The sequence below is a fragment of the Thermobifida cellulosilytica TB100 genome, from assembly GCF_001517975.1.
Lineage (GTDB): Bacteria > Actinomycetota > Actinomycetes > Streptosporangiales > Streptosporangiaceae > Thermobifida > Thermobifida cellulosilytica.
Genome location: NZ_KQ950180.1, coordinates 992,188 through 1,106,389, shown reverse-complemented (window position 1 = coordinate 1,106,389; position 114,202 = coordinate 992,188). Strand labels below are relative to the sequence as shown.

The following is a 114,202-nucleotide window of genomic DNA, read 5'->3' as shown; positions in this document are numbered from 1 at the left end:
AAGAGCCGCTGGTCCTACGCGGCGGCCAAGGGCCTGGACGAGCTGGTCGCCTACGTCTACGGCCGGGAGACCGGCATCCCGACGGTCATCACCCGGTTCTTCAACATCGTCGGCCCGCGCCAGACCGGCCGCTACGGCATGGTCGTGCCGCGCTTCGTGGGGCAGGCGCTGGCCGGCGAGCCGATCACCGTCTACGGCGACGGCACCCAGCGGCGCTGTTTCGGGTCGGTCTTCGACGTCGTTCCGGCCGTCGTGAAACTGATGGACACGCCCGCCGCCTACAACCGGGCGGTCAACCTCGGCGGCATGGAGGAGGTCTCCATCCGCGGCCTCGCCGAGCGGGTCATCGAGCTGACCGGGTCGAGCAGCACGATCGAGTACATCCCGTACGAGAAGGCGTACGGCGAGGGCTACGAGGACATGCGCCGCCGCATGCCCGACACCTCGCTGGCCAAAGAGCTCATCGGCTACGAGCCGACCCGCCGCCTCGACGACATCATCAACTCCATCGTCGAGTCCAAGCGGTCCTGACCGCGGACGGCTGCCGCGGCGCCGGGCGTCCCGGTGCCGCGGCAGCGCCGTCAGCGCAGGAGTGCGGACAGGGCGGTGGCCACGGCCAGCCCGGTCACGACCGCGCTCAGCAGCACGAGGGTCCACGGGCGGGCCAGCGGGGCGGGACGCGCGGTGCGGGCGGGGGAGGGGCGCCGCCAGCGCCACCGCAGGTGGACGACGAGCACGGCGCAGGCCCCGAGCAGGACGGAGACCACGAGCAGCCGGCCGGCCGCGCCGCCGGGCGTGTCCCCGACCGGGATGCGCAGGTACAGCAGGACGGCCGCGACCAGGCCGAACAGGGTGCGCTGCCAGGCCAGCAGGGTGCGTTCGGGTTGCAGGCCGTTGTCGGGTGCCCCGGGACCGCTCACGGCCAGTAGTACCCCGCGACGACGGCCAGGCCGATCAGCGCGACGCCGATCGCGGTGACCAGCGGCAGCGGGGTGGGCGGCAGCGGCCGACTCTCCCGCATGGCGCGCTGCACCCGCCACCAGCGGACCGGCGCGTAACCGGTGATGGCCACGGCCAGGACGGCGAGCCCCACCCCGACCGAGGCCTGGGTGCCGTCGTGCCACCGCAGCGGCACCAGGTGCAGCACCGCGACGGATCCGGCCACCAGCGCCAGCGCCGTGCGGATCCAGGCCAGGAAGGTGCGTTCGTTGGCGAGGGTGAACCGGTAGTCGGGCTCCTTGCCGCCCCCGCCGTCCGCCCCGGAGAGCACGCCCACAAGTCCCCCCTTCCCAGCAGGGCCGTTCCAGCCACGAATCTACGCGGCAACGGTTTTTCCTCCCAAATCGGTATCTTTCTTGGGTTTTGCCGGTTTTGTGACTGGTGGGGAAGGAGGCAATCGGTGTCGGGTATGCGGAACAAACGGGCGGGCAGAACCGCTCTACCTGTAGACCGTTACCGAAGCCACGACCAGGAGACCCTGTGGCCACCATCGAACTGACCAAGGACAACTTCAACCAGACGCTCCAGGAGAACGACTTCGTCCTGATCGACTTCTGGGCGTCCTGGTGCGGACCCTGCAAGATGTTCGCACCGATCTACGAGCGGGCTTCGGAGAAGCACCAGGACCTGCTGTTCGCCAAGGTCGACACCGAGGCCCAGCAGGAGCTGGCGGCCAGCTTCAACATCCAGTCGATCCCGACGCTGATGATCGTGCGCGACCGGACCGTGCTCTACGCCCAGCCCGGCGCCCTGCCCGAGGCCGCGCTGGAGGACCTCATCCAGCAGGCCCGCGCCCTCGACATGGACGAGGTGCGCAGGCAGATCGCCCAGCAGCAGGGCGACGGCGCGGCACAGGGGTAGCGAGGCGGCGCCGGAGGGCGGCGCGGGGGCCGGTCAGCGGTCGTCCCCGCCGCCCTCCGCCATCTCGGCCGCCGCCTCGCGCTGGAGCCGCGCGGCCTCGCGCAGGAAGCCGTCGACCGTCTCCAACTGCTCGTCGGTGTAGCGCTCGTAGAGCTTCTCCAGGCGGGCGAGCAGCCCGGTGAAGGCCGACCCGACGTCCCGGTGCAGCGCGTCCGTGTCGCTGATCCGCACGACCACGCGCCTGCCGTCCTGCGGGTCCCGGCCGCGCTGGACGTAGCCGCGGCGCTGGAGGCGGTCCACCACCCCGGTGATCGACGCCGGTGCGAGCCCGGAGCGGCGCACCAGTTCTCCCGCGGTCAGGGGGCCGTGCCGCTCCAGCAGGTCGAGAATCTTCCACTCGGTGGCCCCCAGGCCCAGCCGCTCGGCCAGCACGGTGTGGAACACGACCGCCGCGTTGCTCAGCTCCCGGCCCGCGGCGCTGACCCGGCCGACCAGGGCGGCCCGGCGGGGGGAGGGGTCCGTTGACATGGCTCTCCTCCGGACATATATTTCGTTCGTACGAAAGAAATAAATCAGCGACGTCGATTCTATCGGGAGCTCCGCCATGAGAGCACTGGTCATCGGCTCCGGCATCGGCGGATCGGTCGTCGCGACGGCCCTGCGCCGCGTCGGGGTGGAGGCGGTCGTCCACGAGGCGCACGACGGTCCCGCCCCCGCCCTGGGCAGCTTCCTCACCCTGGCCCCCAACGGCCTGGCCGCCCTGCGCACGCTCGACCTGCTCGACCCGGTCCGCTCCGCGGCCCTGTTCCCCACCACCCGCATCGAGTTCTGGAACGGCGCGGGACGGCGGCTCGGGCTGCTCGACGACGGCTCCGACGAGCTGGACGAGGGCCTCCAGACCGTCACCGTGATGCGCGGGACCCTCCAGCGCGTCCTCGCCGAGGGCGCCCGCGCCCAGGGGGTGCGCATCGAGTACGGACGGCGCCTGGTCGGCTTCACCGCCACCGACGACGGCGTCACCGCCGAGTTCGCGGACGGGAGCACCGCGCACGGCGACGTCCTCGTCGGAGCGGACGGCATCCACTCGCCGGTGCGCCGCATCATGGACCCGTCCGCTCCCCGCCCCGCCTACACCGGGCTGCTCAACCTCGGCGGCTGCGCGCCGCCCCTGCCGGTCCCCGCCACACCGGAGCGGACGATGCGCATGGTCTTCGCCCGCCGGGCCTTCTTCGGCTACCAGACCGCCGCCGACGGCCGGAACCACTGGTTCGTCAACGTCCCGCACCCCGAAGCCGACCGCACCGCGCTCGCCGGGCGGGACGCCGAGGAGTGGCGGCGCCACGTCCTGGCCCTGTTCGCCGACGACCACCCCGCCATCACGCAGATCCTGCGGGCCTCCCCGGTCGACGCCTTCCGCCCGGTCGGCATCCACGACATCGCCTCGCTGCCCCGCTGGACCTCGGGCCGGGTCGCGCTGCTGGGCGACGCCGCGCACGCGGTGTCCCCCTCCAGCGGCCAGGGCGCCTCCCTGGCCGTGGAGGACGCCGTGGTCCTCGCCGCGTGCCTGCGCGACGCGGCCGACCCCGCCACGGCCCTGCGCACCTACGAGCGGTTGCGCCGCGGCCGGGTCGAACGGATCGTCGCCGAGGGGCGGCGCAGAGGCGACCAGAAGCTCGTCACCAGCCGGATCGGGGTGCTCCTGCGCGACCTGACGCTCCCGATCGTCCTCCGGCTCATCGCGCTGCGCGGCGGGCACTCCTGGATCTTCGACCACCGGGTCGACCTCGCCGACCCGGTGCCGGTCACCGACTGAGCCCCGCGGCGCCGGGACGGACCAGGTACACCACGTCCGGGTCGCCCCGGCGCACCGGGACCCGGATCTCCTCGACCCCGCCGAACCGGCGCCCCAGCAGCGCCGCGAAGTCCGGCGCGGGCATCGCGCTCCAGAACGCCACGGCCCCGCCGGGGGCGGTGACCCGCGCCAGGCGGTCCAGTCCGGACGGGCCGTACAGCCTCCGGTTGCCCTCGGCCACGGTCCAGTCGGGCCCGTTGTCGATGTCCAGGCACACCGCGTCGAAGCGCTCGTCCGCGTCGGCCAGCCACTCGACCAGGTCGGCGCAGACCACCCGGCAGCGGGGATCGTCGAGCGGACGCCCCGCGACCTCCCCCAGCGGCCCGGCGTGCCAGGCGACGACCTGCGGCTCCACCTCGACGACCCGCACCAGCGCCACCCGCGGACAGGCCAGCGCCTCGGCCGCGGAGAACCCCACGCCGAGCCCGCCCACCAGCACCCGCAGGCCGGTGCGGTCGGCGGGCAGGACACGCAGGCAGGCGCGGACCAGCTCGCGCTCGGAACGGCCGTCCCGGGTGTCCATGAGGAACACCCCGTTGCTGATGATCTCGTAGTCGGCGCCGACCCGCCGCAGCACCAGTTCCCCACCGCTCGCCCCCGGAGCCCGGTCGACCACCACCGGTTCGGCTGGATCGGTGCGGAACGGCATTCCTACTGCGGACCTCCTCCGCTGCCGCCCCTCACAGACGGCAGGCGTAGATGTCGGTGACCAGGATGGCGCGCGCCCCGATCTCCCAGAGGTCGTCCATGATCCGCTGGGCGTCCCGGCGCGGCACCATGGCGCGCACCGCGACCCAGCCCTCCCGGTGCAGCGGGGAGACGGTCGGCCCCTCCATACCGGGAGTGAGCGCGGTGGCCTCCTCCAGGCGCTCGGCGTGCACGTCGTAGTCCATCATCACGTAGTCGCGGGCGACGAGCACGCCACGCAGGCGCCGCAGCAGTTGTTCGACCTTCGGGTCGTCCGGCGCGCCCTTGCGGCGGATGACCACGGCCTCCGACACCAGGATGGGCTCGCCGAACGGCTCCAGCCCGGCCTGGCGCAGGGTGGTGCCGGTGGACACCACGTCGGCCACCACGTCGGCCACGCCCAACTGGATCGAGCTCTCCACCGCGCCGTCCAGGTGGATGACCCGCGCATCGATGCCGCGCTCGGCCAGGTAGGAGGTGAGCAGCCCCTCGTAGGAGGTGGCGATGCGCTTCCCGGCGAGGTCCTCGACCGTCATCGAGGAGCCGTTGCGCGCGGCGAAGCGGAACGTGGAGCCGCCGAAGCCCAGCGGCAGCAGCTCCTCGACCGGGGCGCCGGAGTCGAGCAGCATGTCGCGCCCGGTGATCCCCACGTTGAGGATGCCCTCGCCGACGTAGACGGCGATGTCCCTGGGGCGCAGGAAGAAGAACTCGGCCCCGTTGTCGGGGTCGAGCAGGACCAGGTCGCGGGAGTCCTTGCGCTGGCGGTACCCGGCCTCGCGCAGCATGGCGACGGCGGGTTCGGAGAGCTGCCCCTTGTTGGGCACGGCGATACGCAGCAGATCGGTCATGGAATGCTTCCTCGGCTCACGGGTTCCGGTACTTGGGACGTCAGGGCCGGGCCGGTCTCGGACAGGGGGCGAGACCGACCTAGAGATGGCGGTAGACGTCCTCCAGGCGCAGCCCGCGCGCCAGCATCAGGACCTGGAGGTGGTAGAGCAGTTGGGAGATCTCCTCGGCGGTCTCCTCGTCGCTCTGGTACTCGGCGGCCATCCAGACCTCGGCCGCCTCCTCGACGACCTTCTTGCCGATCGCATGCACACCGGCGTCCAGTTGGGCGACCGTGCCCGACCCCGCGGGCCGGGTCCGCGCCTTCTCGGACAGCTCGGCGAACAGCTCTTCGAAGGTCTTCATGATCTCTTTCCTCGACTGCCTGCCCTCCTAGGGTAGGCGCAGCCGAAACCGGAGGGGAACCTGAGGAGGGTGAAGCGGAGGTGAACGCCCTCCGCGGGCCGCGGCACCGGGCGGTCACGGGTTGACACGCCGGGCCACCGTGTTGAACAGCCCCGGAGGCAGTACGTGGAGCAGGGCGCTGACCGCCTGGTACTGAGGGCTGGGCACCACCCGGCGGCGGCCCGCGGCCCAGGCGCGCAGTGAGTCGGCGACCACGCGCTCCTTGGGGACGAACGCGAAGTCGGGCAGGCCCCGCTCCTGCACGTAGCGGGTCATGTCGGTGCGCACGTAGCCGGGGAGCACCGCGGACACCCGCACGCCGCGCCCGGCCGTCTCGACCGCGAGCGTGTCGGTGAAGGACAGCACATACGCCTTGGTGGCGGCGTAGACCGCGCCGCCCGGGGAGGACGGGAGCAGCCCGGCCACCGAGGCGACGTTGATCACACCGATCGGCCGGGGCCGTCCGGCGGAGCGCAGCCGCTCCGCCCGCTCGATCTGCACCGGCAGCACGGCGCGCGCCAGCCGGGTGAGCGCGCGGACGTTCAGCGCGATCGTGCTGTCGATGCCCTCGACCGGCTGGGTGGCGAACTCGCCGCCGTGGCCCTGGCCCGCGTTGTTGACCAGCAGGTCGATCGGGGCGTCGGCGTCGCCGGTCGCGCGCAGCCGCTCCTCGACCTGAGCCAGGTCCGCGTCGGCGGTGAGGTCGGCGGGCAGGGCCTGCGTCCGTACCCCGTAGCGTTCGGTCAGTTCGGTGGCGAGGGAGGCGAGACGGTCGGCGCTGCGGGCCACCAGCACCACGGAGTAGCCGCGTTCGGCCAGTTGGCGGGCGTACTCCGCGCCGATGCCGGTGGAGGCTCCGGTGACCAGTGCGGTACGGGGGTGCGCGTGGCGGTCGCTCATGGTTACGGATGGTATCGCCGCTCTGGGGGCGGTGCGAGGCGATTGCCCGAAGGGTCCGGGGGCGGCCGGGCCGCCGCCGAGCGGCTCACCCGGCCGCGGTGGCGGCCAGGGAGCGGCCGGCCGAGGGCAGCAGGCACAGCCGCTTGGACAGCAGCACCGTGGTGCGCCCGTCGGGTTCGACGGCGAAGTCGACCTCGTCCATGAGGCAGTGCATCAGGAAGACGCCCCGGCCCGACTCGGACTCCACCGCGGGCCGGACGGGCACGGCCACGGGGGTGAAGCGGCGGCCGTTGTGCGTGATCCGCAGAGTGCAGAAGGTTCGTTCGATGCGGACCGAAACCTGGTAATCGGGCGCGGGCTCGCCGTGGTCGACCACATTCGCGCACGCCTCGGAGGCCGCCACCAGGATGTCGCGTCGGCAGTCGGGGCAGACACCGTGGACCTGTAGGGTGCTCTTCAGGAAATTCCGCAGTACGGGGACGGTGTATGCCGCCCTGGGCAGTGCGACGAGAAATCGCTCATCCATCCGAGTCAGCCCCCAACCCCGTTGGCACGGTTAGAGACTTTCCCGACGCTTTTCCTATGAAACCGCTTAATTTCGGTCAGATTTCGGTGTCTGTCCGACGGCGGGAGTCACTCCACGCGGAGCGCGAAATCCTCGATGACGGGGTTGGCGAGCAGGGTCTCGGCGAGTTTGCGGACCTCGGCGAGACGGGCCTCGTCGGCCTCCCCCTCGATCTCGATCTCGAAACGCTTGCCCTGACGGACCTGGGTCACCCCGGAGAAGCCGAGACGCCCGCAGGCCCCCAGGATGGCCTGTCCCTGCGGGTCCAGGATCTCGGGCTTGAGCATGACATCGACGATGACGCGGGCCACGGGTCCTCCAGGTTGTGCCGCACCGGTGGTGTGAGGCGCCGGCCGTGTTCCGGTCGGTACACGGGGCGCACGAAGAGGCCGTCAGGCGAGCGGGGAACCGGCGGGCGCCGGCCGCGGCTCGGCTGCGGCCCGGACAACCAGAGCGTACGGCACCGTCGGCACGGGGAGGAAACCGGCTGCTCGCCGGGGAAGAGCCGCGGGGGATGTGTGCGGAGCCGCATCGTGGGAAGCGGTCCGGTAGTGCCGGAGCGGCGCAGGAGACGTGGCGCGGAGGAGTGGAATTCCGCGGACGCTGCGCCCGGCACCTCCGGTGTGTGCTCCCACACGGAGGGATTTTAAGGATCTTTCCTACCGGATTCCCACTGCGAGTGGTACCCGGAAAGGGGCATTCGTGACTTTAATCACCTGAGATTCAGGCATCGTAGACCGGACGGGAGTGCGTCTCACCAAGTGGCAGCATCTCCGGTCGTCCCTAGGGGGAAATTTTGGCGACCATTGAACTCGAACGCCCTGCGGAAGCCGGCGTCCTCGTGGAGGCTCCCGACTTCACCGAGGCCGTCACGCCCTACGCGGACCAGCTCTACCCGGCAGCCCTGCGCATGACCAGGAACTCGGCCGACGCCGAGGACCTGGTGCAGGAGACCTTCGCCAAGGCGTTCGCCAACTTCCACCAGTTCCGGGCCGGCACCAACCTGCGCGCCTGGCTCTACCGCATCCTCACCAACACCTTCATCAACGGCTACCGCAAGAAGCAGCGCGAGCCCCGCCAGGAGATCACCGACGAGATCAAGGACTGGCAGCTCGCCGCGGCCGACGCGCACGCCGCCACCGGCTCGCGTTCGGCCGAGGCCGAGGTCCTCGACCGGCTGCCCGACTCCGCGGTGCGCACGGCGCTGGCCCGGCTGCCCGAGGAGTTCCGCCTGGTCGTCTACCTGATCGACGTCGAGGGCTTCTCCTACAAGGAGGTGGCCGAGCGGATGGACACCCCGCTGGGCACCGTCATGTCCCGCCTCCACCGCGCCCGCCGCCAGTTGCGCGTCCTGCTCGCGGACTACGCCAGGGAGCGCGGCCTGCACGCCGACTGACCCCGGTCCGCGCCGCCCGGCACGTGCGGTGCCCGGTCGGCGACACGTCGTGCCCGCTCCTCCCGTCCCGCGAGTTTTCCCGGCGCCGTTCGCACACGGTCCGTTCTCCCCTGGTCTTCTTTTACCGAAGAGCTAGGAGTACCGAATTTTTATTCGGAATTCCTTGTATTTGATAGGAAGGCCTGGTATTTGGGATTTTTCTTGTTCTGCGGGATCATGGTCAAACGACGTGTGGTGCCGCCGGGGTCTTGCGCGCTCCATAGTGACTTCTGTCACGATGGCGGTAGGCCGTCCGGTCACACCCGTCACCCCGGGTGGAACGGACGGGCGGCAAGAGGCCGACCAGCGGTACCCCGTCAGTCGGCCGCGAGACCGAGGAGCGCCAGGTGTCCGACAGCACCGCTCGTGAAGAGCCAGAGCTCGTTCAGCTCTTGACCCCCGACGGAGAGTACGTACCGCACCCCGACTATCCGTTCGACCCCACCCCCGACCACGTCCGCGGCCTCTACCGCGACCTCGTCCTGGTACGCCGCCTCGACGCCGAGGCCGTCGCCCTCCAGAGGCAGGGCGAGCTGGGCCTGTGGGCGTCCCTGCTCGGCCAGGAGGCCGCACAGATCGGCTCGGGCCGCGCCCTGCAACCGCAGGACATGGCCTTCCCCTCCTACCGTGAGCACGGAGTGGCCTGGTGCCGGGGGGTGACCCACCGGGACCTGCTGGCCATGTTCCGGGGCGTCACCAACGGCGGCTGGGACCCCTACGAGCACAACTTCCACCTCTACACCATCGTCATCGGCAGCCAGACGCTGCACGCCACCGGGTACGCCATGGGCGTCCAGCGCGACGGCGCGCTCGGCCCGGACGGCACCGCCGTCATCACCTACTTCGGCGACGGGGCCACCAGCCAGGGCGACACCAACGAGGCGTTCAACTACGCCGCGGTCAACAACGCGCCGGTCGTCTTCTTCTGCCAGAACAACCAGTGGGCCATCTCCGAGCCGTCGGAGCGCCAGACCCGTGCGCCCATCTACCGCCGGGCCGCCGGGTTCGGCTTCCCCGGGCTGCGCGTGGACGGCAACGACGTGTTCGCCTGCCTCGCGGTCACCCGCGACGCGCTGCAACGCGCCCGGGAGGGCCAGGGTCCCACGCTGATCGAGGCGTTCACCTACCGGATGGGCGCGCACACCACCTCCGACGACCCCACCCGTTACCGGGCCTCGGAAGAGGCCGAGGAGTGGCGGCGCAAGGACCCGATCGCCCGGGTGCGGTCCTACCTGGTCCGCGAGGGCATGGCCGACGACGACTTCTTCGCCGGGGTCGACGCCGAGGCCGAGAAGCTGGGGGAGCAGGTGCGCACCGACTGCCGTGCGCTGCCCGACCCCGCGCCGCTGGACATCTTCCGCGAGGTCTACGCCGAACCGCACAGCCACCTGGACCAGCAGCGCGCCGAGTTCGCGGACTACCTGGCCTCCTTCGAGGGCGCGGAAGGAGCGGCCCGATGAGCGGAACCGAACTCACCCTCGGCAAGGCGATCAACGCGGGGCTGCGCCGCGCCATGGAGGACGACCCCAAGGTCCTGGTGATGGGCGAGGACGTGGGGCGGCTCGGCGGGGTCTTCCGGATCACCGACGGCCTGTACAAGGACTTCGGCCCGGACCGGGTGATCGACACCCCGCTGGCCGAGTCCGGCATCATCGGCACCGCGATCGGCCTGGCGATGCGCGGCTACCGGCCGGTCTGCGAGATCCAGTTCGACGGCTTCTTCTTCCCGGCCGCCGACCAGACCTTCACCCAGCTCGCCAAACTCCGGGCCCGCTCCGAGGGGCGGCTGACCCTCCCCGTCGTCATCCGCATCCCCTACGGGGGCGGCATCGGCGCGGTCGAGCACCACAGCGAGTCCCCCGAGGCCTACTTCACGCACACCGCGGGGCTCCGGGTGGTCACCGTCGCCAACCCCGAGGACGCCTACTGGATGATCCAGCAGGCCATCGCCTGCGACGACCCGGTGGTCTTCCTGGAGCCGAAGCGCCGCTACTGGGACAAGGCCACGGTGCACACCGGGGGTTCCCCCGCCGCGGCCACCCCGATGGGGGCGGCCCGCGTCGCCCGTGCGGGCACCGACCTCACCCTGGTGGCCTACGGGCCGATGGTCAAGGTCGCCCTCCAGGCCGCCGAGGCCGACACCGAGCACTCCATCGAGGTCGTCGACCTGAGGTCGCTCTCGCCGGTGGACTACGACACCGTCTTCGAGTCGGTCCGCCGCACCGGCCGCCTCGTCGTCGCCCACGAGGCCCCGGTGACCAGCGGACTGGGCGCGGAGATCGCCGCCCGGGTCACCGAGTCCTGCTTCTACCACCTGGAGGCTCCGGTCATCAGGGTCGGCGGGTTCGACACCCCCTACCCGCCCTCGCGGCTGGAGGAGCACTACCTGCCGGACCTGGACCGGATCCTGGACGGCGTCGACCGCTCGTTCGCGTTCTGAGGGGCTGGGGCATGACTCAACAGGGAATCCGACAGTTCGCGCTGCCCGACGTGGGCGAGGGCCTGACCGAGGCCGAGATCCTGTCGTGGGCCGTGCAGCCGGGCGACGAGGTCAAGGTCAACCAGGTCATCTGCGAGATCGAGACGGCCAAGGCCGTGGTGGAGCTGCCCAGCCCGTTCCCGGGCCGGGTGAGCGAGCTGCTGGTGGAGGCCGGAACGACGGTGGCGGTGGGCACCCCGATCATCGCGGTGGACACCGGTGGTGCGGACGGGGCGCCGCCCGCTCCGGCCGCCGCCGCGTCGGCGGACTCCGCACGGCCCGCCGAGGAGAAGCCCGAACCGGTGCTCGTCGGCTACGGCGTGAAGAGCGGGGCCACCCGGCGCCGGTCGCGCCGCCGCACGGGGCCGCCCGCCCTGTCCCGTCCGGCCGCCCCGCAACGGGGGACCCGGACCGTGGTGCTGGCCAAGCCGCCCGTGCGCAAGCTGGCCAAGGACCTCGGCGTGGACCTGCACGCGGTCACCCCCAGCGGGCCGAACGGGATCGTCACCCGCGAGGACGTGCGCCGCCACGCCGCCCAGGCCGAGCCGCAGCCCGCCCCCCGCGCACCCGAACCGGCGGTCTCCGCACCGGCGCCGACCGCCGCCGACCGTACCGCGCGGGAGGAGCGCATCCCGGTCAGGGGCGTGCTCAAGCACATGGCGGCGGCGATGGTCGACAGCGCCTTCACCGCGCCGCACGTGACCGAGTTCCTCCAGGTGGACGTCACCAGGACGGTGAAGGCCGTGCGCAGGCTGCGGGAGCGTCCGGAGTTCGCGGACGTGAAGGTCTCCCCGCTGCTGCTGGTGGCCCGGGCGCTGCTCGTGGCGGTGCGCCGCCACCCGCGGATCAACGCCTCCTGGGACGAGGCGAACCAGGAGGTCGTCGTCCGGCACTACGTGAACCTGGGGATCGCGGCGGCCACGGAGCGCGGCCTGGTGGTGCCCAACATCAAGGACGCCGACCGGCTGCCGCTGCCGAACCTGGCGCGGGCGCTGGCCGAGCTCACCGAGAAGGCGCGGAGCGGGCGGACCTCGCCGGCCGACCTCACCGGCGGCACCATCACCATCACCAACATCGGCGTCTTCGGCGTCGACGGGGGGACCCCGATCCTCAACCCGGGCGAGGCCGCGATCCTGGCGGTCGGCCAGATCCGCGACATGCCGTGGGTGCACAAGGGCAAGCTCAAGATCCGCAAGGTGGCGACGCTGTCGCTCTCCTTCGACCACCGGCTCGTCGACGGCGAGCTGGGCTCGAAGGTGCTGCGCGACGTCGGCGCGGTGCTGGAGAACCCCAAGGAGCTGGTGCTGGCCTGGGGGTGACCGGGCCGGCCGCGACGAGTCCGCGGGGCCCGGGGCGGAGCGCGTCCGCCCCGGGCCCCGCCGTGTCCACAGGCTGTGGACGCGCGGATCAGGAGGAGCCGTCCTCGGCGGGCTCCTCGGAGCGCTGGGCCTCAAGAGCGACGCGGATGGCGTTCTCGGCCGCGTCGAGAGCGGCGCGGGCGGTGATCGCGTTGGTGTGGGCGCGGTCCAGGTCCTCCAGCGCGATGCAGTCGAACGACACCCGGGCGTCGTGGATGGCCTGCTCCAGTTGGCGTGAGGCTTCTTCGAGGCCGACGTGCATGTTCCCCCCTGACAACTCCTGCCGCTTACGCACCGTGAATATCCCCTGGGTGTCCCGCGGTATGCACCGCGGCGTCACGGTTCCGCGGAACCGGGGCCCCTGTCACCGCAGACCAGTAGAGTCGCGGCATGACGGACAACAGCGCGACCGCTCCCGGCTGGCACCTCGGTCCCCTGGCCGCCTTCGACCTGGAGACGACCGGGGTCGATCTCGAACGCGATCGCGTCGTGACCGCGGCGGTCATCGAGACGGCCGCCGACGGCTCCCCCAGCGCGCGGCGGACCTGGCTGGTCGACCCCGGAACCGAGATCCCCGCCGCTGCCGCCGCGATCCACGGCATCAGCACGGAGCGGGCCGCCGCAGAGGGGCAGCCCGCCGCCGCCGCGGTGGCCGAGATCACCGAGGCCCTGGAACGCCTCCTGGCCGCGGGGATCCCGCTGGTCATCATGAACGCCCCCTTCGACCTCACCATCCTGGACCGCGAGTGCCGCCGCCACGGCGTCGTCCCGCTGTCGGACCGGCTCGCCGCGGTCGCCCCGATCGTCGACCCCCTGGTCCTGGACCGGCACGTCGACCGCTACCGCCGGGGCAAACGCAACCTGGAGGCGCTGTGCGCCCACTACCGGGTGCGCCACGACGGGGCCCACGAGGCGGGTGCGGACGCGGCGGCGGCCGCGGCGGTGGCCCGCAGCATCGGCCGCTCCGCAGCACGCCTGGCCGGTCTGTCCCCCCTGGAGCTCCACGACCTCCAGGTGCGCGCGGCAGCCGAGCAGGCCGCGTCCTTCGAGGCGTTCCTGCGCCGCAAGGGGCAGACCGACGCGCGCATCAGCCGGTCCTGGCCGCTGATCCCGCTGGAGGAGGAGCAGCCGGGCCTGTGGTGAGCCGGGGGAATCCGACCGGCGAGGCATGAACGGCGGTGACCTGGGAAGTCGGTGGAAGGTTTCCGTTCCGTGCTCTCGCGGAAGGAGGCGGCGCGCAGGCGCGCCGGTTCACCGTGGTACGCAAGAATCTCGGGTCACCCGAACAGGCTGTCGAACCGGTCGAGAACCGGGAACTGCTGTGGGAACCGCCTCCCGTCCTCGAGGCCGAGCGGGCGCCGCGGACGGACTGGGCGGTCTTCGCCGCGGCGGCCACCCTCACCCTGGCCTTCGTGGTGTGGGGCGCGGTCTCCGACGAGTCGCTGGCCTCCGTCGCCGGGAGCCTGCTGTCCGGACTGATGCGCTACGGCGGCTGGGTGTTCGTCCTCACCGCGTCGGTGTTCGTGGTGTTCGCGCTGTGGCTCGCCCTCAGCCGGTACGGCCGGATCCCGCTGGGCCGGGAGGGCGAGGCCCCCCGCTACACCACGGTGTCGTGGATCGCGATGATGTTCGCCACCGGTATGGGCATCGGACTGATGTTCTACGGTGTCGCCGAACCGCTCGCCCACTACGTCACCCCGCCGCCGGGGACCGCGGGCGGCGACGACGCGCAGCGCGCGCTCACCGCGATGGCCACCACGCTGTTCCACTGGACGCTGTACCCGTGGGCGATCTACGCGGTGGTCGGCCTGGCCATCGCCTACACCACCTTCCGCCGCGGCCGCAGCCAACTGATCAGTGCGGCGTTCATCCCCCTCATCGGGGAGAAGGCCGCGAACGGGCCGATCGGCAAGACCATCGACGTGATCGCCGTCCTCGCCACCCTGTTCGGGTCGGCGTGCTCCCTGGGGCTGGGCGCCCTACAGATCGGCGGCGGCCTACAGAGCCTGGGCTGGGCGGAGGAGACGACGATCGGCCTGCTCCTCCTCGTCATCGCCGTCATCATGGCCTGCTACCTGGTCTCCGCGGTGTCGGGGATCGCCCGGGGCATCAAGTGGCTGTCCAACACCAACATGGTCATGGCCGTGGTGCTGCTGGTCTTCGTGCTGGTCACCGGGCCGACCGTGTACATCCTCAACCTGATCCCGAGCTCGGTCGCCGCCTACTTCCAGGACTTCTTCCAACTGGCCGGGCGTACCGAGGCCACCGGGGCGAGCGGGACCGGCGAGTGGCTGTCGACGTGGACGGTGTTCTACTGGGCGTGGTGGATCTCCTGGACCCCGTTCGTGGGGCTGTTCATCGCCAAGATCAGCCGGGGACGCACCATCCGGGAGTTCGTGACGGGCGTCATCCTGGTGCCCAGCGTCGTCAGCCTGGTCTGGTTCTCCGTCTTCGGCGGCACCGCGATCAGCCTCCAGGCGTCGGGGGTCGACCTGGCCGGGACGGGGGAGATCGAGGAGCAGTTCTACGGGATGTTGCAGTACTTCCCGTGGAGCACGGCGGTGAGCGTGCTGGTCGCGCTGCTGGTCGCGATCTTCTTCATCACCGGCGCGGACTCGGCGTCGATCGTCATGGGCACGCTCACCCAGCGCGGCGCGGACCAGCCGCGGGTGCCCATGACCGTGCTGTGGGGGCTGCTGATCGCCGCGGTCGCCGCGATCATGCTGCTCGTCGGCGAAGGGGGCAGCACCGCCATCGACGGGTTGCAGAACATCACCATCCTGGGGGCCGCGCCCTGGCTGGTCGTGATGGTCATGCTGTGCGTGGCCCTGCTGAAGGGGCTGCGGCGCGACCCCGCGGCGATGCGCGCCCGCAGGGCACGGGAGCTGGTGCACGAGGCGGTCGTCACCGGCGCCCGCACCTACGAGGAGGGGTTCCGGCTCTCCGTGGCCCCCGCGGGATCGGAGGTGCCGCCTCCGCGGGGGAGCAGTACCCGGTCCCGTGGGGAGGCCCCGCATGATGCGGGTGCCGGGGGTAGTGGACAGCGGGGCGACCCGCCCCGGACGTGACACCCCTGGAGGCCGTGATGCTGAAACTCGTCCTGGTCCTGCTGGCCGTCTGGCTGGTGCTGTCCATCCTCGGCCTGGTCATCGAGGGACTGTTCTGGTTGTTCGTCATCGGCGCGGTGCTCTTCGTGGCGACCGCGGTCTGGGGCTGGGTGCAGAACCGGACCCGGTGAGGGCCGGGGCGCGCGGCCGGTCCCGCCGCGCGCCCCGCGTCCTCAGGCGGCCCGGACCGGTCGGCGCAGCGCAAGGCGCTCCGCCAGCGTCCACGCCGTGGACACCGCCAGGTGGACCCCGGCGGCCGGCGGCGAACACCGCGATCAGCACCGTGGTGAACGGCAGGCAGGTGAGCAGGCCCGCGGAAGGCGCCTGCCGTCCGCGAACGGCGAGGAGCCTCCCGGTTCCGGGACCGGGACGGAGCGGGGTCGGTGCGGTCACGCGGCCGGAACGGCCGCGCCGGGAGTCCGGGGCCAGGGCTTTCCGGGCACGTCGGGAGCCGCGGAGACGACGACGCCGATGCGCTGGCGGAGCGCGCCCCTCCGGGCGTGGGGTTCGGTCTCGGCGGCCCGCGGGCAGCAGCGGGGGACGGCGATCCACGGCAGGGCCGCGCCGACGGCGAGCACCGCCAGCGCGCCGAGCGGCCCCAGGCCCGGGGCGGTGCCGTCCAGCCCGGACAGGAGGGCCTGGGCGAGGACGGACGCCACGGCACACCTCCCGTCGGTCTCCGGCGGTCCGCCGGGACAGACGTGCGGGGCCGGAAGAAAGTTCCCGCGGCCGGGGTACGGGGCCCGACCGCGGGGCGCTGACCCGACTGCGTCAGCGGGATTCCGGTGGGGCGGGAGGCAGGTGCGGGACCGGCCCGTCCCACCGCGGAACCGGGGCTTGGGTCAGTGGGAGATGAGGGCGCCCACGCCGCGGCTGAGCAGTGCGGCGGCGACACGGGTGCCCAGGCGGGTCGGCCGGTTGCCGGCGTCCTGCTCGCACACCTCGACCATGTGCCTCCCGTCACGGGTGAAGACCAGTCCGCGCAGGGAGAGCCTGCCGTCCGGCAGCGACCAGCAGTGTCCGGCGATGGGGCTGTCGTAGTGGGCCCGCAGGCCGTGTTGCAGGGTGCGTTCGGCGGTGATGTGGGCGCGGGTGAGCGGGTCGTCGATCGTGTAGAGCAGATCGGCGAGGGGGACGTCGTCGATCCGGCAGGCCACACCGATCGCTGCGGCCCCGATCGGCGGACACATCATCTCCAGGTCGAGGGGCTGCATCGCCCGGTCCTCCGGCGGGTGCGGGCGGGCGATCTCGGAGTGGGCCACGATCACCGCCTCGTACTCGTCCTGGGCGTCGAGGGCGTCGATCTGGCTGTCGGCGTCCCCGTGCGTGGTGTGGACGGTCAGGTCGGGGCGGTAGCGCAGGAGCTGCCCGCAGCGGTGGACGGAGGCGACCCCGACACCGGCTCCCGGGGGGAGTTCGGCGAGCGTCCGGTAGGGCGATCCGGCACGGAAGACGGCGACGTCGTGGATGTCCTCGCGGCGGATGTAGGCGCCGAAGGTGATGCCCTCCGGGACCGTGGAGTCGCTGGGTACCTCCTTCATCCAGTGCACCGCGAGGTCGATCTGACCGGAGAGCAGGCGCTTGTCGAGCTCCCGTTTGGCGGCGGTGCGTCCGTGGAGCGAGGCGAACCCGCCGACGCGACGCTCCGCGGCGGTCTCGATGGGGATGATCTCCATGGAGATCTCGGGAAGGGCTTTGGCCAGCAGGTCGCGCACGTGGAGTGCGTGGACCCGGGCGGTGGGGGAAACGCGAGTACCGATCCGTAACCGTTGCTGTTCTACAGGAAGCACAACCTCAAAGATAGGCATGTTACGCGCATATCAACAGGAATTTAACAAGCTCGAAACATGAAAATCCGGCAATGGTTCACCCGGTTCCCGGCCGTCGCAGCAGTTCGTGTCGCGGACGGCGGTGACACGCCGTTCCTGTCGCCTTTGTTTACACAGGGTGTCAGCTCCATGACCATTGGGCAAGGAATTGCGCTTCCGGAGGTGGAGAACCAGCCGTGCCCGTCCGTCCGCACCATCTCGCCGCCATGGCCGCCGCCATCGTCCAGACGGCGCCGCCGCCTGTTCCCCGGCGCACGGGCGGACCGGTGACCGTCCACTACGAGTCCGGCCACCGGCAGACGATCGGGATGGTGACCGCCCGCCGCCTCCGGTGCGACCAGGGCGGGGTCGTGGCCGTGGACACCGACGCGGGCACCGGGTACTCCCTGTACGCGGGGCCGTCCTGCCATCCGGCCCTGGTGCTGTGTTCGGAACGCGGCAGAATCGAATTCGATATTCCTGTTCGGGCCGGATCGATCCGGATCGAGGATTCTGCGAGCCATTCCGCTGCCCGGATTCGCCATGGATGCGTGTGATACGACCGTTTTTCTGCGGCGGCCTGTTCCACTGCCCGCGCGGTGATTCTCCGCCGGACCGGGGTCAACCGCCGACGATTTCGGCGAGCCGCTTCCACTGGGACGGGTCGGCCAGCGCCGATCCCACGGCCACCGCCCGGGCGCCGGCCGCCAGGTAGTCCGCGGCGTCGTGCGCCGAGACTCCCCCGGTCGCCACCAGGTTGGCCTCGGGGAACGGGCCGCGCATGGCGGCGAACCAGGCGGTCCCCAGCACGCTGGCCGGGAACGCCTTCAGCCACGTGACGCCGTGCCGCAGCGCCTGCTGGATCTCGCTGGGCGTCGCCACCCCGGGCAGGTGCGGCAGTCCCGCCGCGAGCGAGGCGGCCAGGACCTCCCCGTCGAAGCCGGGAGCCACGGTGAAGGCGGCCCCCGCCTCGGCGGCGGCGGCCACCCGGGCGGGCGTGGTCACCGTGCCCGCGCCCACCGGTCGGCCGCGGCTCCGGCCCGCCGCCACCGCCGCGCGCAGCGCGGGAAGCGCGTCGGGCGACTGGATGGGCACCTCGACCAGGTCGATGCCCAGGTCCCAGGCGCGGTTGGCCAGCTCGACGGTGGTCTGCTCGGACATGCCGCGCAGGATCGCCATGACCCGCTGACCGGCGAAGAGGTCGGTGAGGTCCACAGGCATCGGTCACGCTCCGGAGAAGTGGGGAGGGGACGGGAGGGGGAACAGCGCCGGGTCGGGCACGCGCAGGGCGGCCCAGTCGGCGTCGGACAGGGCGAGGAGGCGCTCGCGGGCCGGGCGCGGCGGCAGGGGCGCCAGGTCCGCGGTGCTCAGCAGGGTGGCGGCGGCCATGACGTGGCCCAGCCGCAGGCACTGTGCCGGGGCACGGCCGTCCAGCAGACCGGAGAGGAAGCCCGCGGCGAAGGCGTCGCCCGCGCCGACCGCCTCGACCACCTCGACCCGGGGAGCGGGTACGACCACCCGCTCCCCGCGCGCGTAGTGGACCGCGCCGACCCCCGCGTCCTTGACCACGAGGTGGGCCACGCCGTCCAGCAGTGCGCGGACGTCGTCGGCGGTGGCGGTGTGCCACAGCCGTTCGGCCTCGTCCCGGCCGACGAGGACCAGGTCGGCGGAGCGGGCCAGCTCCAGGAGCGGTTGCGCCGCCCTCGCGGCCGGCCACAGGGCGGCCCGGTGGTTGACGTCGAAGGAGACCAGCGGCGGCCCCGGGGCGCGTCCGGTGAGCAGCCTCCGGGTGAACGCGGCGCAGCCCGCCGACAGTGCCGGGGTGATCCCCGACAGGTGCAGCAGCCGCGCGGCCCGCAGTTCCGGCCGGTCGGCGAGTTCCGGGCCGATCGCGGAGGCGGCGGAGCCGTGCCGGTAGTAGTACACCGCGGTGCCGTCGGGAGCGGGGTCCTTGAGGTAGAGGCCGGTCGGGCGCCGCGGGTCGGTCTCCACCAGGGAGACGTCGACCCCGTAGCCGGTCAGCGTGCGGGTGACGATCCGCCCGAACGGATCGTCACCCACCCGGCCCACCCAGGCGACCCGGTGGCCCAGGGCGGCCAGTCCGCAGGCCACGTTGGACTCCGCGCCGCCGATCCGCGGCAGCAGCGGGGGCTGGTCGACCAGCGGGACCGCCGACGCCGGGGCGAGCTGGCCCATGGTCTCGCCGATGCAGATCGCGTCGTAGGAATCGGTTCCGGCCACCGTGCCGCCACCTCCGCACTGCTGCCCGCCACCCTAACGCCTCCGGCAGGCCCGGGGACGGCGGTGCGGAGCGCCCGCCGGGCCGCTCCGGGCGACTCGGCACGCGCTCGGGGCGGGGCGGCGGGCGCTGCGGATCAGGAGATCCGGCGCGCGGAGTGGAAGTGCTGGTCGTAGTAGCGGGACAGGTCGACGATCTGCACGTTCTTCCCCGGACGCGGGGCGTGGATCATCTTGTTGTCGCCGGCGTAGATGCCCACGTGGCTCGGGCCGGAGTAGAAGAAGACCAGGTCACCGGGGCGCAACTGGGAACGGGAGACCGGCGAGCCCTGGGTGACCTGGTCTGTCGTGGTGCGTTTCAGCGTTACTCCGGCCTGTCTGAAGGACCACTGCACAAGCCCGGAACAGTCGAAGGCGGACGGTCCGGCGGCCCCCCAGCGATAGGGGGCGCCGATCTTGCTCTCGGCGTGGCGCAGCGCCTTCACGCCGACGCCGCTGTCCTTGCCGCTCTTGCTCTTGCTGCCCTTGTCGTCCTTGCTCCCCTTGCTTTCCTTGCTGCTCTTGTCGGTGTCCTTGCTCCCCTTGCTGCCCTTGCCGTCCCGAGCCTGCTGCTCCTGAGCGGAGTCCGCTCCCGGGTCGACACGGTAGGGCGCACCCGTGACCGGAGTGGCGGTCGCGATGCTGACCGTGGCGGCCAGCGTCAACGCGGAGAAAGCCGTGGCGGCCCGCCCGATGATGCGGGGTGCCTTGCTGCGCTGTGACCGGCCGGGACCCTCGTTGCAGAACATGGTGTCTTCCCTCGATTTTCGGACAAAGGACCACAATCGTCGTGCGGAAGGGGATGACGCTGCCCACGGAAACACAAGGGCGCTCCGGCGGCGGATATAAAAACCGAATCGGCGTGTCTTGTCGAATCACTGACGGAAGGCGGCTCTGTGCGATCGGATCGGAAGTACCGGAGAGGGGAGGGGGGAGAGGGGCGCTGTGACGGGAAAGCACCTCTTCGACGGGTCGGGGAAGATTGGCCGGTTATCGGAGAAGCCCCTGCTGATATGTGCTTCAGACAACATCACGAGCAAGTCACAGCGTGGCTTAACGCGGAATTTATCCATCCGATCATCCCATGAATCGCCGCGGGCCGGGGGTGATCCGAATCTGTGATCAAACCCCCGGCCGAGGTGTCGATGGAGTAGTGGCGAAAAAAGTGCTCCCTGTGATTTATTGGTCGTTCCTTGACCCTGGGAAAACCGGTGGGTGCGAGAATTCCGGTAACCCGCGCAAAAGGATTTTCCGGAGCAGTGCGGGAGGAATCACCACACTGTCGCCGGGACCGGCGTCCGGGGCCCCGCCCCGTCCGCCGCGGCGGTCTCCCCGGAGCGGGGCGGGCGGCCCGCGACGCGGCGCCGACCCCGCTGGTATGGGGCTGATGTGGGGCATCGTCCGGCTTGCGACCGCTGTGGGCTACGATTCCGGAAGCCATGATTATCCGTGCGGCCGTCCGGTCTGACCTCGGTGCGATCCTGCGGCTCCTGCGCGACCTGGGGGAGGCGGCTCCCACGCAGAGCGGCACCGTTCGCATGTCCTCGGCCACCGTGCGGGCCTGGACCCGGATCGAGAACGACCCCGAGCGCACCGTCCTGGTGGCCGAACGGCGCGGACAGATCATCGGCACCCTCGACCTGATCGTGATCGCCAACCTCACCCACGACGCCCAGCCGTGGGCGGTGGTCGACAACATGGTGGTGGACGCGGCCTACCGGCGCACCGGGATCGGCCGGGCCCTGCTGGAGGAGGCGGTCAACCGCGCCGTGCAGGCCGGCTGCTACAAGATCGAGATGCTCGCCCACGAGAGCCAGAGCATCGCCCGGGAGTTCTGCCTGGCGATGGGCTTCAGCGCGTCCGCCGAGGGCTTCCGCCGCTACCTGTGAGGGGCGGCGTACGACGGTGAGGGGGCGGGACCGCTCCGGTCCCGCCCCCTCACCGCGTCACAGCGGTCCGTGTCACGAGGCGGTGGAGTCCTTGCTCCCCTGCTCGGTGGCCACGGGACGGCGGTAGATGCCGGTGAGACCGACGTTCGAGGGCGGAACCGGAACCGTGGCCTCGTCGTCGGTCGGCGCCGGACCCGAGTAGCGGAAGCCGTCCGGGCGTCCCGGAAGCGGACGCACCGGCTGCGACACCGGGTCGGCCTTCGGCTGCTCCTCGGGGTTCAGGTTGACCGTGGCCTCGTTGTCGGCCGGCGCCAGCCGGGTGGTGGCCTCGTCGTCCGGGGAGGAGGACGGCGCGGCCTTGGCCGCGGGGGCGGGGGCCTGCTTGGCCTCGGCGGGAGCAGCCTCGGCAGGAGCGGGCTTGGCGGGGGCGGGCTGGGCGGGTTTGGCCGGTTTCGCGGCCTCGGCCGACTTGGCGGCCTCGGACTTGCCCTCGAAGTCGGACCGCTTGAGACCGGCGTCCAGCACCCCGGCCTTGGCCTCGGCCTGGAGCAGCTCGGCGAGGGTGTCGCGCATGTCGTTGAGACGGCGCAGCGCCTCCCCGTGCGTCGCGGTCAGCCGCTTCAGCCGCCGGTCGGCGGTGTCGTGGATCTTGTTCGCGCGTGCCTCGGCCTCGCTCAGCTTGCGCTCCGCCTCCTTGGCGGCCTGGTCGCGCAACTGCTCGGCCTCCTTCTTGGCGGAGGTGAGCAGCTCCTTGGCCTCGTCGCGGGCGCCGTTGACGATCCGCTCCGCCTGCTCCTGGGCGCTCTTGACCTTGGCCTTGGCCTCCTCCTCGGCCGCGGCCCGGATCTCCTCCACCTCCTTGTCGACCTGGGCCCGCTTGTCCGCGGCCTCCTCCTCGGCGATGCGCAGGATGTTGGCCAGGCGCTCGCTGATCTGCTCGTGCTCCGGCTTGACCGCGGCCTTGGCCTTGGCCTCGGCGAGCTCGTGGCGCAACTGCTCCAGCTCGTCGTGCGCACGGGCCAGGCGCTCCTGGAGGTCACGGAGCTGGTTGTGGTTCCTGACGACGAAGTCGTCGACCTGACGCTTGTCGTATCCGCCCTTGCGGACCGTCGGGAAGGCGTCTTCGCGCAGCAGGTTCGGAAGTATCTCTGAGTGTTCGTTCATGTCCTTGGTCACCAGGTCGCAGTGATCGGGCGGGATGTGTTTTTACTCTCTGCCTATCATTCCCGTAACACCTCGGAGGCGAGGAGGGGGAATCCTCGTTCGCAGCGGGAGAACGCAGTAGCGCGAGCGGGGACGAACAGAGTGCGGTCTGTGGCGCCGGGCAAGTCGGTGTGCCCGGCGGTGGCGTGTCCGTACCGGCCCCGGCGTGCGGCGTCGGCACGGGCGCGGCCCCACCGCGTCGGTCAGAGGCCGCCACACTAAAGTATGGGCGATTGTGCCCCCGCGTGGACGGTATCGGTCATTTCCGCTCTCCGCACGCGATCCTCTGCCCGAGGAGGTCATATGCCCGACAGCGGTGTGGTACCGCATATCGGATCGGCCGATTTCGGCACGCCGGAGATCCATCCCGACGCCTGGATCGCGCCGGGCGCGGTGGTGGTGGGACGGGTCCGGATCGGCGCCCGCAGCAGCGTCTGGTACGGGTCGGTCCTGCGCGCCGACACCGAGGACATCGTCGTCGGGGAGCGCTGCAACATCCAGGACCTGTGCTGCCTGCACGCGGACCCCGGACAGCCCGCGGTCCTGGGGGACGGGGTGAGCCTCGGCCACAAGGCGATGGTGCACGGCGCGGTGGTCGAGGACGGCGCGCTGATCGGGATCAACGCCGTCGTCCTGGGCCGGGCGACGGTGGAGGCCGGAGCGCTCGTGGCCGCGGGCGCGCTGGTGCCGCCGGGTAAGCGGGTGCCCGCGGGGACGCTGTGGGCGGGAGTGCCCGGCAGGGTCGTCCGGGAGCTGACCGACGCCGAGCGGGAGAACCTGGTGGGGACCGCCGAGCGGTACATGGGGTACGCGGCGCAGCACCGCAGCGTCGAGTGGCGCTGACCCCGGCCGGGACGTCCCCGGCGGGACCGCGCACCGGCTCCGCCGCACGGGGAGGCAGGCGGCCGCCGCAACGAGGCCCCGGTCGGGCCGACAGCCGGGAACCGTCGGCCGCGCACGCACCGGCTGGGGCGACGAACCGGGCGATCATCCCGAACAACTCTTTCGGTCACATATGAGTTTCACAGAGTGACCGCATTGACGGGCGGAAAGGCCGCGGCCGGCGTTTCGACCGCGGCCCGGGAGCGGTGGGCTCGGGCCTTTCTGCCGTGCCTCTCCTTTTCCGGAGTTCCGGCCGCGGTTTCCGAGACGATCCGGGGCTTTCCCGGCGGTGCCCGCCGGGGACCCGTCCTTCCCGGCCCCGGTCGGGCGTCCGGTTGTCCCGCCGGAGGCCCAGCCGGAAGGCGGCCCGTGCTGCGCGGTCCGCGGGGCGCGCGAGCGCGGTGCCGACTCCGGTCGCGCGGAGGCCGCCCGATGACGCCGAACGCGGTCGGCGCGCCCGGCCGCGGATGCCCCGCCCCGGCCCGCCTGCGGCACCCCGGGAACGGGAATCCCGAACGTGCGCTTTGAGCTCGGGAGGGGCGGAGGATATGGCGTCCCCCATAATTCGCCCTCCTCTTCCTCCGCGTCGGCATTCGCGTTGTTCTGGGCGCTGGAAGGGTGCGGCCGACGGTATTGGCAATGGCCTTCCGGATTGATTCCGGACAAGTCCTGCCGCGCACCGGTGACGTCCAGAAGGGGTCCGGGAAATTCATTGCCCACTATTCTCAAGAATTTTACCTTCCGGATTCGGTGCGCCGGTAAAGAAAACCCGGCGGCCGTTTGCGGCAGAGCGGGGCGGGTGGGGCCGGGACCGTGTCCAAGGAGCCGCTGCGGCCTGCGGTTGCGCCACCCCGGAGACCTGGTTCTCCCCTGGTGACAGGGGTGGTCGAGGGCGGCTGCCGCGTGGCCGTCCGGCGCGGTGCGCATGCCGGGGGAGCGCGGGTCCCGCGCCGCGCCCGCCGCGGCGAAGCGTGGGCGCACGCGACCGCACCGGCGGGGAGAGGACCGGGACAGGCTCCTTCACGCACTGTTGTCGACGCAGGTCACAACTGTTCTTCCAGGTTTCCTCATTATCTTTCTCCGGGTGCTCCGATCGGAGACGAAAGCCGGAATGAGCCAGCTCGTACGGTCACCGGAAACGAGGAATCCGTGGCATTGGAGAACTAGCTCTACGGGCGGTCGGAAAATGGTCCCTATGGGTCATGCCGAGGATGACTACTGTCACGTAACCTTGGGCGGGACAGTGGTGGAGACCCGTCGCCGGGAGGACCGGGAGTCGGATGGGAGGTGGCACGGGTGGACGATCCCCACGTGTACCTCCACGACGCCGTGGCCCTGGCCGAGATCGACCTGTACACCGACGTCCTGGCGGCGGTGAGCGAGGCCGACGCGCCGCTCACCACCGAGGAGCTCGACCGGGTGCTGGGCCTGCTCCCGCCCGCGGCCGTCCCGTCCCGACCGGTGTCCTGTGCGCGGTCGGCCCGCCCCGGCGCTCCCGGGCTGCCGGTCTGAACCGCCCGGCGCCGCGGGCGAGGATGGGTGGCATGACTTTCTCAGCGGAGCTCGACCGGGTGCGCGAGCTGTTCGACGCCGAGGACTACCCGGCGGCGGTCGACGCTCTGGAGGCGCTGCTGCCGAAGCTGGCGAAGACCTTCGGCGAGGACCACGAGGACGTGCTGCACGCTCGGGTGGTGCTGGCACAGGCGTACAACAGCGTGGGCGAGCCGGAACGGGCGCTGGAACTGGCCCGGGGGGTGCTCTCCGACATCGAGCGGCACCTCGGCGCGGACCATCCGCTGTGCGCCCGGGCGCAGATGGTGATCGGCCGGGGGATGGACCTCCTCGACCGGCCCGAGCAGGCCGAGGAGTGGTACCGGCGCGCCGCCGGAGAGGACCCGGTCGCCATGGTCGACCTCGGGCTGCACCGCTACCGGGCGGGCGACCGGGAGGAGGCGGCGGCCTGGTGGCTGCGCGCCGCCCGGGCCGGGGACGACAGCGCGATGGGCTACCTCGGCCACCTCTACCGGCGCGAGGGGAACACGGGGCGGGCGGAGGCGTGGTACCGCAGGGGCGCCGTCCGGGGCAACGCCGACGCGATGAACGGCCTCGGCCTCCTCCTCTTCACCACGGGGGAGACCGAGGAGGCCGAGGCCTGGTTCTTCCGGGCGGCGGACCGGGGAAACGTCTCCGCCATGGTCAACCTGGGCCTGCTGCACCGGCACGTGGGCCAGTGGGACGAGGCGGAGCGGTGGTTCCGCAGGGCGGCCGGGAAGGGCGACGCCGACGCGCTGATCAACCTGGGCCTGCTGCGCCAGCAGGCGGGCGACCTGGACGAGGCGGAGCGGTGGTACCGGGAGGCGGCCGGGAAGGGCGACGCCGACGCCATGGTCAACCTGGCGCTGCTGCTGGCGGAGGGGAGACCCGCCGAGGCGGAGTCCTGGCTGCGCCGGGCCGCCGAGGCGGGCCACCCGGACGCCTGGGACCACCTGGAGCACCTCGCGGAACGTCCCGACCTGTAGCGGACGCCCGGAACACGGCGGGGGCCGCGGTGCCGGGGCGGGTCACCCCGGGCACCGCGGCCCCCGTCCGGTTGTGCCGGACGCCGGTGGGCGGCGAGAGGGTCAGACCGTCTCCTTGGCCTGCTCCCCTCCCTTCTTCGCCGACTGGAGCAGGAGCTGGGCGACGTCCATGACCTCGACGGACTCGGGGGCCTCCTGCTTCGACTTCTTCTCGTTGACCGCGTCGCTCACCATGACCTGGCAGAACGGGCAGCCGGTGGCGATGAGGTCCGGCTTGGTGGCCAGCGCCTCCTCGACGCGCTCGACGTTGATGCGCTTGCCGATGCGCTCCTCCATCCACATGCGCGCGCCGCCCGCGCCGCAGCAGAAGCTGCGCTCCCGGTTGCGCGGCATCTCGGCCTTGGTCACCCCGGGCACGCCGGTGATCAGCTCACGCGGCGGCTCGTAGACCTTGTTGTGGCGGCCCAGGAAGCACGGGTCGTGGTAGGTGACGTTCTTGTCCACCCGCTCGATCGGGGCGAGGCGGCCCTCCTTGACCAGTTGGGCGAGCAGCTTGGTGTGGTGCACCACCTCGTAGTTGCCGCCGAGGGCGGGGTACTCGTTGCCGAGCGTGTTGAAGCAGTGCGGGCAGGTGACGACGATCTTGGTCGCGCCGACCTCGTTGAGCGTCTCGATGTTCTGCTGGGCGAGCATCTGGAAGACGAACTCCATGCCCAGGCGGCGCGCCGAGTCGCCGGTGCACATCTCCATGCCGCCGAGCACCGCGTACTTGACGCCCGCGATGTGCAGCAGCTCCGCGACCGCCTTGGTGGTCTTCTTCGCCCGGTCCTCCAGCGCGCCCGCGCAGCCCACCCAGAACAGGTACTCGGTGCCCTCGGGCAGCTTGTCCTCGACGACGGGGACCTCGAAGTCGACCTCGGAGATCCAGTCCATGCGCTTGGACTCGCTCATCCCCCACGGGTTGCCCTTGTTCTCCAGGTTCTTGAGCAGGGTGTTGGCCTCGGAGGGGAAGCTGGACTCGATCATGACCTGGTAGCGGCGCATGTCGAGGATGTGGTCGATGTGCTCGATGTCCACCGGGCACTGCTCGACGCAGGCGCCGCAGTTGGTGCAGGACCACAGCACGTCGGGGTGGATGACGCCGTTCTCCTCCTCGGTGCCCACCAGCGGGCGGCTGAGCAGGGCCAGCACGTCCTCGTGGACGTCCGGGGTCTCCTCGGTGATCCCCTGCATCAGGTACGGGGCCTTGGCGTAGGCGTGCTCCCGCAGGTCCATGACCAGCTTCTTGGGGGACAGCGGCTTGCCGGTGTTCCAGGCCGGGCACTGCGACTGGCAGCGGCCGCACTCGGTGCAGGTGGTGAAGTCGAGCAGGCCCTTCCAGGTGAAGTCCTCGATCTTGCCGACGCCGAAGGGGTCCTCGTCGGGGTCGGCCTCTTCGAAGTCCAGCGGCTCGCCGTCCTTGTCGAGCATCTGCTTGGCCGGGCCGAGCGCGGCCGAGCCGTCGGCGTTGCGCTTGAAGTAGATGTTGACCGGCGCGGTGAAGCGGTGCCAGGCCACGCCCATGGTCAGGAACACGCCGATGGCGATGAAGAACAGCCAGGAGATGACCAGCTTGAAGGCCGCCACGGAGGCGAGCAAGGGCTCGCTGGCCGGCAGGACCGCGCCGAACGCGTGCGAGACCGGGGTGGCCCACACCGGGAACGGGAACTCGCCGAGGGCGACCTTGACGCCGCGGATCACGAAGATCGCGACCAGCAGGGCGATGATGTAGGCCTCGACGTAGTAGGCCGTCCAGTGCCGGGAGTTGGCGAACTTGGACCTGCGTCCCAGGACGCGCGGCCCGCGCAACTGGCGGTAGATCGTCAGGCCGACGATCCCGACCAGGCTCAGGGTGGCGATGACCTCGATGAACAGGCCGTAGACCGTCCAGTCGTGGATGAGCGGCAGGTGGAAGTGCGGGTCCCACACCTCGCCGTGCGCTTCGGCCACCGTGAACACCAGGGCCGGGAACGACACCATGATGAACCAGTGGGCGATGCCGATCCAGCGCCACTTGAGCATGCGCGTGTGACCGACGGTCTCGATCAGTGTGTTCGTGATGCGGCGCCCGAAGTCTGCCTTCCGAGCGGCTTCCACCGGACGGCCGACGCCCAGGACGCGGACCATGCGGCTGATGCCGTAGGCCCACACGGCGACTCCGACCACGGCGAAGGCGGTCGTGATGATCCCCAGTATCAGGTAGAGCATCGCCCGCGGCCTCCCAACGTGATGTCGTGTCCTGGTGTGCGGCACACCAGGGGTCCACCCAATGTTACTAGCGAGTAATACCCGACGGGTCAATGCTCCGCCGGCCCCGCCGCTGACCGACTGGGCGGGATGGCTGGTTGTCAAGGTTAGTGAAGAGGGTGTGCGCCCTTTTCAGGTGGGTAGCCGGTCTGTGGTGCGAAGCGGGCGGCTCCGGCGGCGACCTCGGGGTCTCCCCCGAGGGCCGGCTCCAGGCTTCCCCTGGGATGTCCCCGGAACCGGCGGGGCGCACGAAAGAAGTCCCGGTCGCGGGGAACAACACGGGGCGCCTCCTGCGTTGTCATGGGTGCGAAAGAAACTTGAGTCTGATCGACTCAACTGATTTGACAGTGAGTCTGGGGCGAAGCAATATTGCGTTAGACAGACTCAACTTTGACGGAGGAAGCACTCATGGGACGTGCGGTCGGTATCGACCTGGGAACAACGAACTCGGTCGTTGCAGTACTGGAGGGCGGCGAGCCCACGGTCATCGCCAACGCCGAAGGCGCCCGGACCACCCCGTCCGTCGTGGCCTTCGCGAAGAACGGCGAGGTGCTCGTCGGTGAGGTCGCCAAGCGTCAGGCGGTCACCAACGTCGAGCGGACCATCCGCTCGGTCAAGCGCCACATGGGCACCGACTGGAAGACCCACATCGACGGCAAGGACTTCAACCCGCAGCAGATCAGCGCCTTCGTGCTCCAGAAGCTGAAGCGCGACGCCGAGGCCTACCTCGGCGAGGAGGTCACCGACGCGGTCATCACCGTCCCGGCCTACTTCAGCGACGCCGAGCGGCAGGCCACCAAGGACGCGGGCAAGATCGCCGGCCTCAACGTCCTGCGCATCATCAACGAGCCCACCTCCGCCGCGCTCGCCTACCACCTGGAGAAGGAGGGCGAGGCCACCATCCTCGTCTTCGACCTGGGCGGCGGTACCTTCGACGTCTCGCTGCTGGACGTCGGTGACGGCGTGGTCGAGGTCAAGGCCACCCACGGCGACAACCACCTCGGCGGCGACGACTGGGACCAGGCCATCGTGGACTGGCTGGTCGAGCGGTTCAAGAACAGCAACGGCGTCGACCTGTCCAAGGACAAGATGGCGTTGCAGCGGCTGCGCGAGGCCGCGGAGAAGGCCAAGATCGAGCTGTCCAGCTCCACCGAGACCTCGATCAACCTGCCCTACATCACCGCCTCGTCCGAGGGCCCGCTGCACCTGGACGAGAAGCTCACCCGCGCCGAGTTCCAGCGGCTCACCGCCGACCTGCTGGAGCGCACCAAGGCCCCGTTCCACCAGGTCATCCGGGACGCCGGGATCGACGTCAGCAAGATCGACCACGTGGTGCTGGTGGGCGGCTCCACCCGCATGCCCGCCGTGGTCGACCTGGTCCGCGAGCTGACCGGCGGCAAGGAGCCCAACAAGGGCGTCAACCCCGACGAGGTCGTCGCGGTCGGCGCGGCCCTTCAGGCCGGTGTGCTCAAGGGCGACGTCAAGGACGTGCTGCTGCTCGACGTGACCCCGCTGTCGCTGGGCATCGAGACCAAGGGCGGCGTGTTCACCAAGCTCATCGAGCGCAACACGGCCATCCCGACCAAGCGCTCCGAGATCTTCACCACGGCCGAGGACAACCAGCCGTCGGTGCAGATCCAGGTCTACCAGGGCGAGCGCGAGATCGCCCAGTACAACAAGAAGCTGGGCGTCTTCGACCTGACCGGCCTGCCCCCGGCGCCGCGCGGCGTGCCGCAGATCGAGGTCACCTTCGACATCGACGCCAACGGCATCGTCAACGTCACCGCCAAGGACCTCGGCACCGGCAAGGAGCAGTCCGTCACCATCTCCGGCGGCTCCGCTCTGCCCAAGGAGGACATCGATCGGATGATCCGCGAGGCCGAGCAGTACGCCGAGCAGGACCGCAAGCGCCGCGAGGAAGCCGAGATCCGCAACAACGCCGAGTCGCTGGTCTACCAGACCGAGAAGGTCATCTCCGACAACGAGGACAAGATCCCCGCGGACGTCAAGAACGAGACCCAGGAGGCCCTGGCCGGCCTGAAGAAGGCGCTGGAGGGCAGCGACATCGAGGCCATCCGCAGCGCCAGCGAGAAGGTCGCCCTGGCCAGCCAGAAGATCGGTTCCGCGATCTACAGCCAGAGCCAGCAGGCCTCCGGTGCCGGCGCCTCCGGCAGCCAGGGCTCCGACGACGCCGACGTGGTGGACGCCGAGATCGTCGACGAGGAGACCAAGCGCGAAGGCAACGCCTGAGACCCAACTCTGGATGAGGAGGCGTAACTAAATGGCGGTGCCGGAGAACGAGCACAGCACAGAGCAGGAGGGGCCGGTGATCCGCGACAACCGGCGCATCGACCCCGAGACCGGCGAGCCGCGCGTCCCGGAGGAGACGACCGAGTCGCCCTCCTCGGACGCCGAAGCGCAGGCGACCGAGTCCGCCGCGGCGGAGACGCCCGCGGCGGACGAGGAGGAGTTGAACAGGCTGCGGCAGGAGGTCGCCGAACGCACCGACGACCTCAAGCGGTTGCAGGCCGAGTACGTCAACTACCGCAAGCGGGTCGAACGCGACCGGGCTGCGGTGCGCGAGCAGGCCCTCGCCCAGGTCCTCAGCGAACTGCTGCCGATCCTGGACGACATCGGCCGCGCCCGCGTCCACGACGAACTGGTCGGCGGCTTCAAGTCGGTGGGCGAGGCGCTGGAGTCCCTGGTCGCCCGGATGGGGCTGAAGAAGTACGGGGAGAAGGGCGACGAGTTCGACCCCTCCGTGCACGAGGCCCTGACCATGGTGCCCTCCGCCGACGTGACCGTCCCGACCGTCATCGAGGTGTTCCAGCCGGGGTACCTCATGGGCGAGCGGGTGGTCCGCCCGGCCCGCGTGGTCGTGGCCGGTCCCACCGAACAGGACGCGGGGGCCTCCGCGGAGGAGCCCGCGTCCGCCGAAGCGGACGGCACGGCCGAGGAGGCCGCGCCCGCGGAGGCGAGCGGGACCTCCGAGGAGGCCGCGGAGTCCTCGGAGTCCTCCGACCGTCCCGAAGGGGACAGCAACACCGCGAGCGAGTAGCGCGCGAAGCGGGAAGGCGTGTCCCGGGCCGCGGCCCGGGACACGCGGCCCATTCACCACCTGAGCACGGAGCGGGAGAAGCAGACGTCGATGAGCACCAAGGACTACCTGGAGAAGGACTACTACAAGGTCCTCGGAGTCTCAAAGACGGCCACCGCGGACGAGATCCGGAGCTCCTACCGCAAGCTCGCGCGCAAGTACCACCCCGACGCCAACAAGGGCGACCGTGAGGCCGAGAGCCGGTTCAAGGAGATCTCCGAGGCCTACAGCGTCCTGTCGGACGAGAAGCGCCGCAAGGAGTACGACGAGGCCCGGTCGCTGTTCGGCGGCGCCTACCGTCCCGGCGGGGGCGGCGTCGGCGACTTCAACCTGGGCGACCTGTTCGGCCAGACCGCGGCCAGCGGCGGCGAGCGGCTCACCGACCTGTTCGGCGGGCTGTTCGGCGGACGCGGCCGGTCCAGCCAGGCCCGACGCGGCGCCGACCTGGAGACCGAGACCACCCTCAGCTTCACCGAGGCGGCCAACGGCACCACCACGAGCTTCAAACTGACCACCACGACCTCCTGCCCCACCTGCCGGGGCACCGGAGCCAGGCCGGGCACCACCCCCCGGGTCTGCCCCAAGTGCGCGGGGACCGGCCACGAGAGCACCAACCTCGGCGGCTTCTCCCTGTCCGAACCGTGCAGCCTGTGCAAGGGACGGGGCTTCCTCGCCGACGACCCGTGCGCCACCTGCAGCGGCTCCGGGAACGTGAAGAGCACCCGCACCGTGCAGGCCCGCATCCCTCCGGGGGTGGCCGACGGCCAGAAGATCCGGCTGCGGGGCAAGGGCGAACCGGGCGAACGCGGCGGCCCCGCCGGCGACCTGCTGGTGACGGTCCGGGTCAAACCCCACCCCGTGTTCGGCCGGTCCGGCGACAACCTCACCGTCACCGTCCCGGTGACCTTCCCCGAGGCGGTGCTCGGTGCGGAGGTGCGCGTACCCACCCTGAGCGGGCTCCCGGTCACGGTGAAGATCCCGCCGGGTACCCGCAACGGCCGTGTGCTGCGCGTCCGGGGCAAAGGCGCCACCCGGCGCGACGGCACCACCGGAGACCTGCTGGTGACCGTCGAGGTGGCGGTGCCGCAGAATCTCAACAGCGAGGCGCGGGAGGCACTGGAGCGGTTCCGGGCCGCCACAGCCGACCACAACCCGCGCGCCGACCTGGAAGCCCGGGCTAAGGGGGCGTGAGAACCATGAACAACGCGCTCGGCGACGACACTCCCGTCTACGTGATCTCGGTCGCAGCGGAACTGTCGGGACTCCACCCGCAGACCCTGCGCCAGTACGACCGGCTCGGACTGGTGAGCCCGGGACGTACGGCGGGCCGCGGTCGGCGCTACTCGATGCGCGACATCCAGATGCTGCGCGAAGTGCAGCGCCTGTCCCAGGAAGAGGGCATCAACCTCGCCGGGATCAAGCGGATCCTGGAGTTGCAGCGCGAGGTGGCCGAACTGCGCGAGCACATCTTCCACCTGCACAACGAACTGAACGCGGCGCGGTCCGCCGCGGCCCGGCGCGCCGGCAGCACCCGGTCCTCCGGGGGCGGCGGCGAGCTCCTCCCGGTCCACCGCACCCGCGTCACCATCTTCAACCGCACCACGACCCAGCCTCCCGAGACGCAGTAGCAGCCCCGGGCCGCCCCGGCCCCGGGCTCCTTCGGGCCTCCGGCGGGTCAGCGCATACGTCTCACCTGTTCTGTGCCTTGAAGGGGGCGGCAAACCATGGATTACAAGCTCACCAAGAAGAGCCAGGAGGCACTGTCGGCGGCGATCCGGAGGGCCACGGCGGACGGGAGCCCGCAGGTCGAGCCGGTTCACCTGCTCTCCGCTCTGCTCGGCCAGGCCGAGGGGGTGGTGCGTCCTCTGCTCAGGGAGGTGGGAGCCGATCCCGGAAGACTCTCCGCCCGGGTGGAGGAGGCGATCGCCGCCCTCCCCCGGGCCGCGGGAGCCACGGTCAACGCGCCGGCGAGTTCCCGGCCGCTCATCGTCTCGCTCAACACCGCGGCGCAGCGCGCCCGCCAACTGGAGGACGAGTACGTCTCCACCGAGCACCTGCTGGTCGGGCTGGCCACCGACGGCGGCACGGCCGCGACCCTGCTGCGGGAGGCGGGAGCCACCCCCGACGCGCTGCTGGACGCCTTCGAGCGGGTGCGCGGCAGCGCCCGCGTCACCTCGGAGACCCCCGAGGACACCTACCAGGCGCTGGAGAAGTACGGGGTCGACCTCACCCGGCGCGCCCGCGACGGCGAACTGGACCCGGTGATCGGCCGCGACGCGGAGATCCGCCGGGTGGTGCAGGTGCTGTCGCGGCGCACCAAGAACAACCCGGTGCTCATCGGCGAGCCCGGGGTGGGCAAGACCGCGGTCGTGGAGGGCCTGGCCCAGCGCATCGTCGCCGGGGACGTCCCCGAGTCGCTGCGCGACAAGCGGCTCATCTCGCTGGACCTGCCCGCGATGGTGGCCGGGGCGAAGTACCGGGGCGAGTTCGAGGAGCGGCTCAAGGCCGTCCTCAACGAGATCAAGCAGAGCAACGGCCAGATCATCACGTTCATCGACGAGCTGCACACCGTGGTCGGCGCCGGCGCGGCCGAGGGCGCGATGGACGCGGGCAACATGCTCAAGCCGATGCTGGCCCGCGGCGAGTTGCGCATGGTCGGCGCGACCACCCTCGACGAGTACCGCGAGCGCATCGAGAAGGACCCGGCGCTGGAGCGGCGGTTCCAGCAGGTGCTGGTCGGCGAGCCGTCGGCGGCCGACACCATCGCCATCCTGCGCGGCCTGAAGGGCCGCTACGAGGCGCACCACAAGGTGCAGATCGCCGACTCGGCGCTGGTGGCGGCGGCGACCCTCTCCGACCGCTACATCACCGCCCGCTTCCTCCCGGACAAGGCCATCGACCTGATCGACGAGGCTGCGTCGCGGCTGCGCATGGAGATCGACTCCCGGCCGGTGGAGATCGACGAGCTGCAACGCGCCGTGGACCGCCTCAAGATGGAGGAGATGGCGCTGAGCAAGGAGTCCGACACCGCCTCCCGGCAGCGGCTGGAGCGGCTGCGCGCCGACCTCGCCGACAAGCAGGAGCAGCTCGACGCGCTGGTCGCCCGCTGGGAGCAGGAGAAGGCCGGGCTCAACCGGGTCGGCGAGCTCAAGGAGCGGCTGGACGAACTGCGCGGCCAGGCCGAACGCGCCCAGCGCGACGGCGACTTCGAGGAGGCGTCCCGGCTGATGTACGGGGAGATCCCGCAACTGGAGCGGCAGTTGGCGGAGGCCGCCTCCGAGGAGAACTCGGCCGAGCGGCAGGCCACCATGGTCAAGGAGGAGGTCGGCGCCGACGACGTGGCCGACGTGGTGTCGTCGTGGACCGGCATCCCCGTGGGGCGGCTGCTGGAGGGCGAGACCGCCAAGCTGCTGCGCATGGAGGAGGAGCTGGGCAAGCGCCTGGTCGGCCAGCGGCGCGCGGTGGCCGCGGTCTCCGACGCGGTGCGCCGGGCGCGCGCCGGGATCTCCGACCCCGACCGGCCCACCGGGTCCTTCCTGTTCCTCGGCCCCACGGGCGTGGGCAAGACGGAGCTGGCCAAGGCGCTGGCGGAGTTCCTGTTCGACGACGAGCGCGCGATCGTGCGCCTCGACATGAGCGAGTACTCCGAGAAGCACTCGGTGGCCCGCCTGGTCGGCGCGCCCCCCGGCTACGTCGGCTACGAGGAGGGCGGCCAGCTCACCGAGGCGGTGCGGCGCCGCCCCTACACGGTGGTGCTGCTGGACGAGGTGGAGAAGGCGCACATCGAGGTCTTCGACACCCTGCTCCAGGTCCTCGACGACGGCCGGCTCACCGACGGCCAGGGCCGCCACGTGGACTTCCGCAACACCATCCTCATCCTCACCTCCAACCTGGGCTCGCAGTTCCTGGTGGATCCGGCGCTGGACGACTCCCAGCGGCACGACCGGGTCATGCAGGTGGTGCGCAGCACCTTCAAGCCGGAGTTCCTCAACCGGCTGGACGACGTGATCGTGTTCGACGCGCTGTCCACCGACGAGCTGACCAAGATCGTCGACCTCCAGGTGGACCGCCTGGCCCGGCGGCTGGCGGACCGGCGGCTGAAGCTGGACGTCACCCCGGCGGCCCGCGAGTGGCTGGCGCTGACCGGCTACGACCCGGTCTACGGCGCCCGTCCGCTGCGGCGGCTGGTGCAGACCGCCATCGGCGACCCGCTGGCCCGCGAACTGCTGTCGGGAGAGCTCGTCGAGGGCGACACCGTCCGCGTGGACCTGGACGAGTCCAAGGACGCGCTGTCGGTGGGCCGGGCGGAAGGCGTCGTGCCCGCCGCGTGAGGTGCGGCTGTGCGGGGGCGGCGGCGTGCGGACGCCGCCGCCCCCTTCCGGATGCCGCGCGTCACGCCGGCGCCCGCTCCGCGCTCCGTCGGCGGTGCGCACCCTCCCGGGGCGGGGCCGAGCCGTCCGGGAGGTTTCCTGCCGCCCCGCGGGGGAGGAGGACAATGGCTTTCAGGCGCTTCGGCTGGGAGGAGCAGGCATGCGTGCGAGGGTGCCGCGCCGGGACGACGACACGCCTCGGCGTCACCACCACGAGTTCACCAACGTCGTGCTGCGCGCGATCACGTGCCAACTCGGCCCCCGGTTCTTCACCCTGGCCCGCGAGAAGCAGCTCGCCGAGGGGCTGCTCGGCGCGTGGGAGCGCACCGGAGCCGCGCTGCCCGAGGAGCAGCGGCTGCCGTCCGCCGGGCTGACCACCCTCTTCACCGTCCGCGGCTCGCTGGAGGCCGCCGTGGTGGTGCTGCCCCAGCCGATGCGGTCCAAAGAGGCGTACCTGGTGTGCGGGACCCGCAGCGACGACCCGTTCCTCGGCCCCGGCGACCCGGACTTCTACGTCCTGGAGGCCGACCGCACGTTCCGCGGCACCACCACCGAGCGCCGGACCCGGCTGGTCCGCTGGACCCGCGACGGGCGCAGCCTCGACCTGGGGGAGGGGCCGCTGCCCGAGGTCGGCGCGATGGTGGACGCGATCATCCGGGTGATGGCCATCGGGTCATGAGGGTGTCACTCCGGCGCACTGGCACCGGACTTCTACTGGGTAGTAACATTATTTTGTTACCAGTCAGTAGATCGCTGTGTGGGAACAGCGGCAGTGACACAGCGGAGCGCGGGCATGACGCACTACAAGAGCAACCTCCGGGACCTCGAGTTCAATCTGTTCGAGGTGTTCAACCGCCAGGAGGTCATGGGCTCGGGTCCCTTCGAGGACCTCGACGAGGACACCGCCCGTGACATCCTGGCCGAGGTCAACCGGCTGGCCAGCGGAGTGCTGGCGGAGTCCTTCGCGGACGCCGACCGCAACCCCCCGGTCTTCGACCCCGAGACCAACTCGGTGAAGATCCCCGAGAGCTTCAAGAAGTCCTACCGGGCTTACATGGACGCCGAGTGGTACCGCCTCGACCTGCCCCCGGAACTGGGCGGCACCGGTGCTCCCCGCTCCCTGGTGTGGGCCGTGGCCGAGATGATCCTCGGCGCCAACCCCGCCGTGCACATGTACTCCGCGGGCCCCGGCTTCGCCAACGTCCTCTGGCAGGAGGGCAACGAGGAGCAGAAGAAGTTCGCCAAGCTGGCCATCGAGCGCGGCTGGGGCGCCACCATGGTCCTCACCGAGCCCGACGCGGGCTCCGACGTGGGCGCCGGCCGCACCAAGGCGATCAAGCAGGACGACGGCACCTGGCACATCGAGGGCGTCAAGCGCTTCATCACCTCGGCCGAGCACGACATGGCCGAGAACATCTTCCACCTCGTGCTCGCCCGCCCCGAGGGCCACGGCCCCGGCACCAAGGGCCTCTCGCTGTTCCTGGTGCCCAAGTACCTGGTCAACGAGGACGGCTCGCTCGGGGAGCGCAACGGCGTCTACGTCACCAACGTCGAGCACAAGATGGGCCTGAAGGTCTCCACCACCTGCGAGCTGACCTTCGGCGCCAAGCACCCGGCCGTCGGCTACCTCGTCGGCGACAAGCACGACGGCATCCGGCAGATGTTCCTCATCATCGAGTACGCCCGGATGATGGTCGGCACCAAGGCCATCGCCACCCTGTCCACCGGCTACCTCAACGCGCTCGCCTACGCCAAGGAGCGCGTCCAGGGCCCCGACCTCACCCGGCAGACCGACAAGACCGCCCCCCGGGTCACCATCACCCACCACCCGGACGTGCGCCGCAGCCTGATGATGCAGAAGGCCTACGCCGAGGCGCTGCGCGCGCTGGTCATCTACACCGCCACCCAGCAGGACGCGGTGCAGATCGCCACCGCCAACGGACAGGACGCCTCCGAGTACGAGGCCATGAACGACCTGCTGCTGCCGCTGGTCAAGGGCGTGGGCTCGGAGCGCTCCTACGCGCTGCTGGCCGAGTCCCTGCAGGTCCTCGGCGGCTCCGGCTACCTCCAGGACTACCCGATCGAGCAGTACATCCGGGACTCCAAGATCGACACCCTCTACGAGGGCACCACCGCCATCCAGGGCATGGACCTGTTCTTCCGCAAGATCGTGAAGAACAACGGCCAGGCGCTGGGCAAGCTCATGGGCGAGATCCAGGCGTTCGCCAAGAGCGACGCGGGCAACGGCCGGCTCAAGAACGAGCGGGCGCTGCTCGCCGAGGCCGCCGTCGACGTCCAGGCGATCGTGGAGGCCATGGTCGGCGACGCCATGCGGTCCATGGAGGAGCCCCGCGAGATCTACAAGGTGGGCCTCAACACCACCCGCCTGCTGCTCGCCCTGGGCGACCTGGTGCTGGGCTGGCTGCTGCTGCGCCAGGCCGAGGTCGCGCTGTCCCGTCTCGACAGCGCGAGCGAGGCCGACCGGGACTTCTACACCGGCAAGATCGCCGCCGCGAAGTTCTTCGCCGACCAGGTCCTGCCGCGGCTGTCCGTGGAGCGCAAGATCGCCGAGCGCACCACGCTGGACCTGATGGACCTGCCCGAGTCCGCGTTCTGACCCGCCCTCTCCCGGCGGCACGGCCGACCGGGAGGGCGCCGCACGAACGACGAGGCGGGGGCCGCACGGCCCCCGCCTCCGCTATTCCTCCGGCGGCGTCGGCGTGCTGCGCAACTGGCTCGACGGGAGGCGCAGCGGCCCGCTCCGGCGCGGCCTGAGCACCATGGGGCGGCGCCGGATCACCGGCTCGGGGCCCGGCGGCACGGTGTCCTCCTCGTCGTCCCCGTCGTCGGCTCCGGCCCCGTCGGAGGCGGAGCCGGACGCGGCCTGCGGGGCGGCCGGTTCGGGCACGGCCGGGTGCGCCTCGTCCCCGGCCGGGTCGTCGGCGAGCACGGGGTCGCCCACCCACCCCTCCTCCGGGTCGTCGACGCTCTCCCAGTCCTCGTCGTCGACTCCGGTGCGCTCCGACTCCGCGGGGGCGGTCTCCACGGGCCGACCGTCCCCGTCGGACCGCGACCGGTCGCGGACACCGGCGGCCTGCCGGATCGCACTGCCCTCCCGGGAGGGGACGCGCTTGGGCAGCGCGCCGCCCTCGGCCGTGGAGGAGGCCGCCTCGGACGCGGGCGCGGCCTCCGTCTCCTCCGTCTCCTCCGGGACGCGGGACCGCCCTGCCGGTTCGGCCCGGAAGAAGCTGTCGAACAGGTCCGGCACGGCCGGCTCCGCAGCGGCCGCCGCAGGGTCGACCGCGGGCTCCGGCGCGGGGAACGGCGTGGTGTCCGCCACCGGATCGGGCAGCGGAGAGCGCGCCGGAACCGGTTCCGGCGCCACGGAGGCGCGCCTGGGAAGCGGGTCCACGGGAGCGGCGGCGGCCGGAACACGCACCGCTTCGGTGTCCTCCCCGTCCTCGTCCGGCTCCGGCGCGTCCGGCCCGGGCTCGTCGGCCTCCCCGGCGGGCTGCTGCGGCTCGGCGGGACGCTCCCCCCGGACCTGCGCCACGATCCACAGGGTCAGCCGGAACGAGATGAGCAGCGCGACCCACGGCGCGATCGCGACCACGAGCGTCGCCACCCACTCCAGCAGCTCGTAGCGGAACGAGCGCAGGGCGCTGGCCGCGGCCGCCGCCAGGATCATCGCCAGCACCAGCAGGTCCACCCAGAGCCGGCGCCGCCGCGGGGCCTCGCGCAGCAGGTAGGTGGTCCAGAAGGCCATCAGCAGCAGCAGGGTGAACAGCCCGGGGTACAGGTGCGCGGTCCACCCGGCCGCGCCGCCGCGCACGGCGATCTGGTAGATGCCGTTGTAGGACAGCAGGACGGCGCAGGACGCGATCACGGCCACGCCGAGCACGGCCATCACGATGACAGCCGCGCGTGAGGACCCGCCCGCCGCGCTCCGCGGGGGAGGCGTACGGCGAGGGGGCCGGGAGGAACGGGAGGATTGTGCTGCCATCGTGCGCAGGCTAACCCAAAACGCCTGCTCGTACGAGGCTTCCGGCCGAAAACGGCAGGGCGGGACGGTTCCGGCCGCCGCAGCCCCGCGCAGGTCCTCCCAGCTAGGAGGAGGTGCGCCGGTCGAAGGCCTACGCGGCGCCCACCGGGGGCGTGCACCGCGTCACGACTTCGGCCCCGGCGGCCCGGCCCATTAGGGACGACCGCTTCACCGGTGTTCCGGTCGCGCCCGTCCACAGCCGTGGGCTGCGGAAATCGCCGAAGGGGCCGAGGAACGGCTACTCTGGGCACCGTGAGTCTGCGCTTCTATGACACCCGAGCCCGACAGGTCCGCGAATTCGTCCCGCTGCGCGAGGGATGTGTCTCGCTGTACCTGTGTGGTGCCACGGTGCAGGCTCCCCCGCACATCGGGCACATCCGCTCGGGCGTGAGCTTCGACATCCTCCGCCGCTGGCTGATCTACCGCGGCTACCGGGTCGTCTTCTGCCGCAACGTCACCGACATCGACGACAAGATCCTCCGCGTCGCCGCCTCCGAGGGCGTCGAGTGGTGGGAGGTCAGCGAACGCAACCACCGCGCCTTCACCTGGGCCTACGACACCCTGGGCTGCCTGCCGCCCACCGTCGAGCCGCGCGCCACCGGCCACGTCCCGGAGATGATCGAGCTGATGCGGCGGCTCATCGAGCGCGGCCACGCCTACGCCGCCGAGGACGGCTCCGGCGACGTCTACTTCGACGTCACCTCGTACCCCAAGTACGGTTCGCTGTCCAACCAGCGCGTCGACGAGATGCGCGCCGCCGAGGACGGCGACGCGCGCGCCAAGCGCGACCCCCGCGACTTCGCGCTGTGGAAGGGCGCCCGCCCCGGCGAGCCCTCCTGGCCCACCCCGTGGGGTCCGGGACGCCCCGGCTGGCACCTGGAGTGCTCGGCGATGGCCACCAAGTACCTCGGCCCCACGTTCGACATCCACGGCGGCGGCGTCGACCTGGTCTTCCCGCACCACGAGAACGAGAGCGCGCAGTCCAACGCGGCCGGGGACGGCTTCGCCCGCTACTGGCTGCACAACGGCATGCTCACCACCGGCGGCGAGAAGATGAGCAAGTCGCTGGGCAACTCGCTGCTGATCCCGGAGGTCGTCCAGCGGGTCCGCCCCGTCGAGCTCCGCTACTACCTGGGCCAGGCCCACTACCGCTCCAACCTCGACTACACCGAGGAGTCGCTGCGCGAGGCCGCCGCCGCCTACCAGCGCTTCGAGAACTTCCTCGTCCGGGTCAACGAGATCGCCGGGCCGATCCCGGAGGGCGTCCCCGTGCCCGACGAGTTCGCCGCCGCCCTCGACGACGACCTGGGCGTCCCCCAGGCGCTGGCAGTGGCCCACACCCACGTGCGCGAGGGCAACTCCGCGCTCGCGGAGGGGGCCAAGGAGCGCGCCGCCGAGATCGCCGGACGGCTGCGGGCGATGCTCGCGGTCCTCGGCCTGGACCCGCTGTCGCCGCAGTGGGCGCAGTCCGACGACTCGGGGCTGCGCGACGTGGTCGACTCGCTGGTGTCGGTGGTGCTGGAGCAGCGCCAGGCGGCGCGCAGGCGCAAGGACTACGCCACCGCGGACCAGATCCGCGACCAGCTCGCCGAGGCGGGGATCGCCGTCGAGGACACCCCCCAGGGACCGCGCTGGGAACTGAGACGCGACTAGGACATCCGGTTCCGGCAGCGGCGCGGCGCCCGAACGGGCCGCACCGCTGCCGGAGTTTTTGCTGAAGGACAGGACATGCCGTCGAAGAGGACGAAGAAGGGTCCCACCAAGGGCAGCGGCGGCAAGGGCCGCCGCGCGCTTGAGGGCAAGAAGGGCACGCTTCCCGCCGAGAAGCGGCACTGGTACGCCGAGAAGCAGCGGGCCAAGGCCGCCGAACGCGCCCAGCACCGGGCGCTGAAGCCGGTGGTGCGCCCCGCAGGAGACCTTCCCGGGGCGACGGTGCGCGGGCGGGACGGCTCGGAGCTGCTCATCGGCCGCAACCCGGTGGTCGAGGCGCTGCGCGCCAAGGTGCCCGCGACCCGGCTGCTGCTGTCCAACAGCCTCGACCCCGACGAGCGGGTCGCCGAGGCCGCCAAACTCGCGGGGCGGCAGGGCATCGAGATCGCCGAGGTCTCCCGACCCGAGCTGGACCGGCGCTGCGAGCGCTACGGGCTGCCCAAGGCCGCCCACCAGGGCCTGGTCCTCCAGGTGCGCCCCTACGAGTACGCCACGGCCGAGGACCTGCTCGACGAGGCGCAGCAGAAGAGCGAGACCACCCCGCTGGTGGTCGCCCTGGACGGGGTCACCGACCCGCACAACCTGGGCGCGATCGCCCGCTCGGCGGCGGCGTTCGGCGCGAACGGGCTGATCGTGCCCGAGCGGCGCGCCGCGGGCGTGACCACGGCCGCGTGGAAGGCGTCGGCGGGAACCCTGGCCCGCCTGCCGGTGGCGCAGGTCGTCAACCTGACCCGCACGCTCAAGCAGTACCAGCAGGCCGGATTCTTCGTCGCCGGTCTGGACGCGGACGGCGACACCCCCCTCGACCAGTTGGAACTGGCCACCGAGCCGCTGGTGGTCGTGGTGGGCTCGGAGGGCCGGGGCCTGTCCCGCCTGGTCCGCGAGACCTGCGACGTCGTGGTCTCCATCCCCATCCACGGGGTGGAGTCCCTCAACGCGTCGGTCGCCGCCGGAGTCGCCCTGTACGAGGTGGCGCGCCGTCGCACGGCAGCGGAGTGAGTCCGGAACCGGTACCATTCCCCTGGGTGTCCCGACACTTTCCCCTAAGTGTCCTGACACTGGCCGGCATAGCTCAATTGGCAGAGCAGCCGCCTTGTAAGCGGCAGGTTAGGGGTTCAAGTCCCCTTGCCGGCTCTAACAACTTGCCGCGGGAGAACCGAGCGGTGCCGGAGACGACGTCCACGGCCGCGCATCCCTCTCCAGAAGCGAGCAACCGTCCCGCGGTTCGCCGCCTCCGCACCCCCGACCGGAAGAAGCCGCTCACCAGGGCAAGCAGGCCCGGGTGTTCTTTCCAGGACGGACCGTCCACGACACACCGACCTGCGCGTGCTCCCCGCGCATGCGGGGGTGGTTCTGTGTCGCGGTAGCGGTTTCTGTCTGCTTCGGCCGCGAGGCGCGGCAGCCTTGACCACCGCTCGGGCGCGGGAGGGATGGTCGGGTGGCGGGTTCCCAGACGGCGAAGCCCCGGGGACGGTGTCGTCGGACAGGCATCCAGAGGTGCAGCGCCGGGCAAGCGGGCGGGCGGGTTCCCGGGGTCAGCGCCGGGGAAAGAGGGGCGGGTTTCCAGGTGGCGCAGCGCTGCGGGAAGGTGACAGTCCCTCAGGTACCGGCGCGGCGGTCAAGGCTGCCGCGCCTCGCGGCCGAAGCAGAGCGGAGGATCTACCGCTCACATCGCCCCCGGCCGGGGCGTCCTGCCAACGCCTCCAGGACCCGACCGACCAATCGGAACGGCAGTGTGTTTCCGGGAAAGTTGGTCTAGGGTGGCTGCACGGGTGGAGGCCGCCCGCAAGGGTGGTCACGGCAAGATAACGCCCCGAGAAACCGCAGGTCAGTTTCTCTGCTCCCCACGCACGTGGGGATGGTCCGGCGCCGTCCCTGACGTACCGACTGGAGAGCGCCTGCTCCCCACGCACGTGGGGATGGTCCAACCCCCGGCCGAGGTGACCGGGGGTTTCAGGCCTGCTCCCCACGCACGTGGGGATGGTCCGCACGCTCGGTTGGGGAGTGCTGTTGTGGGCAACTGCTCCCCACGCACGTGGGGATGGTCCGCGCCACGGTCACCCTCCGATCTGCTGGAGTTCCTGCTCCCCACGCACGTGGGGATGGTCCGTCCGGCGCATCGAACCCGCGCCAGACGGCAGCCTGCTCCCCACGCACGTGGGGATGGTCCGTGGGGCACGGGCTGGTCAGCCAGAACGGACTGCTGCTCCCCACGCACGTGGGGATGGTCCGTCCCACTCACTGGGCTCTCCGTCCCGAGGGGTCTGCTCCCCACGCACGTGGGGATGGTCCGGCTTCAGCGAGGGCCTGGTACTCGGAGTACAGCTGCTCCCCACGCACGTGGGGATGGTCCGCCACGCGGCCAGGTCTGCGGCGACCGCGTCCGCTGCTCCCCACGCACGTGGGGATGGTCCGCTGAGCGGCGCCGGACTGGCCTACCTGTCCGGCTGCTCCCCACGCACGTGGGGATGGTCCAACCGAGTACCTCGACCGCCTCGACCAGCTGCCCTGCTCCCCACGCACGTGGGGATGGTCCGGGCCGCGCAGGGTTCGCTGAGGCGCTGCAGATCTGCTCCCCACGCACGTGGGGATGGTCCGGATCACCCCGCCCGGGGGCACGATTTGCACGACTGCTCCCCACGCACGTGGGGATGGTCCGATGTGGGCCGATCCGGATACGACCCCCGCGTCCTGCTCCCCACGCACGTGGGGATGGTCCTTGCAATCTAGTTCGCAGTTACAAGGGGCGGCCCTGCTCCCCACGCACGTGGGGATGGTCCGGTGACCACCCCCAACTGCCGGGCCCTCAGCAGCTGCTCCCCACGCACGTGGGGATGGTCCGACGAGGTAGCGGTCCACTAGGCGGGGCTGCTTCTGCTCCCCACGCACGTGGGGATGGTCCGACCCGAACAATCGGTACGAGGCGCGCCCCTACCTGCTCCCCACGCACGTGGGGATGGTCCGTGGTTTGAGTCTTCGCGCAAGTAGCGAGGAATCTGCTCCCCACGCACGTGGGGATGGTCCGACCGCCTCGGGTTGAACCTGCGCCGCAAAGCCCTGCTCCCCACGCACGTGGGGATGGTCCGTCCAGGATGACAAACGGTCCCATCGCCCCCGCCTGCTCCCCACGCACGTGGGGATGGTCCGCCCACGCCGGTAGTTCTTGAACTACTTCCTGCCTGCTCCCCACGCACGTGGGGATGGTTCTGTGTCGCAGTAACGGTTTCTGTCTGCTTCGGCCGCGAGGCGCGGCAGCCTCGAGCTCCCCTCGGGTTCGGGGGGGATTGTCGGGTGGCGGGTTTCCAGGTGGCGAAGCGCCTGGGCAGGAGGGGGTTTTCGGGTGGTGCAGCGCTGCGGGAAGCCGACAGTCCCTCAGGTGTCGGCGCGGCGGTCAAGGCTGCCGCGCCTCGCGGCCGAAGCAGAGGGGCAGTTCACCGCTCTCCATGGTCCCGGCCGGGGCAGGGGCTGCCGGTGTCCCGGGGGCCGGGCGGGCAGGGCCACGCGCGTGTCGGCCGCGCGCGGCCGGAAAGCCGACCAGGGGCACCAGGAGGAACAACAAACCCCGGAACAAGGCCGGGACAAGGGCTATAGGGTTCACGATGCGCTCAGCTCCTTGGTAGCTGGGTGCCACGCCCCCGGACGGTGGCTGCCGTCGCGGGGGTCTTCCACGTTCAGACCATAACCCAGGAAAGCTATGGCGTGCTATAGCTTGCTACAACATTGGACCGCTCGCTTGAGTATGCAATGGGTCTCTAGCGTGTGGTACATGGTGGAGCTAGCCGACAATCGCCCCAGGTGGCGACAGGTGCACGAGATCATCCGGGAGCGCATCCGTTCCGGCCACTACCAGCCAGGAACGCGCATCCCCTCGGTGATCCAGCTCCAAGAGGAATTCGGAATCGCCACGGCCACAGGCCAGAAGGTGATGCGAGCACTCCGCGCAGACGGCCTGATCTACACAGAGCCCGGCATGGGATCGTTCGTGGTGGAACAGCTCCCCGAGGAGCCGGGAGACTGAGACTGCCCCGGCGCCGCCGCATCGCCTGGTCGGCGGGCCTACCTCGTCCCGCAATGGTCTTCGTCTGCTTCGGCCGCAAGGCCCGGCAGCCTTGACCGCCGCGCCGGTACCTGAGGGACTGTCACCTTGCCGCAGCGCTGCACCACCTGGGAACCCGCCCCTGTTTCCCCGGCGCTTGGCCGTCTGGAAACCCGGCGGCCGACAATCCCTCCCGCACCCCAGGGGCGGTCAAGGCTGCCGGGCCTCCCGGCCGAGGCGGACCGGAGGGTTCACCGCCTCCGTCAGCCCCGACTTGGCCACCCTCACCATCTCCCATGGTTCTGGGGACAGAACGGGCATCTGTTCTGTCCCTAAGACCATGATCGTCAAGGCCATGTCGGTGGTCGGCCGTGAAGTTCGGCGGGAGGGGAACTTCCGGTTGGTTCCGCGTCCAGTGGACACCTTGGACAGCAGGCAGGGCACGAGCGACCGGGCCGAGGCTGTGGGGCGTTCCCGGCGGCCGGGGTGCTTCCACGGGGTTTCCAGGCCTGGATCGCTGCTGAAGCCTCAGGTCGTCAAGGCTGCTCCCGGCGTGCGCGGGGATGGGGCGTGCCTGCCCCCGGCCGAAGCAGGCCGGGGACTTGAGCTCTCACAGCGGCCACGGCCGGGCGGGCTTTCGCTGTTCCGACGGCCGGTCGCCGTCGTACTCCGGCTTCGGGCCTGTGCCCTGCGGGGGACAGGACCGTTCGTGTCACGATCATCAGAACTCTCCGTAGTCGAAGTTTTACTCCTCCTCCAGGAGAATCCCGCCGCCCGGGGTATCCGGCAGGTAGCCCTGCGGGGACGAGGGGGAGGGGGTGGACGGATGCGTGACGGAGAGTGGGTCGCCGACACCGGCGCGGAGCTGCGTGGAGTCCTGAAGATCATGGTCGACGCCGGGTGGCTGCCCGGCGGGGTGGCGGTGGTCGGTGCGGGGGAGCTGTGGGAGTTCGTCGCGGTCGGCCGCGTCGGCGTCGAGTGCGGGGAGGCGGTCACCGCGCCCGACACCCGCTACGACGTGGCCGGTCTCACCAAGGTCATGGCGACCTGGCCGCTGGTCGGCCAGGCGGTCGCCCGCGGGCTGCTGGACCTCGACGAGCCCGTGGGCAGGTACTTCCCCGGACGCTACCCGGGGGGCGGGGTGACCGTCCGGCAGATCCTCACCCACACCTCCCGCCTGAACCCGGTGACCTGGCTGGAACGCTACGTCGGCACCGAGCAGCCGCTGGCCGAGGCGATCCTCTCCGAACCGCTGGAGGAGCCCGGCTACCGCGCCACCGACCGGGGGTTCGTCCTGCTCGGCCTGCTACTGGAACGCCTGCACCGGCAGCCCCTGGACCGGCTCGCCGCCGACCTGTGGCGGCACGTCGGCCTGTCGGCGACCTGCTACGGCCCGCTGCCGCGCACCCCGTCGGTCGCGCCCACCGAACGCCGCATCCCCGGGACGACGGCCGTCTGGGGCGTGGTGCACAACGAGAGCGCCGCCCTGATGGGCGGGGTCGCGGGACACGCGGGAGTCTTCAGCACCGCCGCCGACCTGGGGGTCTTCGCCCGCGACCTGCTGGCGTGGCACGCCGGGGAGCACGGGGTGACCCCGTTCACCGCCTACGTGCGGCAGAGCTGGCTGCCGCACCAGCCGGTGGACAGCCGCTTCTCCCGCGGCCTGGCCTGGAAGGTCACCGACGACGGCCTCGTCTACCACCACGGGTACACCGGGACCAGCCTGTTCCTGCACCCGGCCACCCGGCGCTACGTCGGCCTGCTCACCAACGCCGTCCACTACGGGCGCCGCCGCCGCGGTCTGGGCGACCTCAGGGCGACCGTCCGCGCGGCGTTCAGCGGCTGACGCCGCGCCGCCCGCGTCCCCGGCGGCGGCGTCCCCGCACCGGACGGCGTTCGGGGGCCGCCTGTTCCGGCTCCTTCGTGCGCAGGTCGTAGGGGTCGGCCGAGCGCCGCCCCAGCACCACCAGGCCGATGACGGCCAGCAGCACCAGGAGCACCGCGCCGCCCGTCCACAGCACCCAGCCGGGCACGAGAGGCTCGTCGGCGAGCTGTTCGGCCAGGTCCGGGTCGAAGGGGGGCACGGTCTCGGCGGTCGTGCCCGCCGCCTTGAACGCTCCCGGCGCGCTCAGCGTCCCCGCCCCGTGGCCGGGCTGTCCCGCCTGGCCGGAGGAGGCGCCTTCGAGAAGCGCCTCGACCACCTGTTCCGGCTGGAGCTGCGGGTACTCGGCGCGGATCAGCGCGGCCACCCCCGCGGTGAACGCGGCGGCCGCGTCGCTGCCGCTCACCGTCGCATACCCGCCGCCCGCCTGCGGCGCGATGATCTCCTCGCCCGGCGCGGTCAGCGCGATGTGCTCGCCGCGGCTGGAGGAGGCCGAGAGCGTCCCGTCGGGGCCCACCGACCCCACCGCCAGCACGCCCGGGTAGGCGGCCGGGTACACGGCCGCGCCGTCCGCGCCGCCGGAGGCGACCACGACCACGCCGTTGTCCAGGGCGTAGTCCACCGCGTCCTGCGCGGCCTGGTCGGCCTGGGCGGAGAACGCGGAGGCGGGCAGCGGGATGCAGACGACCTGCGCCCCCTCGTCCACGGCGTGGCGGATGCCCTCGGCGAGCGCCGCCTGGTCGACCTCCCCGCCTCCGGGGCCGTCCGGTTCGGCGGCGACCCGGATCGAGAGGATCTCCGCCTCCGGGGCGGCTCCCATGACGCCGCCGGTGTGCTCGACGCCGTGCCCGCCGGCCGCGATGATCCCGGCCATCATCGTGCCGTGCACGCCGTAGCCGTCGCTGTCGGGCGACAGGTCCTCGCCGGTGAGGTCGGGGCCGACCGTGACTGAGTGCAGGTCGGGGTGGTCGGTGACCGCGCCGGTGTCGAGCAGGGCGACGGTGACTCCCGAGCCCTGGGTCTCCTCCCACACCTCGGCGGCGCCGACCGTGTCGAGCCCCCACTGTTCGAGGCGGAGGTCCGCACTGTCCACCGCCGCCTCCGCCGGAACGGTCAACGGTCCGACGGCCAGCACCGCGCAGACGCCCAGAGCCGTGAGCGTCCCGGTCCGTGTCGTGCGCATGGCGGCTTCAACCTCCCCGGCGGCCGGTGGCCTCAGACGAGGCGTCCCGGCCGAGACTGCTGTGGGCGCCTGTCATTCTCCCATGTGCTTTGCGCTGGTCAGTGCCAGTTCCACGGGCGCTCCGACCCGCAGGCCGAGCAGGTCGGCCGCGCTGCCGCCGTTCACGGCCAGCGCCAGCAGCCCGGCCGAGTCGGTGAACAGCAGCGGCTCCCCGGCGGGCACCGCGCCGAAGGTCGGGGCGACGGCGACGCTGCGCGCTCCGCCGGGCAGGCGCACCGTCACTCGGGCGGGCGGCTCCGGCGAGCCCAGGGCGGCGTGCAGGTCCTCGGGGAGCAGCGACAACTGGCAGTTGCCGAACCGGTCGACGGCGTGCACCTCGCCGCGGGCGAGGCCCGCGGAGACCTCCCGGACCGGTTCGGGCAGGCGCACCAGGCCCGCCGGGTCCACGGCCCTGCCGGCCTCGGACAGCGGCAGTCCGGCGGCGATCCGCGCCCCCACAGGGGCGTAGACGTCCCGGCCGTGGAAGGTGCGCGACACCGGGTGCCGCCACAGCGACGCGTTGGTCAGCTCGACGACGGCGTCGATCCCGCCGAGCGCCCGGGCCGCCCAGACCATCAGCCCGTTGTCGGGGCCGACCAGCACGTGCCCTCCCGCGGCGATCGCCACGGCGCGCCGTTCGGTGCCCACGCCCGGGTCCACCACGCACACGTGCACCGCGTCCGGCAGTTCGGGGGCGGTGTCGGCCAGCACGGTCGCGCCGCGCCGCACGTCCCCCGGTGGAATCTCGTGGGTGATGTCGATCACCGGCACACCCGGGGCGTGCCGCAGCATCTGCCCCTTGCAGGCGGCCACGAAGCCGTCCCGGGTCCCGTAGTCGGTGAGGAAGGACAGACAACTGTGGCCCCGACGGTCAGTCATTCCACTGTTCCCCCCGATCTTTCACCTGGAGTCGCTACGATAAGTCGCCCGATCCGGACGAGGAGGCGTCCAATGTCAGATGCCGGACCCAGATCCCAGGACCCTGACGATCGCGTCCCCCGGCGATCGACGACACAACAGCCCCAACTCGACGAACGCGACCAGCGCATCCTCTCCTTCGAGCGGCAGTGGTGGAAACTCGAGGGCTCCAAGGAGCAGGCCATCCGCGACGAGTTCGGTTTCTCGCCCACTCGCTACTACCAGATCCTCAACAGCCTCATCGACCGTCCCGAAGCACTGGTCTTCGACCCGATGACCGTCAAACGGCTCCGCCGCAGACGCGCGGACCGGCGACGACAGCGCACCGCCCGGAAACTCGGCATCCGACTCTAGGACGGCGGCGCGGAAGTGCCGGGCACTGCCCCGGGGCCGGGGTCCGGGAAGGACGCGAACCCCCGTCCCGGGGCCGCAGCCTGCGGTTTCGCCGCGGGAGCGAGCGGGGCCGGGGTTCCGGGGCCGTACGGCGGGTGCGTTCTGGAGCACAGCCGGGCGGGGTTCCGCCGCGACCGGTTCGGGGCATACCGGCACCGACCAGTCCACCGAGTGGAAAGCCGTCCATGACTCTTCTCAATCCGACGACCGAAACCGGCAGGACCGCGCTCGACCGTATCCGCGAGGCGCCCGACCGCGCCCTTCTCGCGTTCGACTTCGACGGGACGCTCGCGCCGATCGTGCCCGACCCGCGGGACTCCCGCGCCCACCCCGGCGCGGTCCCGGCGCTGCGCGCCCTGGCCGACCGGGTGCGCGCGGTCGCCGTCGTCACCGGACGCCCCGCCGCGGTGGCCGTCGAGTACGGCGGCCTCGACGCGGTGCCGGGCATCACCGTGCTCGGCCAGTACGGCCGGGAGCGCTGGGCGGACGGCGTGCTCACCGTCCCCGAGCCGCCGCCCGGCGTGGCCGCGGTGCGCGAGGCCCTGCCCGGGCTGCTGGAACGGGTGGGCGCGCCCGACGGCACCTGGATCGAGGACAAGCACCACGCGCTGGCCGTGCACACGCGGCGCACCGCCGACCCCGAGGCCGCGCTGGACCTGCTCCGGGCGCCGCTGGCCGAGCTCGCCGAGCAGACCGGGCTCGCGGTGGAGCCGGGGCGCATGGTCATCGAGCTGCGCCCGCCCGGTGTGGACAAGGGAGCGGCGCTCACCGGCCTGGTCGCCGAGACGGGCGCGCAGGCGGTGCTGTACGCCGGGGACGACCTGGGCGACCTCGCGGCCTACGACGCGGTGGAGCAGTTGCACGAGCAGGGCGTGGCCGGGTTCAAGCTGTGCAGCGGTTCTGCGGAGGTCACCGAACTCGCCAAGCGGGCCGACCTGGTGGTGGACGGCCCGTCCGGAGTGGTGGCGTTCCTGGAGGAGCTCGGGGCGGCCCTGGGCGGCTGAACCGTCCGGGGCCGCCCGTCGGCCGGCGGCGTCGGTCCCGGCGCCGCCGGTCATCGGACAGGTCCTCCGGCGCCGGGGCCGTGCCGCGCCCGGTGCCGGAGGAATCGGGTCAGTCCAGCGCCCGCAACTGGTCGGCGAACCAGCGGTGCGGGGGCAGCGCGGCCGCGGCCTCGGCCAGGCGCTCGGTGCGCTGCCTGCGCTCCTCGTCGCCCATGCTCAGCGCCCGGTGCAGCGCGGCGGCGGTCTCGGACACGTCGTAGGGGTTGACCAGCAGCGCGTCGGCGCCCAGGTCGTCGGCGGCGCCCGCCTCGGTGGAGAGCACCAGGGCCACCCCGTCCAGCGACAGGACCGGCCCCTCCTTGGCGACCAGGTTCATGCCGTCGCGGATCGGGTTGACCAGCAGCACGTCGGCGATCTGGTAGGACGCCAGGGAGCGCGGGTAGTCGTCGTTGACCTCCAGCACCACCGGCGTCCAGCCGTCGGTGCCGAACTCGGCGTTGATCGCTTCGGCGGTGGCGTGCACCGACGCGGTGTAGGCGCGGTACTCGGCCACGCCGCCCCGGCTGGGGTAGGCGAACGCCAGGTGGGTGACGCGGCCGCGCCACTCGGGGTGCTCGCGCAGCAGCTCGCCGAAGGCTTCCAGGCCCCGCACGATGTTCTTGGACAGCTCGGTGCGGTCCACCCGCACGACCAGCTTGCGGTCGCCGACCCGTTCGCGCAGCCGCTCCCGCCACTGCGCCACGTCCTCGGCGGCGGCCCGCTCCCGCAGTCCTTCGGCGTCCGCGCCCAGGCCGTGCACGCCGACGCGCACGATCCGGCCGCCGTACTCGACGGCGCGGGTGCTCCAGTTCACCGGGGCGCGCAGGAACACCTCGCAGCAGCGCAGGAACGCGTCGGCCCAGCGCACGCTGAGGAAGCCCAGGTAGTCGGCGCCGAGCATGCCCGCCAGGAGCTCCCGGCCGATCTCGGCGGGCAGCATCCGGAAGTACTCCGGCGGCGCCCAGGGGGTGTGGGAGAAGTGCGTGATGCGCAGGTCCGGGCGGCGTACCCGCAGCATCCGGGGCACCAGCGCCAGGTGGTAGTCCTGCACCGCCACCTTCGCCCCCTCGTCGGCGCCGGTGAGCAGCGCCTCGGCGAAGGCGGAGTTGTAGGCCCGGTAGTCCGCCCACTCGCTGCGGAACCGCGCACCGAACGCCGGTTTGTTGGGGGTGTCGTAGAGCATGTGGTGAACGAACCACAGTGTGGAGTTCGCCACAGAGTTGTAGGCGTTGTCGAAAGTCTCGGCGGGAATGTCCAGCATGCGTACACTGGCTCCGCCCACGTCGTACCCGGCCTTGTCCAGCCGACCCTCCGGGGCGGCCCCGGCGGCCTTGCGGTCGGCGTCGGACAGCGCCGCGCACACCCAGAGAGTGTCGATCTCGGCGGCCACCGAACTCAGTCCCGAGACCAGGCCGCCGCCACCGCGCCGGGACCGGACGGTGCCGTCGTCCCCGATCGAGAAGGACACTGGTCCCCTGTTGGAAGCGACGAGGATCTGTGCCTTGTCCACCTGTTGGTCCACCTCTCAGCGGTCGGAGTCCGATGCCCCATTTGACTACACGGCCCTTGAGCCGACGGGAGGCGGGTCGCGTCCCACGGTCTGGTTAGTGTCGCCCGTCGCGCAGTCGCGCAAACCGTCCCGGGGGTTGCGTTGCGTCACATTGGGCTGGGCGGGGGAACGGCGGACGAACTACCCGGCATGGAAAAAACGACACACAGTCGGTTAGAGTGACCGTCGGGTCTCGTTCGGAGAACGAGCGCACAACTTCACATTGCTCATCCAGAGGGGTGGAGGGACACGGCCCTGTGAAGCCCCGGCAACCATCCCGGTGGACGTTGCTCGTCAGGTGCGAGGCGGCCGGGACAGGTGCCAACTCCGTCCCGGCGCCAGGGTGGCGCGCGGGGAAGATGAGGGGAGGACGCCTCATGGCGCTGACTGCCACGGAATCAGCCACGTCCACCGCCAGCTCCTTCGGCTCCGCTGTCGCGCTCTCCTGTCGCGAGTGCGGATCGCGCTACGACCTCGGACCCGTCTTCGCCTGTATCGAGTGTTTCGGCCCCCTGGAAGTCGCCTACGAGTTCGGCGCCGTCACCCGCGAGTCCATCGAGCGGGGACCGAAGAGCATCTGGCGCTACAAGGCCCTCCTGCCGGTCCCCGAGCAGGTCGAGAGCCTGCCGAACATGAACCCCGGCCTGACCCCGCTGGTCCGGGCCGACCGGCTCGCCGCCGAGCTGGGCCTGCGCTCCCTCTACGTCAAGGACGACTCCGGCAACCCGACGCACTCCTTCAAGGACCGCGTCGTGGCGATGGCCGTCGAAGCCGCCCGCACCTTCGGCTTCACCACCCTGTCCTGCTCCTCCACCGGCAACCTCGCCGGGGCGGTCGCCGCCGCGGCGGCCCGCGCCGGGTTCCGCTCCTGCGTGTTCATCCCGGCCGGCCTCGAGGAGGCCAAGGTCGTCATGGCGGCCGTCTACGGCGGCCAACTGGTCGCGATCGAGGGCACCTACGACGACGTCAACCGGTTCTGCTCCGAGCTCATCGGCGACCCGGCCGGGGAGGAGTGGGGGTTCGTCAACGTCAACCTGCGCCCCTACTACGCCGAGGGCTCCAAGACGCTCGCCTACGAGATCGCCGAGCAGCTCGGGTGGCGCCTCCCCGAGCAGATCGTCATCCCCATCGCCTCCGGCTCCCAGCTCACCAAGATCGACAAGGGCTTCCAGGAGCTCGTCAAGCTCGGGCTGGTCGAGGACCGGCCGTACCGGATCTTCGGGGCGCAGGCCACCGGCTGCTCCCCCGTGGCGCGCGCCTGGGAGAACGGCTACGACGTGATCCAGCCGGTCAAGCCGGACACCATCGCCAAGTCGCTGGCCATCGGCAACCCGGCGGACGGCCCGTACGTGCTCGACGTCTGCCGCCGCACCGGGGGAGCGGTCGAGCACGTCAGCGACGAGGAGATCGTCGACTCGATCAAGCTGCTGGCGCGCACCGAGGGCGTCTTCGCCGAGACCGCGGGCGGGGTCACCACCGGTGTGCTGCGCAAGCTGCTGGCCAAGGGCGTGCTCGACCCGGAGGCCGAGACCGTGGTGCTCAACACCGGGGACGGACTGAAGACGCTCAACGCCGTGGCCGGCACCGGCGTCACCGCGACGATCAAGCCGTCGCTGCGCGCCTTCAAGGACGCCGGGCTGCTCTGAGGCACCGGTCCCCCTTCCATCCGCAGAGTCGAAACGAACCGAGGAGTCCACAGCGATGAGCGTCAGCGTCCGTATCCCGACCATCCTGCGCACCTACACCAGGGGACAGGCCGAGGTGACGGCCGAGGGGAGCACCCTCAAGGAGGTGTTGGCCGACCTGGAGGCCAACTACCCCGGCATCCAGGCCCGCATCCTCGACGACAAGGGCGCGGTGCGCCGTTTCGTCAACGTCTACGTGGGCGACGAGGACGTCCGGTTCGCCGACGGGCTGGACACCCAGACCCCGCAGGGCACCCAGGTCTCGATCATCCCGGCGGTCGCGGGCGGCTGTTGACCGGAAGCGACGTGAACGGGGACGGCCGGAGCGCCAGGCGCTCCGGCCGTCCCCGTTCGGCGGCGCGGAAAAGTTTTCGCGACCCAGTTTGAGCTGCGCTGACCTGCGGGTAGCGAGGCCGGGAAGGACGCGGCGGACGTTTGCACTCGACACCTGGGAGTGCTAAAAAGAGACCGTTAGCACTCTCATGTCGTGAGTGCTAAATCTCGGATCGAGACGATGAGGTCGCGTCCTCCGGCAGACGGGTGCCGGAGCGCCGTGGCCATCCGTCGCGGGCGTCGGCTCGTTCCCTCGCGTATCAGCCCGGTCTCGGGAGGACTAGAACTCTATGGCAGCCAAACTGATCGCGTTTGACGAGGAAGCCCGGCGCGGCCTCGAGCGCGGTATGAACCAGCTCGCGGACGCCGTCAAGGTGACGCTCGGCCCCAAGGGCCGCAACGTCGTCCTTGAGAAGAAGTGGGGCGCGCCGACCATCACCAACGACGGTGTCTCCATCGCCAAGGAGATCGAGCTCGAGGACCCCTACGAGAAGATCGGCGCCGAGCTGGTCAAGGAGGTCGCGAAGAAGACCGACGACGTCGCCGGTGACGGCACCACCACCGCCACCGTGCTGGCGCAGGCCCTGGTGCGCGAGGGTCTGCGCAACGTGGCCGCCGGTGCCAACCCGATCGGTCTGAAGCGCGGCATCGACGCCGCCGTGGCCCGGATCAGCGAGGAGCTGGCCAACCTCTCCAAGGAGATCGAGACCAAGGAGCAGATCGCCTCCACCGCCTCCATCTCCGCCGGCGACACCCAGATCGGCGAGTACATCGCCGAGGCGATGGACAAGGTCGGCAAGGAAGGCGTCATCACGGTCGAGGAGGGCCAGACCTTCGGGCTGGAGCTCGAGCTCGCCGAGGGTATGCGCTTCGACAAGGGCTACATCTCGCCCTACTTCGCCACCGACCTGGAGCGCATGGAGACGGTCCTCGAGGACCCGTACATCCTCATCGCCAACCAGAAGATCTCCAACAACAACGAGTTCCTTCCGGTCATCGAGAAGGTCCTGCAGTCCGGCCGCCCGCTGGTCGTCATCGCCGAGGACGTCGAGGGCACCGCGTTGCAGACCCTGGTGGTCAACAAGATCCGCGGCACCTTCAAGTCCGTCGCGATCAAGGCCCCCGGCTTCGGCGACCGCCGCAAGGCCCAGCTCGGCGACATCGCCGTGCTGACCGGCGGCCAGGTCATCACCGAGGAGGTCGGCCTCAAGCTCGAGAACACCGAGCTGGACATGCTCGGCCGGGCCCGCAAGGTCGTCGTCACCAAGGACGAGACCACCATCGTCGACGGCGCCGGTGACGCCGCCGCGATCGCCGGCCGGGTCAACGAGATCCGCGCCGAGATCGAGCGCACCGACTCCGACTACGACCGCGAGAAGCTCCAGGAGCGCCTGGCCCGCCTGGCCGGTGGCGTGGCCGTCATCAAGGCCGGCGCCGCCACCGAGGTGGAGCTCAAGGAGCGCAAGCACCGCATCGAGGACGCCGTCCGCAACGCCAAGGCCGCGGTCGAGGAGGGCATCCTGCCCGGTGGTGGTGTCGCGCTGCTTCAGGCCAGCGTCACCGCCTTCGAGAAGCTGGACCTGGAGGGCGACGAGGCCATCGGCGCCAACATCGTCCGCCGCGCCGTCGAGGAGCCGCTGAAGCAGATCGCGATCAACGCCGGTCTCGAGGGCGGCGTCGTCGTGGAGAAGGTGAAGAGCCTGGAGCCCGGCGTCGGCCTGAACGCCGCCACCGGCGAGTACACCGACCTGTTCAAGGCCGGTGTCATCGACCCGACCAAGGTCACCCGCTCGGCGCTCCAGAACGCCGCCTCCATCGCCGGTCTGTTCCTGACCACCGAGGCCGTCATCGCCGAGAAGCCGGAGAAGCCCGCTCCGGCCGCTGGCGGCGGTGACATGGGCGGCATGGACTTCTAGTCCGCGCCCGACGTCGCAGACGTCCACGGGGACGGTCCCTGCGGGCCGTCCCCTTTCTGCTGTCCGCGCCCGGACAGCCGGAGTCAGCCCGCCACCAGACCGCGCCGGGCCAGCTCCTCCAGCACCCGCACCCCCGCGGGAGCGCACCGGTCGGCGTCGGCCCCGGTGAACCAGGCCAGCTCGGCGATCTCCGAACTGGGGGCGAGGGTCCCGGTGAACTCGGCGGTGTAGCAGGCCAGGCGGACCCGGGTGCCCTCCGGGTAGCCGTGCGCCCGCTCGTCGACCACGGTGAACAGCCGCAGCGTCGCCGGGTCGAGCCGTACCGACACCTCCTCGGCGACCTCGCGCACCAGCGCCGCGGCGTCGCTCTCCCCCGGCTCGCGTTTGCCGCCGGGGAGGTAGAAGACGTCCTTGCCCCTGGACCGGACCTTGAGCACCCTGCCGTCGCGGACGCACACCCAGGCCAGCGCGTCCACGACGCCGGGCGCGGCGGAGTCGGAGAAGCCCATGGCCCCACCCTAGGACCCCGAGCGCATCCGGCTTGCCGGGAGCTTACGCGCGAGTCCGACTTTCCGGGGTACCGTCGAGGGTGTCGTCCTCATCGGCCCGGTGCGGAACCGCGGTGGCCACGGCACTGGCGTCCGCGGGCGGCGCGATGGCGGCCACGTACGCACTGTCGGCTTTCACGGAAACGGGAGACAAGGTGTTCTGCGGTGACCCGCTGGAGCAGGGCTACCAGAAATGCGTCGACCAGATGGAGCTGTTCGCGGGGGCCTCGCTCATCCCCGCGGTGCTCGCCCTGGTGCTCATGATCGTCGCCTTCACCTCTCCCGCCCTGCGCGTCCAGCCCGCGCTGCGCGCCCAGACCCTCGGATACTCGCTGGTGGCCTGGATGATCGCCGGGGGCACCGTGCTCATGGGCTGGCTGCCCGCGATCTAGGCGCGTCCGCGGCCGCCTGCGCGGTCGGACCCCGCCCGGCCGGAGAGCGGTCAGAGCGTGCTCAGCGTGAGGAACAGCACGAGCAGCAGCACCAGGAAGCCGACGTGGATGAAGTTGCTCAGCCACGCCCAGCGGACGTAGCGGTCGAACTCCTCGGGGTCCTGGTCCTTGCTCAGCGCGACGGCGGCCAGCACGATCCCGATGACGTCGGTGACGCCCACGCAGGTCATCGTGAGGATGATCGCGATGATCAGCGCGAGGACCGCGTTGCCCCTGGCCAGCGGAGGACCGGAGACCGGAGGCAGGCCGGACGGGACGGGCGGTGGGGCGGGGTGCCAGGGCGTGCCGGAAGCGTCGTGGGCGCCACCGCCCGTCGGGGGCCAAGGGCCGGTGCGGTCGCCCCAGGGGTCGGCCGAGCCGGGCCACTGGCTGTTCATGAGTTCTGCCCTCTCTTCAGGTCCGCGTTCTCCACATGGCGGAGCGCCGACCGCGAACTCGGTCAGTAGTTCAGTCCCGGCGAGACCGCGTCGTCCACCCAGGACCCCGCCTGGGTGAGGAGCACGCCGAAGGAGACCAACATGACCAGGAGCATCACCGCGCCGGCGCCAAGGCAGTACCAGGAGTACCTGGTAAGAGTTTCGGCCTGAGTGTAGAGCCCCTGATCACGCTTGTGCGCGGCGCGTACCGCGAAGACGATGCCGAGCACCCCGAACAGCCAGTTGGCGCAGCACAGGAAGGTCAGCGCGTGCAGGATGAGCGCCATCGTGGAACTGCTCGACCCGGTGGGGTGCGGTCCCGGTGCGTGGTCGGAGCGGTCCTCGTCCCGCTCGCGTGCGGCCCGGTTGACCCGAGGCGGCGGCTCGTCGCGGGGGTCGGCGGCTCCGGGAGGCAGCGACGGGTTGCTCATGGGGGAGAAACCTCGATTCCGTACGGCTGCAATGGCTTCCCCCATCTCACCAGAATCCGTGCCCCGGTGCCGAGAGGGACGTGCGCGCACCGCGCTGGGAGCGCTTGTCCGCCGGGGGATCGGCGCTTCCGGCTCCCGCCCTCCGGGGCCGCGTCCCGGGGGTGCCAAGCCGCCCTGGAGCGGCCTCCGCGGCCGGTTCCGGGGCGGGCCGGTCGGTCCGCCCAAACTCGGGGCAAACGATCCGGAATATCCCCGTACAGCCGCGGTTCGGGGCAGGAGTCCGGGGCCGGGGGAATGCAGGATGGTCATGCGTCCCAGCCCTGGCGTGCGGCTGTCCTGGCGAGTTCGTCCCAAGCGTGCCGAGGTCGTGGACGACGGCGCGACAGCCACCGGTGCAGCCCGTCACCGTGGTGGCCGTCGGCCGGGGTGGCATCCGGGACCACCGGGTCCCGTCCCACAACTCCGCAACGGTGGTACGCGGGTGCCACGAGTGAGAGGCCCGGAACGATGGCGTCCGGGCCTCTCGTCCGTTGTGCGGGGGATGGCGGCAAGGTAAGCCCGCATATCAGTCGCGGTCGGAATTAACTTGCTTTTTGGCCGTTTCGAGCGAGAGGTCCGGTAGCTGTTGCGGGCGGTCGAGGTTAGCCTGAAAGACCCGTCCAATGTTGGAGGGGCGAGGGGAACCGTGCCGTCCGGTCCCGGCGCGACCGGAGCGGACACGGTCCTTCGGTGTTCCGACTGCGAAAGCGAAGAGGTCACACGTGCCCACTGGCAAGGTCAAGTGGTACGACGCGGGTAAGGGTTTCGGTTTCCTCACCAAAGACGACGGCGGCGAGGTCTTCCTGCATGCTTCGGCGCTTCCTCCCGGCACGACCACGCTCCGCCCCGGGCAGCGGGTCGAGTTCGGAATCGCGGAGGGGCGCAAGGGCGCTCAGGCCCTCCAGGTCAGACTTCTGGAAGAGCCGCGTTCGGTGGCCAAGGCGCTGCGCAAGAAGCCGGACGAGATGGTGGTCATCATCGAGGACCTGATCAAACTGCTCGACAGTGTGTCCAACACCTACCGCCGGAACAAGCACCCCGACCACCGCGAGGCGGCCAAGATCGCCCAGGTGCTGCGCGTGGTCGCCGACGACCTGGAACTGTAACCCCCGCTGACGCGCCCAGTGTGGCACACGCCACAGGGCGCGTCGGTGCTTTTCCGGACTGATAAGCGAGTAACGGTCGGCTATCGATCGCCGTCGTGGTCAAGCCGGTACCGGTAATCAGCGAAAATGGAAGTGTGAGACGCACCCGTCGATCCCCCGTACCAGACAAGGCGTGTATCGAGGCGCAGGATCTCGCCCGCGCGGCGGCTGCCGAGATCGGACGCCCCGAGTGGGTGGGAGAGCACCTCGGTACCCAGGTCGAGGGTGACCGCCTGGTCACCCACCTCTTCGCGTGCCTCGACCCCGCCTACCCGGGCTGGCACTACTCGGTCACCGTGGTGCGCGCCGCCCGGGCCAAGTACGTCACCGTCAACGAGTCGGTGCTGCTTCCGGGGCCCGACGCGCTCGTCGCACCCGAGTGGCTGCCCTGGAAGGAGCGCCTGCGTCCGGGTGACCTCGGCGTGGGCGACCTGCTGCCCAGCTCCGCCGACGACGAGCGGCTGATGCCGGGCTACGCCCAGATCGCCACCGACGAGACCGTCGAGGACGGCGAGGACAAGCAGATGCTGTGGGAGCTGGGGCTGGGCCGACCCCGCGTGCTCTCCGAGGTGGGGCGCGAGGCGGCGGCCGCACGCTGGTACGCCGGTCCGGGCGGGCCGAACAGCCCCATCGCCAACGCCGCCCCGGCCAAGTGCGCCACCTGCGGGTTCATGGTCCCGCTGGCGGGCGAGCTGCGGCAGATGTTCGGGGTGTGCGCCAACGAGTACGCCCCCGACGACGGCCGGGTGGTCTCCCTGGACCACGGCTGCGGGGCGCACTCGGAGGCCACGCTGCCCGAACCGGAGTCCCAGCCGCTCACCCCGGTGGTGGACGAGATGGGCTACGACACCATCGTGTTCGACGACACCGGCGAGCTGGAACTCGTCTCCTCGGACCAGCAGTCCCAGCAGTGACCGGCGGGCCTGACCGGAAACGGTCAGGCCCTTCCGCTTGCTGAAACGGTTCAGTTACGCTTCGCGGCCATGGCCGCCAGCGAGATCCGCGAGCTCTCCGACCCCAGCCGCCCCCACCACACGGAGGCCGGACCGCGCCCGGTCCGCCTCCACCTGCACCGGCCGCAGCGGCCGGGACACGCCCCCCTGGGGCTGCTGTCGCACGGCACCGGCGGCTCCGCCGAGCAGATGGCCTGGCTGGCCGAGCCCTTGGCGGAGGCGGGCTTCCTCGTCGCGGCGGTCGACCACCACGGCAACAACTACCGCGACGGCGCCACCCTGCGCGGGTTCGCCTTCTGGGCGGACCGGCCCCGGGACCTCTCCTTCGTGCTGGACCACCTCCTCGAGCGCGAGCAGGTCGGCCCGGTGGGCGCCGCCGGCTTCTCCCTCGGCGGCTACACCGCCGCCGCCCTCGCGGGCGTGCGCCTGGCGCGCCGACCGATCGAGGCGGCCCTGCGCGGGGAGTACCCGCTGCCCTCCCCGCCCGAGTACCCCACCCCGGCCGAGGAGCTCCTCGCCCTGCCCGCCGAGGCCACCGACACCTGGCCGCAGCAGCTCGCCGCCGGCCACGCCGACCCGCGGGTGCGCTGCGCCTTCCTGGTCGCCCCGGCCCTCGGCGAGATCGTGGACACCGGCGCCCCCGCGCGGCCGGGGCGGCCCGTCGCGGTGCGCTGGAGCGACGCCGACACCGTCGTGCCGCCCGGGACCGTCCGCCGCTCCCTCGACGCCCTGCCCGGGGCGGAGGGGCGCTCGGTCGGCGCGGACGTCGACCACTACGCGTTCCTGTGCCGGGCCGACCCGGACAGCCCGTTCCACGACGCGGTCCGGGCGGGAGCGCCGGTGCGCGCCCGTGTCGCCGCCGAGGTCGTGGAGTTCTTCCGGCGTCACCTGCGATGATGGCGGTCGCAGCGTCGCACGGCCCGGCCGGTGCCGCAGACCCGACCGGCCGCGCCCCACACGCCGAGGAGTGAGCACGTGCGCAGTGAACTGTTCAGCGAGGCCCGGGAGAACGACCTGCCGGGCATGACCCTCCAGAACCCGCGGATGCTGCGGGTCGCCTGCGACGGCGAGTTCTACGCGCGGCAGGGCTCGATGGTGGCCTACCAGGGCGACATCGACTTCGCCTACCGGGGGGCGGGAGTCGGCCGGTTCGCCAAGAAGATGCTCACCGGCGAAGGGCTGCCGCTCATGCGGGTCTCCGGCAAGGGCGACGTCTTCCTCGCCCGGGACGCCTGGGAGATCCACATCCTCGACCTGGAGGACGACTCGATCACCGTCAACGGGCAGAACGTGCTCGCCTTCGACGCCGGACTGGACTGGGACATCCACCGGGTGCGGGGCATGGGCATCTTCGCCGGCGGCCTGTTCAACACGGTCTTCACCGGCCGGGGGCGGATCGCCATCGCCTGCCACGGCACCCCGGTCCTGCTCGACGTCGACCAGCCGACCTACGTCGACACCAAGGCCGCGGTCGCCTGGTCCACCTCCCTGAAGACCAGCCTGCGCAGCACCGTCAAGGCGGGCGCGCTCATCGGCCGCGGCAGCGGCGAGGCGTTCCAGCTCGCCCTGGAGGGGCAGGGGTTCGTGCTGGTCCAGGCCTCCGAGGGGGAGGTGCGGGCGGCGCCGTCGGCGTGAGCGGGCCGCCCCTCACTCCAGGTCGGCCTCGGCCCGCAGCATCGGCAGGGTCTGCGGGTCGCGCAGCAGCGCCGCGACGAGGTGGCGGCGCTCCCAGCGGCCGGTGATCCAGCACAGGCCGCGGGCCAGGCCGTCGGTGGTCGAGGCGTGCACGTGGCCGTCCACGCAGCGCCACTCCACCGCGACGCCGTCCACCCGCAGCTCCGCGTGGTGCAGGTAGGTCAGCGGCGGGTCGTCGAGGAACACCCGCACCTCGTCGGGCACCGGACGGACCTCCCCGGAGGAGGTCACCCGGCCCGCCACCACCTCGGAGGCCAGGCTCAGGTCGAGCGCGTCGGCCAGGTCGGCGGCGCGCTCCACCGGACCCAGCACCACCGGCCGGTCGGCGAGCAGCGGCAGCAGGTCCGGCGCGTCCACCACCACGGCGTCCTCCGCGTCGGCCACCACCACCGCGCCGCCCTGCACCGCGCGCACCCGGTCCGGCGGGGACACCCGCTCGGCGGGCACCTCGGCCAGCGCCGCCCAGATCCGGCGCAGCGACGCGCGCGACACCGAGCGCTCCGGGTCGCCCAGCCGCTCCAACAGGTCGTCGGGACCGTCCGGACCGGCGAGCAGCTCGCCCAGGTCGGAGCGGACCCCCAGGGCGCGGGCGAACTCCGGGTCCAGCGCCGTGGGGATCTCGTCGTAGAGGCCGGTGAGCGCGGGGTCGGCGTCGGCGGCCCGCGTCTCCGCCGGGGTGAGGTCGTCCAGCAGCGCGCCCGTGCGCAGCCACCAGGCCGTGTAGGAGGGGACGTCCACCACGCGGCCGTCCCCCGTGAACACCCGGGCCGGTTCGGTCACCGCCGCGCGGGGACCGGGGGCCGCCAGCAGCTCCAGCGCCTGCGGCCAGCGGTCCTCCCGGACGTACTCCAGGTCGCGCACCCCCACCAGCTCGGGGAGGATCGGCGGCAGTTCGGGGTGGCCGAGCAGCTCCGAGACCTCGGCGGCCCACTCCGCCACGCCGTCCAGCGGGATCTCGTCGAGGCTCTCGGCCAGTGCCGCGCCCAGCGTCACGTCGTGGGCGCGGTACACGGTGAACAACTGCACCACGCCCACCGCCTGCAACGTCTCGGTGTCGTAGGACTCCGCCAGGTCGTCGGCGAGCACCCCGAAGGGCGCGTCCTCGACGAGCAGGTCCCGCAGCGGGCTGTCGGGGTGCAGCAGCTCGGCGGCGGGCGAGTAGTCGCCCTCGGCGTCGCGCAGCGCCAGTTCGGCCAGCCACGGCTCGTCGGCGACCGTGGTGGCCGACGCCGCCACCAGTTCCAGCACGGCCCGGGCGATCGTGTCGGGGTCGTCGGCGTCCAGCGAGTTCTCCACGGCCGTCCGGGTCATCGGGTCGGTGAGGATCGCGCGTTCGTTCGCCTCGACCGCGCCGAGCCGGACCAGCAGCGGGTCGACCGCCTCGGGGTGCACGATCCGCAGGCCCAGCGGCGCCAGCGCCGCGACGTCCAGCGTCCCCGCCGTGAACGAGGGGCCGGTGGGCAGCAGCAGGCCGCGGGGGCCGCGCACCAGCCGCCCGTCCCACAGCGGCACCGGCAGCGCGCCCAGCTCGCCGAGGTCCGCGCCGCGCTGACCGGCCGCGCGCAGCGCCGCGTACAGTCGCGCCCACCAGGCGGGCTCCCGCTCCAGGCCGGCGAGCAGGTCGGCGAGGTCGGCGAGGGAGACGCGGCGCAGCCGCAGCGCGCGCAGTCCCGGGTGCTGTAGGTCGGCGTCGCCGGGCAGCGCGTTGGGCAGCAGGTCGCCGAGCACGTCCAGCAGCACGCCGCCGCCCTCGACGACCACGGCGTCACGGGGGGTGAGGGGAGCGCCGGCGGCGGAGCGCAGGAACGGGGTGTCCGGCAGCAGGCGGGCCACCCGGGCACGGAAGCGGGCGTCGAACTCGGCGCCGCCGAGCCGCTCCAGCGGGACCAGGTCCCAGACGGCGGGGGCGTCCAGGCGGCACAGCAGTTCGGCGTAGGCGGAGGCCGCGGCGTCCAGCAGGACGTCGGCGGCGGTCCCGGGCGCGATGCGGCGGCGGTCCGGCGACAGCGGGAAGGTGCCGATGAGCAGCGCGGGGACGTGCAGCTCCTCGTCGCTGGGGGTGGGGGCGTGGACCACGCGGGGCACGTCGGCGGGCAGGGCGGCCGCGTCGCCCGCCGGGTCGAGCGCCACCGCCCAGGTCAGCGACCAGTCGCGGCGGTCGCGTTCCTCGACGGGGCGGTCGGCGAGGTCCTCCGGTGCGAACCGGCCCGACCGGGTCAGGGTGCGCCAGCGGGTGACGTGCTCGCCTCCGGCGTCCACGCTGCGGATGGCGACCGTGCCGTCGTCGCCGGGGACGGAGTACAGGGAGCGGACCTGGCCGTCGGCGTCGATCTCGACCTCGGCCAGCCACGGCAGGGCCAGCAGCAGCGCCTGCCCGGCCTCGGCCAGTTGCAGGGCCAGCCGCGCGCCCGCGTCGGCGTCGCGCAGTTGCAGGACGACCGCGCTGTCGTAGCCCTCGGGGGGCCGGGTGTCGTCGGCGAACGGCAGCCGCAGCAGCGGCACCCGGCCGTCGCGCCGCGCGATCTCCTCGGCGAGTTCGGGACGGGACCGCCCGGTGGCCACCAGCGTGTCGTGGACCAGAGCGGCGGCGCGCTCCCGGTTCCACCGCACCGCGCCGTCCCGGGAGGCGAACACCACGTCGTCGCTGATCGACGCCACCGAGGTGAAGCCGACGCCGAAGCGGCCCACGGCGGCGGCGTCGCGTTTGGCGGAGGCGCGCAGGGTGGACAGCGACTCCACGCCCTCGGCGGTGAGCGGGGCGCCCGTGTTTGCGGCGGTGAACTCCCGGCCGCGCAGCGCCAGCCGCAGCCGTCCCCGCACCCCGGCCCGTTGGGCGGCGTCGGCGGCGTTCTGCGCCAGTTCCACGACCACGCGGTCTCGGTAGCCGCCGAGGGCGTAGTCCTCCTCGGCGTTGGCGTCCTCACGGAAGCGCGCGGGCGAGGCGGCCCAACTGTCCAGGACCCTTCTGCGCAGTTCAGTCACGCCGAACGGGTCGACCGTCGTGTGCGTCAAGGAGACCTCCCCAGGACCGGTGCGGCACCACCGTAGACGACGGTTCCGGCGGGGGGACGCGGGCGGTGTCCTTCCCCGGTGAAATCTCGGGAAACCCTGGGCAGCCCGGTCCCGACGCCCGGGCGGCCCCGCCTCCGGGCCGGGGGAGGGGTCAGCGGGCGACCCGGAAGAACCCCTCCGCGATCAGGCCGCGCAGCGCCGCCGGGGTCCGCTCCCGCAGCGTGGCCGGGTCCTGGCCGATCAGCTCCGCGATCGCGTCCAGCAGCGGCCCCACCGGGATCGTGCCGTCGCACACGCCGGCCAGCGCCGCCTCGACCGTGCCCACCTGGGCCACGCGGCGCAGGCCCGCGGTCTGGCGGAGCAGGATGCGCTCCGGGTCGAGGGCGCCCGGCACGCTGATCCGCTCCTCGCGGACCCCCGGGGCCGTGGCCACCCGGGCCGCGAGCAGGGCCGCGTCGGTGAGGCGGTGCGCGGTCATCGCCCCGTCCACCACGTCCGGCAGGTACGGCCCCACCGGCTGGTCGATCTCGTGGCGCAGCTCCTCCACCCGCACCGTGGCGTCCTGGGCGGCGTCGTTGCGCAGGCAGATCCACCCGAAGCCGATGCCCTTGATGCCCTCGCGCTCGAAGTAGTCGAGCCAGGCGTCGTAGCGGGCCGTGTACTCGGGGCTGCCCTGCTCGCAGGAGTCGCGCAGCCACAGCTCCACGTACTCGGCCGGGTCCTGCACGTCGCGTTGGACCACCCAGCCGGAGCACCCGGTGCCCGCGACCCAGTCGCCGACGCGGTCCCGCCAGTCCTCGCCGTCCACGTGCAGCCAGTTGGCGAGGAGCTGGCACCAGCCGCCGTCGGTCAGGTGGGCGGGGGCGGACGCGACGATCTCGGCGCACACCGAGTCGCCGGGCAGGTCGGACTCGCGGTAGGTGTAGCGGGCCGGGCCGGGGGTGACCACGAACGGCGGGTTGGAGACGATCAGGTCGAACCGCTCCCCCTCGACCGGCCGGTACAGCGACCCCTCGCGGGTCTCGACGCCGTCCACGCCGGACAGCGCGCAGCTCAGCCGGGTCATCCACAGGGCGCGCGGGTTGACGTCGGTGGCGCAGACCCGCTGGGCTCGCTCCGCCAGGTGCAGCGACTGCACGCCGCAGCCCGAGCCCAGGTCGAGCGCGCGCTCCACCGGGCCGTCCACGATGAGCCGGGCCAGGGTCTGCGACGCGCCGCCCGCTCCCACCACGTGGTCGGGCCGGGGCTGCCCCTGCCCGGGGCGGACGGTCGGGTCGGAGACGACGTAGCCGGGGCGGCCGTCGGCGAGCTCCCACGGCTTCACCTGCACCAGGGCGCGTACCAGGCCGTCGCGGACGGTCAGCAGGCCCGCCGCGGCGAGGTCGGCGAGCGGCAGGGCGCGCAGCGCGGCCTCCGGCACCGCCTCGCCCAGCCACCACAGGCGCAGCAGCAGGCCCAGGCGCTCCTCGCCACCGGTCGCCCGCAGGGCGGGGATCAGTTGTTCCCGGGCGAGCGCCCGCGCCGCGGTGTCGCCGAGCCGGTCGCGGACTCCGGAGACGGTGTAGTCGGCGTCGAGCAGGATGCCGCGCAGGCGGTCGGCGAGGTGCGGCGGCAGCGGGCGGAGCGTTTCGGACACCCGTTCATTATCGAGGACATTCCTCGACCGCGGGGGCGGGTCAGGTCCGAGGCTGTCCGGGGACACCGCCGGAGTCGTGGCCGGGGACCGGTTCCGCGGGGGCGTCCGGTCCGGCGGAGCCCCGTCGGCGGCGCTCCTCCTCGGCGCGCCTGCGGATCAGGCGGGGGACGTACCAGAAGCCGAACACGCCCAGGGCGATCCCGACCACGCAGACCCAGATCCACCACCGGTCGTCTTCGGGTAGCCGATCGCCCTGGACGAGGAGGACGATCAGGGCGACGGTCCACGCCGCCGTGCCCAGCGCTGCGGGGACGCGGTAGTCGGACTCGTGGACCTCGGGGTCGGGCTGCCGGGGTTTACGCACGTTTTCAGGCTAAACGATCGGTGAAGGCGGCTCACCGACCGCGTGTTTCCTCCGCGTTACCGCGCTGACGTGTGAAAACTCGGAATTGATCCGATGTTTCCCTGTGACCGTGGCCTGTCAGATTAGAGCGAGTGAGCGAATCCTCTGCCCCAGTGACCGACCAGGTGCCCGCACCCAAGCGCACCGGTCTCCTCGCACCCCTCGACCGCTATTTCAAAGTGAGCGAGCGAGGGTCGAACTTCGCCCGCGAGATCCGTGGCGGCCTGGCCACGTTCTTCGCGATGGCCTACATCGTCGTCCTCAACCCGCTGATCATCGGTACGGCGCCTGACATCAACGGCGACACCCTGGGCATCCCCCAGGTTGCCGCGGTGACCGCACTCGTCGCCGCGGTCTCGTCGATGCTGATGGGCGTCATCAGCCGCTACCCCTTCGCGATCGCCTCGGGCATGGGCCTCAACGCGATCCTCGCCTACGTCCTCGCGCCCATGATGACCTGGTCCGACGTGATGGGCCTGGTGGTCATCGAGGGCGTCATCATGCTGGTGCTCGTGCTGACGGGCTTCCGCAACGCGGTCTTCAACGCCGTTCCCCCCTCGCTCAAGAGCGCGATCGGGGTCGGCGTGGGCCTGTTCCTCGCCCTGATCGGCTTCGTCAACGCCGGCTTCGTGCAGCCCGGCAGCGGCACCCCCGTCCAACTGGGCGTGGGAGGCTCCCTGGACGGCTGGCCGATCCTGGTGTTCGTCCTCGGCCTGGTGGCCACCATCATCCTCATGGTGCGCAAGGTCAAGGGCGCGGTGCTGATCGGCATCGTCTTCGCCACGGTCCTGGGCATCGTGGTCGAGGCGCTGGCCAAGGTCGGCCCGAAGACCGGCGCGGACGGCACGGTCAACGAGGTGGGCTGGTCGCTGACCGTCCCCGAGGTGCCCACCTCGGTCGGCGACCTGGTGTCGCTGCCGGACCTCAGCCTGGTCGGCCAGTTCAACCTGCTCGCCGACTGGAAGGGCGTGGGCATCGCCACGATGCTCATGCTGCTGCTCACCCTGCTGCTGGCGGACTTCTTCGACACCATGGGCACCATGGTCGGCGTGGCCAGCCAGGCGGGGCTCACCGACGAGGAGGGCAACGTGCCCAACGCGCAGGGCGTGCTCGTGGCCGACGCCATCGGCACCGTCGCGGGCGGCCTCGCCTCGGCCTCGGTGGCCACGACCTATGCCGAGTCCGCGGCGGGCGTCGGCGAGGGCGCGCGCACCGGCATCGCGTCGATCGTCACCGGCCTGCTGTTCCTGGGGGCGCTCTTCATCACCCCGCTGGCCGCCCTGGTGCCGTTCGAGGCGGCCACCCCGGTGCTGATCGTCGTCGGCTTCATGATGATGACCCAGATCACCCGGGTGGACTTCAGCGACCTGGGCATCGGCATCCCGGCCTTCCTGGCCATCGTGGTCATGCCCTACACCTACTCGATCGCCAACGGCATCGGCGTCGCGTTCATCGCCTACACGGTCGTCCGCCTGGCGCAGGGCCGCTGGCGCGACGTGCACCCGCTGATGCTGGTGGTCTCGCTGGTCTTCCTGATCCACTTCTCCGAGGCGGCCCTCCAGGGCCTCATCGGCTGACACCGCCGGGCACGTCCGGCACCGTTCGGCGTCCCGCCCCGCTGGGGCGGGGCGCCGAACCCGTTTGCGCCCCGGGCGCGGCGGTTACCCGCACAGTCCTGCGGGAATACCCGCCTGCGAGACATCGTTAGCAAAAGTAATGAGTCATGCTAATGAACCGATCCACCCCCACCCCGCCGACCGGAACTGACGCCGGCCTGGCCGCGGCACTGCGCATGGCCGTGGGGCGACTGGCCCGACGGCTGCGCGCGCAGCGGCCGGACTCCTCCCTGTCCCTGGGACAGGGATCGGTGCTGTTCGCCCTGGCCCGACACGGGAAGATGACCCCGGGAGCGCTCGCCGACCACGAGAAGGTGCAGCCTCCGTCGATGACCCGGATCATCGCCGCCCTGGAGGCCAGGGGCCTGGTCCGCCGGATGCGCCACCCGGACGACGGCCGCCAGCAGTTGGTGGAGATCACCGAGGAGGGCAGCCGGCTGGTGGCCGCCGACCAGCAGCGCCGGGAGGCCTGGCTGACCCGGCGGCTCGCGGAACTCAGCCAGGAGGACAAGGAGGTCCTGCGCCGGGCGACCGAGATCCTGGACCGGCTGAGCCAGTCGTGACCGGGGGCGGCGGGAAGGGGGCCGACGCAGAGGAGTACGCCGCCATCAGCAGCACAACCGCCTCGCACGTCCGTACGGCGACCGTCCCGGAGACTCCCCCCGCAGACCCGCCCGAGCCGGAGGAGCCCGGGCGCCGCTCCGGCATGTTCCGGTCGCTGGCCAACCGCAACTACCGCCTCTTCGCCCTCGGCCAGGTCGTCTCCAACACCGGCACCTGGATGCAGCGCATCGCCCAGGAGTGGCTCGTCCTGCAACTGAGCGGGGGCAGCGGCGTGGCGCTGGGCATCGCCACCGCCCTGCAGTTCCTGCCCATGCTCGTCCTCGGCCTGTGGGGCGGCGCGCTCGCCGACCGCTTCTCCAAGCGCCGCCTGCTCATCCTGACCCAGGCCCTCATGGGCCTGCTCGCCCTGGGACTGGGCCTGCTCGTCACGTTCGGCACCCCCCGGGTGGAGCACGTCTACGCGTTCGCCCTCGCGCTCGGCCTGGTCACCGTGGTGGACACCCCGGTCCGGCAGAGCTTCGTGGTCGAAATGGTGGGACGTCAGGACCTTCCCAACGCCGTCGCGCTGAACAGCGCCAGCTTCCAACTGGGCCGGGTCACCGGCCCCGCCGCGGCGGGCCTGCTCATCGGGCTCGTCGGCACCGGCCCGGTGTTCCTCATCAACGCGGCCTCCTTCGTCGCGGTCCTCACCGGCCTGCTCCTGATGCGCCCCGCCGAACTGCACGTCAGCAAGCCCGTGCCGCGCTCCAAGGGCCAGGTCCGGGAGGGGCTGCGCTACGTCACCGGCCGCCGGGACCTGCTCCTGCTGCTCGGCGTGATCGCCTTCGTGCAGCTCTTCGGCTCCAACGTGCAGAACCAGCTCGCCCTCATGGTCAACAACGTCTTCCGGGCGGGCTCCGAGGCGTTCGGCCTGGCCGCGACGTTCCTCGCGGTGGGCGCCCTCACCGGCGCGCTGATCGCGGCCAAGCGCGAGGCGCCCCGGCTGCGCACCGTGGTCCTCGGCGCGTTCCTCTTCGGCGTGCTCCAGATCGTCGCCGGGCTCATGCCCGGCTACGTGGCGCTGCTCGCGGCGCTGGTGCCCATGGGCGTCTCCTTCATGACCTTCACCACCTCCATGAACGCCTACTTCCAACTGAACGTGGAACCGCAGATGCGCGGCCGGGTCATGGCCATGTACACGCTGGTGTTCCTCGGGGTCGCCCCCATCGGCGCGCCCGTCGTGGGCGTGCTCGCCGACCTGTTCGGCCCCTCCGTCAGCATGGTCACCGGCGGAGCGGTCAGCGTCGCCGTCGCCGTCATGGCCGCCGCCGTGCTGGGCCGTAGGCTCGGGGTGAGGATGCGCCTCACCGCGCGCCGCCCCTTCGTCGAGGTGGTCCGGCGCACGGACCCGGCACCACCGGCCTGACCCGGAGGCATGATGCGCCTGTTCACCGCCGTCGTCCCGCCCGCCGCCGTGCTCGACGCCCTGGGCGCTGCGGTGGAGTCCGCCCGCCCCACGGCCCGCAGCCTGCGCTGGGCGCCCCGCGAGCAGTGGCACGTGACACTGCTGTTCCTCGGCGAGGTGCCCGACGAGCGGGTCGACGCGGTGGCCGGGGAGCTGGGCCGGGTCACCGCCCGGCACCCCGCGATGTCCCTCCGCCTGCGCGGCGGCGGCACGTTCCCGCCCAAGCCGGTCCGCTCCCGCGTGCTGTGGGCGGGCCTGGACGGGGACGTCGCGGCCCTGGCCGAGCTGGCGGACGCCCAGCGCGAGGCCGCCGCCGGACTCGGCGTCCCGGTGGAGAACCGCCGCTACGTCCCGCACCTGACGGTGGCCCGCGCCCGCATCACCACCAACCTCACCGCCCCCTGCGCCCGCCTCGACGCCCTGGACACCGAGCCGTGGGAGGCGGCCGAGGTGCAGTTGGTGCGCAGCCGCCTCAGCGGCGCCCCCCGGTACGAGACCATCGCCGCCTGGCAACTAGCCTGAGGGGACCGGCCCCGATCCGAACGGCGTCAGGCGGCGACCAGGAGAAGACGGAGAACACCCCATGAGCATGCTCACCAACAACCGGAAGCAGCGCTGGCTCCTGCCCACGGTGCTCGCGGTGATCGTGCTGATCGTGGTCCTGGGCGCCCTGGTGCGGTAGCCGCGGCGCTCCCGCGCCCGCCGCGGACGCGCCCCGCGGGCGGGGCGCGCCGGATGGCAAGATGGCTCCATGACCCGAGGCGTCCGTGTGTGGCTGGCAGCCGTGCTCCTGGGGGCTCCCGCCGCGACGGGAGCCGCCGCCCCCCAGGAGACGGTCGAACCGGCGACGCCGGACCCCTCGGTGAGCGAGGCGGTGCCCGCGGGCACCGAGATCGCGTTCCGGCTCACCGACCCGCGGATCGCCGAGTCCAGCGGACTGGCCGCCTCCCGGCGCCACGAGGACGTGTACTGGACCCACAACGACAGCGGTCCCGACTACGGCCCCACCCTGTACGCGGTCAACGGGCAGGGCGACACGGTCGCCACCGTCTGGCTGGCCGGGGAGGGCGTCGAGGCCCGCGACTGGGAGGCGATCGCACTCGGCGCCGACGAGGCCGGGGAGCCCGCGATCTACGTCGCCGACATCGGCGACAACTACCAGGGCGGCTGGCCGAACGTGCGCGTCTACCGGATCCCCGAGCCGCGCGACCTGGTCGACCAGACCGTCACCGCCACCACGTTCACCTTCACCTACGCCGACGGCGGCCGGGACGCCGAGGGCCTGCTCGTCGACCCGCGCGACAACCGCCTCTACGTCGTCAGCAAGGAGATCGCGGGCGGCCTGTACGCCGCCCCCGAACAGCTCGACCCCGACGGCGTCAACACCCTCACCCGCGTCGGCGGCGCCCCGCTGTTCGCCACCGACGCCGCGTTCTCCCCCGACGGCAGGTACTACGCCGTCCGCACCTACTGGAACGCGACCCTCTACGACGCCTCCGAAGGGGTGCCGGGACGGCGGGCCGCCACCGTGGCCCTGCCCGAGAGCGACCAGGGCGAGTCGGTCTCCTTCACCGGCGACGGGAGTGCGCTGCTGGTCGGCAGCGAGGGCGTGCAGAGCCCGGTGTGGCGGGTGCCGCTGGACGACGTGCTGTCCCGTCCTCCCGCTCCCGAACCCGAGCCGTCGCCCAGCACCACCGAGGAGGCGGACCTGTCCGGCGGGGACGGCGCGGGCGGCCTCATCCTCGCCGGGGTCGGCGTGGCGGGCGTGGCCGTCCTCGCGATCGTCTGGCTGGCGCGCCGGGGGTAGCGCTCAGCGCCACCGGTCGGGGCCGGGGAAGTCGGCCGTCTCCACCGCCAGGTCGAACGGTGCGGGAAGGCCGGTCTCCGCGCCGAAGGGAACGGTGGTGCGCCTGCGGTACCGCCCCTGCTCCGGTTCCTCGTCCAGGGTGACCGACGGCCCCTCGTCGGCCCACCGGTCGATCAGCAGGTACAGCGGGACCGGGCCGTGGGCGTAGCCCCACAGCTTCCTCTTGCGGTCCCGTTCACCGCTGCTCTTGGAGACGATCTCGGCCACGAGCGGCGCGTCCTCCGCGGAGCACGAGAGGCCGTCGCCGCCGTCCAGCACCGCGGCGCGGGGCACGACGGCGAGATCCGGCACGTAGAGGTCTCCGAGAACCGGAACGCGCGCAGTCCCAGGGTCTGGTACACGTCCCACGCGTCGGGCAGGGAGCGCAGCAGTGTCCGGGGCACTCGGGCCGCGATGAAGTTGTGCGGCCGTGAGGGCGGCGTCACCAGCCTGATCTCCTCACCGAGGATCTCGGCCCGCTGGCCTTCGGGCACGTCCAACTCCTGCCAGGCGCGCAGCAGGCGGTCGGATCCAGGCGTGCTGCCATCGGAAACGGCTTCCACCATGACGACACCCACTTCGCTACGTCACCTCCCGGACCGGAAGCGCAGCCGTACCGCTTCGTGTCCACCCGTCGTTTCCGAGAAGAGAGAAGCGTCGACCGCGCGGCCGGGTCGACGCTTCGCAGACGGCGGGATTCCCGGGGTCAGCCCTGTTCCAGGAAGACCTCCCGGGCCAGGAAGGCGTGGCGGGAGTGGTCAGTGAACACCCCGTCGACACCCGCCGCGAAGAAGGCGTCGTACTCGGCGGCGAACGACCCGTAGGCGGTCGGGTCGTCGCCGTTGCGCAGCTTCGGCGGCAGGAAGTGGTTCTCGCTGCGGAACGTGTACGGGTGCACCAGCAGGCCCGCCTCGTGGGCGTCGGCCACCAGGGACGTGGGCTCGCCCAGGCCGCCCTCCTCGGTGACCGGGACGACCAGGGACTTGGCCGGGCCGATCGCGTCGGCGAAGGACGCCACCTCCGCCAGCCCTTCCGGGGTGGTGTAGCGCAGCCACGGCTCCTCGGCGCCCAGGAGGAACACCAGCGGCACCTCCAGCTCCCGCAGCTTGCGCAGGCTGTCCGCCTCGAAGGACTGCAAGAACACCGGCACCCGGGGCTCCGGGCCGCTCAGGCCGCGCTCCCGGAGCAGCGCGATCAGCGGCGGCTCCAGCTCCAGGCCCACCGACTCGTGGTAGGCGGGGTGCTTGGTCTCCGGGTAGATCCCGATCGGCCGCCCCAACTGCTCGGTCAGCTCCACGGCCAGGTCGATGATCTCCTCCAGGGTGGGGATCTCGTACTGGCCGTCGTGCTCGGCGTTGTACGGGCGCACCTCGGGCAGCCGCTCCACCGCGCGCAGCGTCTTGATCTCCTCCAGCGTGAAGTCCTGCGCGAAGAACCCGGTGACCTCGCGGCCGTCGATGGTCAGCGTGCGGCGGCGGTCGGCGAACTCGGGGCGGGACGCCACGTCCGTGGTGTGCCCGATCTCCGGTTCGTGCCGGGCGATCAGGTGCCCGTCCTTGGTGGCGACCAGGTCCACCTCGATGAAGTCGCCGCCGTAGCGGGCCCCCAGCGCGTAGGAGGCCAGGGTGTGCTCGGGGCGGTGCCCGGACGCGCCCCGGTGGGAGATGATCTTGATGTGCGGAAGCTGCCTGTTCCTGCGCATGGCCGAGACTGTTCCTGATCGGTACTGCGGAAACGCCGACCGGCCCGGGCGCGTGCCCCGGACCGGCCGACGGGGGACTTCGGCGGGCGGTCGGCTCAGCCGAGCTTGCCCACCACGTAGTCGATGCACTCGGTCAGCGCGCGCACGTCGTCCGGCTCGACCGCCGGGAACATGCCGATACGCAGTTGGTTGCGGCCGAGCTTGCGGTACGGCTCGGTGTCGACGACGCCGTTGGCGCGCAGCACCGCGGCGACCTTGGCGGCGTCCACCGCGTCGCTGAAGTCGATCGTGCCCACGACCTGGGAGCGGTGCGCCGGGTCGGCGACGAACGGGGTCGCGTACTCGGACTTCTCCGCCCACGTGTACAGGATCGACGAGGACTCCGCGGTGCGGCGCACCGCCCAGTCCAGGCCGCCCTGGCCGTTGAGCCACTCGATCTGCTCGGCGAGCAGCAGCAGCGTGGCCACGGCCGGGGTGTTGTAGGTCTGGTCCTTGCGGGAGTTGTCGACCGCGGTGGTCAGGGAGAAGAACGCCGGGATGTAGCGGTCCGTGGCCGCGATCTCGGCCATCCGCTCCAGCGCCCGCGGCGACATGATCGCGATCCACAGCCCGCCGTCGGCCGCGAAGCACTTCTGCGGGGCGAAGTAGTAGACGTCCGTCTGGCTGATGTCCACGGGCAGGCCGCCCGCGCCGCTGGTGGCGTCCACCAGCACCAGCGCGTCCTCGTCGGCGCCCGCCACCCGCTGGATCGGCGTGGCGACGCCGGTGGAGGTCTCATTGTGGGTGAGCGCGTACACGTCCACTCCGGCCTCGGCCTGCGGCGGGAGGTAGGTGCCCGGCTCGGCGCTGATGACGGTGGGCTCGGCGAGCCAGGGAGCGCCCTTGGTGACCTTGGCGAACTTGGAGGAGAACTCACCGAACGACAGGTGCTGGGACTTGGTGCGCACCAGGGCGTGCGCGGCGATGTCCCAGAACGCGGTGGTGCCGCCGTTGCCGAGGACCACCTCGTAGCCCTCGGGCAGGGAGAACAGGTCGGCCAGTCCGGAGCGCACCCGCCCGACGAGGGACTTCACCGGCTTCTGGCGGTGCGAGGTGCCGAGGTAGGTGGCTCCCGAGGAGGCCAGGGCGCTCAACTGTTCGGGACGGACCTTGGACGGACCGCAGCCGAAGCGGCCGTCACGGGGCAGCAGGTTCTCTGGAATGTGGATCTCGGTCACTCCGCCAGCCTACTCGGCCACCCACCGTCCCGTGCCGCAGGGGGGCCGCGGCGGAGGGCTCCGGAAGAGGAGAAACGCCGGGATATTTCCAGAATGGGAGAAGTTGCAATCCTGTCACGGCTCTGGTTCGCGGAGTAGTCGGTAAGAGAAATTGGTTTTCCGGCAGAGGCGGTGCAGGAGAGGGCACGTTTTCGTGATACCGAATCAGTCCCCCTCGTACAGTTCGGTGGAAAGCGTCGATTACGCCCCTGAGTTTCTCAGGGCCTACGACCGACTGCGTGCCCCGTTCGACGAGCGTCGGCAATTCGACAACCGGCGTCGCGCCGCCCGTCTGGTCCGGCGCCGCCGCCCCTGGCGGGACCTGCTGGACGACGACGATCCGGTCCGGGAGCAGCGTCCGGCGCCGCTGCTGCAACTGCGGGCCGCCTCGGAGGAGGACGCCGCGACCGTCACCGGAATGCTGGAGGAGCGCAGCGGCGACGACCCCGTCGCGGTCCTCTCCAGGTGCGAGTCCCGGGGAGAGGCCGCCCCGCCGTACGCCGGAGCCACCGCGTACCAGACGGTGCGGCGGACCGAGGAGGACGTGAGCGCCCTCGTCGACGAACTGCGCAGGGGGCGCGGCAGGCGGATCGACGGACCCCGTCTGCGTGCGGTCCGGCCGCTGGAATTCCCCCGCACCCAGTCCCTGCTCGACCTGTTCGCCGTGTACGGGGAGACCTACCGGGAACGGCACCGTGCGGAGGACGAGGAGTACCCCGGCGGCCGGCGCGACCACCGCAATCCCCTCGTGGTCGCCGAGGCCCTGTGGCGGAAGGCCAGAAAGCGGCGGGAAGCCCGAAAAGCGGTTCCCGAACGGGAGGAGCAGGCGGGGGAGGACCGGGGGGACGGGCAGCCGCGGCGGGGCGTCCTGCGCCGGATCGGCGCCGCCGCGCGCAGGACCCTGGACGACGGGGTCGGCCTGGTCGGAAAGGGGTACACGGGGCTGTACCTCGGTACCAGCAGGCTGCTCCAGTTCCTGGGCGCGGGCAGGGCGGACGCCGGGTTCACCTTCGACCGGTTCGACCAGTGGGTGATGACCCCGCTGGGCATGCTCATCAACTTCCTGCTCGGCCTGTCCCTGCTGCTGGGGATACGGAACATCCCCGACCTGGAGGCCCTGGAACGGGTCCTCACGGTACTGCTGCTGGTCCTGCTCGTGCTGCTGCGCGCCCTGCTCTACCTGGGGCTGAGCCAGCCGTGGCGGCCCTACCGGTGGCTGCCCCGGCAGCCCTACCTGCCCAGGGGCGCCTCCGCCGCGCCCCACCACCGCGCCGTCACCCAGCACGTCGGGGAGACGTACCGGAGGCTACAGGCCGCGCACGCCGAAGGCGACCGCCGCGACTTGCGCGACCAGGCGCGGATGCTGCGGCTGCTGCTGGTCAACGCGCTGCTGGAGGACCTGGCCGCGGCCTACCCCGAGCGCCACCGCTACCGCACCGGTTTCCACCGCCCGGCCCTGGTCGCGGACCGGTACGCGACCCGTTGGCGGGGCGGCGGGGAGGACTCCCCGGAGCGGGACGCCGACCTGGTCCGGCTGATCGAGCAGGTCCGCGCCGAGCAGTACGCGCCGGACCCCCTGGTCGTCGTGGAGGTCGTGGCCGACCCCGCTCCGCCGGCCGCGCGGGAGACCGGCTCGGCCGTGCGGGAACTGACCGCCTGGGCCGACCGGCGCAGGCGCGTCGCCCACCTGGGGCCGAGCCGTACGGTCTCCGTCGACATCGGCCCCGGGGCCGGGGAGCGGGAGCAGCACCGCGGCCGGGTCCGGGGAGCCGAGCGGACGGAGCCCACCACCGCCCAGCGGTGGCGGAACGCCGCGACGGCCGCGGGAGTGGGGGCGGTGGTCCTCCTGCTGCTGGTCGGCACGGTGGCGGTGCTGGACCTGTTCCACCGGAGGAACGGGAACGAGTGCTGGCGGCCGCTGCTCACCGAGCCGGGGGTGGCGCAGGCGCAGAGAGGCGGGAGCACGGAGGTCTGGGACTGCGTGGGGTACACCGACGGGTCGTTCGTCTTCCACCCGAGCCTGGAAGCGGTCCAGGAACGCATCGAGGCGCAGAACGACCTCGCCGTCTCCGGCAAGGAGCCCTACGTGACCGTGGTCTACTTCGGACAGATGTCCTTCCGGAAGGACGACAGCCGCACGGCCGGGGTGAAGGGTGAGCTCATGGGGCTGGCGGTGCGCCAGTACCACCACAACCGGTACGCCCCCGAGGGGGTTCCCCGCATCCGGCTGCTGATCGCCAACGCCGGCTACCGCTGGGAGCACGGCGCAGCGGTCGCCGAGTGGATCGGGCAGCGGATCAGCGAGGACGACATCGTGGCGGCGGTCGGCTTCGGGCAGAGCATGGAGACGACCCGGGAGACGATCAGGAAGCTCTCCGGGTACGCGCTGCCGATGGTCTCCTCGACCGCGACCTACGACTACATCGGCACCCTGGAGGAAGCGGGCGAAGAAGGGGGAGGAGAGGGCAAGGAGGACTTCTACAGCGACTTCTTCTTCCCGACCGCGCCCTCCAACAGCCGGGTGGCCGACCAGACCGCCGAACTGGTGGCGGCGGGCCGGGTCGGCGGGGAGGTCAGGAACGTGCTCGCGCTCGCCTACACCGCCGAGGCCGAGCTCTACGGCCCCCACCTGGCCAAGGAGTTCATCAGAGCGCTGGAGAGCAGGGACGGCTCGGTGCGGGGGAGGGTCGACGGCTACTCCGACGTGGCGGAACTGGGATCGGTGGTCGACGACATCTGCCGGGACGGGTACCAGCCCGACCTCGTCTACTACGCCGGCCGGTCCCCCGACTTCGGCTACTTCCTCGACGAGCTGAACGCCTCCAGCGGCTGCATCGAGAAGGTCACCGTGCTGGCCAGCGACGACATCGCCCAGTACGTCGCCGACAAGGCGGACAAGCTGAAGGACCGCGCGATCTCCGTCTACTACACGCCGCTGGCCATGAGGGAGACGGTCAAACCGGAGTTCCGCGAGGACCTGGACACCCTGGCCGAGGAGCTGGGCGAGGACAACGCGTCCGTCGCGCACGCCGCCATGGCCCACGACGCCCTCACCGTGGTCTCCACCGCCCTCATGGACGCCGCGGCCCTGCTGCCCGGCCCCCGCGGACGGTCCGCGGCGTTCCCCGCGCTGCTGCTGCCGGAGATCCAGGAGATCGAGGACCTGGCGGGCGCCAGCGGGGACCTGGACCTCACCTCGGACGGCGGCCACTGGTACGACCGCAAGCTCGTCCTGCTGGCCACGGTCGACGGAGAGGGGGACCAGGAGTTGGTGGCCGAGTGCGGCCGGGCCGCCCACCGGAGCCAGCCGCCGCTCGGATCGGCCGAGGAGGGGGGAGCAGCGGAGGGGCAGGCCCTGCTCGGGGCCGTGGACGAGGACGGCTGCCGGTGGTACCGGTGACACGAGGTGAGCCCCGGCCCCCAGGGGCCAGGGCTCACCGAGCCGGCAGCGGTCAGACTCCCTCGGCGAGGGCCTCCTCGGCGCCCTCGACGGACCTGATGTCGCGCTCGGCCGGGCCGATGTACCGGGCGCTGGGGCGCACCAGGCGTCCGGTGCGCTTCTGCTCCAGGATGTGCGCCGACCACCCGGCGGTGCGGGCGGCGGTGAACATGGAGGTGAACATGGACGCGGGGATCTCGGCGAAGTCCAGCACGACCGCGGCCCAGTACTCCACGTTGGTGGCGAGCACCCGGTCGGGCTTGCGGGCGTGCAGCTCGTCCAGGGCGGCCTTCTCCAGGGCGCTGGCGACCTCGAAGCGCGGCGCGTTCAGCTCCTTGGCCGTGCGGCGCAGCACGCGGGCCCGGGGGTCCTCGGCGCGGTAGACGCGGTGGCCGAAGCCCATCAGGCGCTCGCCCTTGTCGAGGGTCTGGGTGACGTACTTGCGCGCGTCGCCGAGGCGCTCGGTCTCGTCCAGCATGTGCAGGACGCGGGCGGGGGCGCCGCCGTGCAGCGGACCGGACATGGCGCCGACCGCTCCGGAGAGGGCCGCGGCCACGTCGGCGCCGGTGGAGGCGATGACGCGGGCGGTGAACGTGGACGCGTTCATGCCGTGTTCGGCGGCGGATGTCCAGTAGGCGTCCACGGCCTTGACGTGGCGGGGGTCAGGCTCGCCACGGAGCTGGATCATGAAGCGCTCGACGACGGTCTTCCCCTCGTCGACGCGGCTCTGGGGAACCTTCGGCTGGTCCCCGCGGGCGGACTGGGCGATCACCGACAGGGCTGCGGAGGCGGCGCGGGCGACGTTGTCGCGCGCCTCCGTGTCGTCGATGTCCAGCAGCGGCTTGAAGCCCCACAGCGGCGCCAGGGTCGCCAGCGTGCTCTGGACGTCGACACGCACGTCACCGGTCGAGACCGGAAGGTTGATCTGGTCCGCGAAGGGAAGTCCGGGGTTGAAGCTGTTGTCGACCAACAGCCCCCACACGCGCCCGAAGGTGACGTGGCCCACGAGGTTCTCGATGTCGACGCCGCGGTAGCGGAGGGCGCCGCCCTCCTTGTCCGGTTCGGCGATCTCGGTCTCGAACGCCACGACTCCTTCGAGCCCGGGTTTGAAGTCCGACATACCGGCTTCCTCCGTCTCCTCGGTCCTCGGATTGGTAATCCATTGAACCGGTCCGGGATTTTTTACTGACATGCGAGGTGCCGTTAACGGCCCGCCCACTGTTGGCGGCTACCCCACAGATCGTGTGAGGATGCACCACTGTGGACTATTCTGACCCTGCTGAGCTGCGCGAATCATACGGAGATGCCCCTCTGGAGCTCCGTGACCTGGCACCACACCCGATGGACCAGTTTCACACCTGGTTCGTCCACGCCTGCGGGTCGGGCCTGCCCGAACCCAACGCGATGGTGCTGTCGACGGTCGAGCCCACCGGCGCACCGCGCGCCCGCACCGTCCTGCTGAAGGGGTACGACCGCACCGGCCTGCGGTTCTTCACCAACTACCGGTCACGCAAGGGGGTCGCGCTCGCCGCGGAGCCGCGCGCCTGCGTCGTCTTCCCCTGGCATCCGATCAGGCGCCAGGTCATCGTGAGCGGGCACGTGCAGCGGCTCACCGACGAGGAGAACGACGCGTACTTCGCCCGGCGTCCCCGCGGGTCGCAGTTGGGGGCGTGGGCCAGCGAGCGGCAGTCGTCGCCGGTCGCCGACCGGGCGGAGCTGGACCGGCTGTACGCGCGCTTCGCCGAGGTCTGGCCGGAGGGCACGGAGGTGCCCCGGCCCGCCTACTGGGGCGGATTCCGGCTGGTCCCGCAGGAGGTGGAGTTCTGGCAGGGGCGCAACGACCGGATGCACGACCGCTTCCGTTACCTGCTGGTGGGGGAGAGCCCGGAGGAGGGGAAGTGGCAGGTCGACCGGCTCTCGCCCTGACCTTCCGGTGCCGCAGGGCGAATTCACCGATTTGTTAAGTGGTCTAGGTCACGTTTTCTGAAAAGGTGGAGAGTGCCGCCACGCTATGATTGACACGGACGGTGGCCGTTTCCACGGTCAGATGCGCGTTTTCAGGCCCACGGCCGACAGGCAACCCTCACCCGAGCGGGCGATCGCGGAACAGGCGCGCACTGCCCCGTGTTGAGACAACTGCCGTTGGCCGCTCTCAACCGGGCTCAGAAGGGGAGAGGGAGCCTTGACCGCACACGGACTTATCGACACCACGGAGATGTACCTCCGCACGATCTTCGAGCTCGAGGAGGAGGGGATCGTGCCGCTGCGCGCCCGCATCGCGGAGCGCCTGCGGCAGAGCGGCCCCACCGTCAGCCAGACGGTCGCGCGCATGGAGCGCGACGGCCTGCTCCGGGTGGAGAACGACCGCCACCTGGTCATGACGGAGAAGGGACGCCGGCTGGCCACCCACGTCATGCGCAAGCACCGACTGGCGGAGCGGCTGCTGGTGGACATCATCGGGCTGCCCTGGGAGGACGTCCACGTCGAGGCGTGCCGCTGGGAGCACGTGATCTCCGAGGCCGTGGAGGAGCGGCTGGTCGGCCTGCTCAAGGCGCCGTGGACCTGCGCGCACGGCAACCCCATCCCCGGCCTGGACGAGCTGGGCGTGGAGGACTACTCGCCGGAGCCGTTCGCCGACAGTTCCATCGTGCCCATCCCGAAGGCGGTGGGACAGACCCCCACCAAGGTGACGATTCGCCGGATCAGCGAACAAGTTCAAAGTGATACCGATGTCATGCTCGCCCTCAAGCGCGCCGGGGTACAACCCGAGAAGGAAGTGACGCTCGTCGCGAGCGACGACGGTGTGCGAGTGATTGGTGGTAGCCACGAGGATGGCGAGTCGATCGAACTGTCCCGGCAGGTCGCCAGTCATATTTTCGTCACCCGGGTCTGATCGGAACACGGATCCCGCGTGCGGTCCACGAGATCACCGGTTGCTCTGCGCACCCATCCCCACAGTTGCTACCCTCGCCACATGGCGTGGACCGGAACGAACGAAGCCGCGTGTGCGTGTCCAGCGGAGGGCGATGCGGGTTTCCTCGGTCATCCTCAGTACGGTCCGTGACGGCGAGGTGGCTGTGTGATGAAGCGGTGGGGGGAAGCCTTCTACAACGGCGCACTGTCGGGGGCCGACGTTCTGGACCAAGTACAGATCGCCGTGGTGGTGACAGACCGCTTCAGCAACCTCCGCTATTGGAACGCCTACGCCAGTAAGCTTCTCGGACTCGACGACGGACGCGACTACCTCGGCCTCCCCCTCGTGGACGTCGGCATCCACGAGGCCGACCACGAGCAGTTGGCCCAGCTCGCCCGCCGGGTGCTCAAGGGCGACGTCTGGGAGGGCGCGTTCGCGGTGCTGCGGGGCGACTCCACCTGGGTGCACCTGCGGGCCAGCGCGGTCCCCCTCAAGCACGCCTCCGGCACGGTCGAGGGCGTGGCCATCCTCGCCAACGAGGCGCTGCGCAGCGGACGGGTCGAGGAGCAGTACGGCCTGCTGGACCGCATCGGGCGGCGGCTGTCCAGCTCCCTGGAGTTCGAGGCCACGGTGAAGGCCGTCGCCGAGATCCTGGTCCCCCAGTTCGCCGACCACTGCTTCATCGACCTGTACGACCACGACCGGAACCGGCTGCTGCGCCGGGTCTCGGTGCACGCCGAGGGGTGGACCCCGCCGCCGGGCAGTTGGCCCGACGTCGGCGAGGAGGTCCACTACCCCGAGCAGCACTTCGTCCGCAAGGCGCTGCGCCGCCTGGAGACGGTGGTGGTCAGCGACTACTCGCACCCCGGCGGGATCTTCCCCAACAGCCGCTCGGCGCGGGTCTCCGAACAGGTGGGGGTGACCTCGGTGATCGCGGCGCCGCTGCGCGCCCGCGGCGTGAACCTGGGGGTGCTCACCCTCGCCCTGTCCGGGCTCACCGCCCGGGACAAGACCGACTACGACAGCTTCGACCGCGACCTGGTGGGCGCGATCGCCTCCCGGGTCGCGGTGGCCATCGACAACGCCCGCCTGTTCGAGGATGAGCGCGACACCGCGCTGGCCTTCCAGAGCAGCCTGCTGCCCAGGGACTTCCCCGAGTTCGACGGCCTGTCCATCGCGCACGCCTACATTCCCGCCAAACCGCTGGACCCGCACGGCCAGGGCATCCAGAACCAGGTCGGCGGCGACTTCTACGACGTGATCCCGCTGTCGGCGGGCCGGGTCGGCATCGTCATCGGCGACGTCGAGGGGAGCGGCCCGCACGCGGCGGCGGTCATGAGCCAGCTTCGGGCGGCGCTGCGGGCGTTCGCGCAGGCCGACCGGGAGCCCGCCGAGATCCTGCGGGAGCTCGACGAGTGGGTGCGTCGGCTGGGCCGCCCCGACGGGGAGGGCGGCACCTGGGTGCCCAGCGTCAGTTGCCTCTACATGGCCTACGACGCCTGGTCGCGGGAGCTGTCCTACGCCAACGCGGGCCACCAGCCTCCGCTGCTCATCAGCGACGGCGAGGTCTCCGACCTACAGATGGCGATCCGCGACAAACTGCTGGGGGTCAAGCCCAAGGGCGTGCCGGGCGACTCGGTGTACCGGCAGGACGTCCTCACCCTCCCCCCGGGCGCGACCCTGCTGCTGTACACCGACGGCCTGGTGGCGCGTCGGCAGTTCGGCAGCAGCGTGGACGTGGCCGAAGGGCTGCGGCAGTTGCAGGCGAAGATCCGCGAGGTCGCCGACAAGGACGTCCAGCAGATCGTCGAGGTGGCCAAGCGGGCCGTGCCCGGCGAGACCACCGACGACACCGCGCTGCTGGTGGTGCGGTCCAACCCCGAGGAGCTGGCGCTGCGCCAGGAGTGGTTCCCCGCGGAGGCGCCCACCGTGGCGGAGGCCCGGCACCTGGCCGCCGACACCTTCAAGGAGTGGGGGATGGACCGGGACCAGGCCGAACTGGCCTGCCTGCTGGTCTCGGAGATCGTCACCAACGTGGTCATCCACGCCACCCCCCACCCGGTGACCCGCGAGTTCACCGACGAGGGCGTCAAGGACTCCGACAAGCAACTGCCGCTGGACGGCTTCGACGACTTCGACGAGGACTGGTCGGACCTGCTGGAGGAGGCCGAGCAGAACGAGGAGTCCCCGTCGGTGAGCCGCGAGTTCCTGCTGCGGCTGCGCCGCGGCGCGTCCTCGGTGTGGGTGGAGGTCTTCGACCACGACCTGCGCCTGCCGCGCATCCGCACCGCGGGAGCCGACGACGAGGGCGGGCGCGGCCTCTACCTGGTCGACCAGTTGGCCGAGCGCTGGGGCTCCCGGCCCACCCCGGACGGCAAGGCGGTGTGGTTCCAGATCCCCATGCACCCCTCCGACAACGGCTGATCCCCCCGCCGGCCGCGCCGTCCCGCCCCGTCGGCGGCGGTCACGACCCCTCCTGGAACGGCCGGGGCTTGGGCACGTCCCGCGGCTCCACGTAGGGCTCCACCGTGATCGGCTGTCCCGCCTTCAGCATCCGGCTCCGTTCGATCTCCGCGTTGTACTCGGCCCCCAGCAGGATCGCGATGTTGGAGATCCACAGCCAGACCAGGAAGACGATGACGGCGGCCAGGCTGCCGTAGGTGCGGTTGTAGTTGCTGAAGTTCGCCACGTAGAAGGCGAAGGCCGCCGACGCCGCCAGCCAGATGAGGACGGCCAGCAGCCCGCCGGGGCTCACCCAGCGGAAGGGCCGTCTGGCGTTGGGGGCGGCCCAGTACAGCACCGAGATCATGAAGCTGACCACGAGCACCAGCACCGGCCACTTGGCGACGTTCCAGACGGCGACGGCCGTCGGCCCCAGCCCGACCATTTCGCCGACCCACCGCGCGACCCCGCCGCTGAGGATCACGGCGAGCGTGCTGACGCTCACCAGCACCAGCATCAGCAGGGTGACGCTGACCCGGATGGGCAGGGTCTTCCAGAAGGGCCGCCCCTCGCGCACGTCGTAGACCACGTTGGAGGCCCGCATGAAGGCGGCGATGTAGGCGGAGGCCGACCACACCGCCAGCGCCAGGCTGACCAGGCCGAACAGTCCGGCCGCGGCCTGGTTGGCCTGGAGGTCGGACAGGATGCCGACGACCAGGTCCACGGTCTGGGCGGGGACCACCGCGCCCAGCGCGCCGCTGATGGCGTCGGTGGCCGACTGCCCGGCCAGGCCCAGCAGGGACACCAGCACCAGCAGCGCCGGGAAGACCGACAGCACCGCGTAGTAGGTCAGGCCCGCGGCCAGGTCGGTCAGGTTGTCCTCCCGGAACTCCACCAGCGTGCGCTTCAGCGACGCCCACCACGACGTCGCGGGAAGGCCGGCCGGAGATTCGGGCGTCGCGACACCGGAGCCCGTGGCCGGGGACTCTCTCGATGCGGAGGTGCGCTCGCTCATCCCACTTCCCCTGTCTTGACGTCTTGGGGGACGACTGCCCGGACAGGCGGGGACGAACCACAGGAGCGGAAGGTGGGGCGCGTCCCGGTCAGGTGGTGGTCTGGTAGGCCCACAGCAGCAGGACCAGCACGATGAAGAACACCGCGATCCCGCTGGTGGTCCAGGGGATGTGCACCCGCTTGCGGAGCCAGCGGACTCCGAGGACGACGAAGATGACCAGCAGTCCGAGGAGGATCGCGCCGTCGTACGCGCCGCTCATGAGGTGACCCTTCCGCCGAGTTCCGTGAGGGGGTGCGGCCGGGCCGCTCCGGGCGGGGACCTCGGTCCGCCTCCCGGTCCGTCGGGACTCGGGGCGGTGCGACCGGAGGTTCCGCCGGGGCGTCGTCGGCCACGGGGGTAGTCCATCACGGATTCCTACCCGCCGCGGCCCCGCGGGCAACTGGGGCGGGCGGGGCTTGCCTCTGCTCCGAAACCGAATATCGTTCGGTTTAGGAGGGCTCATCGCGGACGAAGGAGGAACCGTGGCCGAGGCATACATCGTCGGGGCCGTGCGCACCCCGGTGGGGACGCGGAAAGGCGCGCTGGCGGCGGTCCACCCCGCCGACCTGGGCGCCCACGTGCTCAAGGAGCTCGTCGCGCGCACCGGAGTCGACCCGGCCGCGGTGGAGGACGTGATCATGGGCTGCGTCACCCAGGTCGGCCCGCAGGCGATCGACCTGGCCCGCACCGCGTGGCTGTCGGCGGGCCTGCCGGAGAGCACCCCCGGCGTCACCATCGACCGGCAGTGCGGCTCCTCCCAGCAGGCCGTGCACTTCGCCGCCCAGGGCGTGCTGTCCGGGACCCAGGACCTCGTCGTCGCCGCGGGCGTGGAGAACATGGGCATGGTCCCCATGGGCGCCAACGTGCAGTTCGCCGTCGACAACGGGCTGCCCGTCTACGGCGAGGGCTGGGTCCAGCGGTACGGCACCCAGGAGATCTCCCAGTTCCGGGGCGCACAACTGATGTGCGAGAAGTGGGGCTACACCCGCGAGCAACTGGAGCGCTACGCGCTGGAGAGCCACCGCCGGGCCGCCGCGGCCATCGCGGAGGGCCGGTTCGACGCCGAGATCACGCCGCTCGCCGGGGTCAGCCAGGACGAGGGCGTGCGCCCCGACACCTCCCTGGAGCAGATGGCCGCGCTCAAACCGCTGCGGGAGGGCTGGGCGCTGACCGCCGCCGTGGCCAGCCAGATCTCGGTCGGCGCGAGCGCGCTGCTCATCGCCTCGGAGCGGGCGGTCGAGGAGCACGGCCTCACCCCGCTGGCGCGGATCGTGCAGCTCGCCCTGGCCGGGGACGACCCGGTGTACATGCTCACCGCGCCCATCCCCGCCACCCGCATCGCGCTGAAGAAGGCCGGGCTGAGCATCGACGACATCGACGTCACCGAGATCAACGAGGCGTTCGCCCCGGTCCCGATGGCCTGGATCGACGAGATCGGCGCCGATCCCGCGAAGGTGAACCCCAACGGCGGCGCCATCGCCCTGGGCCACCCGCTGGGCGCCACCGGCGCCGTGCTCATGACCAAGCTCGTCCACGAGCTGCACCGCACCGGCGGCCGCTACGGCCTGCAAACCATGTGCGAGGGCGGCGGACAGGCCAACGTCACCATCGTCGAGCGGGTCTGACCCGCGTGGTGGGGCGGCCCGCGCGGGCCGCCCCACCGCTCAGTCCGCGGCGTACACCACGCGCTCCAGGCCCAGCCACTCCGCCAACTGGGCGAACTCGACGGCCAGTTCGGAGGCGGTGTCGGGGGGAGCGTCCTCCTCCATCGTGGTGCGCCGCACCAGCAGCCGGCCCGTGGCGCGGTCGGCCTTCAGGTCCACCCGCGCCACCAGGCGGTCGCCCAGCAGGAACGGCAGCACGTAGTAGCCGTGCACCCGCTTGGCGGCGGGCACGTAGATCTCCAGGCGGTAGCGGAAGCCGAACAGCGCCTCGGTGCGCGCCCGCTCCCAGACCAGCGAGTCGAACGGGCTGAGCAGCGCCCGCCTGGCCACCCGGCGCGGGATGCGCGCGTCGCGGTGCAGGTAGGCGGGCCTGCGCCAGCCCTCGACCTGCACGGGCACCAGCTCGCCGGAGTCCACCAGGTCGCGGATCGCGGCACGGCACTGCTGCGCGCCGAGCCGGAAGTAGTCGCGCAGGCAGCGCTCGGTGGCCACGCCGTGCGCGCGGGCCGCGATGGCCACCAGCTCGCGCCGGGCGTCGTCCGGATCGGGGTCGGGCGCGTGGTACACCTCGGGGGGCAGCACCCGGCCGGTCAGGTCGTAGCGGCGCTCGAACTGCTGGTTGCGCCCGTCCGCGGTGATCTCGCCGCACCAGAACAGGTAGGCCAGCGCGGTCTTCACCGAGGACCAGTTCCACCCCCACCGCTTGACGGCGCGCGGCTCGTCGTGGCGCAGCGCGGCCTCCACCTGCCGTGCGGTGGCCGGTCCGGTCCGGGCGACCTCGTCGCGCACCGCCCGGACCAGTTCGGGCTGCTCCTCGCCGACCCGCCGCACCATGCCCCACGCCCCGCTCACGTCGGCCATCCGCCAGCGCAGCAGCCGGTGCGTGGCCGGGGGGACGAAGCTGGCCTCGTGCGCCCAGTACTCCACCAGCATGCGGTGGGGCGCGGTGGCGGCCTGGTCCAGCAGGGCGCGGTCGTAGGGGCCCAGGCGCGAGTACACCGGCAGGTAGTGGCTGCGGCACAGGACGTTCACGCTGTCGATCTGGAGGACGCCGACCCGGTCGACCACCCGGCGCAGGTACCGTGCGGTGACCGCGCCGGAGGGGCGGCGGTCGGCGAACCCCTGCGCGGCCAGCGCCACCCGCCGGGCCTGGGCGAGGGAGAGCGCGGAGTCGCGCCGGGGAGGGGGAAGCGTCGTTGGTTCGTACACATGTACAACTTAGCGGCCTGCGGGGCCGACCGGGGGTCAGGAACCGGCCCTCCCCCCGCACTCGGACCACAGGGTGAGGAAGGAGTCGTCGCACCGCGCGGAGGCGGGCGGGTGCACCTCGGTCTGCTGGGGGGACCAGCGGTCGGCGTCGAACTGTCCGGCGGCGTCGGTCCGCTCGGCGCTCCCGGCGTTGGCCACGGGGGTGGACACGGCGGGCGGCCGGGCCGGCCTCGGCAGCGCCGCGGCCTGCATGCTCACCGAGCGGGTGAGGGGCTGCGGGGGAGGAGGGGGCGCGGCGAGGGCCGGCACCGCGTTCCGCTTCGGGGTGAAGTAGGGGGTCACCGAGGACGGCGGCGCGGCGGCGGCCGTGTGCTGTGCGGCCTTGGGCTCCGGCTGCGGCGACAGCAGGGCTGCCATGCCGCCGAGGGAGCACACGACCAGGCAGGCGGCCAGCCAGCGCGGCGACAGCAGGAAGAACAGGAGCGGAAGGCAGCGCACGATCCACGACGGACGCGCGTGTCGCGGCCGACAGCTCCGCCGACGGGAACGGGCTTGACGCATGAGGGGATGTCTCCTCCCAGGAGAGACGGTGGCGAACCACCGGACGACAACAGTTGGAAACACTCCGCGATTGCAGCAGGACTGTCCGTAGTCGCCCGTGGGCGTTGCAAGCCGCCGTCCGGGAGAGGCGGGATCAGTCCTTCGCGGACCAGCCCGAGATCAGCAGTCGACCCGAGCCGCTGCACAGCGAGCAGCTCCGGGGGACCAGGATGTCGGCATTACCCTTAGTAACCGAAGAGAAGCCGTAGATCCGGACCCGGTAACCACTGCCGCGGCAATCTTGGCACACGATCATGATGTCCATAAGCCAAATCCAAAGGTTGATAGCGGGTTTCGACGGTTCGGTAGTGCGGATTACGCTTTTGTCCGGGGGCGGTCAGTGTGGGGTGTGGGCCGCTTTGGGAATACGTACGGTGATTGTCGTCCCCTCGTCGAGGCGGGTGTCGAGGGTCACCGTGCCGCCGTGGGCGTCGGCGATGGCCTGGACGATGGGCAGCCCCAGGCCGCTGCCGCCGCCCGGAGCCCGGGTCCCCCGGTAGAAGCGGTCGAAGACGCGGGCCGCGTCCTCGGCGGACATGCCGGGTCCCGCGTCGATCACCGACAGGACGACCTCCTCGCCGTCGGAGTGCAGCCGAACCGTCACCGGGGCGCTCGGCGGGGTGTGCTCGCGCACGTTGGCCAGCAGGTTGGCGAGGATCTGGCGGAACCGGGTCTCGTCGATCTTCCAGAACAGCCGGTCCGGCACCTCCAGGGTGAACTCCCGCTCCGGCTCCAGGGACGCGGCGTCCCCGGTCATGTCCCGCACCAGCTCCGCCAGGTCGCAGGTGGACAGCTCCAGCGATCCGGTGCGGTCCAGCCGGGCCAGCTCCAGCAGCTCGCCCACCAGCTTCGACATGCGGGTGGCCTCGCCCTCCACCCGCCGCATCGCCTCGGGCAGCTCCTCGTCGGGGATCGCCCCCTGCCGGTACAGCTCGGCGTAGCCGAGGATCGTGGTCAGCGGGGTGCGCAGCTCGTGCGAGGCGTCGGCGGCGAAGTTGCGCACCCGCTGCTCCGACTCCGCCTTGGCCCGGAAGGCGTGCTCCAGGCGGCCCAGCATCGTGTTGATCGCCATCCCGAGCCGCCCCACCTCGCTGTAGGGGTCGGCGTCGGGCATCCGGTCGGCGAGGTCGGAGCCGGTGCTGATCCGCCCGGCGGTGGTGGCCATCCGGTCCAGCGGGGCCAGCGCCCGCACGATCAGGCGCCCGCCGACCAGCAGCAGCGCCCCCAGCAGCAGGACCGCGGTGATCAACTGCACCGTGATCAACTGGCGCGGGTAGTCCTCCCGCTCGACGGTCGGCACGCCGCTGACCAGGATCGCGTTGGGCCGCATCCGCACGGTCACCAGGTGCGGGGGAACCCCCTCGTCGGGGGTGTCCAGCTCCACGATCTCGTGCGAGGAGGCGTAGGAGCGCAGCTCGGTCAGCGACAGCCGGGCGATCCGGCTCAGGACCACGTCCTCGCGGAAGGTGTCGCCGTAGATCTGGTTGACCTCGCCCGTCTCGCGGTCGAGCAGGATCACGAAGTACGGCGACGGGCTGGGCGCGTCCACCCCCACCGGCGGGGTGTCGTTGTCCAGGCGGACCATGGCCCGCTCCGTGGTGAGCAGCAGTTGCGCCTCCAGCCGCTCGGTGATGAAGGAGCGCAGGGTCAGCACGCTGACCAGCGCGCTGACGAGCAGCCCTGCCCCGGTCACCAGCAGCAGCCCGGCCAGCAGCCGGGACCGCAGGGTGCCGGGAGGGGCGAACGGCCCGCGGACGGTCATCTCTCGTCTTTGGCGCGCAGCGCGTAGCCCACCCCGCGCTGGGTGTGGATCAGGTTGGGGCCGAACGGCTCCAGCTTGCGGCGCAGGTAGCTGACGTAGGTCTCCACGATCTGGGACTGGCCCGCGTAGTCCCACCCCCAGACGTTCTCCAGCAGTTGCGCGCGGGTCAGCACCCGTCCGGCGTTGTGCATCATGTAGGCCAGCAGCCGGAACTCGGTGGGCGACAGGTCGATGGGCGCGCCGTTGCGGCGCACCGTCCAGGTCTTCTCGTCCAGTTCCAGGTCGGCGACCCGCAGCACCCCGTCGGAGTTCCCGGAGTTTGGGTCGCGCTTGACCCGGCGCAGCAGCGCGTGCACCCGGGCGATGAGGGCCTCCACGGAGAACGGCTTGGTGACGTAGTCGTCGCCGCCCAGGGACAGGCCGGTGACCGTGTCGGAGGGGGTGTCCCGGGCGGTGAGGTAGATCACCGGGACGTCGTCGTCCTCGTCGCGCAGTCGGCGGCACACGTCGAAGCCGCTGATGTCGGGCAGCAGCACGTCCAGCAGGATCAGGTCGGGCCGCTCCGAGCGCGCCAGGGCGAGGCCCTCACCGCCGGAGGCCGCGGTGATCACCTCGAAGCCGTGGAAACGCAGGGCGGCCTGAACCAGATCGCGGATGTTGGGCTCGTCGTCGATCACGAGCACACGCGACCGCGTCGTGGTCTCTGCTTCCGTCATCGGATCCACCTAGCGAAAGACGTCGGGGGCTCCTGTCATGGTATGCAGGCCGGTCCACAAGGGGGGCGAAGTGGGAAGTTCTGCCCTCGGGGCGCATACGGGACGGCGGGCGCACGCCGAGCCGCGCCGTCCCGCAGCACCGTCCCCGCGGAGCGGGGCAGCGGGGACCGCCGGTCGCCTCCAGGGCTCCGGCCCGGTATCCCAGGGAACCGGTTCTTCCTGGGATCCGGACGGGGAGAAGCTGGGAGAATCCTGAGAGCCCCAGCGGCGGCACCGACCGCCTCCTGCGGGGCACGCTGGGTCACGGGTACAGGCGCTAGCCTTGCGGTGTGCGATTGGCGACGTGGAATGTGAACAGCGTGCGGGCGCGCAGCGAGCGCATCGCCGCCTGGCTGAAGCGGAGCGACGTGGACGTCGTCGCCCTCCAGGAGACCAAGTGCCGCGACGACCAGTTCCCCACCGAGGTCTTCACCGGACTCGGCTACGAGGTCGTCCACCACGGCCTGTCGCAGTGGAACGGGGTGGCGATCGCCTCGCGGGTGGGCGTCTCCGACGTCCGCGTGGGCTTCCCCGGGCAGCCGGGCTGGGGCGACCCGGAGGAGGCCGAGGCCCGCGCGATCGGCGCGGTGTGCGGCGGGGTGCTGGTGTGGAGCCTCTACGTGCCCAACGGCCGCGAGGTCGACCACCCCCACTACGCCTACAAGTTGCAGTGGCTGGCGCGGCTGCGCGAGGCCGGGGCGGCGTGGCTGGCCGAGGACCCGCAGGCGCAGATCGCGCTGTGCGGCGATTTCAACATCGCCCCGCAGGACGACGACGTGTGGGACATGGCGGAGTTCGAGGGCCGCACCCACGTCACCAAGCCCGAACGGGACGCCTTCCAGGCGCTGGTCGACACCGGCTTCGCCGACGCGGTGCGCCCGCACGCGCCCGGCCCCGGCGTCTACACCTACTGGGACTACAAGGGGCTGTCCTTCCCCAAGCGCAAGGGCATGCGGATCGACTTCGTGCTGTCCTCGCCCGCGCTGTCGGCGCGGGTCAGCGGCGCGGTGATCGACCGCGAGGAGCGCAAGGGCAAGGGCGCCTCCGACCACGCACCCGTCATCGTGGACCTGCGGCCGGAGTGAACACCGCCCCGGTAACGTGAGGGGTGTGAACCGAGCAGCGGCACCGCGGATCGCGGTATTCGGCAGCGTCAACATGGACCTGGTCGCCTACGTGGACACGGTCCCCGCCAGCGGCGAGACCGTGCAGGGGCGCCAGTTCCGCCAGGTCCCCGGCGGCAAGGGAGCCAACCAGGCGGTCGCCGCGGCCCGCGCCGGGGCGCAGGTGTGCTTCCTCGGCGCGGTCGGCGACGACGCGTTCGGCGTGCAACTGCGCACCACGCTGGTCGACAACGGGATCGACGTGTCGGGGCTGCGCACGGTCGGCGGCCCCTCGGGGACCGCGCACATCGTCGTGGACGGCGACGGCAACAACTCCATCATCGTCGTCCCGGGCGCCAACGGCACGGTCACCGCGCTGCGGGAGGGCGACGTCCGGCTGCTGGACGGCGCGCGGGCGCTGCTGCTGCAACTGGAGACGCCCCTGTCCGGGGTGCTCGCGGCGGCGCGGGCGGGCCGCTCCCTGGGCGTGACCACCGTGCTGACGCCCGCCCCGGCCCGGCCGCTGCCCGCAGAACTGCTGGACTGCGTGGACGTGCTGCTGCCCAACCAGCACGAGGCGGCTGCGCTCACCGGCCACGACGACCCCGAGCAGGCCCTGGCCGCGCTGCTGGAGGCGGTGCCCGAGGTGGTCGTCACCCTCGGCGGCGACGGAGCGCTCTACGGGGCGCGGGGCCACGAGCCGATCCGGGTGCCCGCGTTGCGCGTGGAGCCGGTGGACACCACCGGGGCGGGCGACACCTTCTGCGGCGCGTTCGCGGTGGCCCGCGCCGAGGGGCAGGACCCCGAGTCGGCGCTGCGGTTCGCGGCGCGCGCGGCGGCCCTGTCGGTGCAGCGGCCCGGAGCGAGCACGTCGATGCCCACCCGCCCCGAGATCGACGCGTTCGCGGACGCCTCCTCGTGACGTGACGGCGCGCCCGGAGCCCTCGCCCGCACGGCGGCCCCGGGCGCGGCCCCGGCGGGCCGTCCGCCGGGTCAGGACAGCGAGACGGTCACGCCCCCGCTGAACATCGACTCGTGCAGCTCGATCGAGGCGGGCTCCACCCCCTCGGGGACGTCGAAGACCACCTTGGCCTCGACCTTGTTGCCGGGGTTGATGTCGGTGAGGAACGCGTCGGAGCCGTCCAGGGAGAGCTCGGCCGCGGTGTCGTTGGAGTACTCCCTGCCGTCGGCGTCGAAGAGCTTCTGGTTGGAGCCGTCGAACATCTGCGCCCGGTCGCCGATGTTCTCCACGGTGACGTGCACGACCACGTACTGGCCCTGCGCCTCCTCGCGCAGGAAGTCCTCGCCGATGCTGGTCAGGCCGGTCTCGACCTCGGTGACGGTGAAGGCGAACGCGCCGTCCTCGACCGTGTCGCCGACCCCGGGCGCGGACTCCTCGGACTCCTCGGCGGAGTCCTCCCCGGACTCCGCCGCGCCCTCGCCGCCTGCGCCGTCCGAGGAGGCGCTCTGCCCGGAACCGGAGGGGGAGTCGTCGACGCTGGCGACGAGCGCCACGCAGCCGAAGAACCCGAAGAGCATGAAGAGGCCCAGGGCGACCAGGGAGGCCCACAGGCAGCCGCGGCTCTTCCTCGGCTGCGGCTGGGGCTGGGGGAACTGGGGTGCGGGATAGCTCATGGCAGTACTCCGTTCGTTGAAAGGGGGGGTGGAGCGCCGCCCGGAGGGGCCGGGCAGCGCGCGGACGGTTGGCTTGGCGCGCGCTGTGCGGGGAGCGCGTGTGGGGGCGGCTCAGGCGTGGCGGATGCCGACCACCTGCACGTCGACGTCGAACCGTCTGAGGGCCAGGGCGGTGCGGTAGAGCTCCACCCGGGCGAGCGGGTAGAGGGTGTCGAAGGTGACCTCGGAGTGCGCCGACAGGCGGATGCCGAAGACGACGGTCCTGGGCGGCATCTGGGGCGGCCTGCGGCCGGGGGCGAGCTCGGCGACGCGCTCGCGGAACCACTCACGCGCCTCCGGCTCGCTCCGGAGGCTCTCGACGGCGGCGCGGACCTGGATGAACAGGTGGCTCAGCTTCGACGCAGCCGACGCCTGTTTGATGTGGACGATTTCATCGTTGGGTCCGAGCAGGTCGCACAGTTCGATGCCCTTGCCGTCGTGGACCGGGGTGACAGCCGTCTTCGTGTTCAAACAGAGGAAGCGGCGGTCGTAGTCGGGGACGGTTTTCTCGTTGTAGTGCTCTTCGGAGACGGGTTTGCCCTCCTCGTTGAGGGGCCACGGAGGCAGCTTGACGGAGGAGCCCTTCTCCAGCAGTTCGCTGACGGTGCGGCGCACCTCGTCGAGGAGGCGCGCCCCGTACTCGTACCAGCGCCCGTTGCGGAGGGCGTACATCCTCGGCCCGTCGTGGACGGTCGCCTCGACCCAGGAGTGCAGGTTGCGGAAGTGCTCGGCGTCACATCGGCCGTCTTCGTCCTCGTAGAGGCGGATCTCGCCCCGGCTCAGCCGCTCCTCCAACTCCGCCTGCTCCGGCAGCTTCCGGATCCGCTCCACGAACAGGTCGAACAGGGCCTCCTGGTCGGTGACCAGAGTTTTCGGCCCGAAGCGTAGGGAGAAGGACCTTGCGTCCCCGAGCGACGGAAGCAGCTCGCTGGGCGGTGCGATCTCCAGGGACACGGCCTCCGGATCGTCCCTGGCGCTGTCCTGGAGCAGCCGCCACAGCCGGGCGCGGAGCTGCGGGGACTTCACCTCCTTCTGGTCCTCCAGAGCCGCGAGTTCGTCGTGGATGCTCCCCTCCTCGATGACCGCGGCGATGAAGCGGATGTCGTTGACCAGGTCGGCCGGTTCCACGCCCAGGGGGACGGTGATCCCCTCGCCGCAGGCGACGGACTTGGGCTTGGTGCCGTTGCGCGTCGCGGTCAGGTCCGAGACGCCGCACTTCGCCCTGATGCGGTTGACGAGTTCCCGCTCGTGGCGGAGGGCGTAGGTGCGCAGGGAGGAGCCCTTGATGATGCCGGTGCTCGCGTAGCGTCCCTCGGAGGCGAGGAAGCGGGTGTGAATCTCCTGCACTGCGTGAGGGTCGAGGGCACGCGTGGCGAAGCGGCGGCCGAAGTCGGGGTCGCGGCGGTCGTAGGGGATCAGCCAGTGCCCCATCCCGTAGCTGAAGGCGTAGACGGCCCCGTCCACCTCGATGAGGACGGCGACCGCCGGGGTCACGCGGGTCAGTTCCAGTTCGAGACCGGTCGACCGGCGCGCCTGCTGGAGCCAGGCGGGGGGACCCTTCCGGCTGACTCCCGAGACGACCACGGCGGGACAGTCGTCGATCCGGGTGGTCTGGAGTTCGAGGTTCTGCTGGGCGAGCTGGTCGGCGTCGAAGACGCCGCGCATGCCTTCTTCGGTGGGGTCGACGTTGGCGAGCCGGTACAGCGTGACCGTGCGGGTCGTCGGCTTCGGGGTCGAGGAGAGGTCCGTCGGGGAGGACATGGCACTCCTTGTGAACATCATCCCTGTGAACAGTCTTCGAGTGCTTGATTGTAGTCATCACGTGTCAAAGTACAAGTCGGTTTATGGTGTGTGCACAGTCAATGGATAAAGTAGGGGTTGTTCTCGTGACTCGTGTACGAACTGCGCGGTAGGGTTCCACCAGCAAGCCGCACGAACGCAGGAGCCGCGATGCCACAACTCCCCACGGGAACCACCGTGAATTCGGTCGGAATCGCCCGTCTGGCCGGAGTGGGGCGGGCCGCCGTCAGCAACTGGCGGCGGCGCTACCCGGACTTCCCCGCCCCCGTGGGAGGCACAGAGAGCAGTCCGCTCTTCGACCTCGCCGAGGTCAGGGAGTGGCTGCGCAAGACCAACAAGCTCCCCGCCGGGGAGAGCCCGGAATCCGCCACCGAGGCGGTGTGGAATCTGCTCGACCCGCTGCGGGAGCACATGGACGGGGCCGACGCCGTCGCGCTGCTGGGCGCCGCCCTCGTGCTGCGCCGCCAGGGCGTCGACCTCGCGCAGCTCTCCGACGGCGAGCTGCGCGACCGGCTGCTGTCCTGCCTCGACGTGGGCGCCGCCCCGCCCGAGGTGCCCGACCCCGCCGGGCTGCGGCGCATCCTCACCGAGGCGGTCGCACAGACGGGCGACGCGGCGGAAGAGTCCTTCGAACGCCTCCACCAGCGCTACCTGACCTCCGTGGCCCGCCACTTCTTCGCCGACACCCCGGAGATCGGCGCGCTGATCGCCAACCTCGCGGTCCCGCCCGGCGGCACCGTGTTCGACCCGTCCTGCGGCAGCGGCACCCTGCTGCACGCGGCGGCCAGCCAGGTGCCCGACATCGCGGTCCACGGCCAGGAGCTCCACCCCGCGCCCGCCCGCCTCGCCCGGGTCCGGCTGCTGCTGGCCGGGGCGCGCCCCGACATCCGCTGCGGAGACTCGCTGCGCGCCGACCGCTTCGACGGCCTCGCCGCCGACGCGGTGATCGCGCACCCCCCGTTCAACCAGGCCGACTGGGGGTTCGAGGAGCTCAGCCTCGACCCGCGGTGGCGGTACGGGACACCGGCCCGCAAGGAGCCCGAGCTCGCCTGGGTGCAGCACGCCCTGGCGCACACGCGGCCGGGCGGCACCGTGGCCGTGGTGCTGCCCCCCACCGTGGCCTCCCGCGGCAGCGGACGCCGGGTGCGCCGCGAACTGATCCGGCGCGGAGCACTGCGCGCCGTGATCGCCCTGCCCGCCGGGCTCGCCCCGCCGATGGGGGTGCCGCTGACGCTGTGGGTGCTGCACAACCCGGAGGACGGCACCGCCCCGGCCGACGGGGTGCTGCTGTTCGACGCCTCCGACAGCCGCGTCGAGGGCTCCGGCGGCGACCCCGCCCGGTCGTGGCCCGCCATGGCCGAGCGCATCGCCGCCGTCTACCGGGCGTTCGCCGAGGACCCCGGGGCGGTCGCGGAGGAGCCCGGCCGCTTCCGGGTGGTGCCGCTGGCCGACCTGCTCGACGAGGCGGTGGACGTCTCCCCGGGACGCCACGTGCAGCGGCCCGGAGCCGACGCGGGCCAGCTCGACGAGACCCGCGACGACCTGGTGCGGCTCTCCGAGGACCTGGTCACCTCGCTGCCCGGGCTGCGGCCCGCCGCCGGCACGCTGCACCTGGCGATGACCACCCTGGGGGAGCTGAGCCGGATCGGCGGCCTGGAGATCCTCTACCGCCGCTCCGGCGAGGAACCCGCCGACGGCGAGCCGTCCCTGCCCGCCCTCACCGGGGAGGACATCGAACGCGACACCGCCCCGTCGGGCCGGGTGCGCCTGGACGAGAACACGGTCCGGCTCCGGCCGGGCGACGTCGTCCTGCCCCGGGTCTCGCGAAGACCCGTGGCGCGCGTGGTCACCGACGAGCAGGCCGCCCTGCACGGCAGCGCCTACCTGCTGCGCCCAGACCCCAAGGTGGTGGACCCGTGGTTCCTCGCCGGGTTCCTCACCGGCGCGGGCGCCTGCGCGGCGGCCGTCTCCACGAGCCGCCCCGGCGTCACCCGCATCACCGAGCTGCGCCGGGTCGAGGTGCCCCGCCTGCCGCTGGAGGACCAGCACGCCTACGGCGAGGCGTTCCGCCGCCTGACCGAGTTCCGCCGCACCCTGCGCCGCACCACCGAGGTCGGCGACCGCCTGTGGCGGCTGCTCATCGAGGGCCTGGCCACGGGCACGCTGCGCCCCGGCGAGCCGGAGGAGGAGAAGAAGGACTGAGCACGCCCACGGCCGGACGGCGGCGGGCAGCCCACGGGCGGCGGGCACGCGCCCGGGCGGGAAAGCCGCACGTCCGAGCCGTGGACGTCCCGGCTGGCAGGGCCAGCGGTGGCGGCTGAACGCCGCCGACACGCACCCCGGCCGCGGTCACCGGCAGCCCGAGGTGACCGCGGCCGGGGTGCGCCGGGACGGCGGCCGTCTCGGTGACCTCGACGCAGTTGGTCGGCTTGGCTGTGGCCGGACTTGCGCCGGGTGCCTTCGGGACGTTTACCGGTTGCTCCTCACCGTTTCGACGACCGGGCGGCCAGAGCCATGCCCGCAGACGAGCACACCCCTGACGGCCGAACCGGTGAGAACCTACTGACCCCCCAGCCGAATCGGCCTCAGATCTGGGCAGGCGGAGGCTTTCCCGAGAGGGCAATGCTTCTGGGGCTGTCCAGCCCTGTCCACGGTTGCCGTCAGCAGCCGTGTTGACACGGGAGCAGCGACACCACGGGTTCGGGGCGCCCCTGCTTCATCCGTTCCAACATCTCCTACCGGAGATCGTCAAGACGACCGTCTCACCCTGCACGAGCAGCAGCCCTGATCCTGTCGCCCTTAATTACCAGAACCGTTTTCAGAACCGTCTGCCGAAGACACCGAGTCAATTGCAAGCCGCCAGGGAAACTTCCTCCCACTGGCTTCCCCTTCCCCGGGATCATGCAATCTCGACTCTCCAAAAACAACAGAGACCCCTTCTCTCCGAAGCAGGTCAATATTCTTCCTGAAAGGCGCGCGTTTTCCGTAAGCCGAGTTGACGAACGGTAAGACGACGATGGGGACCCCGAGTCCGATGGCTTCGTTCACCACGTCGAGGGCGTAGTTGTCGGCGATTCCGTTGGCGAGTTTGTTGATGGTGTTGAAGGTGGCCGGGGCGACGACGATGGCGTCGGCCTTCGGGGAGCGGGGTTGGCCGGGTTTGCGGTGGGTGTGGCGCACTGGGCGGCCGGTCTGCTGTTCCAGGGCTTTGACGTCGATGAAGCCGACCGCGGCCGGGGTGGCGATGACCTGGACGGTCCAGCCTTCCTCCTGGGCCATGCCGACCAGGATTCCGACATCGCGAGCGGGGCCGGCGGCGCACACCACGACGTAGAGGCTTCTGGTCTGTTCGGTCATGCGGCGATTCCGGCGCGTTCGACGAGTTCGGTCATGTTGGCGCGCAGGTGGCGGCGAGCCGGTCCAGCAGGGTGGGAAGTTGCTGGGCCACCGCGCTGTAGCGGCATGCCTGGTAGCCGGTCTTGGCTGCGCGTACGGCCCTGGTCAGTGCCTCGACGGTGATGTCGGGGGGTGTGGGCGGTGGTGGGGGCGGTGTAGCGGGTGAGGGCGGCGGCGATGCGGTCTGCGCTGTCCAGAGCTCCGGCAGTGGCGGCGATGCCTGTCCCGGCAAGGCTGATGAACTGGCGTCGTTTCACTCGGTCCTCCTTCTCCTCCACGCTAGGCGGGGAGAGCCGGGCCGTGGGGGCCGCGGCCGGCGCACCATCCCCGGTGGGGATGGCCAGGTTGAGGGGTGCCAGTCCGAACAGCATGCGTGCCTGGTCGGGCATGCCCAGGCCGTCGGCGATGCGCTCGACTACGTCGAAAGAGGTGACGCGCTTGCGGCCGTTGAGGATCTCGCTGATGCGGCCCTGAGCTATTCCGGTGGCCGCGGCAAGCCTGGTCTGGCTGGCACCGCTGTAACGCTGGGCGAACCTGAGCAGGCCGGAAATGTCGCGTTCTTGTAGAATTCGGCGCGTTTCTTCACGTTTCCACGCCCAAGCGGGAATGACGATCGGCTCTGGTGACCGTCCAGCCATCGCAGCCCTTCTCACTGTGGTGGGACCGCCATTATCCCCACCTGGGATAACTGCTGGGGATAGGTTTCAGATTCTGCCCGCGAAAACCTGGGAGCATGAACGGCGACACGAACACGACATGCACGGCCTGGCAGAGGGCGTGGCTGGCGGTGGGCGCGGCCATGTCGGGGGTTCGACCGGACGACCATGGCCGGGCTGCGGGTGGAGTCCCGACGTCAGGACTGCTGGGACTGGGGGACATGGGCCGGATCGTGGTCGCCTCGGTCAAGGAGACGGCCGCATGACGGCCTCGACCCGACAGGCGGGGTGTCTCAACGCGTTGCGGGTGCGGCTGGACTGGCTGGGACTGGGGACCTGTAAGGCCACTGCCCGCCCCACACCCCCATCCCGCCCGGCTCCCCGAGTACGCGCCCTGCCGGGGCGCGCGGTGGGGGTGGGCCGGTGACGCTCTCGCTCACGTCCTTTCCTGGTACGCCCGACAGCGTGGCCGCCGCCCGCCGGTTCGTCGCCGGGGTGCTGCGGGCCTGCCCGCAGGCCGCCGACGACCATGCTCCCAGGGCCATGCCCGACCGCCGTGACGGCACTGGGGGCATGGCCGCTGCCGCTGTCGGCGGCCGTTGGGTCTACGCCACCCCGCACCTGCTGGCCGCCCTCGACCAGCCCACCGCCGCCCCCGCGGCGACTCGCACATGCTCGCCGCGCTGGCCGCCGTGGCGTTCCTGGCCAGCACAGCGCTGCACGGCTCGCCGCCCTCGCCGCCACCTTCCTCCTGTGACCTGTCCTGTCCACGCTCCGGGCCGGACGGCACCGTCCGCCGGTCCCGGAGCAGAAGCTGTGGAGGCGTTCTGGTGAGCCTGCGGAATGCCCGTGAGATTCCCGAAGACACTGGCACACCAGAGGGAGCCGGTGGTCAGGAGGTGCTTTGGGGCGACTGGCAAATATCGGCCATCAGACGCCACACCTGGGTGGAGGGGAGCTGGTAGTCGGGGTACTGCCGGGCTCGTTTGCAGGCGTCAGGGAGACCTTTGGCGAAGTGGTGGAACTTGGTCCCCGCCCCCTTGCTCCACTGCGGCAGTAGTTTTTTGAGCTCTCTCTGCAATTCAGCGGCGGTACGTGCCTTGACCCGGTCACGCAGATGGAGGATCAGCCAGACCTCGAAGGTCGGATTGGAGACCGCGGTGTTGATCTCTGCGGTTTCCGCCTCCTCACACAGGCCGCGCACGTTCTCCCCGTCGGCGTCGAAGACCGCCCACACGGCAGAGTAGGCGGCCTTGCTCCGTGCTTCCCGCGCATGGGCGATCACGCGGTCCTTCTGCGGTCCTTTCCGTGATTTCTCCGGGCGCAGCACCACATCGACGTCGGGTAGATCGCTTTCGGTCAGTCCTTCGAAGTAGGAGAACTCGGTCTCTCCCTCACAGACGACGAGCACCTTCCGTTTCGTCGCGCGGCTTCCTTGGCGGCGGTCGAACGTGGTCTCCCGTAACCCGGGCCTTCTAGCCACGAGCGCTGCCCTCCCCAACGCTGCGCACCGCAGCGTCGAACTCGCTGTCGACAATCTCGGGAACGGCGCCGTAACGACCGGTCAGGTACCACAGCATCGGATTCTCGTCGCCGTTCTCATCCTCCTTGTACTCGACCAAGGAGAGGAGACGGGTCGCTCCGTTCTCTTTGTCTTTTTCGGTGAACCAGATTTCTTCGCGGTCGAGCACGCTGCTGCCGCGAAGCCAGCCCAGCAGTGCGGCGTCATGGCTGGAGAACAGGAGTTGCGCACGCCGGGGATTGGTTCTCGGGTCCTTGAAAAGTTCAATGATCTTGGCGGACAGCAGAGGGTGCAGGCTGGCGTCCAGTTCATCGACGATCATCAGAGAGCCCGTCCGCAACACGGAGATGACCTCTTGTCCCAGATCGAGGAGTGTGCGTGTGCCCTGTGACTGCTGTCGGATGCTGAGGGGGCGCACACTGCCATCTTCCGAGCGGTGGTGGAAGAGCAGTTCCACCCGGTCGAGGCTGCGGATGCGGTGACGCCGGAGGCTCTCCGGCGCGTCGGCGTACCGTTCCTCCACCTCGGCGATCTCGGATTCGGTCGGGGAGTACCGCTTGAGTTCCAGGCGTTCGATCCCGGTATCGGCTGCGCGGAGCAGTTCTTCCAACTGAGGGAGCGACCGCTCATTCACCGCGAACCGGTGGAGCGGCCTGGAGAACCACGGCTCCGGCACTGAGCGGAGAGCCGCGGACCAGAAACTGAGATGCTGCGCGAACCAGTCGTACACCGGTCGGACGATGCGCTGCTTGGAGCGGGCCGCCACGGTCAGGAAGAGGATGTTGTCTTCGGTGATCTCTTTGACCTGAGTGACCGACTCGGGGAGATCCGGCCCGAAGTGGTAGCCCTCCTCGTCGCGTTCGAAGATCACCTGCTTCTCGTTGAAGGGGTAGCAGTACAGCCACTCCTCGACCACCCGCACGTCGTCGATAGCGAAGCCGTAGGTGTAGTGCAGATCGTTGGTCCACAGGTCCACGACGTAGCTGGACGGTTCTACCAGGCTCTGCGAATCCAGTGCGAAGGGGTCCCGGTCGATCCCGGCCTCCGGCTCATGGTTGGCCATTGATGCGCGCACCATGCGTTGCATGAAACCCAGTGCGTTCAGGACGTTGCTCTTGCCGGAGGCGTTCGCTCCGAAGATTCCCGCCACCCGCAGCGACTCGGGCTCCGCCAGGCTGGGGGCTTCGGACGCGTCCTGTACGGGAACCAGCAGGAGTTGCTGCTCCTCCTTCAGGGACCGGTGGTTGGCGGCCCGGAAACTCAGCAGCATGTGCCGCATCTCCCTCCCAACCCGCTCCCGCCGTTGGCGTCCGATCGTGAGGATTCGGAACTCAGCATAGTTGCGGTGACCGGATGGTTTTGTTCTTTTCGCGTTTTCTCAGATTGAGGTTCTTAACTTCTGAACTGCATCGACACCCTACAGATCACAGTCGACATCCCGGATCCCGGCTCGCCTGACCAGGGCACCGAGCGCTCTTTTGGTGCAGGAAATCCCGCTTGGTGGTTGCGCGTTGCGGGCATCCTGGAGGCTCTGGCAGAGTCGCGCTCCCGACAGCCGACAGCTCCGCCCCCGCGCACTGTCCCGAATCGAGAACAGATTCGGGAGCGGCTTGGGGCGGACGAGTACTATACGCAGGCCGTTGCGGTCCTGGACCGGCTGGGTCGACAGCGCGGCCTCCCCAGGCGAGCGGCTGCAACTGGTGGGGTGGTCGGGCTGGGCTGGCCGGGCGCGCGACCACGGGCAGGCCGAGCGGTGGCTGTGGGTCCAGGCCGACAGGGCGGTCAGGGCGTTCGGCCTGGACGACAGCCTCAGCAGACGGATCGTCGCCGAGTGGGTGCGGGTGCGGGACGCGCTGGGGCAACAGCGATGATCTTGACAGTGAGGAGGGCGGGTCCGTGTCTGCGGCCGCGGTACCGTCAAGATCATCGCGGTGGCGGCGAGTGTGGGGGCTACGCCAGTTCTTCGGGTTCGCGGTCCTGGAGCCGCAGCTCCAGCACGATGTCGACCTCGTCGCCGATCAGGCGGCCGCCCCAGGGCAGTTCGCCGCCGTCGCTGATGCCGAAGTCGGACAGGCGCACCACCCCGCTGCCGGTGAAGAAGTGGCCGTGTCCGTGCTCGACCCCCAGGTAGTGCGGGGCCTCGCCCACCCACTGGCAGTCCAGGGAGATCTGCCGCGTCACGCCGTGCAGGGTCAGGTCGCCGCGCATGATGAAGGCGTGGGCCCTGCGGTCGTGGTGCTCCTCCAGCTCGGTGCTGACGAACCGCGTCTCCGGGTAGCGCTCCGCGTCCAGGAACTCGGGCGAGCACAGGTGCGCGTCCCGCGCCCGCACCCCGGTGTTGAGGCTGCCGGTCTCCACCGTCACCTCCACCTTGGAGTCGAGCGGGTTCTCGGCGACCAGCACCGTTCCGCGTGCCCGGTTGAGGGTGCCCTGGACCCGGCCGAAGCGCAGGTAGTGGGCGACGAAGATCAGATTGGAGTGCAACGGGTCCAGGTACCACGTTCCCGGCTGGGGACCCACCTGTTGCGTGTTCTCCGCCTGTACGGTCATGGGTCTGCTTTCTGGTGACGAGGTGAACAGAGGACGAACGTCCGGTAGCGAGTATGCATGCAATTGCGTGAACCGCCGGACCGGGGCGAGCGGAACGCAGGCAACGCGTGCGGGCCGCCCCGTCCTCCGGAGCGGCCCGCACGCGGACGGAGTCGGCTACATCTGTTCGGGGGCCCGCACGCCCAGCAGGTCCAGGCCCTTGACCAGGGTGGACAGGGTGGCGGCGGTCAGCGCCAGCCGGGAGGCGCGCACGTCGTCCCGCTCGGCCTTGAGCACCGGGCACGCCTCGTAGAAGGCGGTGAACGCCTGGGCCAGGTCGAACAGGTAGGCGCACAGCCGGTGCGGCTCCAGGGTGTCGCCGACCTGGACGACCGTGGGGCCGAAGCCGAGCAGCCGGAGCGCCAGGGCGCGCTCGGCGGGCTCGGTGACCAGGACCGGGCCGGTGGCCTGCGCCGGGTCGAGCCCGCCCCTGCGGAAGATCGACCGGATGCGCGCGACCGCGTACTGGAGGTAGGGGCCGGTGTTGCCGTTGAGCGCCAGCATGCGGTCGAAGTCGAACACGTACTCGGTGTCGTGCGCGATCGACAGGTCGGCGTACTTGACCGCGCCGATGCCGACGTCGCGGGCGATCGCGGCGCGCGTCTGCTCGTCCAGTTCGGGGCGGGTCTCGGCGACCACCGCGGAGGCGCGCTCCACGGCCTCGTCCAGCAGCGCCATCAGCCGGATCGGCGCGCCGCTGCGGGTGCGCAGGATCTTGCCGTCGGAGCCGAGCACGTTGCCGATCTGCACGTGGATCGGCTCGGCGTCGCCCAGCCAGCCGGCCTGGCGCGCGGTCTCGTACACCATGCGCAGGTGCAGGGACTGCGGGGCGCCGATGACGTAGACGATGCGGTCGGCCTTGAGCTGCTCCACCCGGTACTTGATGGTGGCCAGGTCGGTGGTGGCGTAGCCGTACCCGCCGTCGCTCTTGCGGATGATCAGCGGCACCGGCTTGCCCTCGCGGCCGGTGAAACCGTCGAGGAACACGCACAGCGCGCCGTCGCTGACCACCGCGAGCCCTTTCTCGGACAGCTCGTCGCAGATCGGGCCGAGCATGTCGTTGTAGGTGCTCTCCCCGGCGAGGTCGTCGTCGGTGAGGGTGACGTCGAGCCGGTCGTAGATCCGGTTGAAGTAGATCTTGGACAGCTCGATCAGGTCGTGCCACAGCCGCAGCGTCTCGGCGTCGCCGCTCTGCAACGCCACCACCCGGCGCCGCGCCCGCGTGGCGAAGTCCTCGTCGCCGTCGAACTTGGCCCGGGCCGCCTGGTAGAAGGCGTTGGGGTCGGACTTGAGCAGCGCGGCGTCGGCGGAGTCCTCCCCGACCTCCAGCAGGTGCTCGATGAGCATGCCGAAGGGGGTGCCCCAGTCGCCGATGTGGTTCTGCCGGATGACGTGGTGGCCGAGGAACTCCAGGGTGCGGGCCAGCGCGTCGCCCACGACGGTGGTGCGCAGGTGCCCGACGTGCATCTCCTTGGCCACGTTCGGCGCGGAGTAGTCGATGGGGATGTTCTGGCGCTCCTGGACCGGGGTGCCCAGCCGCTCGTCGGAGAGCAGGTCCTGGACCCGGTCGGCGATCCACTCGTCGCGCAGCGTCAGGTTGATGAAGCCGGGTCCGCTGATCTCGACCTCGCGGCAGACGTCGGAGACGTCCAGGTGCTCCACGATCGCGGCGGCGGCGTCGCGCGGGGAGCGTCGCAACTGCTTGGCCAGTGCCAGCGCGACGTTGGCCTGGAAGTCGGCGAACTGCGAGGGGCGGATGACCGGGTCGGCGTCGGCGTACTCGGAGCCGAAGGCGGCGCCGAGCGCGGACTGCACCCGTCGTGCGAGAACTTCTTGCGGATCGGCCATGCCCACAGCTTAGTGACTGGTCGGCACTGCTCCGCTGGGCGGAGCCGGGGGGCCGCCCTCCTCGGGCGGGCGCGGGCGCCGGGGCGGCCGCCAGGCCCGGACCGTGGCCCACAGCAGGGCCGCGGTGGGCAGCAGCACCAGGACGTACCAGGGCAGCCGCCACCACGGGGAGACGGTGTCGGCGGGCACTGCGGGTACCTGCACCGGCACGGCCGGGGTCGTGGCCAGCGCCCACATCAGGAAGGCGTCCCCCACGGGCAGCAGTCCGCCGAGGTAGCGGCGTTTGCCGCCCCACTCCACGGCGGTGCCGGTGGCCTCGGCGAAGCCGGTGAGCGCGGCGGCCGTGGCGGTGTCCCCGGCGAGCACCGCGTCGGCGATGGCGACCGTGCTCGCCGACGCGGACAGGCCGAAGACCAGGGGGCCGGAGTCGACGTCGCCGGGGGAGTCGTCGCCCCGGGGGAACTCGCGCACGCCGGGCAGCATCGCGACGTCGGAGGCGAACAGTTGCCGGAAGACCGTGTAGTCGGCCGCGGCCCACTCGGGGTCGAGCTCGAACAGGAAGCGCAGCAGCAGCGTCTGGGAGGTCGCCCGCGCGCCCTGGAGCATCTGGCCGGTCACGGGGTCCACCCGGTGGGGGATGAGCCCGGTCGCCGGGTCCAGGCGGGCGCGCACCTGGGTCATCCACACCCGGAACAGCGGCGCGTAGCGGTCCTCTCCGGCCAGGTGGTCGCGGAGCCGCAGTGCCGCCATGGCCACGACGCTGTCCACCGGCCACGCCTGCCCGGGGTAGGCGGCCAGGTAGGGGACGCCGCGGGCGAGGGAGGCCTCGAACGCGGAGGCCAGCTCCTCGGCCGCGGAGTCGAGTGCGGCCATCTCCTCGGGGGCCTCCTCCGGTCCGCCCGCCACGGCCACGATCTGCCCGCGCAGCCAGGTGCTCCAGCCCGCGTGGAACACCCCGTGGGAGGGGACGGCGAGGGTGGGGAAGGGCGCCGTGCCCTCGGGGGAGTACAGCCGCTCCAGGGTCCAGCGGGCCTCCGCCAGCGCCTCGTCGCGCAGCCCGGGGTCGCGCTGGGCCACCGCCAGCCAGGTCAGCCCGTAGAGCGCGTGCGTGAAGAAGTACCCCTCGGGGAACAGCGCCTGCATGTCGGGGCCCGCCCCCTCGTCCAGCGCCTCGCGGACGAACGCGAGGCGCGGCAGCGTGTCGGCGACCACCTCGGCGTCGGTGCGCTCCAGGGGGGAGGGGGTGTGGGAGCGTACGCTCACCAGCGTCACGGCTCCGGTGACCAGCACGGTGGTCAGCGTCAGCAGCAGCGCCGCGGTGGTGCGGGCGGGGGAGCGGTGGACAGGTGCGTCGGGCACTCGCCCAGCATGCCGTCTCGCGGGGGGCGAGGGGAACCGGGAAGCGGGGACGAATCCGGGACGGGCGTCCTCACTCCTCGGACGGGTTGAGCCGGTGCAGCCAGGACGGGCTGCGGCTCACCCCCGCGACGCTGCGGCGGACCTGGTCGGTGATGCGGCCGGCCACCAGGTTGTGGGCGAGCAGGCAGGCCTGGGCGACGCCCTGGGCGCGGCTGGCGCCGTGCGCGATGACCACGGTGCCGTTCAGGCCGAGCAGTACCGCGCCGCCGTAGCTCTCGGAGTCGAAGCGGGCCCGCAGCCCGCGCAGCGCCCGGCGCTGGAACAGGGTGCCGAAGCGGGCCAGCGGGCTGGAGGTGAGCGCCGCGCGGAGCTCCTCGAAGGCGAAGCTCACCGCGCCCTCCACCGACTTCAGCGCCACGTTGCCGGTGAAGCCGTCGGTGACGACCACGTCCACCAGCCCGGCGAGCAGGTCGTGGCCCTCGATGTTGCCGCGGAAGTCCAGTCGGGGCTCCTCCGCGGCGTGCGCGGAGAGCAGTTCGGCGGCCCGGCGGGCCAGCCGGTTGCCCTTGCCGGGCTCGGAGCCGATGGTGAGGATGCCGACCCGCGGTTCGGCGACGCCGTGCCCGACGCGCGCGTAGGCCGCGCCCAGGTAGGCGAACTGCACCAGCATCTCCGGTTTGGCGTCGGCGTTGGCTCCGGCGTCCAGCAGGATCGTCGGCCTGGGGGAGGTGGGCAGGACCAGGGCCAGTGCGGGCCGCAGCACGCCCGAGAGGGTGCGCAGGCGGACCGTGGCCGTCGACACCACCCCGCCGGTGGAGCCCGCCGAGACCAGGGCCGCCGCGGTGCCCTGCCGGACCAGTTTGCAGCCGACCGCGACGCTGGACCGCGCCCGCCGCCAGGCCGCCAGCGCGCCCTCGTGCATGGCCAGGGCCTCCTCGGCGTGCACGATGGGCAGTTCCCGGGCGGCCCGCTCGGCGGCGACCAGCGGGGCCAGTTCGCTGGTGCGTCCCACCAGGACCAGGCGCAGGCCGTGCTCGCGGACCGCCCGGACGGCGCCCGCGACGATCTCGCGGGGCGCGTGGTCGCCGCCCATCGCGTCCACCGCGATCAGCGGCGGCTGGGCGGAGGAGGACCGCTTGGCGGTGACTGCGCTGCTCATGGGGCTCCTTGTGCGGGCGGGGCGCAGCGGCGGACGAATCCGGCACCCCAGGCCAAGGGTATTCGGCGCCGTCGGGGAACGCTGCGGCGAGGCCGTGTGCCGTTCCGGGAACGCCGTGGTTTCTCCCGGAACCTGAGAAAACGCTGTGTTTCCTGACTATTGCCTTGGTCGGAATTCTCACCACAGAAGGGGATGAATAGGGTAAGAAGCCTGCCGGAATCGGACCCAGTGTCCGCCGCGGGGGCTGACGCAGCCCTGTCACCCCCTCGGACCGTGCCGACAAGGTCGTCAGTGGGTCCGGTGTGCGCACACAGTGCGACCGCAATGTCACTCTGGGTTGGTCAACCGCTGACCCTGTGTGACATGTGACACGAGAGGAGACGCGTGAGCTTGACGCACGACTTGGCACTCCAGGCGTCCGCCGGCCGCCGGTTCCGTGCCTTCACGTCGAAACACCTCGACGAGCTGACCGCGCGTGCGGGATTCGGGGAGGACGAGCGGCTCGCCATCCGCGCGGTGGCCACCGTGCTGCCGTTCCGGGTCAACTCCTACGTCATCGACGAGCTGATCGACTGGGACGCGGCTCCCGACGATCCCATCTACCGGCTCACCTTCCCCCAGGCGGACATGCTCCCCGCGGAGGACGTGGCGAGGATCGTCGACCTGCTCCGCGCGGACGCCCCCCGCCAGGAGATCAACCGGGTCGCCAGCGAGGTGCGGGCCAGGCTCAACCCCCACCCGGCCGGGCAGTTGCAGCTCAACCTCCCCAAGATGGGGGAGGAGCCCATGCCGGGTGTGCAGCACAAGTACCACGAGACCGTGCTGTTCTTCCCCAAGCAGGGGCAGACCTGCCACTCCTACTGCACGTACTGCTTCCGCTGGGCGCAGTTCATCGGCGAACCCGACCTGAAGATGGCCAGCGACGAGATCGACCGTCTGGTGGCCTACCTGCGCCAGCACCCCGAGGTCACCAGCGTCCTGCTCACCGGCGGGGACCCGATGATCATGGGCGAGGCGGTGCTGCGCCGCTACGTGGAACCGCTGCTGGAGCTGGAGACGCTGGAGTCCATCCGCATCGGCACCAAGTCCCTGGCCTACTGGCCGCAGCGGTTCGTCACCGACCCCGACGCCGACGACACGCTCCGCCTGTTCGAGAAGGTCGTGGCCTCCGGCAAGAACCTCGCGTTCATGGCGCACTTCTCCCACCCCCGGGAGCTGGAGCCCGCCATGGTGCAGGAGGCGGTGCGGCGCATCCGCGGCACCGGGGCCGTGATCCGCACCCAGGCCCCGCTGATCCGCACCATCAACGACGACCCGGAGATCTGGGCGACCATGTGGCGCACCCAGGTGCGGCAGGGAATGGTCCCCTACTACATGTTCGTGGAACGCGACACCGGACCGCAGGACTACTTCGCGGTACCGCTGGCCGAGGCCTACGAGATCTTCCGCAACGCCTACAACAGCGTCTCGGGACTGGCGCGGACCGTGCGCGGACCGTCCATGTCGGCCACCCCCGGCAAGGTCTGCGTGGACGGCGTCACCGAGATCAACGGCGAGAAGGTCTTCGTGCTCCACTTCATCCAGGCGCGCGACCCCGAACTGGTCAACCGGCCGTTCTTCGCCAAGTACGACGAGAAGGCGGTCTGGCTGTTCGACCTGAAGCCGGCCCTGGGCGCCACCCGCTTCCCCTACGAGGCGGAGCCGGCCGGGGACGCCTCAGAGCCGGTCACCGGCGCGCATCCCTGACCGGTGCGGACGCGGTCCCGGGCTGCGCAGGAAGAACCGGGACCGCACCGCCTCCCCGGGAGAGCGGGAACCGCGGTACGGCGGCACGAGGCGGGCCAGGTCGGCGGCGCCGATCAGGCCCGCCTCGTTGCCCAGCGCCGCCCGCACGATCCGCGCCTCGGGACGGTGGCCGCGGCCGGTGAGCGCACGCCGGAAGTGCGTGCGCGCCGGGCCGAGCAGCAGGTCGTCGGCCTCGCAGACGCCGCCGCCGATGACGAACAGCTCCGGGTCGAAGGCGGCGGCCAGGTTCGCCAGCCCCGCGCCGAGCCAGGCACCCATGTCCTCCAGCAGTTCGACGCAGGTACGGTCGCCCTCGCGGGCCAGCGCCGTCACCAGCGGGCCGGTGATCCGGGCGGGGTCGCCGTCCGCCGCCTCCAGCAGCCGGGAGGCCATCGGCGACTGCGCGGCGGCCAGCTCCCGGGCCTCGCGGGTGAGCGCGTTGCCGCTGGCGTACTGCTCCCAGCAGCCCCGGTTGCCGCACTCGCAGCGGCGCCCCCGGGGGACCACGACCATGTGCCCGAACTCCCCGGCCAGGCCGTAGCGGCCGCGGCGCAGCACGCCGTCGATGACGATGCTGCCGCCGATGCCGGTGCCCAGGTTCACCACGACGACGTCGCGCACTCCCCGCCCCGCCCCCAGCCGGGTCTCGGCCCAGGCCGCGGCGTTGGCGTCGTTCTCCACGACCACGGGCAGCCCGAGGCGGTCCTGGAGCGCCTCGCGCAGCGGCTCGTTCCGCCAGGACAGGTGCGGGGCGAACAGCACGTTGGCGCGCCGCTCGTCGACGAATCCGGCAGCGCCGACGCCCACCGCCCGGACGCGGTGGCCGCGGCGCAACTGCTCGACCACGCCGACGATGGTGTCCTCGACGACCTCTGGGCTCTTGCTGCGGTCGGGCGTCTCGGTGCGCACCCGTGCCAGGACGCGGCCGTTCGGGGCGACCACCCCGCCCGCCACCTTGGTTCCGCCGATGTCGATGCCGATGACGAGTCCGCGCCTGCGGCGGCCCGTCGTGCGAGTGAAGACCACGCAGAGTGACCCTAGTCCACTTGGCCGACAGGTTGGTCCCGCCGTTCCGGGGCGGGGTGCAGGACCCGGTCGAGGACGGGAGCGGCCTCCAGGACGAGGTCGTGGCGTCCGGCGATGAGCTCCTGGAAGCGGATCTTGGCGCGGATGAACGGACGGCGCAGCCGCTGGTCGCGGCGGATCGCGGCGGCGAGCTTCGCCGAGCCCTCGGGGTAGCGCCACCGGGCCCACGGGGAGCCGGGGACCGCCAGCCGCACCGCGGCGACGATGCTGACCACGGGGATGAAGACGCCCGCGATGCCGCTCCAGATCTTGCCCTTGAGCAGGCTGACCGCCGCGCCCGCGAAGTTGACCAGGACGAGCGCGGCCATCGCGGCCTGCGCGAGCGCGGCGCCCGGTTCGGCGCTGCGGAACTCGCTCCAGCCGACCGGGCGCAGACCGGTCAGCAGCAGGCCGCTCAGGGCGATCGCCACGAACACCGCGTCCACGGAGGTGCGGCCCTGCTCGGTCCAGTACACGTCGCGCAGGTGCAGGATCAGCGCGAACTCGTCCAGCACCAGGGCGGAGCCGAACCCGAACAGGGCCGCCGAGGCCGCCAGGGCCGGTCCGTCGCGGTCCGCGATGAGCAGCCCGGCGACCCCTCCGACCAGCATGAACGCTACCCCGAAGACGACGTGGTGGATGTGCAGGCCGCCGGGGGTCAGGTTGCCGAACCACCAGCGCACCCGCGCGCGGATCATCCGGACGCTGCAACGGATCATCAGGAAACCGGCCACGAAGGCGACGAAGAAGCTGAACAGCGGCAGTCGTCCGGTGGCCACGATGTGGACGGTGAACCAGTCGCTCACGCATGCCTCCTCGGCCCGGTAGGGCGCGGTCGACAACCAGGGGAGGGCGGCAGAGATCGGCCCGCGAGGGCACCTGCGGGTCTGCCGGACGGAGAGGGGCGGCTTCCGCTCCGGGCTAGGTAGGCAAGTGTACGTTCGGCGGACGGTCCCGGAACACCCGTGCCATCCTGAGAACCTGCTGAGAGGCGGCGGGATTCCGGGGCGGCCGGAAAGAGGGCGGGATCACGCCGTCCGGCGGGGCGGCCGGGCGCCGCCCGAGTGCTTTGCCGGAAAGTACCGAATGGCGTTCTAGTTTTTTGGGTCGCGTCTCTGTAGAGTGCGCCCATGGAGCTGAACGGAGTTGCCGCCCTGGTGTCCGGCGGCGCAAGCGGCCTGGGAGAAGCGACCGTTCGGGAACTGGCGTCGGCGGGAGCGACCGTGGTGGTCGCGGACCTCAACGCCGAACGCGGAGAAGCGCTCGCGGCAGAGGTCGGCGGCGTCTTCGTCCGCACCGACGTCGCCGACGAGGAACAGGTGCAGGCGGCGGTGCGGGCCGCCGAGGAGACCGGCAGGCCGCTGCGGGCCGCGGTCTCCTGCGCGGGCATCGGCTGGGCGGCCCGCACCGTGGCACGCGACGGCACCCCGCACGACCTGGCCTCCTACCGCAGGGTCATCGAGGTCAACCTGATCGGCACCTTCAACGTGGTACGGCTGGCCGCCGCCGCGATGGCCAGGACCGAACCGGTCAACGAGGACGGCGAGCGCGGCGCGATCGTCAACACCGCGTCCCTGGCGGGCATCGAGGGGCAGATCGGCCAGATCGCCTACTCCTCGTCCAAGGGCGGCGTCATCGGCATGACCGTCCCCGCGGCCCGCGACCTGGCCGCGATCGGGGTGCGCGTCAACACCGTCGCCCCCGGCATCATCGACACGCCCATCTACGGCCACGGGCCGCAGGCCGAGGAGTTCAAGCAGCGCCTCGCCGCGCCGGTGCCCTTCCCCAAGCGGCTGGGCACCCCGGCCGAGTTCGCGCGGCTGGTCCGCGCGCTGCTGGAGATCAGCTACATCAACGCCGAGGTCGTCCGCATCGACGGCGGCCTGCGCATGCAGCCGAAGTAGGGGGACGGAACATGGCCGACGAGGTTCGCTACGAGACGGCGGACGGCATCGCCGTCATCACCATCAACCGGCCCGAGGCCAGGAACGCGGTGAACCGGGCCGTGGCCGAGCAGATCGCCGCGGCCCTGGACGACCTCGACTCCCGCCGGGACCTCACCGTCGGGATCATCACCGGCGCGGGCGGCACCTTCTGCGCGGGCATGGACCTGAAGGCGTTCCTGGCGGGCGAGATCCCGATCATCGAGGGGCGCGGGTTCGGCGGCTTCGCCCAGCGCCCGCCGAAGAAGCCGCTGATCGCGGCGGTGGAGGGCTACGCGCTGGCCGGAGGGTTCGAGGCGGTGCTCGCCTGTGACCTGGTGGTCGCCGCCGAGGACGCCCGCTTCGGCATCCCCGAGGTCAAGCGCGGCCTGGTCGCCGCGGCGGGCGGACTGCTCCGCCTACAGCGGCGCATCCCCCGCAACATCGCCATGGAGTTCGCGCTGACCGGCGACTTCGTCGATGCGCCGCGCGCCGCCCAACTGGGGCTGGTCAACCGGATCACGCCCAGCGGGCAGGCGCTGGAGGGGGCGCGCGAGCTCGCCGCGCGGATCGCGGAGAACGCCCCGATGGCGGTCGCCGTCTCCAAGCGCGTCATCGTCGAGTCCGACGACTGGTCGGGCGAGGAGATGTGGCGGCGCCAGGACGAGCTCACCGGCCCGGTCTTCACCAGCCACGACGCCGCCGAGGGCGCGGCGGCGTTCGCGGAGAAGCGCAAGCCCGTCTGGCGGGGCGAGTAGCCCCTGCCGCAGACGTCGGCCGTGCCGCGGGCGGAG

General features: G+C 71.6%; 103 protein-coding genes, 1 tRNA gene, 1 CRISPR repeat array and 1 riboswitch (1 of these 106 cut by a window edge). Of the genes, 55 read left to right on the top strand and 49 right to left on the bottom strand.

Annotated elements, in window-relative coordinates:
- Positions 1-531: the 3' portion of an NAD-dependent epimerase/dehydratase family protein gene (locus tag AC529_RS04775; RefSeq protein WP_068753827.1), read on the top strand. It extends 429 nt beyond the left edge of the window; 531 of the gene's 960 nt are visible here — the last part of the coding sequence; the start codon falls outside the window, past its left edge; its stop codon occupies positions 529-531.
- 50 nt (positions 532-581) lie between these two features.
- On the opposite strand, the gene AC529_RS04770 is transcribed toward AC529_RS04775, so the two are convergent.
- A complete protein-coding gene (locus AC529_RS04770; RefSeq protein ID WP_068753825.1) occupies positions 582-920 on the bottom strand; it encodes a DUF202 domain-containing protein in 339 nt (112 codons plus the stop codon).
- Positions 917-1,276 (bottom strand): YidH family protein, encoded by a 360-nt coding sequence (locus AC529_RS04765; protein WP_068753824.1) that lies wholly within the window; start codon positions 1,274-1,276, stop codon positions 917-919. The genes AC529_RS04770 and AC529_RS04765 overlap by 4 nt, the downstream gene beginning before the upstream one ends.
- A 203-nt stretch (positions 1,277-1,479) precedes the next feature.
- On the opposite strand from AC529_RS04765, the gene trxA reads away from it, so the two are divergent.
- Positions 1,480-1,860, top strand: coding sequence for a thioredoxin (gene trxA / locus AC529_RS04760; RefSeq protein ID WP_068753822.1), 381 nt, complete (start codon positions 1,480-1,482; stop codon positions 1,858-1,860).
- Between the two features lie 33 nt (positions 1,861-1,893).
- Here trxA and AC529_RS04755 read toward each other — a convergent pair whose 3' ends face one another.
- Positions 1,894-2,388, bottom strand: a complete 495-nt coding sequence (locus tag AC529_RS04755) for a MarR family winged helix-turn-helix transcriptional regulator (RefSeq protein WP_068753820.1) — start codon at positions 2,386-2,388, stop codon at positions 1,894-1,896.
- 76 nt (positions 2,389-2,464) lie between these two features.
- Between AC529_RS04755 and AC529_RS04750 the strand changes: the two genes are divergently transcribed.
- Positions 2,465-3,673 (top strand): FAD-dependent oxidoreductase, encoded by a 1,209-nt coding sequence (locus AC529_RS04750; protein ID WP_068753818.1) that lies wholly within the window; start codon positions 2,465-2,467, stop codon positions 3,671-3,673.
- On the opposite strand, the gene AC529_RS04745 is transcribed toward AC529_RS04750, so the two are convergent.
- The 6 genes from AC529_RS04745 to purS all read right to left on the bottom strand — a co-directional run bounded on the left by AC529_RS04745 (position 3,663) and on the right by purS (position 7,405).
- A complete protein-coding gene (locus AC529_RS04745; protein ID WP_068753816.1) occupies positions 3,663-4,361 on the bottom strand; it encodes a spermine/spermidine synthase domain-containing protein in 699 nt (232 codons plus the stop codon). The two genes, AC529_RS04750 and AC529_RS04745, sit on opposite strands and share 11 nt — an antisense overlap.
- A gap of 31 nt (positions 4,362-4,392) precedes the next feature.
- Complete coding sequence (gene hisG, locus AC529_RS04740; protein ID WP_068753814.1) at positions 4,393-5,247, bottom strand: ATP phosphoribosyltransferase; 855 nt, start codon at positions 5,245-5,247, stop codon at positions 4,393-4,395.
- A 79-nt stretch (positions 5,248-5,326) separates the two neighbouring features.
- Complete coding sequence (locus AC529_RS04735; RefSeq protein WP_068753812.1) at positions 5,327-5,590, bottom strand: phosphoribosyl-ATP diphosphatase; 264 nt, start codon at positions 5,588-5,590, stop codon at positions 5,327-5,329.
- Between the two features lie 114 nt (positions 5,591-5,704).
- Positions 5,705-6,529, bottom strand: a complete 825-nt coding sequence (locus AC529_RS04730; protein ID WP_068753810.1) for an SDR family NAD(P)-dependent oxidoreductase — start codon at positions 6,527-6,529, stop codon at positions 5,705-5,707.
- An 85-nt stretch (positions 6,530-6,614) separates the two neighbouring features.
- Entirely contained in the window at positions 6,615-7,055 is a 441-nt protein-coding gene (locus AC529_RS04725) for an ATP-binding protein (RefSeq protein WP_157080049.1), read from the bottom strand.
- Between the two features lie 107 nt (positions 7,056-7,162).
- On the bottom strand, positions 7,163-7,405 hold the full coding sequence (gene purS, locus AC529_RS04720; protein ID WP_068753807.1) for a phosphoribosylformylglycinamidine synthase subunit PurS: 243 nt from the start codon (positions 7,403-7,405) through the stop codon (positions 7,163-7,165).
- A 485-nt stretch (positions 7,406-7,890) separates the two neighbouring features.
- On the opposite strand from purS, the gene AC529_RS04715 reads away from it, so the two are divergent.
- The 4 genes from AC529_RS04715 (at position 7,891) to AC529_RS04700 (ending at position 12,327) form a co-directional block, all read left to right on the top strand.
- Complete coding sequence (locus AC529_RS04715) at positions 7,891-8,490, top strand: sigma-70 family RNA polymerase sigma factor (RefSeq protein WP_068753805.1); 600 nt, start codon at positions 7,891-7,893, stop codon at positions 8,488-8,490.
- A gap of 386 nt (positions 8,491-8,876) precedes the next feature.
- Complete coding sequence (gene pdhA, locus AC529_RS04710) at positions 8,877-9,989, top strand: pyruvate dehydrogenase (acetyl-transferring) E1 component subunit alpha (protein WP_068753803.1); 1,113 nt, start codon at positions 8,877-8,879, stop codon at positions 9,987-9,989.
- The gene (locus AC529_RS04705) at positions 9,986-10,969 is read left to right on the top strand and encodes an alpha-ketoacid dehydrogenase subunit beta (protein WP_068753801.1); all 984 of its coding nucleotides are present in this window, start codon (positions 9,986-9,988) and stop codon (positions 10,967-10,969) included. Before pdhA ends, AC529_RS04705 begins: the two co-directional genes overlap by 4 nt.
- 11 nt (positions 10,970-10,980) lie before the next feature.
- Positions 10,981-12,327 carry a dihydrolipoamide acetyltransferase family protein gene (locus tag AC529_RS04700; RefSeq protein ID WP_068753799.1) on the top strand — a complete coding sequence of 449 codons (1,347 nt, stop codon included), beginning with the start codon at positions 10,981-10,983 and terminating at the stop codon, positions 12,325-12,327.
- A gap of 88 nt (positions 12,328-12,415) precedes the next feature.
- On the opposite strand, the gene AC529_RS04695 is transcribed toward AC529_RS04700, so the two are convergent.
- Positions 12,416-12,628 carry a hypothetical protein gene (locus tag AC529_RS04695; protein ID WP_068753797.1) on the bottom strand — a complete coding sequence of 71 codons (213 nt, stop codon included), beginning with the start codon at positions 12,626-12,628 and terminating at the stop codon, positions 12,416-12,418.
- 128 nt (positions 12,629-12,756) lie between these two features.
- Between AC529_RS04695 and AC529_RS04690 the strand changes: the two genes are divergently transcribed.
- The 3 genes from AC529_RS04690 to AC529_RS19955 all read left to right on the top strand — a co-directional run bounded on the left by AC529_RS04690 (position 12,757) and on the right by AC529_RS19955 (position 15,604).
- On the top strand, positions 12,757-13,509 hold the full coding sequence (locus AC529_RS04690) for an exonuclease domain-containing protein (protein WP_068753795.1): 753 nt from the start codon (positions 12,757-12,759) through the stop codon (positions 13,507-13,509).
- Positions 13,510-13,622: 113 nt separating this feature from the next.
- On the top strand, positions 13,623-15,434 hold the full coding sequence (locus AC529_RS04685) for a BCCT family transporter (RefSeq protein WP_068753793.1): 1,812 nt from the start codon (positions 13,623-13,625) through the stop codon (positions 15,432-15,434).
- A gap of 17 nt (positions 15,435-15,451) precedes the next feature.
- A complete protein-coding gene (locus AC529_RS19955; protein WP_198156290.1) occupies positions 15,452-15,604 on the top strand; it encodes a DUF7554 family protein in 153 nt (50 codons plus the stop codon).
- Between the two features lie 258 nt (positions 15,605-15,862).
- Here the strand turns inward: AC529_RS19955 and AC529_RS04680 are convergent, their stop codons facing one another.
- Both AC529_RS04680 and hemC read right to left on the bottom strand, forming a co-directional pair.
- Positions 15,863-16,132 carry a hypothetical protein gene (locus AC529_RS04680; RefSeq protein WP_068753791.1) on the bottom strand — a complete coding sequence of 90 codons (270 nt, stop codon included), beginning with the start codon at positions 16,130-16,132 and terminating at the stop codon, positions 15,863-15,865.
- 183 nt (positions 16,133-16,315) lie between these two features.
- Complete coding sequence (gene hemC / locus AC529_RS04675) at positions 16,316-17,281, bottom strand: hydroxymethylbilane synthase (RefSeq protein WP_083947922.1); 966 nt, start codon at positions 17,279-17,281, stop codon at positions 16,316-16,318.
- A 227-nt stretch (positions 17,282-17,508) separates the two neighbouring features.
- Between hemC and AC529_RS04670 the strand changes: the two genes are divergently transcribed.
- Positions 17,509-17,838: a hypothetical protein gene (locus tag AC529_RS04670; RefSeq protein WP_083947998.1), complete on the top strand. Its 330-nt coding sequence runs from the start codon at positions 17,509-17,511 to the stop codon at positions 17,836-17,838.
- Between the two features lie 64 nt (positions 17,839-17,902).
- Here the strand turns inward: AC529_RS04670 and AC529_RS04665 are convergent, their stop codons facing one another.
- The 3 genes from AC529_RS04665 to AC529_RS19425 form a co-directional block, all read right to left on the bottom strand.
- Entirely contained in the window at positions 17,903-18,502 is a 600-nt protein-coding gene (locus AC529_RS04665) for a bifunctional 4-hydroxy-2-oxoglutarate aldolase/2-dehydro-3-deoxy-phosphogluconate aldolase (protein ID WP_198156288.1), read from the bottom strand.
- Between the two features lie 3 nt (positions 18,503-18,505).
- Positions 18,506-19,522 carry a sugar kinase gene (locus tag AC529_RS04660; RefSeq protein WP_157080047.1) on the bottom strand — a complete coding sequence of 339 codons (1,017 nt, stop codon included), beginning with the start codon at positions 19,520-19,522 and terminating at the stop codon, positions 18,506-18,508.
- Positions 19,523-19,656: 134 nt separating this feature from the next.
- Positions 19,657-20,307, bottom strand: coding sequence for a C40 family peptidase (locus tag AC529_RS19425; RefSeq protein WP_083947921.1), 651 nt, complete (start codon positions 20,305-20,307; stop codon positions 19,657-19,659).
- Between the two features lie 690 nt (positions 20,308-20,997).
- Between AC529_RS19425 and AC529_RS04650 the strand changes: the two genes are divergently transcribed.
- The gene (locus AC529_RS04650; protein ID WP_068753774.1) at positions 20,998-21,447 is read left to right on the top strand and encodes a GNAT family N-acetyltransferase; all 450 of its coding nucleotides are present in this window, start codon (positions 20,998-21,000) and stop codon (positions 21,445-21,447) included.
- A gap of 72 nt (positions 21,448-21,519) precedes the next feature.
- Here the strand turns inward: AC529_RS04650 and AC529_RS04645 are convergent, their stop codons facing one another.
- A complete protein-coding gene (locus tag AC529_RS04645) occupies positions 21,520-22,611 on the bottom strand; it encodes a DivIVA domain-containing protein (protein ID WP_232306571.1) in 1,092 nt (363 codons plus the stop codon).
- Between the two features lie 342 nt (positions 22,612-22,953).
- Between AC529_RS04645 and AC529_RS04640 the strand changes: the two genes are divergently transcribed.
- The 3 genes from AC529_RS04640 to AC529_RS04630 all read left to right on the top strand — a co-directional run bounded on the left by AC529_RS04640 (position 22,954) and on the right by AC529_RS04630 (position 26,051).
- Complete coding sequence (locus tag AC529_RS04640; RefSeq protein ID WP_068753773.1) at positions 22,954-23,493, top strand: gamma carbonic anhydrase family protein; 540 nt, start codon at positions 22,954-22,956, stop codon at positions 23,491-23,493.
- Between the two features lie 1,335 nt (positions 23,494-24,828).
- Positions 24,829-25,044 (top strand): hypothetical protein, encoded by a 216-nt coding sequence (locus AC529_RS04635; protein WP_068753772.1) that lies wholly within the window; start codon positions 24,829-24,831, stop codon positions 25,042-25,044.
- Positions 25,045-25,076: 32 nt separating this feature from the next.
- Positions 25,077-26,051, top strand: a complete 975-nt coding sequence (locus AC529_RS04630) for an SEL1-like repeat protein (RefSeq protein WP_068753771.1) — start codon at positions 25,077-25,079, stop codon at positions 26,049-26,051.
- A gap of 102 nt (positions 26,052-26,153) precedes the next feature.
- Here the strand turns inward: AC529_RS04630 and AC529_RS04625 are convergent, their stop codons facing one another.
- A complete protein-coding gene (locus AC529_RS04625; RefSeq protein ID WP_068753765.1) occupies positions 26,154-28,298 on the bottom strand; it encodes a (Fe-S)-binding protein in 2,145 nt (714 codons plus the stop codon).
- Positions 28,299-28,745: 447 nt separating this feature from the next.
- On the opposite strand from AC529_RS04625, the gene dnaK reads away from it, so the two are divergent.
- From dnaK to AC529_RS04590, 7 genes are all read left to right on the top strand, one after another.
- Positions 28,746-30,587: a molecular chaperone DnaK gene (dnaK, locus tag AC529_RS04620; protein ID WP_068753764.1), complete on the top strand. Its 1,842-nt coding sequence runs from the start codon at positions 28,746-28,748 to the stop codon at positions 30,585-30,587.
- 31 nt (positions 30,588-30,618) lie between these two features.
- A complete protein-coding gene (grpE, locus tag AC529_RS04615; RefSeq protein WP_068753763.1) occupies positions 30,619-31,395 on the top strand; it encodes a nucleotide exchange factor GrpE in 777 nt (258 codons plus the stop codon).
- Between the two features lie 90 nt (positions 31,396-31,485).
- Positions 31,486-32,625 (top strand): molecular chaperone DnaJ, encoded by a 1,140-nt coding sequence (gene dnaJ, locus AC529_RS04610; RefSeq protein ID WP_068753762.1) that lies wholly within the window; start codon positions 31,486-31,488, stop codon positions 32,623-32,625.
- A 5-nt stretch (positions 32,626-32,630) separates the two neighbouring features.
- Positions 32,631-33,062 carry a heat shock protein transcriptional repressor HspR gene (locus AC529_RS04605; protein WP_068753760.1) on the top strand — a complete coding sequence of 144 codons (432 nt, stop codon included), beginning with the start codon at positions 32,631-32,633 and terminating at the stop codon, positions 33,060-33,062.
- 96 nt (positions 33,063-33,158) lie between these two features.
- Positions 33,159-35,765, top strand: coding sequence for an ATP-dependent chaperone ClpB (gene clpB / locus AC529_RS04600; protein ID WP_068753758.1), 2,607 nt, complete (start codon positions 33,159-33,161; stop codon positions 35,763-35,765).
- Positions 35,766-35,964: 199 nt separating this feature from the next.
- Complete coding sequence (locus AC529_RS04595; RefSeq protein WP_068753757.1) at positions 35,965-36,483, top strand: hypothetical protein; 519 nt, start codon at positions 35,965-35,967, stop codon at positions 36,481-36,483.
- A 114-nt stretch (positions 36,484-36,597) separates the two neighbouring features.
- Positions 36,598-38,421, top strand: coding sequence for an acyl-CoA dehydrogenase (locus AC529_RS04590; RefSeq protein ID WP_068753751.1), 1,824 nt, complete (start codon positions 36,598-36,600; stop codon positions 38,419-38,421).
- Positions 38,422-38,502: 81 nt separating this feature from the next.
- Here AC529_RS04590 and AC529_RS04585 read toward each other — a convergent pair whose 3' ends face one another.
- Complete coding sequence (locus AC529_RS04585; protein WP_068754530.1) at positions 38,503-39,711, bottom strand: DUF2637 domain-containing protein; 1,209 nt, start codon at positions 39,709-39,711, stop codon at positions 38,503-38,505.
- A gap of 387 nt (positions 39,712-40,098) precedes the next feature.
- On the opposite strand from AC529_RS04585, the gene cysS reads away from it, so the two are divergent.
- From cysS to AC529_RS04560, 5 genes are all read left to right on the top strand, one after another.
- Complete coding sequence (cysS, locus tag AC529_RS04580; RefSeq protein ID WP_068753750.1) at positions 40,099-41,499, top strand: cysteine--tRNA ligase; 1,401 nt, start codon at positions 40,099-40,101, stop codon at positions 41,497-41,499.
- Between the two features lie 75 nt (positions 41,500-41,574).
- Positions 41,575-42,555 (top strand): 23S rRNA (guanosine(2251)-2'-O)-methyltransferase RlmB, encoded by a 981-nt coding sequence (gene rlmB, locus AC529_RS04575; protein WP_068753748.1) that lies wholly within the window; start codon positions 41,575-41,577, stop codon positions 42,553-42,555.
- Between the two features lie 62 nt (positions 42,556-42,617).
- Positions 42,618-42,690, top strand: a tRNA-Thr gene (locus tag AC529_RS04570).
- A gap of 703 nt (positions 42,691-43,393) precedes the next feature.
- Positions 43,394-44,764: direct repeats of the CRISPR family, unit length 29 nt; unit sequence CTGCTCCCCACGCACGTGGGGATGGTCCG.
- A 597-nt stretch (positions 44,765-45,361) separates the two neighbouring features.
- On the top strand, positions 45,362-45,574 hold the full coding sequence (locus AC529_RS04565) for a GntR family transcriptional regulator (protein ID WP_232306570.1): 213 nt from the start codon (positions 45,362-45,364) through the stop codon (positions 45,572-45,574).
- 844 nt (positions 45,575-46,418) lie between these two features.
- Positions 46,419-47,438 carry a serine hydrolase domain-containing protein gene (locus AC529_RS04560; protein ID WP_068753744.1) on the top strand — a complete coding sequence of 340 codons (1,020 nt, stop codon included), beginning with the start codon at positions 46,419-46,421 and terminating at the stop codon, positions 47,436-47,438.
- Here the strand turns inward: AC529_RS04560 and AC529_RS04555 are convergent.
- Positions 47,428-48,657, bottom strand: a complete 1,230-nt coding sequence (locus tag AC529_RS04555; RefSeq protein WP_068753743.1) for a S8 family serine peptidase — start codon at positions 48,655-48,657, stop codon at positions 47,428-47,430. The two genes, AC529_RS04560 and AC529_RS04555, sit on opposite strands and share 11 nt — an antisense overlap.
- A gap of 72 nt (positions 48,658-48,729) precedes the next feature.
- A complete protein-coding gene (locus AC529_RS04550; protein WP_068753740.1) occupies positions 48,730-49,575 on the bottom strand; it encodes an SAM hydrolase/SAM-dependent halogenase family protein in 846 nt (281 codons plus the stop codon).
- 72 nt (positions 49,576-49,647) lie between these two features.
- Between AC529_RS04550 and AC529_RS04545 the strand changes: the two genes are divergently transcribed.
- A complete protein-coding gene (locus tag AC529_RS04545; protein WP_083947919.1) occupies positions 49,648-49,968 on the top strand; it encodes a DUF3263 domain-containing protein in 321 nt (106 codons plus the stop codon).
- A 224-nt stretch (positions 49,969-50,192) separates the two neighbouring features.
- Positions 50,193-51,011: a trehalose-phosphatase gene (gene otsB, locus AC529_RS04540; protein ID WP_068753738.1), complete on the top strand. Its 819-nt coding sequence runs from the start codon at positions 50,193-50,195 to the stop codon at positions 51,009-51,011.
- Between the two features lie 109 nt (positions 51,012-51,120).
- Here the strand turns inward: otsB and AC529_RS04535 are convergent, their stop codons facing one another.
- Complete coding sequence (locus AC529_RS04535) at positions 51,121-52,560, bottom strand: alpha,alpha-trehalose-phosphate synthase (UDP-forming) (protein WP_068754524.1); 1,440 nt, start codon at positions 52,558-52,560, stop codon at positions 51,121-51,123.
- Between the two features lie 263 nt (positions 52,561-52,823).
- Positions 52,824-52,965, top strand: a riboswitch (SAM riboswitch).
- An 11-nt stretch (positions 52,966-52,976) separates the two neighbouring features.
- Between AC529_RS04535 and thrC the strand changes: the two genes are divergently transcribed.
- From thrC to groL, 3 genes are all read left to right on the top strand, one after another.
- Positions 52,977-54,245, top strand: a complete 1,269-nt coding sequence (thrC, locus tag AC529_RS04530) for a threonine synthase (protein WP_068753735.1) — start codon at positions 52,977-52,979, stop codon at positions 54,243-54,245.
- Positions 54,246-54,300: 55 nt separating this feature from the next.
- Positions 54,301-54,579 carry a MoaD/ThiS family protein gene (locus AC529_RS04525; RefSeq protein ID WP_068753734.1) on the top strand — a complete coding sequence of 93 codons (279 nt, stop codon included), beginning with the start codon at positions 54,301-54,303 and terminating at the stop codon, positions 54,577-54,579.
- 328 nt (positions 54,580-54,907) lie between these two features.
- A complete protein-coding gene (groL, locus tag AC529_RS04520) occupies positions 54,908-56,533 on the top strand; it encodes a chaperonin GroEL (RefSeq protein WP_068753733.1) in 1,626 nt (541 codons plus the stop codon).
- 83 nt (positions 56,534-56,616) lie between these two features.
- On the opposite strand, the gene AC529_RS04515 is transcribed toward groL, so the two are convergent.
- Positions 56,617-57,042: an NUDIX hydrolase gene (locus tag AC529_RS04515; RefSeq protein ID WP_068753732.1), complete on the bottom strand. Its 426-nt coding sequence runs from the start codon at positions 57,040-57,042 to the stop codon at positions 56,617-56,619.
- Positions 57,043-57,155: 113 nt separating this feature from the next.
- Here AC529_RS04515 and AC529_RS04510 point away from each other — a divergent pair, with 113 nt between their 5' ends.
- Positions 57,156-57,473, top strand: a complete 318-nt coding sequence (locus tag AC529_RS04510) for a hypothetical protein (protein ID WP_394326427.1) — start codon at positions 57,156-57,158, stop codon at positions 57,471-57,473.
- Between the two features lie 50 nt (positions 57,474-57,523).
- On the opposite strand, the gene AC529_RS04505 is transcribed toward AC529_RS04510, so the two are convergent.
- The gene (locus AC529_RS04505) at positions 57,524-57,910 is read right to left on the bottom strand and encodes a hypothetical protein (protein WP_068753731.1); all 387 of its coding nucleotides are present in this window, start codon (positions 57,908-57,910) and stop codon (positions 57,524-57,526) included.
- Positions 57,911-57,972: 62 nt separating this feature from the next.
- On the bottom strand, positions 57,973-58,380 hold the full coding sequence (locus AC529_RS04500; RefSeq protein ID WP_068753730.1) for a hypothetical protein: 408 nt from the start codon (positions 58,378-58,380) through the stop codon (positions 57,973-57,975).
- Positions 58,381-59,141: 761 nt separating this feature from the next.
- On the opposite strand from AC529_RS04500, the gene AC529_RS04495 reads away from it, so the two are divergent.
- The 4 genes from AC529_RS04495 (at position 59,142) to AC529_RS04480 (ending at position 62,152) form a co-directional block, all read left to right on the top strand.
- Entirely contained in the window at positions 59,142-59,525 is a 384-nt protein-coding gene (locus AC529_RS04495) for a cold-shock protein (RefSeq protein WP_068753728.1), read from the top strand.
- A 134-nt stretch (positions 59,526-59,659) separates the two neighbouring features.
- Positions 59,660-60,478 carry a DUF3027 domain-containing protein gene (locus AC529_RS04490; protein WP_198156286.1) on the top strand — a complete coding sequence of 273 codons (819 nt, stop codon included), beginning with the start codon at positions 59,660-59,662 and terminating at the stop codon, positions 60,476-60,478.
- 69 nt (positions 60,479-60,547) lie between these two features.
- Complete coding sequence (locus AC529_RS04485; protein WP_068753726.1) at positions 60,548-61,414, top strand: alpha/beta hydrolase family protein; 867 nt, start codon at positions 60,548-60,550, stop codon at positions 61,412-61,414.
- Positions 61,415-61,492: 78 nt separating this feature from the next.
- Entirely contained in the window at positions 61,493-62,152 is a 660-nt protein-coding gene (locus tag AC529_RS04480; protein WP_068753722.1) for an AIM24 family protein, read from the top strand.
- A gap of 12 nt (positions 62,153-62,164) precedes the next feature.
- Here the strand turns inward: AC529_RS04480 and AC529_RS04475 are convergent, their stop codons facing one another.
- The 3 genes from AC529_RS04475 to AC529_RS04465 all read right to left on the bottom strand — a co-directional run bounded on the left by AC529_RS04475 (position 62,165) and on the right by AC529_RS04465 (position 67,224).
- Positions 62,165-65,224, bottom strand: coding sequence for a sacsin N-terminal ATP-binding-like domain-containing protein (locus AC529_RS04475; RefSeq protein WP_068753720.1), 3,060 nt, complete (start codon positions 65,222-65,224; stop codon positions 62,165-62,167).
- 151 nt (positions 65,225-65,375) lie between these two features.
- Positions 65,376-66,860, bottom strand: coding sequence for a DUF7059 domain-containing protein (locus AC529_RS04470; RefSeq protein ID WP_068753715.1), 1,485 nt, complete (start codon positions 66,858-66,860; stop codon positions 65,376-65,378).
- A 40-nt stretch (positions 66,861-66,900) separates the two neighbouring features.
- Positions 66,901-67,224 carry a DUF2530 domain-containing protein gene (locus tag AC529_RS04465; RefSeq protein ID WP_068753713.1) on the bottom strand — a complete coding sequence of 108 codons (324 nt, stop codon included), beginning with the start codon at positions 67,222-67,224 and terminating at the stop codon, positions 66,901-66,903.
- Between the two features lie 152 nt (positions 67,225-67,376).
- Here AC529_RS04465 and AC529_RS04460 point away from each other — a divergent pair, with 152 nt between their 5' ends.
- The 5 genes from AC529_RS04460 (at position 67,377) to AC529_RS04440 (ending at position 72,694) form a co-directional block, all read left to right on the top strand.
- Positions 67,377-68,840: an NCS2 family permease gene (locus AC529_RS04460; protein WP_068753709.1), complete on the top strand. Its 1,464-nt coding sequence runs from the start codon at positions 67,377-67,379 to the stop codon at positions 68,838-68,840.
- 152 nt (positions 68,841-68,992) lie between these two features.
- Entirely contained in the window at positions 68,993-69,442 is a 450-nt protein-coding gene (locus AC529_RS04455) for a MarR family winged helix-turn-helix transcriptional regulator (protein ID WP_068753708.1), read from the top strand.
- 143 nt (positions 69,443-69,585) lie between these two features.
- Complete coding sequence (locus AC529_RS04450; RefSeq protein ID WP_068754517.1) at positions 69,586-70,848, top strand: MFS transporter; 1,263 nt, start codon at positions 69,586-69,588, stop codon at positions 70,846-70,848.
- A 9-nt stretch (positions 70,849-70,857) separates the two neighbouring features.
- Complete coding sequence (thpR, locus tag AC529_RS04445; protein WP_232306569.1) at positions 70,858-71,409, top strand: RNA 2',3'-cyclic phosphodiesterase; 552 nt, start codon at positions 70,858-70,860, stop codon at positions 71,407-71,409.
- Between the two features lie 229 nt (positions 71,410-71,638).
- The gene (locus AC529_RS04440; protein ID WP_068753704.1) at positions 71,639-72,694 is read left to right on the top strand and encodes a hypothetical protein; all 1,056 of its coding nucleotides are present in this window, start codon (positions 71,639-71,641) and stop codon (positions 72,692-72,694) included.
- Between the two features lie 3 nt (positions 72,695-72,697).
- On the opposite strand, the gene AC529_RS20770 is transcribed toward AC529_RS04440, so the two are convergent.
- The 3 genes from AC529_RS20770 to serC form a co-directional block, all read right to left on the bottom strand.
- Positions 72,698-73,045 (bottom strand): Uma2 family endonuclease, encoded by a 348-nt coding sequence (locus AC529_RS20770; RefSeq protein WP_232306568.1) that lies wholly within the window; start codon positions 73,043-73,045, stop codon positions 72,698-72,700.
- 394 nt (positions 73,046-73,439) lie between these two features.
- Complete coding sequence (locus AC529_RS04430; RefSeq protein ID WP_068753703.1) at positions 73,440-74,435, bottom strand: glycerophosphodiester phosphodiesterase family protein; 996 nt, start codon at positions 74,433-74,435, stop codon at positions 73,440-73,442.
- Between the two features lie 95 nt (positions 74,436-74,530).
- Positions 74,531-75,652 carry a phosphoserine transaminase gene (serC, locus tag AC529_RS04425; RefSeq protein ID WP_068753702.1) on the bottom strand — a complete coding sequence of 374 codons (1,122 nt, stop codon included), beginning with the start codon at positions 75,650-75,652 and terminating at the stop codon, positions 74,531-74,533.
- A gap of 226 nt (positions 75,653-75,878) precedes the next feature.
- Between serC and AC529_RS04420 the strand changes: the two genes are divergently transcribed.
- Entirely contained in the window at positions 75,879-79,091 is a 3,213-nt protein-coding gene (locus AC529_RS04420; protein WP_068753701.1) for a type 1 periplasmic-binding domain-containing protein, read from the top strand.
- A gap of 52 nt (positions 79,092-79,143) precedes the next feature.
- On the opposite strand, the gene AC529_RS04415 is transcribed toward AC529_RS04420, so the two are convergent.
- Complete coding sequence (locus AC529_RS04415; RefSeq protein WP_068753700.1) at positions 79,144-80,250, bottom strand: citrate synthase 2; 1,107 nt, start codon at positions 80,248-80,250, stop codon at positions 79,144-79,146.
- A gap of 140 nt (positions 80,251-80,390) precedes the next feature.
- Between AC529_RS04415 and pdxH the strand changes: the two genes are divergently transcribed.
- The 3 genes from pdxH to AC529_RS04400 all read left to right on the top strand — a co-directional run bounded on the left by pdxH (position 80,391) and on the right by AC529_RS04400 (position 84,468).
- Entirely contained in the window at positions 80,391-81,056 is a 666-nt protein-coding gene (gene pdxH, locus AC529_RS04410; protein ID WP_068753698.1) for a pyridoxamine 5'-phosphate oxidase, read from the top strand.
- Between the two features lie 256 nt (positions 81,057-81,312).
- Entirely contained in the window at positions 81,313-82,023 is a 711-nt protein-coding gene (locus AC529_RS04405) for a metal-dependent transcriptional regulator (protein WP_068753697.1), read from the top strand.
- A gap of 189 nt (positions 82,024-82,212) precedes the next feature.
- Complete coding sequence (locus AC529_RS04400) at positions 82,213-84,468, top strand: ATP-binding SpoIIE family protein phosphatase (protein WP_068753695.1); 2,256 nt, start codon at positions 82,213-82,215, stop codon at positions 84,466-84,468.
- 40 nt (positions 84,469-84,508) lie between these two features.
- Here AC529_RS04400 and AC529_RS04395 read toward each other — a convergent pair whose 3' ends face one another.
- Both AC529_RS04395 and AC529_RS20330 read right to left on the bottom strand, forming a co-directional pair.
- The gene (locus AC529_RS04395) at positions 84,509-85,501 is read right to left on the bottom strand and encodes a YihY/virulence factor BrkB family protein (RefSeq protein WP_068753693.1); all 993 of its coding nucleotides are present in this window, start codon (positions 85,499-85,501) and stop codon (positions 84,509-84,511) included.
- An 88-nt stretch (positions 85,502-85,589) separates the two neighbouring features.
- Complete coding sequence (locus tag AC529_RS20330) at positions 85,590-85,760, bottom strand: hypothetical protein (RefSeq protein WP_198156284.1); 171 nt, start codon at positions 85,758-85,760, stop codon at positions 85,590-85,592.
- A 262-nt stretch (positions 85,761-86,022) separates the two neighbouring features.
- Between AC529_RS20330 and AC529_RS04390 the strand changes: the two genes are divergently transcribed.
- A complete protein-coding gene (locus AC529_RS04390) occupies positions 86,023-87,165 on the top strand; it encodes an acetyl-CoA C-acetyltransferase (protein ID WP_068753691.1) in 1,143 nt (380 codons plus the stop codon).
- Positions 87,166-87,204: 39 nt separating this feature from the next.
- Here AC529_RS04390 and AC529_RS04385 read toward each other — a convergent pair whose 3' ends face one another.
- From AC529_RS04385 to AC529_RS04370, 4 genes are all read right to left on the bottom strand, one after another.
- Complete coding sequence (locus AC529_RS04385) at positions 87,205-88,413, bottom strand: winged helix-turn-helix domain-containing protein (protein WP_068753689.1); 1,209 nt, start codon at positions 88,411-88,413, stop codon at positions 87,205-87,207.
- Positions 88,414-88,449: 36 nt separating this feature from the next.
- Positions 88,450-88,911, bottom strand: a complete 462-nt coding sequence (locus AC529_RS04380; protein WP_068753687.1) for a hypothetical protein — start codon at positions 88,909-88,911, stop codon at positions 88,450-88,452.
- A gap of 439 nt (positions 88,912-89,350) precedes the next feature.
- On the bottom strand, positions 89,351-90,775 hold the full coding sequence (locus tag AC529_RS04375; RefSeq protein ID WP_068753685.1) for a sensor histidine kinase: 1,425 nt from the start codon (positions 90,773-90,775) through the stop codon (positions 89,351-89,353).
- Positions 90,772-91,491: a response regulator transcription factor gene (locus tag AC529_RS04370; RefSeq protein WP_068753678.1), complete on the bottom strand. Its 720-nt coding sequence runs from the start codon at positions 91,489-91,491 to the stop codon at positions 90,772-90,774. Before AC529_RS04370 ends, AC529_RS04375 begins: the two co-directional genes overlap by 4 nt.
- A 329-nt stretch (positions 91,492-91,820) precedes the next feature.
- On the opposite strand from AC529_RS04370, the gene AC529_RS04365 reads away from it, so the two are divergent.
- Positions 91,821-92,615, top strand: a complete 795-nt coding sequence (locus AC529_RS04365) for an exodeoxyribonuclease III (RefSeq protein WP_083947918.1) — start codon at positions 91,821-91,823, stop codon at positions 92,613-92,615.
- Positions 92,616-92,640: 25 nt separating this feature from the next.
- Positions 92,641-93,555 (top strand): ribokinase, encoded by a 915-nt coding sequence (gene rbsK / locus AC529_RS04360; protein ID WP_157080046.1) that lies wholly within the window; start codon positions 92,641-92,643, stop codon positions 93,553-93,555.
- Positions 93,556-93,626: 71 nt separating this feature from the next.
- On the opposite strand, the gene AC529_RS04355 is transcribed toward rbsK, so the two are convergent.
- Both AC529_RS04355 and AC529_RS04350 read right to left on the bottom strand, forming a co-directional pair.
- On the bottom strand, positions 93,627-94,268 hold the full coding sequence (locus AC529_RS04355; protein WP_068753674.1) for a DUF4352 domain-containing protein: 642 nt from the start codon (positions 94,266-94,268) through the stop codon (positions 93,627-93,629).
- Between the two features lie 111 nt (positions 94,269-94,379).
- A complete protein-coding gene (locus AC529_RS04350) occupies positions 94,380-96,068 on the bottom strand; it encodes a DUF6119 family protein (protein ID WP_068753673.1) in 1,689 nt (562 codons plus the stop codon).
- A gap of 216 nt (positions 96,069-96,284) precedes the next feature.
- On the opposite strand from AC529_RS04350, the gene AC529_RS04345 reads away from it, so the two are divergent.
- Entirely contained in the window at positions 96,285-98,309 is a 2,025-nt protein-coding gene (locus tag AC529_RS04345; protein ID WP_232306567.1) for an N-6 DNA methylase, read from the top strand.
- A gap of 597 nt (positions 98,310-98,906) precedes the next feature.
- Here AC529_RS04345 and AC529_RS04340 read toward each other — a convergent pair.
- Together AC529_RS04340 and AC529_RS20325 are read right to left on the bottom strand one after the other, a co-directional pair.
- On the bottom strand, positions 98,907-99,464 hold the full coding sequence (locus AC529_RS04340; RefSeq protein ID WP_068753665.1) for a flavoprotein: 558 nt from the start codon (positions 99,462-99,464) through the stop codon (positions 98,907-98,909).
- On the bottom strand, positions 99,461-100,141 hold the full coding sequence (locus AC529_RS20325) for a helix-turn-helix domain-containing protein (RefSeq protein ID WP_083947916.1): 681 nt from the start codon (positions 100,139-100,141) through the stop codon (positions 99,461-99,463). Before AC529_RS20325 ends, AC529_RS04340 begins: the two co-directional genes overlap by 4 nt.
- Before the next feature lie 95 nt (positions 100,142-100,236).
- On the opposite strand from AC529_RS20325, the gene AC529_RS19945 reads away from it, so the two are divergent.
- Entirely contained in the window at positions 100,237-100,425 is a 189-nt protein-coding gene (locus tag AC529_RS19945; protein WP_157080045.1) for a hypothetical protein, read from the top strand.
- Between the two features lie 626 nt (positions 100,426-101,051).
- Here the strand turns inward: AC529_RS19945 and AC529_RS04335 are convergent.
- Together AC529_RS04335 and AC529_RS04330 are read right to left on the bottom strand one after the other, a co-directional pair.
- Positions 101,052-101,570 (bottom strand): RloB family protein, encoded by a 519-nt coding sequence (locus AC529_RS04335; protein ID WP_068753664.1) that lies wholly within the window; start codon positions 101,568-101,570, stop codon positions 101,052-101,054.
- 64 nt (positions 101,571-101,634) lie between these two features.
- Positions 101,635-102,951: an AAA family ATPase gene (locus AC529_RS04330; RefSeq protein ID WP_068753661.1), complete on the bottom strand. Its 1,317-nt coding sequence runs from the start codon at positions 102,949-102,951 to the stop codon at positions 101,635-101,637.
- 370 nt (positions 102,952-103,321) lie between these two features.
- Here AC529_RS04330 and AC529_RS04325 point away from each other — a divergent pair, with 370 nt between their 5' ends.
- Positions 103,322-103,552 (top strand): hypothetical protein, encoded by a 231-nt coding sequence (locus AC529_RS04325; RefSeq protein WP_068753658.1) that lies wholly within the window; start codon positions 103,322-103,324, stop codon positions 103,550-103,552.
- Positions 103,553-103,631: 79 nt separating this feature from the next.
- On the opposite strand, the gene AC529_RS04320 is transcribed toward AC529_RS04325, so the two are convergent.
- The 4 genes from AC529_RS04320 to plsX form a co-directional block, all read right to left on the bottom strand.
- On the bottom strand, positions 103,632-104,231 hold the full coding sequence (locus AC529_RS04320) for a YceI family protein (RefSeq protein ID WP_068753656.1): 600 nt from the start codon (positions 104,229-104,231) through the stop codon (positions 103,632-103,634).
- 156 nt (positions 104,232-104,387) lie between these two features.
- Positions 104,388-106,118: an arginine--tRNA ligase gene (argS, locus tag AC529_RS04315; RefSeq protein WP_068753654.1), complete on the bottom strand. Its 1,731-nt coding sequence runs from the start codon at positions 106,116-106,118 to the stop codon at positions 104,388-104,390.
- Between the two features lie 9 nt (positions 106,119-106,127).
- Positions 106,128-107,477 (bottom strand): hypothetical protein, encoded by a 1,350-nt coding sequence (locus tag AC529_RS04310; protein WP_083947914.1) that lies wholly within the window; start codon positions 107,475-107,477, stop codon positions 106,128-106,130.
- 70 nt (positions 107,478-107,547) lie between these two features.
- Positions 107,548-108,636 carry a phosphate acyltransferase PlsX gene (plsX, locus tag AC529_RS04305; protein ID WP_068753653.1) on the bottom strand — a complete coding sequence of 363 codons (1,089 nt, stop codon included), beginning with the start codon at positions 108,634-108,636 and terminating at the stop codon, positions 107,548-107,550.
- A 402-nt stretch (positions 108,637-109,038) separates the two neighbouring features.
- On the opposite strand from plsX, the gene AC529_RS04300 reads away from it, so the two are divergent.
- Entirely contained in the window at positions 109,039-110,382 is a 1,344-nt protein-coding gene (locus AC529_RS04300) for a KamA family radical SAM protein (RefSeq protein ID WP_068754513.1), read from the top strand.
- Here the strand turns inward: AC529_RS04300 and AC529_RS04295 are convergent.
- Positions 110,353-111,447, bottom strand: a complete 1,095-nt coding sequence (locus tag AC529_RS04295; protein ID WP_068753651.1) for an ROK family glucokinase — start codon at positions 111,445-111,447, stop codon at positions 110,353-110,355. The genes AC529_RS04300 and AC529_RS04295 overlap by 30 nt on opposite strands.
- An 11-nt stretch (positions 111,448-111,458) precedes the next feature.
- A complete protein-coding gene (locus AC529_RS04290) occupies positions 111,459-112,292 on the bottom strand; it encodes a hypothetical protein (protein ID WP_083947913.1) in 834 nt (277 codons plus the stop codon).
- Positions 112,293-112,616: 324 nt separating this feature from the next.
- Between AC529_RS04290 and AC529_RS04285 the strand changes: the two genes are divergently transcribed.
- A complete protein-coding gene (locus tag AC529_RS04285) occupies positions 112,617-113,390 on the top strand; it encodes an SDR family NAD(P)-dependent oxidoreductase (protein ID WP_068753649.1) in 774 nt (257 codons plus the stop codon).
- An 11-nt stretch (positions 113,391-113,401) separates the two neighbouring features.
- Entirely contained in the window at positions 113,402-114,166 is a 765-nt protein-coding gene (locus AC529_RS04280; protein WP_068753647.1) for a crotonase/enoyl-CoA hydratase family protein, read from the top strand.
- The last annotated feature ends 36 nt before the right edge of the window (positions 114,167-114,202 follow it).

Bases quoted from the DNA above. Each gene is read 5' to 3' on its own strand.
- AC529_RS04525 (WP_068753734.1), top strand. From the start codon at position 54,301: ATGAGCGTCAGCGTCCGTATCCCGACCATCCTGCGCACCTACACCAGG.
- AC529_RS19945 (WP_157080045.1), top strand. From the start codon at position 100,237: ATGAACGGCGACACGAACACGACATGCACGGCCTGGCAGAGGGCGTGG.
- hisG (WP_068753814.1), bottom strand. From the start codon at position 5,247: ATGACCGATCTGCTGCGTATCGCCGTGCCCAACAAGGGGCAGCTCTCC.
- AC529_RS20330 (WP_198156284.1), bottom strand. From the start codon at position 85,760: ATGAGCGGCGCGTACGACGGCGCGATCCTCCTCGGACTGCTGGTCATC.
- AC529_RS04355 (WP_068753674.1), bottom strand. From the start codon at position 94,268: ATGAGCTATCCCGCACCCCAGTTCCCCCAGCCCCAGCCGCAGCCGAGG.
- AC529_RS04340 (WP_068753665.1), bottom strand. From the start codon at position 99,464: ATGACCGAACAGACCAGAAGCCTCTACGTCGTGGTGTGCGCCGCCGGC.
- otsB (WP_068753738.1), top strand. From the start codon at position 50,193: ATGACTCTTCTCAATCCGACGACCGAAACCGGCAGGACCGCGCTCGAC.
- AC529_RS04280 (WP_068753647.1), top strand. From the start codon at position 113,402: ATGGCCGACGAGGTTCGCTACGAGACGGCGGACGGCATCGCCGTCATC.
- groL (WP_068753733.1), top strand. From the start codon at position 54,908: ATGGCAGCCAAACTGATCGCGTTTGACGAGGAAGCCCGGCGCGGCCTC.
- AC529_RS19955 (WP_198156290.1), top strand. From the start codon at position 15,452: ATGCTGAAACTCGTCCTGGTCCTGCTGGCCGTCTGGCTGGTGCTGTCC.
- AC529_RS04605 (WP_068753760.1), top strand. From the start codon at position 32,631: ATGAACAACGCGCTCGGCGACGACACTCCCGTCTACGTGATCTCGGTC.
- AC529_RS04320 (WP_068753656.1), bottom strand. From the start codon at position 104,231: ATGACCGTACAGGCGGAGAACACGCAACAGGTGGGTCCCCAGCCGGGA.
- AC529_RS04695 (WP_068753797.1), bottom strand. From the start codon at position 12,628: ATGCACGTCGGCCTCGAAGAAGCCTCACGCCAACTGGAGCAGGCCATC.
- AC529_RS04415 (WP_068753700.1), bottom strand. From the start codon at position 80,250: ATGTCGGACTTCAAACCCGGGCTCGAAGGAGTCGTGGCGTTCGAGACC.
- AC529_RS04735 (WP_068753812.1), bottom strand. From the start codon at position 5,590: ATGAAGACCTTCGAAGAGCTGTTCGCCGAGCTGTCCGAGAAGGCGCGG.
- AC529_RS04485 (WP_068753726.1), top strand. From the start codon at position 60,548: ATGGCCGCCAGCGAGATCCGCGAGCTCTCCGACCCCAGCCGCCCCCAC.
- AC529_RS04395 (WP_068753693.1), bottom strand. From the start codon at position 85,501: ATGAGCGAGCGCACCTCCGCATCGAGAGAGTCCCCGGCCACGGGCTCC.
- AC529_RS04560 (WP_068753744.1), top strand. From the start codon at position 46,419: ATGCGTGACGGAGAGTGGGTCGCCGACACCGGCGCGGAGCTGCGTGGA.
- hemC (WP_083947922.1), bottom strand. From the start codon at position 17,281: ATGCCTATCTTTGAGGTTGTGCTTCCTGTAGAACAGCAACGGTTACGG.
- rlmB (WP_068753748.1), top strand. From the start codon at position 41,575: ATGCCGTCGAAGAGGACGAAGAAGGGTCCCACCAAGGGCAGCGGCGGC.
- AC529_RS04285 (WP_068753649.1), top strand. From the start codon at position 112,617: ATGGAGCTGAACGGAGTTGCCGCCCTGGTGTCCGGCGGCGCAAGCGGC.
- grpE (WP_068753763.1), top strand. From the start codon at position 30,619: ATGGCGGTGCCGGAGAACGAGCACAGCACAGAGCAGGAGGGGCCGGTG.
- thrC (WP_068753735.1), top strand. From the start codon at position 52,977: ATGGCGCTGACTGCCACGGAATCAGCCACGTCCACCGCCAGCTCCTTC.
- AC529_RS20325 (WP_083947916.1), bottom strand. From the start codon at position 100,141: ATGGCTGGACGGTCACCAGAGCCGATCGTCATTCCCGCTTGGGCGTGG.
- AC529_RS04725 (WP_157080049.1), bottom strand. From the start codon at position 7,055: ATGGATGAGCGATTTCTCGTCGCACTGCCCAGGGCGGCATACACCGTC.
- AC529_RS04630 (WP_068753771.1), top strand. From the start codon at position 25,077: ATGACTTTCTCAGCGGAGCTCGACCGGGTGCGCGAGCTGTTCGACGCC.
- AC529_RS04375 (WP_068753685.1), bottom strand. From the start codon at position 90,775: ATGACCGTCCGCGGGCCGTTCGCCCCTCCCGGCACCCTGCGGTCCCGG.
- clpB (WP_068753758.1), top strand. From the start codon at position 33,159: ATGGATTACAAGCTCACCAAGAAGAGCCAGGAGGCACTGTCGGCGGCG.
- AC529_RS04585 (WP_068754530.1), bottom strand. From the start codon at position 39,711: ATGGCCGTGCTCGGCGTGGCCGTGATCGCGTCCTGCGCCGTCCTGCTG.
- AC529_RS04730 (WP_068753810.1), bottom strand. From the start codon at position 6,529: ATGAGCGACCGCCACGCGCACCCCCGTACCGCACTGGTCACCGGAGCC.
- dnaK (WP_068753764.1), top strand. From the start codon at position 28,746: ATGGGACGTGCGGTCGGTATCGACCTGGGAACAACGAACTCGGTCGTT.
- AC529_RS04450 (WP_068754517.1), top strand. From the start codon at position 69,586: ATGTTCCGGTCGCTGGCCAACCGCAACTACCGCCTCTTCGCCCTCGGC.
- AC529_RS04595 (WP_068753757.1), top strand. From the start codon at position 35,965: ATGCGTGCGAGGGTGCCGCGCCGGGACGACGACACGCCTCGGCGTCAC.
- AC529_RS04670 (WP_083947998.1), top strand. From the start codon at position 17,509: ATGGCCGCCGCCATCGTCCAGACGGCGCCGCCGCCTGTTCCCCGGCGC.
- AC529_RS04500 (WP_068753730.1), bottom strand. From the start codon at position 58,380: ATGAGCAACCCGTCGCTGCCTCCCGGAGCCGCCGACCCCCGCGACGAG.
- AC529_RS04350 (WP_068753673.1), bottom strand. From the start codon at position 96,068: ATGTCCTCCCCGACGGACCTCTCCTCGACCCCGAAGCCGACGACCCGC.
- AC529_RS04745 (WP_068753816.1), bottom strand. From the start codon at position 4,361: ATGCCGTTCCGCACCGATCCAGCCGAACCGGTGGTGGTCGACCGGGCT.
- plsX (WP_068753653.1), bottom strand. From the start codon at position 108,636: ATGAGCAGCGCAGTCACCGCCAAGCGGTCCTCCTCCGCCCAGCCGCCG.
- AC529_RS04455 (WP_068753708.1), top strand. From the start codon at position 68,993: ATGAACCGATCCACCCCCACCCCGCCGACCGGAACTGACGCCGGCCTG.
- AC529_RS04400 (WP_068753695.1), top strand. From the start codon at position 82,213: ATGAAGCGGTGGGGGGAAGCCTTCTACAACGGCGCACTGTCGGGGGCC.
- AC529_RS19425 (WP_083947921.1), bottom strand. From the start codon at position 20,307: ATGTTCTGCAACGAGGGTCCCGGCCGGTCACAGCGCAGCAAGGCACCC.
- AC529_RS04545 (WP_083947919.1), top strand. From the start codon at position 49,648: ATGTCAGATGCCGGACCCAGATCCCAGGACCCTGACGATCGCGTCCCC.
- AC529_RS04370 (WP_068753678.1), bottom strand. From the start codon at position 91,491: ATGACGGAAGCAGAGACCACGACGCGGTCGCGTGTGCTCGTGATCGAC.
- AC529_RS04750 (WP_068753818.1), top strand. From the start codon at position 2,465: ATGAGAGCACTGGTCATCGGCTCCGGCATCGGCGGATCGGTCGTCGCG.
- AC529_RS04555 (WP_068753743.1), bottom strand. From the start codon at position 48,657: ATGCGCACGACACGGACCGGGACGCTCACGGCTCTGGGCGTCTGCGCG.
- AC529_RS04665 (WP_198156288.1), bottom strand. From the start codon at position 18,502: ATGCCTGTGGACCTCACCGACCTCTTCGCCGGTCAGCGGGTCATGGCG.
- AC529_RS04645 (WP_232306571.1), bottom strand. From the start codon at position 22,611: ATGAACGAACACTCAGAGATACTTCCGAACCTGCTGCGCGAAGACGCC.
- AC529_RS04755 (WP_068753820.1), bottom strand. From the start codon at position 2,388: ATGTCAACGGACCCCTCCCCCCGCCGGGCCGCCCTGGTCGGCCGGGTC.
- thpR (WP_232306569.1), top strand. From the start codon at position 70,858: ATGATGCGCCTGTTCACCGCCGTCGTCCCGCCCGCCGCCGTGCTCGAC.
- AC529_RS04505 (WP_068753731.1), bottom strand. From the start codon at position 57,910: ATGAACAGCCAGTGGCCCGGCTCGGCCGACCCCTGGGGCGACCGCACC.
- argS (WP_068753654.1), bottom strand. From the start codon at position 106,118: ATGGCCGATCCGCAAGAAGTTCTCGCACGACGGGTGCAGTCCGCGCTC.
- AC529_RS04440 (WP_068753704.1), top strand. From the start codon at position 71,639: ATGACCCGAGGCGTCCGTGTGTGGCTGGCAGCCGTGCTCCTGGGGGCT.
- AC529_RS04640 (WP_068753773.1), top strand. From the start codon at position 22,954: ATGCCCGACAGCGGTGTGGTACCGCATATCGGATCGGCCGATTTCGGC.
- AC529_RS04330 (WP_068753661.1), bottom strand. From the start codon at position 102,951: ATGCTGCTGAGTTTCCGGGCCGCCAACCACCGGTCCCTGAAGGAGGAG.
- AC529_RS04625 (WP_068753765.1), bottom strand. From the start codon at position 28,298: ATGCTCTACCTGATACTGGGGATCATCACGACCGCCTTCGCCGTGGTC.
- AC529_RS04430 (WP_068753703.1), bottom strand. From the start codon at position 74,435: ATGCGCAGGAACAGGCAGCTTCCGCACATCAAGATCATCTCCCACCGG.
- AC529_RS04650 (WP_068753774.1), top strand. From the start codon at position 20,998: ATGATTATCCGTGCGGCCGTCCGGTCTGACCTCGGTGCGATCCTGCGG.
- AC529_RS04700 (WP_068753799.1), top strand. From the start codon at position 10,981: ATGACTCAACAGGGAATCCGACAGTTCGCGCTGCCCGACGTGGGCGAG.
- AC529_RS04515 (WP_068753732.1), bottom strand. From the start codon at position 57,042: ATGGGCTTCTCCGACTCCGCCGCGCCCGGCGTCGTGGACGCGCTGGCC.
- dnaJ (WP_068753762.1), top strand. From the start codon at position 31,486: ATGAGCACCAAGGACTACCTGGAGAAGGACTACTACAAGGTCCTCGGA.
- AC529_RS04705 (WP_068753801.1), top strand. From the start codon at position 9,986: ATGAGCGGAACCGAACTCACCCTCGGCAAGGCGATCAACGCGGGGCTG.
- AC529_RS04550 (WP_068753740.1), bottom strand. From the start codon at position 49,575: ATGACTGACCGTCGGGGCCACAGTTGTCTGTCCTTCCTCACCGACTAC.
- AC529_RS04690 (WP_068753795.1), top strand. From the start codon at position 12,757: ATGACGGACAACAGCGCGACCGCTCCCGGCTGGCACCTCGGTCCCCTG.
- AC529_RS04590 (WP_068753751.1), top strand. From the start codon at position 36,598: ATGACGCACTACAAGAGCAACCTCCGGGACCTCGAGTTCAATCTGTTC.